The organism is Streptomyces sp. NPDC041796 (assembly GCF_055590785.1).
The window spans coordinates 101,491-210,727 of record NZ_JBVJAH010000011.1 but is presented as its reverse complement, the minus strand read 5'-3'; the positions used below and the strand labels follow the sequence as shown (position 1 = coordinate 210,727).

Sequence of the window (109,237 nt, the reverse complement as noted above, 5' to 3'; positions counted from 1 at the left end):
TGGGCCGAGTTCCACGGCCTGCGGGTAGCGGTGGACGAGGGAGTCTTCGTCCCGCGCCGCCGCACCGAGTTCCTCGTCACCCGCGCCCGGGCCCTCGCCTCGCCCCGGGCCGTGGTCGTGGACCTGTGCTGCGGCACCGGTGCGCTGGGGGCCGCCCTCGTATCGGCGCTGGCCGAGGCGGAGTTGCACGCCGCCGACATCGACCCCGCCGCCGTGCGCTGCGCCCGGCGGAACGTCATGGCGGCGGGCGGGCGGGTCTACGAAGGCGACCTGTACGACCCGCTCCCGGCAGGCTTGCGGGGCCGCGTCGACATACTGCTGGCCAACGTGCCGTACGTCCCCACGGAGGAGGTGCAGCTCCTGCCCGCCGAGGCGCGCGTCCATGAGGCCCGCGTCGCGCTCGACGGCGGCGCGGACGGGCTGGACGTCCTGCGCCGCGTGACCGCCGAGGCCACCGCCTGGCTGGCACCGGGCGGCAGCCTCCTGTTCGAGACCAGCGAGCGTCAGGCGTCCGCCGCCGCGGCGGTCGTCGCCGCCGACGGGCTCGTCCCGCACGTGGAGACCTGTGAGGACCTGTACGCCACGGTGGTCATCGCGACTCGGGCGGCGCAGCGGTCGCCCGCTCGACGGCCAGCAGGACGTTGAGCAGCAGGAACGGGTGGACGAACCGGCCGGGCGCCGTCGGCGGGCACCGCCAGGCGAGCGGCCAGGTACGCCCGCCGCGCGCGGGCACCGGCACATAACTGACCGTTCCCAGACAGGCGTTGAACGGCATCGCGCCGGAGGGCCAGGCGCGGCCCGCCGTACTGCCCGGAGGGAGGAGGAAGTACACGCCCCGGCGCCCGTTCGCCTCGATGACGACGGGCCCCGGGTCGCCGCCGGTCATGTGCTCCAGGAGGTCGGCGGCACGGCGCCCGTCGTCCCCGTCGACGCGTACGGCGTCGAATCGGACGCCCGCCTTGCGGAGTTGGAATCCGGACGCCGGAATCCAATCGATTCTTGTGTGGCAACTTGGCGCATTCACAGGGACATCGTGGACCGCCGCGGCTAGCGTTCCCCACGACTGCGGAAGCCCGTAGAAACCGCGTTGACCTGCGGAAAAGGCGTCCAACAGCAGTCGAATTCGGCGGGGACGGGTTGTGACCGGTTGAGACCGGTTGAATCGAGGCGGTGACGCAATTTGGCGCGAACCGAGAACAAGGAAACGGCGGGTCCGGCGACGCGACTCGTGGCGGACATGGCACGCAAGATGCGCGTCCGGAAAGGGTGGACGCAGGACCAGCTCGGCAAGGAGATCGGTTTCACGGGCGCGGCGGTGAGCGCCATGGAGACCTGCGCCCAGCCGGCGAGCGACGCGATGCTGGTGCAACTGGAGAAGGTGCTGGGCGACGGGCTCGGCCTGTTCGAGCAGGCGCGGCTGTACGTGCGGCTGGACAAGTATCCGGAGCAGTTCAAGAACTACGCGCTGCTGGAGCAGAAGGCGGTGAGCCTGTCGCTCTACGCCACGCTGGTGGTGCACGGGCTGTTCCAGACGGAGGCGTACGCGCGGGCGCTGATCGGCGGCGGGTACCCGCCGCTGCCGGAGCGGCGGGTGGAGGAGCTGGTCGAGGCGAGGATGGCGCGCAGGGAGCTGTTCGAGCGGGAGCCGGTGGCGCTGGTCGAGCTGGTCCTGGAGGAGTCGGTGCTGCGCCGCACGATCGGCGGCGCGGAGGTCATGCGCGGACAGTTGCTGCACCTCGCGGAGTGCGCGCGGAGGCGGAACGTGACGGTTCAGGTGCTGCCACTGGACTGCGGGCTGAGCGGGGAGCACGCTGGCGACAACGGCGGGATGACGCTCGTGGAGACCCCGGAGCACGACCACCTCGTGTACCTGGAGATCCAGTTCGAAAGCCTGTTGATCAAGGACCCCGCTAAGGTGAGTACATTCGCACAGCGGTACGCGAAGATCCGGGCACAGGCCCTGGATCCCCGTGAATCTCTGGGCCTCATCGAGCGGTTGGCAGGAGAACCGAGATGACCAGCACCCTGCGGTGGTTCAAGTCGAGCTACAGCGACAGCAGCGGCGGCGAGTGCGTCGAAGTCGCCTTCGGCTGGCGCACGTCCTCGTACAGCAGCGACAGCGGTGGCGACTGCGTCGAGGTGGCCGCCTGCCCCCACACCGTCCACGTCCGCGACTCCAAGAACCCCGGCGGGCCCGTCCTCGCCGTCGCCCCGGCGGCCTGGGGGTCCTTCCTCGACTGGGCCGAGTAGGGTTACCGGTAGGAATCACCTGAAAGGGGGCGAGATGTCCACGATCAGGCAGAGCGTCGAGATCTCGCGTCGTCCCGAGGACGTCTTCACCTACATGACCGACACCTCCCACTTGCCCGAATGGCAGGAGAGCGCCCTGGCGGTCAGCCCGGTCGGACGCGTCTCCGGCGGCTTGGGCTCCCGGGTCAGGGTGACCCGGCAGATGGGCCGCCGGCGGATGCCGATGACCATGGAGATGAGCGAGTACGACCCGCCGCGGAGCTTCCGCATGGACGGGGTCGACGGACCCGTCCGGGGCCATGTGCGCGGGACGGTCGAGCCGATCGGCGACGGCGAGCGGTCGCGCGTGACGCTGGCCCTGGACTTCGAGGCGCACGGCATCGGGAAGGTGCTCGTGCCGCTGGTCGTCCGGACGCGTGCGAGGAAGGAAATGCCGAGGAACGAGCAGCATCTCAAGGACATCCTGGAGGCACGCCCGTAGCCGGCCAGAGGGCCCGGGTGCGCTCCGGGCCCTGCGCCGAGCGGCTCGTCAGGGCTGTTCGGGCAGCCTGATCGTCCGTACGAGCGGCATGTCCGCGTACAGCTCGGGCTTCGCCGTCAGCACCGGGCGGCCGTCCGGCCAGTCCGGCGTCGGACGCGACAGATGGATCGCGTGGCCGAGCCGCCACTCCACCCCGTCCCGCATCAGCGCGCCCACAGCGCAGACGCCCGCGAAGTCGAGCTCCACGATCTCGGCGGCCGGTAGCGCGCCCACATGCTCGGCAAGGCCCTTACGGACACCGTCCGCAGCCGTCAGGCACATGGCGGGAACGTAGACGTGCCGGGTGGGGCCGCGCTGCGTGTTCGCGATGAACTGGGAAGCCAGGACGTTGCCCGAACCCAGAGCCAGCAAAGCGGACTCGTCGTACACAACGGCGGTGGACCGGCTCACAGGCTGTCCACAGGCCGCCCGGCCTCCAGCTCCTGCCAGACCTGCTCCGCTCGGTCGTGATCCTGGTCCGTGAGCGTGACGCCGAAATGCGTCTCGCAGTACGCCTTCGTCTCCTCGTACCGCTTCCGGAGTTCTTCCTTGGTGGGCGTCGCTCCGGCCAGCTCGGCGATCAGATCCCGCATCGTCATGCCGCGCTCCCGCGCGAGCACCATGAGACGGTCACGAACAGCAGGATCAACCTTGACGGTGGTGTCGGCCATGACGACAGTATACCGGCGGTATACCGTCTCGGGTGGGTCCAGCAATGCGGTCATTTCGACCCTTTCTTCCAGGTGACCCGGCCACCGATCGGCGGCCGGAGTTCTCAGCAGCGGCGGCGCAGGACCTGCCGGACCGTCGCGCCGCCGCGCAGTGCCGCCGCGACGAACCCGGCGACGGCGGGCGGGGCGGGCTCGCAGCGGGCGCAGGAGGCACCTTCGGGCACCGGGGTGCCGCAGACGCCGCACTCCGGGCGCACGGGCGCCACAGGGCGCGGTGCGGGCTTCTTGCGGCGGAGGCGGTCGGCCAGCAGAGCGGCGGGAGCGTGGACGCGGGCGGGCAGGCCGGAGGTGAGCGCCTCGCGGATCAGGGCGTCACTGGCGCCCACGGACCACCACTCCTCGACCAGGGCCTTCAGGCGTTCCGCCTCGCCCGCCCCCAGGGCGAGCCGTGGATCGCTCCGGCCCAGTGAGGTGAGCAACTGGGCCGCCGGGGAGGGAGGTTCTTTCACCCTCGTTTTTTCTCCCGGAGGGAGCGGGCCAGGAGAGCCGTGGTCCGGGTCACCGGAGTCCGGGTTTCCGGCCGTTTCGGGGACGGGCCCGGTGGTGGGGGCCGCGACGGGGGCTTCGGCGGGGGCGTCGGGGTCGTACGGGGTGTCGAAGACCTCGTACTCCGTGCGCAGTTGCCCCTTGCGGTCCCAGCGCGTCAGCCGGCGAAGGTAGCGGGCGTCCTCCAGCTCCTGGAGGGCGGCGCCGATCCGGTCGCGGCCTTCCTTGCGCTGCTCGGAGAGCTTGCGGATGGACGCCTTGGCGCCGTTGGGGAGGCTGACGAGGTAGGTCAGGAGGCCCACGGCGCACCACGAGATGGTGGCGTCGCGCAGGAGGGCGTTGCTGAAGATGGTGAAGGCACGCGTGGGCGCGGTACGGTAAACACGCATCGGGAGGTAGTGCTCCTGGTGTCGAGCCCCCGGATGTTGGCGCATCGCGGGGGCATTTCGTTTTGTTGTGCCGCGAATGTAGCGCCACGCGAGGCGAAGCCCGCAATCAACAACCTTTAGTCATACGGTCATTCGAAAACCGAGAGCCTGAAAACCGGTCTCCGGCGCGACCTGCGGTTTCACCACGAAAAGGGGTGGCCACCCGCCGGTGGCCACCCCCGTGTCATATGCCGAATTCACCCCTGCGGGTGAGGTTCAGTGCAGCGAGCAGGAGCCTCAGCAGCTCAGGTTCGAGCCCGTCGGCACACCCAGGATCTGGGTGAAGCGCTGGTAGTTGTTGATACGGCTCTGGACCTGCGCCGGGTTCTTGCCGTCGCACTCCAGGGAGCCGTTGATGGAGCGGATGGTCTGGCCGAATCCGGCGCCGTTGACCATGGCGTTGTGGGGCGTCATGGTGCCGGGGCCGTTCTGGGTGTTCCAGTACCAGAGGCCGGTCTTCCAGGCGATGGGCGCCTCGCGCTCGACACGGTAGGGGTTGTTGAGGAGGTCGATGCCGAGGGCGTCGCCGGCCGCCTTGTAGTTGAAGTTCCAGCTGAGCTGGATGGGGCCACGGCCGTAGTAGGCGGCCTGGCCGGCCGGGCAGCCGTAGGGCTGGTTGCGGTCGCAGTAGTGCGGGTAGTTGGCGGTGTTCTGCTCCACGATGTGGACCAGGCCGCCCGTCTCATGGCTGACGTTGGCGAGGAAGGCGGCGGCCTCCTGCTTCTTCACCGTGTCGCTGCCGGTGTTGGCGAAGCCGGGGTACGCGCTCAGCGCGGCGGTCAGGCCGCTGTACGTGTAGAAGGAGTTCCGGTTCGGGAACATCTGGTTGAACTGGGCCTCGCTCACCACGAAGCCGGACGGGGAGGGAGTCGGCGTACCGCCACCGCCGCCGCAGGCGCCCTGGTCGGACCAGACGTCGGCGGAGCCGGGGCGCTCGTTCTGGGTCCACCACTTCGCCAGCCAGTTGCGGCCGTTGTACGAGGCGGTCTTGCCGCCCGTGTAGACGGCGGAGGAGCTCCAGGGCGCCGCGCACTCGGCGGCCGACGCGGTGGAGGCGGGGAGGACGACGGCCAGGCCGACGGCCATGACGAGAGCGGCGAAAGTGGCGAACAGGATCGATAGGCGTCGCAGCATGGGCTGGCCCTTCCGTGGGGGGATGGCCCCTACCGAATCGCGAATGGTCTGAACCTGTCAAGGTCTAGACCATGGCTTGTTACAGCCGAATACCGGTCAACTCCAGTGCCCGGCCCGCGTGTTCGGGGCCGGGGCCCGCGGCGAGGGGTAACGGCGGTCAGGGCTCTGGCATGCTCTGTTCAGTGGAGCCTCTGAGTGGTGAAGACCCCGTCCAGATCGGTCCGTTCCGCCTGCTCGGCAGGCTGGGGTCGGGCGGAATGGGGCGCGTGTACCTGGCCCGGTCCGCCGGTGGCCGCACCGTCGCGGTCAAGGTCGTGCACGCCGAACTGGCCGCCCAGGACGAGTTCCGGCGCCGCTTCGCCCGCGAGGTCGCCGCGCTGGAGAAGGTGGGCGGCGTGGGCACGGCGCCCGTGCTCGGCGCGGACACCGGGGCGGAGGCGCCCTGGGTGGCCGTCGGGTACGTCGCCGGGCCGTCCCTGCGCACCGTGGTCGGGGAGGAGTACGGGCCGCTGCCGGCGGCGTCCGTGCGGTCGCTGGCCGTCGGCCTGGCCCACGCCCTGGAGCACATCCACGCCGCCGGGCTGGTCCACCGGGACCTGAAGCCCGCCAACATCCTGCTCACCGTCGACGGGCCCCGCGTCATCGACTTCGGTATCGCCCGCGCCGTCGACACGGTCACCGACGGCGGACTCACCAGCACGGGGGCGGTCGTCGGCTCGCCCGGCTTCATGTCGCCCGAGCAGGTGCGGGGCGAGCGGCTCACGCCCGCGTCGGACATCTTCTGCCTCGGCTCGGTCCTGGCGTACGCGGCGACCGGCCGCGCCCCGTTCGGCACCGCCGACAGCGGCGTCCACGCCATGATGTTCCGCATCGCCCACGACGAGCCGGACCTCGACGGGCTGCCCGCCGAGCTGGACGACCTCGTCCGCGGGTGCCTCGCCAAGGACCCGGACGCCCGCCCCACCGCCGCCCACCTCGCCGCGCACGTCGAGGCGACCGACCCGTGGCTGCCCGCCGGGCTGCTCGCCCAGCTCGGCCGCCTCGCCGCCCGGCTCCTGGACCAGGACGGCGACCCGACGCCCGTCGAGACGCCCGTCCCGCGGCCCGCCCGGGCGACGAAGCGCCGCCCGCTCCTCATCGGCGCCACCGTTCTGGCGGTCGCCGCCGCGGCCGCCCTCGCGTACGGGCTGACGGACCGCTCCGGAAAGCCGGGCGCGCCCGCCGGGGAAGCGTTCACACGGGACAAACCCCGCACCACCGTGCCCGCCGCCTTCCTCGGCGCCTGGGAAGGCGTCCTGCGGGGCACCGACACCGCCCCGTACGAGACCGCCCGTATCGAGATCACCCAGGGGGCGCCCGGCGACAAGGCGGGGGTCTACGTCCACGTCGCCGGTGAGCGGCTCTGCATGGGCCGGTCGACGCTCGTCTCGGCGGACGAGGACACGATCGTGTTCGGCGAGAGCGACGTGACGACGAGCGTCCCGGCCGGGCGGTGCACACCGGCGGCCCACCAGAAGCTCACCGTCCGCTCACCGGAGGTGCTGCAGTGGTCGTCGGGCGCGGCGACCGCCACCTTCCGCAAGGCGCGGTCCGGGCCGGGGGTCGTGCCCAAGGAGTTCCTCGGACACTGGAAGGACGTCCCCCACCCCGACGTGTCCGACCCGGACCAAGACCTCTACAGCCACGAGGTGATCATCACCCAGGGCCCGGTCGGCGCGCCGCTCGTCCGGTTCGAGCAGAGCTTCCCGCGGACCGACGAGGAGACCGGGGAGCCGCTGTCCGGCACGGTGAACTGTGCGGAGACCGCCGTCCTCGGCGGTGCGGGCGCCCTGCTGGTCCTGGGCCCGGCCACGGTCGACGCCGCCGCGTCGGACCGGGAGTGCACGGCGTCCGGAGGCTCCACGAACCTGCGGATCCAGCGCGTCGAGGGCAAGGACCGGCTGCTGGTGTACGGGATGGACGCGGACGGGGAGCCCGGCGAGTTCTCCAAGGAGAAGTGACCGGGCTCCCCGTACAGCCGCCGACCTGGTTTACAGGAAGGAGTTGATCTCGATCGTCTCGGTGCGGCCGGGGCCGACGCCGATCGCGGAGATCGGCGCGCCGGACATCTCCTCCAGCGCCTTCACGTACGCCTGCGCGTTCTTCGGCAGGTCGGAGAAGGTCTTCGCCTTGCTGATGTCCTCGGACCAGCCCGGCAGGTACTCGTAGACCGGCTTCGCGTGGTGGAAGTCCGTCTGCGAGTAGGGCAGCTCCTCGACGCGCTTGCCGTCGATCTCGTACGCGACACACACCGGGATCTGCTCCCAGCCGGTGAGCACGTCGAGCTTGGTGAGGAAGAAGTCGGTCAGGCCGTTGACGCGGGTGGCGTACCGGGCGATGACCGCGTCGAACCAGCCGCAGCGGCGGTCACGGCCGGTGGTGACACCCCGCTCGCCGCCGATGCGGCGCAGCGCCTCGCCGTCCTCGTCGAACAGCTCGGTCGGGAACGGGCCGGCGCCGACACGCGTGGTGTACGCCTTGAGGATGCCGATGACACGGCTGATCTTCGTGGGGCCCACGCCCGCGCCGGTGCAGGCACCGCCGGAGGTCGGGTTGGAGGAGGTCACGAAGGGGTACGTGCCGTGGTCGACGTCCAGGAGGGTGCCCTGGCCGCCCTCGAAGAGGACGACCTTGCCCTCGTCGATGGCGTTGTTGAGGATCAGCGTCGTGTCGGCGACGAACGGCTTGATCTGCTCCGCGTACTGGAGCATCTCCTCGACGATCCGGCCCGGCTCGATGGCGCGGCGGTTGAAGACCTTGGCGAGGAGCTGGTTCTTCTGCTCCAGCGCCGCCTCGACCTTCTGCTCCAGGATGGACTCGTCGTAGAGGTCCTGGACGCGGATGCCGACACGGTTGATCTTGTCGGCGTACGTCGGGCCGATACCGCGCCCGGTCGTGCCGATCTTGCGCTTGCCGAGGAACCGTTCCGTCACCTTGTCGAGGGTGACGTTGTACGGAGTGATCAGGTGAGCGTTACCGCTGATCAGCAGCTTCGACGTGTCGACGCCGCGCTCGTTCAGTCCGCTCAGCTCGGAGAGCAGGACCGCCGGGTCGACGACGACACCGTTTCCGATCACCGGGGTGCACCCCGGCGAGAGGATTCCGGAAGGGAGAAGGTGCAGCGCGTACTTCTGGTCGCCGACGACGACCGTGTGGCCGGCGTTGTTGCCGCCCTGGTAGCGCACCACATAATCAACGGATCCACCGAGGAGGTCGGTGGCCTTTCCCTTGCCCTCGTCACCCCACTGAGCACCGAGCAGCACAAGTGCGGGCACAGGCGTACACCCCTTCCGGGCGGGGCATGTCCAAGGCGCGGGGAGTACGGACGCCGTACGACGATGTACGACACAACCTGAGCCGTCGGACCGGGTGCCCCGGAATAGACGAAGCCCCTGGCGCAATAGCGCAAGGGGCTCTTGCACAAAGATGCTACCCGAGGAAGGACCGAGGTGTCGGCTCCCGACCAGCTGCTGGTCGTCATCGACGCGGTCGCGCGCCGGAACGACGGCGAATCCGTACGAATCGCGAGGGACGTGCTGCGCGCCGGGGCGAGCGCGAAGATCTGCCTCCCGGACACCCCCGCGGAGTTCGCCCGGGCCCTTTCGCGGCGGGGTTCGCGGCGGCCGGTGGTCATCGGTGACGACCGGGCGCTGCTGCGGGCGGTGGCGCAACTGCACCGGGAGCGGGAGCTGGCGGACGGGGCGCTGTCACTGGTTCCGGTGGGGCCGCGCGGCGCGGTCGACCTGGCCGGGGCACTGGGTGTGCCGCTGGGCGCGGTGGCCGCCGCGCGGGCCGTACTGGACGGGGCGGCGCGGCGGCTGGACCTGCTGGTCGACGACAGCGACGGCGTGGTGGTGCGGGGGCTGCGGATCCCGGCGGGGCCCGCGAGCCGGGCGACGGTCGAGCCACCGTCGGTGTGGGACACCTGCCGGTCGCTGGTGCGGACGCTGGTCCACCCGGCGCCCTGCGTTCCGGGGATGCGCCCGGCGACGCGCACGCACCGGCTGCGGGTCGAGGCCGACGGGCGGCTCCTGAGCGACCTGGACGAGCCGGTGGAGGGTGTGACGGTGCTGTCCCGGGGCGGTGTCGCCGAGGTCGTCGTCCGCCCCCGGGCGGCAGAGCCGGTGCGGGTGGAGGCGACCGCGATCACCGTCTCGGGCGCCTCGTTCCGTTACCGCGCGGACGCCCTGCTCACGGGCCCGGTGGGCACGCGTACGTGGACGCTCCGCCCGTCGGCGTGGTCGCTGACGCTGCCGGTGGGGTGACCCCTACAGGGCGTCCAGGGGGCCGGTCATGGGATGCGGCGACGTGTCGTCATCGTCGTCGTCCGGGGAGCCGGGGAACATCAGCCAGGCGCTGGCGCTGATCATGCCCAGCGAGGACAGGCCGAGCGCGAACTTCAGCAGCCGCATGCCGCCCGTCCACTCGTGGGGCGACCCGAACACGACCCAGAAACCGAGGGCGATCCCGGCGATCAGGACGATGACGGCGAAGGTGCGGCGAAGGACGACTGACATCCGTCCATGATCGCATCAGCGCCCGCGGGCCGTGACGGCCCGGTGCTCCCGCCGGCGGTCCAGCATGTTCGCGCACCTTCTTCAGAAAGAGTGGAAGCCCAGGAGTGGCCCCGGTCGGGGGGCACTGCGTCCGGTCGGAGGTCACTGCGTCCGGCCGGACCTCACACCTCCACCAGCAGCCCGTCCAGCCCCCGGATCACGAAGTTCGGCTTCCGCTCCGGCTCCTTCGCGAGCCGGAGCGCCGGGGCGCGTTCCAGCAGTGCCGCCATCGAGGCGGCCAGTTCGATGCGGGCCAGCGGGGCGCCGATGCAGTAGTGGATGCCCGCGCTGAAGGAGATGTGAGGGTTGTCCGCCCGGGACAGATCCAGTGCGTCGGGGCGGTCGAAGGCGTCCGGGTCGCGGTTGGCCGAGCCGAAGAGGAGGGCGACCTCCGAGCCGCGCGGGACGGTGGTGCCGTCGATCTCGATGTCGTCCAGCACCCAGCGCTCGAAGAGCTGGAGCGGGGTGTCGTGGCGGAGCAGCTCCTCCACGGCCGTGGACACCTCCACCTGCCCGGCGCGCAGCGCGGCGAGCTGCTCCGGGTGGCGGAAGAGGGTCCACCAGCCGTTGACGGTGGCGTTGACCGTCGCCTCGTGGCCCGCGTTCAGCAGCAGGACGCAGGTGGAGATCATCTCCTGCTCGGTGAGCCGGTCGCCCTCGTCGTGGGCGGCGATGAGCGCGCTGATCAGGTCCTCGCCCGGGGAGGCGCGCCGCTCGGCGATCAGTTCCCGGAGGTACGCGGAGAACTCCACCGACGCCCTGACCGCACGGGCGGCCGTCTCCTCGTCCGGGTTCAGCTCGTACATGCCGCAGATGTCCGCCGACCACGGCCGCAGCGGCGCCCGGTCGGACTCCGGGATGCCGAGCATCTCCGCGATGACGGCGACCGGCAGTGGCTCGGCGACGGCGGTCAGCAGGTCGCCCCCGCCCTCGGCGACCAGGGAGTCGACCAGGTCGCCCGCCAGCCGGTGGACGTAGGGCTTCAGCCGCTCGACCGTGCGCGGGGTGAACGCCTTCGACACCAGGCGCCGGATACGGGTGTGGTCCGGCGGCTCCAGGTCCAGCATCCCGTGGTCGTTGAGGGTGTGGAACGGCTCGTGCGCGGGCGGGGGCGGGGTGCGCCCGAACTCCTCGTGGCTGAAGCGGTGCAGGTACGTCCGCCCCAGCCGCCGGTCCCGCAACAGCGCGGACACGTCGGCGTGGCACGGGACCAGGTACTGCCGCGTCGGCTCGAACCAGTGCACCCGGCCACGGGCGCGCAGCTCGGCGTAGGCGGGGTAGGGGTCGGCGACGAACGCGGGCGACCACGGGTCGAAGTCCATGCGCCCGACCCTATGCAGGGCCCGGCCCGGAGTCACCAGCCCCGTGACGCCCACCTCGCGCCCGGGTCAGCCCAGAGTCACCGCCCGCAGACGCCCACCTCGCGCCCGGGTCAGCCCGGAGTCACCAGCCTCGCCTCGTACGCGAAGACCGCCGCCTGCGTACGGTCACGGAGCCCCAGCTTCACCAGGATGCGGCTCACATGCGTCTTGATCGTCGACTCGGCGACCACCAGCCGGGACGCGATCTCACCGTTCGACAGGCCCTGGGCGATCAGCACCAGGACCTCCGTCTCGCGCTCCGTCAGGTCGCCCACCTGGGAGAGGGCCGGCGGCCGGGGCATGTCGGCGGTCTTGGCGAACTCGGTGATCAGGCGCTTGGTGACCGTCGGCGCCAGCAGCGCCTCACCGCCCGCCACCACCCGGACGCCGTCCGCGAGCTGCCGCGCGGAGGCGTCCTTCAGCAGGAAGCCGGACGCCCCGGCGCGCAGCGCCTGGTACACGTACTCGTCCAGGTCGAACGTCGTCAGCACCAGCACCTTCGCGTCGCCGTCCGCCGCGACGATCTCGCGGGTGGCGTCGATGCCGTTCATCTCCGGCATCCGGATGTCCATCAGCACGACGTCCGGGCGCAGCGCCTCCACCTGCCGGACCGCCTCACGGCCGTTCACGGCCTCGCCCACGACCTCGATGTCGGGCATCGCGTTCAGCAGGACCGAGAAGCCCTCGCGGACCATGATCTGGTCGTCGACGATCAGTACGCGGATCGTCACGACTCCTCCCGGACTTCCCGGGGCGCCGGGATGAAGGCCGCGATCTCGTAACCGCCGTCCTCGGTCACGTCCGCCGTCATCTCGCCGTCCAGCATCGCCACCCGCTCCCGCATGCCCGTGATCCCGTGCCCGGCGCCCGGTGACGCCTTGACCAGCCCGCGCGCCGGACCGTTCACCACGCGCAGGCCCAGCCCGCCGAGCACGTACGAGACCTCCACCTTCGCCGACGCGCCCGGTGCGTGCCGCAGCACGTTGCTGAGCGCCTCCTGCACGATCCGGTAGGCGGACAGCTCCACGCCCTGCGGCAGCTCGCGCGCCGCGCCGGTGACCGTGGCGTCCACGGTGAGGCCCGCCTCGCGCACATTGGCGATCAGCGCGTCGAGGTCGGCGAGCGTCGGCTGCGGCGCGTCGGGCGCCTCGTAGTCCTCGGCGCGTACGACGCCGAGGATGCGGCGCAGCTCGGTCAGCGCGGCGACCGCGTTCTCGCGGATCGTGGCGAAGGCCTGCTCCAGCTCGGGCGGCGGGTTCTCCACCCGGTAGGGGGCGGCCTCCGCCTGGATGGCGACGACCGACATGTGGTGGGCGACCACGTCGTGCAGCTCGCGGGCGATGGTGGTGCGCTCCTCCAGGAGGGTCCGCCTGGAGCGCTCCTGCGCGGTGACGGTCTGCTGGGCGGTGACCTCCTCCTTCGCCGCGCGGCGGGTGTGGAACACGGTGACGCACAGCAGCACGAAGGCGGAGACGACCAGCAGGGGCCAGGTCGTACCGCCGCCGCCCCGGCTGAGGAAGACCTCGCAGAAGAAGCCGAAACCGCCGGTGAGTGCCCACATCCAGGCGGCGGTGCGCGGCCGGGTCCGGGCCGCGACCACGGTCATCACGGTGAGCTGGCCGATGAAGCTGGTAGGGGCCCACGGCCAGCCGTCCCAGTAGCCGGACATGATGCTCACGAACGGGGCGGTCGCCAGGGACAGCCAGAACGCGGCGACGGGCCGGGCCAGGGTCAGCAGAATGGCGGCGGCCGGGACGATCCCCGTGACCGGCTTGCCCTCGGTGTAGCCCAGCGACATGACGATCAGGGCGGCCCCCACCACCAGGGCGTGCGGGAACCAGGCCACGTACTCGCGTATGAACCGTGGCAGCCGCCTGGTCACCGGGCCGTCGGTGCCCATGGGCGGGAGCAGCCGGTAGGCGAGGGCGTCGTCGAGGAGCTCGCGGCGCATGCCCATGAACATGCCGTGAGCCATCCGGTACTCCGGGCTGCGGGTCTTGGTGTCGGTCACGTCAGCAACGGTAAGCACGGGCGGGGACGCGGTCGTCACCTTGGATGTGGATCCTTCCGCGTCCCCCTGGAGTACTACGGCGCTGATCAGGGCCGGAACGCGTCCGCGTGTGTCCGGGCCCACTCGGCGAAGGTACGGGCCGGGCGGCCGGTGACCTTCTCCACGGTGTCGAGGACCGTGCGGCCCTCCTCCGGGGTGTCCCCGTACACCTCCAGCAGGAAGTCGATCACGTCCTGGGGCCGGCCCTCCGCCCGCCACTGCTCGACCGCCTCGGCCTCGGACAGCTCGACCAGCCGTACCGCCCGGCCCCGCGCCGCCGCGATCGCGTCGGCCTTGTCCCGGAGGGAGAGCACCTCGGGCCCGGTGACCAGGTACTCCTGCCCGGCGTGCCCGTCCTCGGTGAGGGCGACCGCCGCGACCGCGCCGATGTCGCCCTCGTGGACCATGGCGCTGAGCCGGCCGGTGAAGGGCTCGCGCACCTCGTCGGTGGTGCGGATCCCGTCCGCCCACTCCAGGGCGTTCGCCATGAACTCCACCGGCATGACCACCGTCCACGGCAGACCGCTCGCCCGCACGGCGTCCTCCAGCGGTGTCGGACCGCCGCCGTTGAGGACCGTGACACGCCGTACGCCCGCCTCGCGGGCCAGCTCCACGATGCGCGGACCGGTCTCCAGCGGGGCGAAGTACTCGCCGCCGAAGGTGATCAGGTGCAGGCCGGTGACCCCGTCGAGAGCCGGGATGAGGGAGTCGGGCTCGGTGAGGTCGCCGCGGACGACCTCGACGCCGTCCGGGAAGTCGGCCCTGGCGGGGTCACGGGTCAGGGCGCGGACGGGCCTGCCGAGGCGCAGCAGTTCGGCGACCACCTGGCGGCCGACGGTTCCGGTGGCTCCGGTCACGAGGTTCGTGTGGGTCATGGGGTTCGTCATGCCGCTGACGCTACGAACCGTTGCGGTCAGCCTCTGTCCTCGGCTACCAGGCCAGTTGGGCGATCTCCTCGGCGACCACCGCGCAGGCGTCCGCCGCCGGGTCGATCAGGGGGAAATGCCCCACGTCGTCCAGCAGCGTCAGCCCGACCATCTCCCCCGCCTTCGCCGCCGCGTCCACGTACGCCTCGGCGACGGCCTGCGGAACGACGGTGTCCTCACGGCCCTGGACCACCGCGGTCGCGATCCCGGTCGGCAGCAGTACGGCCGGGTCGGCGCACCCCGCACGGGTCTCGAAGTCGACGTCACCACCGAGCAATTGCCGCACCGCGCCGCCGCAGACGTCCAGCTCCGCCGCCCGCTCGAAGTGGGCGATGGGCGCCAGCGCGACCACCCCGCGCAGCGGCGGCGGGGCGTCCAGCCGCCAGGGCGCCCCGGCGGGCAGCACGTGCCGGGCGGCCGCCCACAGCGCCAGGTGCCCGCCCGCCGAGTGGCCGGTGACGACCATGCGGCGCGGGTCGGCCTGCGGCAGGTGCGTACGCGCCAGGCCGGGCAGGGCGTCCAGCGCGGCGGCGACATCGTCGAACGTCTCCGGCCACCGTCCGGCGACGGGCCCGCCACCGCCCTGTGCGGGGATGTCCCGGCCCCGCCGGTACTCCACGTTGGCGACGGCGAAACCGCGTCGCGCCAGATAGTCCACGAAGGGGGTGATGTGCCGCCGGTCGTACGGCGCCCGCCACGCGCCACCGTGCAGCACGACGACGAGCGGTGCGCGGTCACCCCCGCGAGGGGCGTAGAAGTCCACGACCTGGTCCGGGTGGTCACCGTACGAGGCGGTGGAGTCCGGGTCGACGGCCGGATGCGACAGGGCCGACGCTTCCTCGGCGGCGTCGCGCGCGGCGGGGTCGGGCATGGTGCTCAACCTTTCGGTGACGGGGCCGAATTGGCCTGACCTGCGGGGACGGTACCAGTCACGCGCGCCCCCGCAGATCAGGGCCGAACATCAGCCCGTGAGCTCCGAAAGCACGTCCGCGAGGACCCGTGCCGCGCGCTCCACGTCCGCGAAGGAGACGTACAGCGGGGTGAAGCCGAACCGCAGCACGTCGGGGCGGCGCAGGTCACCGACCACACCCCGGGCGATCAGCTCCTTCATCACGGCGTGGGCGTCCGCGCAGCGCAGGCTCACCTGGCTGCCCCGCTCCCCGTGCGCCTCGGGGGTCACCGACGTGACGCGGCCCTCGGGTACGTAGGCCTCGACGCACTCCAGGAAGAAGTCCGTCAGGGCCAGGCTCTTGGCCCGTACCGTCTCGATGGGCACCCCGTCCCACACGTCCAGCGACGCCTCCAGCGCCAGCATGGACAGGATGTCGGGCGTTCCGACACGGCCGCGTACCGCGCCCTCCGCCGCCGCGTAGCCGGGCGTCATCGCGAAGGGGTCGGCGTGCGAGTTCCAGCCGGGCAGCGGGGAGTCGAAGCCCGCCAGGTGCCGCTCGGCGACGTACAGGAAGGCGGGCGCGCCGGGCCCGCCGTTGAGGTACTTGTACGTGCAGCCGACCGCGAGGTCCACGCCGTGGGCGTCCAGGCCGACCGGCAGGGCACCCGCGCTGTGGCACAGGTCCCACACGGCCAGTGCGCCCGCCGCGTGGACGGCCGCCGTGATGCCCGGCAGGTCGTGCAGCCGGCCCGTGCGGTAGTCGACGTGGTTGACGAGCGCGGCGGCCGTGCGCGGGCCGACCGCGTCCGGTACCTCACGGGGGGCGGCGGCCACCAGCCGCTTGCCGGTCAGCCGGGCGGCCGACGCGGCGATGTACCCGTCCGTGGGGAACGTCGTGGCGTCCACGACGATCTCGTCCCGCTCGGGTGGGGCCAGCCGCACCGCGCCCACCAGGGCCTTGAAGACGTTGACGCTGGTCGAGTCACCGACCACCACCTGGCCGGGCGCCGCGCCGACGAGTGGCGCGATCCGCTCGCCTATTCGCTCCGGCGCGGTCCACCAGCCGCTCTCCTCCCAGGAGCGGATGCGCAGCTCGCCCCACTCACGGGTGATCACGTCGGCCATCCGGCCCGGTACGTGGCGGGGCAGCGCGCCGAGCGAGTTGCCGTCCAGGTAGACGACGCCGTCGTCGAGCGCGAACAGTTCGCGGTGCTTGGCCAGTTGGTCCTGGGCGTCCTGTGACGCCGCCTTCCTCCCGAGGTCGTCAGACATGGCTGCGCGCCGTCCACACCTCGGGGAACACGTTCTTGCGGGCCCGCTTCTCCAGCCAGGCCACTCCGGCGGAGCCGGCCGTGCCCGTCTTGGACCCCATCGCGCGCCGCGTCGCCACCAGGTGGTCGTTGCGCCATCGCCACACCAGTTCGCCGACGTCCGTCAACGCCTCGCCGAGCCGGATCAGTTCGTCGTTCTCGTCCGGGTTCGCGTAGATATGCGCCCAGATTTCCTCGACCGCCTGTGACGGCTCGTACTTCTGCGACAGGTCCCGGCGCAGCACGCTGTCCGGCACCGGGTGCCCGCGCCGGGCCAGGAACCGCAGCACCTCGTCGTACAGGCTCGGCTCGTACAGGGCCTTCTCCAGCTCCGCGTGGACGCGCGGCGCGCCCCGGTGCGGCACCAGCATGGACGCGGACTTCTCACCGAGGAGGAACTCCAGCCGCCGGTACATCGCCGACTGGAACCCGGAGCCCTCGCCGAGGGCCCCGCGGTAGGAGTTGAACTGGGCGGGCGTGAGGCGGGCGAGCGGCTTCCAGGAGGCGTTCAGCGCCTCCAGCTCGCGTACGGAGCGCTCCAGCGCGTCCATCGCCACGGGGACGCGGTCCTCGCGGAGGGCGCGGCTCGCGGTCTCCCACTCGTGGACGATCACGGTGAACCACAGCTCCATGACCTGGGTCGTCACCAGGAAGACCATCTCTCCCGGGTCGTCCGAGAGCGGGTGCTGGAGGTGGGTGAGGACGTCCGCCTGGACGTAGTCCTCGTACGGCGTCGTGCCTGTGTACTCCAGGTTCGGGGTGTCCGAACCGGGCGCGGAGGCATCGGGGGAAGTAGACATCGCTGTCTCCATCAATGCGTGCTACCGGGTAGCGGTCTGCCCCTTCCAGTCAGTGGTGGAGCCCCGGTCCCCTCGGGACCACCGGCTGTGCGCGGGGTCCCAGTCGCATCATGACACGAGCGGTCCCTCGATGTACCTGCCGGATGTGTCGTACGGCCACGCATTGGACGTGCAGCCGTCCAGGCCCTTGATCTGCTGCATCATCACCGGTGCGGGCTTCCCGGGGCCGCCGCAGCCCATGTGCCGGCGGATGCCGATCTCGTGCCCGACCTCATGGTTGATGATCAGGTGCCGGTACTCGGCGGGCGGCCCCGCGAAGGTGGGCGAGCCGAGCGTCCAGCGCTTGAGGTTCACGACGACACCGTCGGCCGTCTCGCAGTTGAACTCGCCACGAGTGTCGAACCCCTGGGCCCCGCAGAGCGCGTCGGCCGTTCCGGGGGTGGCGATCCGGATGACGAAGTCGGCGTTCGCCGGAACCAGCTGGAACGAGCCCCGGCCGTGGGCCGCCCAGCCCTGCGGATGGGCGAGGATCCGCTCGATCTCCGCCGCCGCCCGCGCGGCCGGGAGGTCGATGCCGTCCTCGACCTGGACGCTGTAGCGGCGCAGGGTCCCGGAGCCGGTCCTGGCGCCGGTCGCCCGGGCGGTGGTGAAGGTCCCGGGGCCGGACGGGGGGACCGTCGCGGCGGAGTCGGGGACGTCACGCCGGGGCGGGGCGTCGCGGCCGGCGCGCTGGGGGTCGGAGACGTCACGGCCGGTGGCGGGCTCCGACGCGGGCGCCTGCGGACCGGCCGCGTCACCGGGGCCGGCGGCGGACAGGGTGCCCCCGCCACTCCAGTGGGCGACGGCCGCGCCACCGCCCAGGCAGGCGCCGACGAGGGCGAGGGCCGACAGGACTATCCGGCCCGCCGGGCCACGACCGCCGCTCCTGCCGCGCGGGCTCCGGCGGCGACGTCCTCGTGGTGCGGCGGCACGCTTCCCCACAACTGATCTCCGTTCGATGGTGTGCGCGATCGTAATGGTCACGCATCCATAACGGTGCGACCCGCCTCACCCCGACCGGAAGGAACCAGTCCGGGTGGGGCGGGTCTCAGCGCGGGGCCCGGGTCAGCCGAGCGTCTCGGCGGCCAGGGGCGACGAGTCACGGAGGAACGTCGAGCACCGCTCGTACTCCTCCTGCTCACCGATCGACTGCGCGGCGCGGGCCAGGGCATTCAGGGCGCGGAGGAAGCCGCGGTTCGGCTCGTGCTCCCACGGCACCGGGCCGTGGCCCTTCCAGCCGCTGCGGCGCAGGGCGTCCAGGCCCCGGTGGTAGCCGGTCCTGGCGTACGCGTACGACTCGACGACCCGGCCGGCCTCGAAGGCGTCGTCGGCGAGCTGGGCCCAGGCCAGGGAGGAAGCGGGGTACTTGGCGGCGACGTCCGCGGGAGCCGCGCCGCCGGCAAGCAGCTCGCGCGGCTCGGGGTCGTCGGGCAGGTGGGTGGGGGGCGGTCCGCCCAGGAGGTTTTCGTGGATACCCATGCCCCCAGTGTCACAGGCCCGGCACCGCGTGAGCGATGCCGGGCCCGTGTCGGACGATCAGGATGGTCCTTCAGACCATCAGGGTGTTACTTCAGCTTGGTGCCCGTGGAGCGCAGCGCCGCGCACGCCTCGGTGACGCGCTTGGCCATGCTCGCCTCGGCCAGCTTGCCCCAGGTCCGCGGGTCGTAGGTCTTCTTGGAGCCGACCTCGCCGTCGACCTTCAGCACACCGTCGTAGTTCTTGAACATGTGGTCCGCGACCGGACGGGTGAAGGCGTACTGGGTGTCCGTGTCGAGGTTCATCTTCACGACGCCGTTCTCCAGCGCGGTGGCCATCTCCTCGGCCGTGGAGCCCGAGCCGCCGTGGAAGACGAAGTCGAACGGGTTCTCCTTGCCGAAGCGCTCGGCGACGCCCTGCTGGAGGTCCTTGAGCAGCTCGGGGCGGAGCACGACGTTGCCCGGCTTGTAGACGCCGTGGACGTTGCCGAAGGAGGCGGCCAGCAGGTAGCGGCCCTTCTCGCCCAGGCCGAGCGCCTCGGCGGTGCGGATGGCGTCGTCGACGGTGGTGTACAGCTCGTCGTTGATCTCGTGGCTGACGCCGTCCTCCTCACCACCGGTCGGGGTGATCTCGACCTCCAGGATGATCCTGGCGGCGGCGGCCTTGGCGAGCAGCTCCTGGCCGATGGCCAGGTTGTCGGCGAGGGTCTCGGCCGAACCGTCCCACATGTGCGACTGGAACAGCGGGTTCTCGCCCTTGGCGACGCGCTCGGCGGAGATGTCGAGGAGCGGACGTACGTAACCGTCCAGCTTGTCCTTCGGGCAGTGGTCGGTGTGCAGGGCGATGGTGACGTCGTACTTCGCGGCGACGATGTGCGCGAACTCGGCCAGGGCGACCGCGCCGGTCACCATGTCCTTGCTGTACTGGCCGCCCAGGAACTCCGCACCACCGGTCGAGATCTGGATGATGCCGTCGCTCTCTGCCTCGGCGAAACCGCGCAGGGCGGCGTGCAGAGTCTGCGACGAGGTGACGTTGATGGCCGGGTAGGCGAACTTGCCTGCCTTCGCCCGGTCGAGCATCTCGTTGTAGACCTCGGGGGTTGCGATGGGCATCTGTCCGCTCCTTGTGATCTGCGGTTGCTTAGCGTTGCTGATCCCTGACCTGGGGGCGACGTCATCGTCGCACCCATCTTTCCAGACTCCGCCGTGGGCTCCACCCCGCGTACCACAAGGGGCGGACCGTTTCACGTGAAACAGTCCGCCCCCTGAAAAACCCGCAGGTCACGCCCTCGGCGACTCAGCCCAGGCCCAGCTCGTCCAGCGCGTACGCGTACAGGTACGGCACCCCGGCCGTCTGGCTGATCTTCTCCGCCGCGCCGGTCGCCCGGTCCACGATCGTCGCCACGGCCACCACCTCGGCGCCGGCCTCACGGACCGCCTCCACGGCGGTGAGCGGCGAGCCACCGGTGGTGGAGGTGTCCTCCACCACCAGGACGCGACGGCCCTTGATGTCCGGGCCCTCGACACGGCGCTGCATACCGTGCGCCTTGGCGGCCTTGCGTACGACGAAGGCGTCCAGCGTCCGGCCCCGCGCGGAGGCGGCGTGCAGCATCGCCGTCGCGACCGGGTCGGCGCCCAGGGTGAGGCCGCCGACGGCGTCGAAGTCGAGGTCGGCGGTGAGATCGAGCATCACCTGACCGACGAGCGGCGAGGCCGCCCCGTCCAGGGTGATCCGGCGCAGATCGACGTAGTAGTCGGCCTCCAGACCCGAGGAGAGGGTCACCTTGCCGTGCACCACGGCCTTGTCCTTGATCTGCTGGAGCAGATCGGCTCGAACGTCAGTCATGCCCACGAGCTTAAAGCCGCCCCGCTAGAGCCTGCGCCAGGCGATCGTCGCGGCGATCTCCAGCGGCTCGATGGGCGTGACCAGGTGAGGGGCGGTGTTCAGGCCGTTCGGCGGGCCCGACTGGGGCTCCACGCAGACCGCGGCCTCCTGCTCGTCGTACACGACGACCCAGGGAGCACGGCTGGTCACCTTCACCTCCAGTTGCCCGGGCCAGGTGAGGGTGACGTCCACGCCGTCCGGCATCCCGAAGCAGTCGTCCCAGGGGCCGGGCGCGGGGGCGATCCGGCGGCCGGTCGGCAGGTGGTCCTCCCCCCGCTCCTCCTGCCACTCGGGCGTGAAGTCCAGCATGACGTCCTGGCCGCCGAGGTTCCGGTTGAACCACGGGTGCCAGCCCGCCTGGGCCGGGAAGGAGTCACCGTGGGTCTCGACGCCGAGCTGGAGCGTCAGCGCGTCCTCGGTGAGCTGAAACGTCTGGGTGACCCGCCCGGGATACGGCCACGGCTCGGCGAGGTCGTAGGTGAACACCGCCTCCGCCTTGTCCACGACGGCGGTGCGCCACGCGGTGTCCCGCCCGGTGCCGTGGATGGCGTGCGGCGGCGAGTTCAGCGGTAGCTGATGCCATGCCGCCCCGCTGAGGAACCGGCCGTTCGCGATCCGCCCGCACCAGGGCACCATCGGGAAGCAGCCGTACCGCTCCCCCTGCCGCAGCAGTTCGGTCCCGTCGATCCGCAGGCTCTCGATGCGGCATCCGTTGTCCGGACGCACCGTCAACTCGACGTCTCCGGCCACGAGCCGGACGCTCTGTTCGCTACTGGTCACGTCACCGACACTACTTGCGGCGCCGCAGCGCACGCCCGACCACCACCGCGGAGGCGAGGGCGAGCGCGGCCGCCGGGGCGAGCCACCGCAGCGTGGCGGTCGCCGAGGCGGTCTCCGGCCCGGGCGTGGGCGCGTACCGGCCGCGCGGCGGGGCGTGGTCGACCTCCTCGGCACTCCGCCCGATCATGGTGCGCCGGGCGTGCGCCGCCTCGACGCCGGGCTCGGACAGCGGCCCGCCGGGGATGCCGGGCACCTCGAACTCGGCGTCGGCGAGGGGATCCAGCGACGGCGGCGGAACGGGGGCGTCGAAGACCGAGCCGGCGCTCTCGGCGCCCTGGTCCACCCCGTCGTCGTCGACATCCTGCTCGTCGGCGTCGTCCGCGGTGACGTCGGCGGCGTCCTCGAACGCGATGCCGTCGACTCCCTGGGCGGCGGCGGGCCCGGACGTGCCGGGAGCGGACGTGCCGGAAGCGGACGTCGCCGTCGCCGCGAGGGATTCGGCGAAACGGTCCAGCAGGCGGTGCGCCGCCGAGATCCCCGCGTCGTCCGGCAGCTCCGCCAGTCGGCCGTCGGCGCTCGTCGTCCCCGTGAAGCGCAGCGTCGTACCGCCGTCCACCGGCGAGAGACGCACCGTCAGGGCCAGCTTCGCCGAGCCGGTGCCGCGCACCTCCGTGCCCTCGCCCTCCACGGCGTACGCACCGTCGTCCCCGACCGTGATGCGCAGGGCACCCCGGTAGGTGATCGAATGCCCGCCGGCCCGTACCTTCAGGCGGCCCGAGAGCGGGCCGGCCGACGCGTCCGCGTCCTGCTGGAGCCCCGGCACGCACGGGGCGACCCGGGCGGGGTCCGCCAGCACCGCGCGCAGGGTCTCGACGTCAACCGGAACGAACACCTCATGCTCCATGGAGCCCGAGCCTACCCACGCCCGGCCCTCACGTCTGCCATGTGCGCAAGGCCAAAAGGGGTCACTCCCCGTACCTGGGTCACTCCCCGTACCTCGGGTGCACCAGGGTGGACGGTGGCAGGCCCTCCGGCCGCGGCCCCGGCACCGGGCGCACTCCCGCCACCGTGCCCGGGTCCGGTGGCGCCGGGCCCCTCGCGGCGAGGAGGAAGCCCCAGTCGTGGGGCACCGCCCCGCTGTCCGTGGACCGGTCGGGGCCCGCGGCGAAACCGGAGAGCCGCCCGGTGGCACGGTAGGGCCGGGTGGTGAAGCCCGCCGACCGCAGCGTGGCGTCCACCGTCCAGAAGGTGTGCCGCCGTGACGCCATGGGCCCCGCGTGCACCACGAGGCGGCCGCCGTCGTCGAGGACCCGCCCGGCCAGACCGTAGAACTCCGCCGAGTACAGCTTCGTGCTGGCCGTGATGCCGGGGTCCGGAAGGTCGGAGATCACCACGTCGTACGCCGCTCCCGTCACCGCCGCCTCACGCAGCCGCGCGAACGCGTCCCCGTACACCACCCGCACCCGCGGGTCCTCGTACGCGTGCCCGTTCAGCCGGGCCAGCGCGTGGTCGTGCCGGGCGAGCCGCACCACGCCCGGATCCAGCTCCATGACCGTCACGGACTCCACTCCGCCGTGGCGGAGGATCTCCCGGACCGCCAGCCCGTCGCCCCCGCCCAGGACCAGCACGCGCGCGTGCGGCCCGGACATCGCGGGGTGCACCAGCCCCCGGTGATACCGGTGCTCGTCGCGCCCGCTGACCCGCAGCCGCCCGTCCAGGAACAGCTCCGGCGACGCGCCCCGCCCGCCCGTCAGCACCACCTCCTGGACGTCCGTCTGCACGGCGACACGCACCCGCTCCCCGTACACCGCCCGCCGCACCGAGCGCTCGAAGTCGTCGGCCAGGACCGTCGCGGTCGCCAGCACACCGAGCACCGCCAGATTGGCGACGACCAGCAGCCCCCGCTCCCTGGGCGTCAGGTCCCGCCCGAACAGCCACAGCACCATCGCCCCGCCCACCACCGCGTTGACCGCCCCGGTGAGCAACGCGCTCGTCAACTGCCCCAGCCACGGCAGCAGCAGGAACGGGAACGCCAGGCCCCCGACGAGCGCGCCCACGTAGTCGGCGGCGAACAGGTCCGCGACCGTCCCGCCCGCGTCCTGCTCGGCCCGCCGCGAGATGCGCTGGATCAGCGTCATCAACAGCGGTATCTCCGCCCCGATGAGCACCCCGATGGCGAGCGAGAACCCCACCAGCGCGTACCGCGACTCGCCGAGCCACGCGAACGTGGCGTACAGGACGAGGGCCGAGCAGCCACCGACCAGCGCGAGCGCGGCCTCCAGCAGCCCGAAGCCGACGGCTGCCCGGAAGCGCAGCCGTTTCGCCAGGAGGGAGCCCACGCCCATCGCGAAGACCATCACGGACAGCACGACGGACGCCTGCTTGACGGAGTCACCGATCAGGTAGGAGGCGAGCGCGACGAGCTCCAGCTCGTACACCAGGCCGCACGCCGCGCAGATGAACACCGTGGCCAGCACCAGGAAGCGCCCCGCCCGCTGCCGCACGGACGGCGGTGCCAGGCCCCCCTGCGCGGACGGCACGGCGGCGGAGACGTGCGGCGCTTCGATCACGTCAACAACGCTACGTCACGCCCCAGTGACCACTTGTCACCCACACGGGTGCAACTACAGCGGCGTGTGCATACGGGCACCCACGCTGGTCCTGGTGACCACCAACTGTCCCTCTTGCGGGTACGCGTGCCATGTGCGCCACCGCACCTGGCCCTCGTGGCGCTGCGCGAGCATGGCCGTGAAGGCGTGCGGCGAGCCGGGGAACGTCCCGGCGAGGCCGTTGGGGTGGTCGGCGACGAGCGCCAGGAGTTCCTGGGCGCGGCCGGCGAACGAGCCCTTCGACAGCGTCTCGACACGGGCGGCGAACTCGTACTCCCATCCGCCGATGCGCTTGGCCACACCCAGAGGCAGCGGAGTGCTGCTGCCCGGCATGCAGGCGACGGTCTCGGAGCAGCTGCCCTGCTCGGAGTCGAGCAGGACCTGGTGGGAGGCCCCGAGGAGCCTCAACTGGAGCTTGACGCCGGACAGTTCGAGATCGAGCACGGCGAGAGCGGGAAGCGCCTCCCGACCCAACGCCCAGGCCAGGTCGGCGGCGCGCGTGTCGGTGTAGGAGGTCTTGAGCGTGGTGAGCATGGGTCGGCTCCGCAAACAGGGTTTGACGGGTGGACCGGGAGCGTCCCGGAAGACGTCGGGGGACTGGGGGATCTCCGTCTCGAAATCCACACACGAAGGGTCCAAGGGCTGGATGTTCTCGACAGCGAGGGAACCATGAACCGCGGACGAGTCACAGCGTTTTTACCCAACTTGACGTGGTTTCCATCCCCTGGGGGGCCTGCCGGTTCAACTGTTCAAAGAGAACCGACCGCTGAGCCCCACAAAAAATGCCAACGGCAAGGTACCCGGCGGGAGTTCACCGCCGGGCACCCTGTCGTGGTCGCGGACCGGCTGCCCCGTGTCAGCTGCCTCCGCCACCACATCCACCGCCGCCCCCGCAGGAGGACGATCCACCTCCCCCGCAGGACGAGCCGCCTCCGTCACCGGCCCACCAACTGCCGCTGGACGAAGCGCCGGAGCCCGACCGCGAGTGGCGCCGGCTCCTCCCCCCGCCGGCCGCGCCCACCGCGATGAGGAACCCCACCAGAACGATCAGACCAGCGGCGATCAGGCCCATCTGCATGTGCGTCACCTTCCCCCGTGTCGTACGTGAGAGGGGGATGCCCCCGCTCCCACCCCTCCCAATCCGAATTGAGGAACTCCAGAGGTTCAGCTGCAGGAGGACGATCCGCCTCCGCACGAGGAGCTGGAGCCCCCGCCGCACGACGACCAGCTGGAACACGAGGAGGACGACGAGGACGACGAGGACGAGTCCCCCGCCCACCAGCTCCCGCGGCTCCTCCCGCGGGGGCCGCCTCCGATCACCGACCGGACCACACCCACCACGATGGCGACGGCCACCACGATGAAGAACGCCTCGAAGACCCCTGCCTCGAGCATGGCCCCCACCTGCCTTTCCTTCGTATGCTCCGCATGTGTGGCAGGGAGATCCCCCTGGTGATCACGCCTCAAAGCACACTTGAGGAACTCCAGAGCTTCGGCCCAGGATGGCCGCCATGAAACGACCGCCGCTCAACCGCCGCCTCGCCGAGTTCGGAACGACGATCTTCGCGGAGATGTCCGCCCTCGCCGTCTCCACCGGCTCGGTCAATCTGGGCCAGGGCTTCCCCGACACCGACGGGCCCGACCGGATCGCCGAGGCCGCCGTCCGGGCCATCAGGGACGGCAGGGGCAACCAGTACCCGCCCGGCCCCGGCGTCCCCGAGCTGCGCACCGCCATCGCCGACCACCAGCGCGAGCGCTACGGCCTGGACTACGACCCCGACACCGAGGTCCTCGTCACGGCGGGGGCCACCGAGGCGATCGCCGCCGCCCTGCTCGGGCTGGTCGAACCGGGCGACGAGGTCATCGCGCTGGAGCCGTACTACGACTCGTACGCCGCGTGCGTCGCCATGGCGGGCGGCACCCGCGTCCCGGTCACCCTCCGTCCGCACGGCGGCCGGTTCGTACTCGACCTGGACGAGCTGCGCGCGGCCGTCACCGACCGCACCCGCCTCATCCTGCTCAACACCCCGCACAACCCCACCGGCACCGTCCTCACCCGTGAGGAACTGGCCGCCATCGCCGCGCTCGCCGTCGAACGCGACCTGCTCGTCGTCACCGACGAGGTGTACGAACACCTCGTCTTCGACGACGCCGAGCACATCCCCATCGCCACCTTCCCCGGCATGCGCGAGCGCACCCTCACCATTTCGAGCGCGGGAAAGACCTTCTCCTTCACGGGCTGGAAGGTCGGCTGGGTCACCGCCACGCCCGAGCTGACCACCGCTGTGCGCTCGGCGAAGCAGTATCTGACCTACGTCTCCGCAGGACCGTTCCAGTACGCGATCGCCGAGGCGCTGCGCCTGCCGGAGACGTACTTCAGTGAGCTCCGCGACGACCTGCGCGCCAAGCGGGACCTCCTCGCCGACGGGCTGGCGCAGGCCGGGTTCGAGGTCTTCCGGCCGCAGGGGACCTACTTCATCACCACCGACATCCGCCCACTGGGCGAGCACGACGGAATCGCGTTCTGCCGCGCGCTGCCCGGCCGCTGCGGTGTCGTCGCCATCCCCCACGCGGTCTTCTACGACCACCGCGAGCAGGGCGCGCCCTTCGTGCGGTTCGCGTTCTGCAAGCGGACGGAGGTGCTGCGGGACGCGGTGAAGCGGCTCGGCGGTCTTTAGCCTCTGCGCGCCGTCCTGTCACGGCGACACGCGCGCGTGCGGAGGTGGCGCGGACGGGACCACCCGGGCGGGCTGCCAGGGGTCGCGGCGGGCCCGGTCGGCGCCCAAGGTCGGGGTGACCGTTCACGCGCGCACGGAGGTGCACCCTGTCCGCCGAGACCTTGGACCACGTGACAGCCGCCGGGGGCGCCCGTCCCGTGCCGCGGTGGCGTGCGGCCCTGTACCGCGCGGCACCGGCTCTGGCGCTGTTCGCCGCCGCCCGGCTCACCGGGATGCTGCTGATGGCGCTGTGGGCGTGGCACATCGGCCGCTCACCGCGCGCCCTGCTGGCCATGTCCTGGGACTCGGACTGGTACCTGGGCATCGCCGCGTCCGGCTACGGCACGACCCTGTACTGGCCGGACGGCGCCGTCCAGTCGGACCTGGCGTTCTTCCCGCTCTACCCGGCGTTCGTCCGGGCGGTGAGCACCGCCCTTCCGGTGGCCGACGGGACCGCGGGTCTGCTGGTGGCCTGGACGGCGGCGGGAGCGGCCGCGTGGGGCATCTTCCTGATCGGCGAGCGGCTGTACGGACGGGGCGTCGCCACCACGCTGGTGCTGCTGTGGGGCCTGCTGCCGCACTCGATCGTGCTGTCCATGGCGTACACGGAACCGCTGCTCACCGCCTTCGCCGCGTGGTCGCTGTACGCGGTGCTCACCCGCCGCTGGCTGTGGGCGGGGGCACTGGCCGCGCTGGCCGGGGCCGCACGGCCGAACGGGATCGCGGTCGCGGCGGCGGTCGGCGCGGCCGCGGCGTACGAGGCGTACCGCCTGTTCCGGGGCGAGCGCCGCACCGACTGGCGGCTGTGGGCCGCGGCGGCGGTGGCTCCGGCCGGATGGGTCGGCTACCTGCTGTGGGTGGGGGTACGCAAGGGCGACCCGCTGGGCGGGTACTTCGCCGTGCAGGCGGGCTGGACGTCGCGCTTCGACTTCGGGGCGGGCACCTTGGGCTTCGTCCGCACGGTGCTGACCAGGCCGATGGAGCTCGGCTTCACCATGGCGCTGCTCATCCCGGCGGTGGCGCTGGTGCTGTTCGCGCTGCTCGTGCTGGACCGGCCGCCGCTGCCGCTGCTGGTGTACACGGCGGTGCTGGTGGTGATCGCGGTGGGCGGGTCGGGGTTCTTCGAGTCGAAGCCGCGTTTCCTGCTGCCGGCGTTCCCGCTGCTGGTGCCGCTCGCCTGCGCGCTGCGCAAAGCCCGGCCCAGGGCGGCGGTGGTGGTGGTCGCCGCCCTGGCCGGGCTCTCGTTCGGCTACGGGACGTACCTGCTGACGCTCGCCCCGATGGCGCTGTAGGTCCCGGGCGGGCTCAGGCCTCGTCGCCGGGCTTCTCGTCGCCCTCGGACTCCAGGCCGAACTGCTCCACGAGCCACTTGTCGAACTCGATCGACGCGCGCACCCAGCTGACCGTCGACTGCACGAAGTGCTCCAGGCTCACGCCCGTGCCGATCAGCATCTGCGCCTCGCCGATGAGCCGCACGGTGGCGCCGCCCTGCTCGTCCTCGTGGAGGTGCGTGTAGACCTTCGGCCACAGGGTGCGGCGGTTCCAGTCGTCGATCGTCTCCAGGATCTGCGCGCGGTTCTCGACCGGGTGGGGGCGGTCGTAGAAGGTCCGCACCGAGAAGACCTGCTGCTCCCCCTCGCCGCGGAACATGAAGTACGTGCGGAACTCCTCCCACGGCGCCGCGAGGTCACCCTCGTCGTCGACGACGTACTTGAGCTCCATCTGCTCCAGGAGCTGCTTGACGAGGTCCTGGTCCGGGACGACGGGGCCCGCCGGTCCCGCGGCCTGCTGAGGCTCGGGCTGGCCACCGAAATTCGGAATCGAGCCGGGGTCGATGCTCACCGTGAAATTCCCTTCGAACGATTGCGGTCATCCTCTCCCATGCCGGGCCGGGGCTGGCAACCCGGGACACGGGCGATCCGCTGCGAGCTGACAGGATCGGCGCCCATGGCGAGGAGATCGGCGCGCGCACGGCGGTGGCCGATGCCGGAGCGGGAGGCCGGGATGTGGCTGACGGCCTTTCTACCCGGGCGTGGAGCCGAGCCTCCCCCGCGACACGGATCCGTGCCTGAACGTCCGGTACGGCGACGCGGCGCCGGAGGACGGCCCCGTCGCGGTGGACGTGGAGGTGACGTACGAAGGCGGGGGCACCGGTTTCGTACGTCACCTGGCGTTCACCACCTGACACGGCTCAGTCCCGGGAGGCCGGGCAGAAGAACTCGAGCGCGATGCCGTCCGGGTCCTTGAAGGTCAGGTGGAGCCCGGCGGGGTCCTTCACGATCCCGGAGTGCGTCACGCCCTGCTCGTCGAGCCGCGCCCGCCATGATTCCAGCTCGTCCTCGTCGGCCACGTGGAATCCGCAGTGGTCGAGTCCCACGCGGGCCGGGTCGAAGGCACCGGACCGCTCCGTGCCCGGGTGCCTCCGGAAGCCGATGGCCAGCCCGGGGGAGGCGGTGACGGCCAGCGGGCCGACCTGGTCCTCCGCCTCCATGACCGTCCGGGTGGCGAAGAGGCGGTTGTAGAAGTCCGCGCTCCGTCCCACATCGCTCACCGTCAGCATCACGTGGCCGATGGCAGGGGCGTCAGGCATCCACAACACCCCCTTTCGGTGTTGTCACCTGCCTTTCCTCCGATCGTAGTCCGCAGCCCCCGCCTACCGCACCGGTCCCACGGTCAGCCCGTCCTCCGTCCGGTCCACGCGCACCGTGTCGCCGTCCTCGACCTCGCCGGCGAGGATCTCCTTGGCGAGCCGGTCACCGATGGCCGTCTGGACCAGGCGGCGCAGCGGGCGGGCGCCGTAGGCCGGGTCGAAGCCCTCGACGGCGAGCCACTCCAGGGCGGCCGGGGTGACGTCCAGGGTGAGCCGGCGCTCCGCGAGCCGCTTGGCGAGGCGGTCGATCTGGAGCCCCGCGATGTGGGCGAGCTGGTCCCGGTCGAGTGCCGTGAAGACCACGATGTCGTCCAGGCGGTTGAGGAACTCGGGCTTGAAGGACGCCCTCACCACCTCCAGCACCTGCTCCTTCTTCTGCTCCTCCGGGGTCAGCGGGTCCATCAGGAAGTGGCTGCCCAGGTTGGAGGTGAGGATGAGGATGGTGTTGCGGAAGTCGACCGTACGGCCCTGACCATCGGTCAGGCGGCCGTCGTCCAGCACCTGGAGCAGGATGTCGAAGACCTCCGGGTGGGCCTTCTCCACCTCGTCGAGCAGCACCACGCTGTACGGGCGGCGGCGCACCGCCTCGGTGAGCTGGCCGCCCTCCTCGTAGCCGACGTAGCCGGGGGGCGCGCCGACGAGCCGGGCGACGCTGTGCTTCTCGCCGTACTCGCTCATGTCGATGCGGACCATGGCCCGCTCGTCGTCGAAGAGGAAGTCGGCGAGGGCCTTGGCCAGCTCGGTCTTGCCGACGCCGGTCGGGCCGAGGAAGAGGAACGAGCCGGTGGGCCGGTCGGGGTCGGAGATGCCGGCGCGGGTGCGGCGCACGGCGTCCGACACCGCCCGCACGGCCTCGCTCTGGCCGATCAGACGGCGGCCGATCTCGTCCTCCATCCGCAGCAGCTTCTGCGTCTCGCCCTCCAGCAGGCGGCCGGCCGGAATGCCCGTCCAGGAGCCGACCACGTCGGCGATGTCGTCGGGCCCGACCTCGTCCTTGACCATCGTGTCCTTGGCGGCCTCCTGCTCGGCCTCGCTGGCCGCCTCCAGCTCCCGCTCCACGGCCGGGATCTCGCCGTACAGCAGCTTGGAGGCGGTGTCGAAGTCGCCGTCGCGCTGGGCGCGCTCGGCCTGCCCGCGCAGGTCGTCGAGCTGCTCCTTGAGCTCACCGACGCGGTTGAGGCCCTGCTTCTCCTTCTCCCAGCGGGCGGTCAGGCCGCGCAGCTCCTCCTCCTTGTCGGCGAGGTCGCGGCGCAGCTTCTCCAGGCGCTGTACGGAGGCGGGGTCGGACTCGTTCTTCAGCGCCAGCTCCTCCATGCGGAGACGGTCGACGGCACGCTGGAGCTCGTCGATCTCCACGGGCGAGGAGTCGATCTCCATGCGCAGCCGGGACGCCGCCTCGTCGACGAGGTCGATGGCCTTGTCGGGCAGGAACCGGGAGGTGATGTACCGGTCGGAGAGCGTGGCGGCGGCGACCAGGGCCGAGTCGGCGATCTGGACCTTGTGGTGGGCCTCGTACCGGCCCTTGAGGCCACGGAGGATCGCGATGGTGTCCTCGACGGTCGGCTCGGCGACCAGGACCTGCTGGAAGCGGCGCTCCAGGGCGGGGTCCTTCTCGACGCGCTCGCGGTACTCGTCGAGGGTGGTGGCGCCGACCATGCGCAGCTCGCCGCGGGCGAGCATCGGCTTGAGCATGTTGCCCGCGTCCATGGCGGAGTCCCCGCCGGCGCCCGCGCCGACGACCGTGTGCAGCTCGTCGATGAAGGTGATGATCTGGCCGTCGCTGGCCTTGATCTCGGACAGGACGGTCTTCAGCCGCTCCTCGAACTCGCCCCGGTACTTGGCGCCCGCGACCATCGCGCCGAGGTCGAGGGCGACCAGGCGCTTGTTCTTGAGGCTCTCTGGGACGTCGCCCTTGACGATGCGCTGGGCGAGGCCCTCGACGACGGCGGTCTTGCCGACGCCGGGCTCGCCGATGAGCACCGGGTTGTTCTTCGTACGCCGGGACAGCACCTGCACCACGCGGCGGATCTCCTGGTCCCGGCCGATGACCGGGTCGAGCTTGCCGTCACGGGCGGCGGCCGTGAAGTCCGTACCGAACTTCTCCAGCGCCTTGTACTGGCCCTCCGGGTCCGGTGTGGTCACGCGGCGCCCTCCCCTCGCCTTCTCGAACGCGTCCAGCAGCTTCTTCGCGCTGGCGCCCTGCCGCTCCAGCACCTCGCCGGCCTGCCCGCCCTTGGCGGCGATGCCGATGAGCAGGTGCTCGGTCGACACGTAGTCGTCGCCCAGCTCCTTGGCGCGCCGCGAGGCGTCGGCGACGACGGCGAGAAGGTCCCGGTTGGGCTGCGGCGGGGCCACGGTGGATCCGGTGACGCTGGGCTGGGCGGCGAGCACGCGCTCGGCGCCGGACCGCAACGAGGCCTGGTCGGCGTCGACGGCGGCGAGCAGGTCGACGATGTTCTCGTTGTCCTGGCCCGCGAGCAGCGCGAGCAGCAGGTGCGCGGGGGTCAGGTCCGGGTGTCCTTCGGACACGGCGCGGCTGGTCGCGGCGTTCAGCGCATCCCGGCTCTTGTTGGTCAGCTCGGCGTCCACGGGCGGTCTCTCCTCCTCGTTGGTGCGGGGTCCCACGGGTATGACTCATCTATCGTACGTAAAGTTGAGTCTATTCCACTCAATGTGGTTCGGGGTAGCCGCCGCCGGTAGGTTCGCGGGCATGGCCATCGACCCCCGTAACCCCGGCGACTCGTACCTCGGCTTCTGGCGCGAGTACCACATGTCGACCCTCACCACGCCCCGGCCGGACGGCACTCCGCACGTCGTGGCGGTCGGCGTGACCTACGACCCCGAGGGCGGCGAGAAGGGCATCGCCCGGGTGATCACCAACAAGCACAGCCGCAAGGTCGCCAACGTCCTGGCGGCCGGCCCCGGGGGCGCACGGGTGGCGGTGTGCCAGGTCGACAAGGGGCGCTGGGCGACGCTGGAGGGCGTCGCGACGATCCGTACGGAGCCCGAGGTGGTGGCGGACGCGGTGGAGCGTTACGCGGCCCGCTACGGCCGTACGCCGACGCCGAACCCGGACCGGGTCGTCATCGAGATCGCCCTCACCCGGGCGATGGGGCGCGCGTGACCCTTCGGGGTGTGACCGCCCGGGGCGTGACCTTCCGGGGCGCGACCTTCCGGGGCGTGGCCCTCTGAGCCGTACGCGCACAGCACAGCGGCGCCATCGTGTTCAGGTCCACGATGGCGCCGCTGTGTGGGGGAAGCACCTGGGCGATTTACAACGACGGGGGAATCGCTCAGGCGCTGCGGGGGGTGGCGGTGGTGGTCTCCGGCTCGACCAGCTGGTGGTCACGCTGGTCGAGGTTGACGAAAATCATGCCGTACCGGATGGCGCATCGGACGGGCTGCGGAGCTCCGCGGGGCCGTCGAAGGCATCGGTAGGCTCGGATGTCCTCGTCTTCTCCGCGCGTGATGACGATCGGCTCCCCGAAGAGGGTGACCATCAACGAATCGCCACTGTGCGGCACAGCCGTGACGAGGTCGATGAAATGCCACCCGGAACGGTAAGCGGATGCCATCTCGCGCCGGAAGCGCGAGTCGTCGGGAACGTTCATGCGCCGACGACGGTCCAGCTCGGGTCGTACGCCGCCAGGTCCGCCCGTGGCGGTGCGGCGGTCCAGCCGGGGTCCAGCGCGGCCGTACCCGACCTGACGGGTGCGGTGGTCCACGAGGGGTCGTTCACGGTCAGGCCCGACGTGGCGGGCGCGGCGGTCCAGCCGGGGTCCTGCGTCGTGGTTCCGGTGCCGGGAGCCGCCTGCGAGTCCAGACCCTCGGCCGCCCCCAGAACCCCTACCGCGCCGGCAGCGATGAACGCACTGGCCACCACTGCGCGTATGAGTCTCTTCGTCATCACCGAGCAACCTCACTTGAAGGCAACGTCTCTTTCCAACCCCCGCGGCTACGACGATTGCTCACTCTCCACGCTTCCACCACCTACGGCAGGCATCATGTTCCTGAGATGCAGGAGCCTGGGGGTGTACAGATGAGCGTAAAACCGGACAAGCCTGGCCACCCCCATTCCCACGCGGAGCTCTGCGAGGCGGGTTCCGAGCTCTACGCCAACGCCTTGCGCAGTGGACGAATACCCCGGTCAGAGGCGGATGAGGTGCCGTGTCTCCTCGACCTCGCGCTGCTGCACCCCGACCCGGACGACGCCCAGTGGCTCCGGCCCGTCCCGCCCTCCTCCGCGCTGGCACAACTGCTCCAGCCCATCGAGCGCGAGATCCTGGAGCGTAGACGTCTCACCGTCGAACTGTCCGACGCGTTCGAGCCATTCATGGCGATCAGCGCCCAGAACGCGCCCACCACGCACGCCATCACCGTGCTGGAGGGACTGAGCCGGATCAACGCGACGCTGGACCGCGTCGTCGCCGGCTGCGAGAAGGAGCTGCTGACCGTCCAGCCCGGCGGCGGGCGCCCCGCCCACGGGCTGAGCGAGGCGCTGCGCCGCGTACGGCCCCTGCTCGGCCGGGGCATCCGGATGCGCACCCTCTACCAGCACACGGCACGCCACACCGAACTGACGCTGACGTACCTGGAACACGTGGGCCCCGAGGTGCAGGTGCGCACCCTGGAGCAGATCATCGACCGGCTGATCATCGTCGACCGTGAAGTCGCCTTCGTACCCGCCCGCAGCGACCGCCAAGTCGCCCTGGAACTGCGCCACCCCGGCCTGGTCGCCTACCTCGCCGGGGTGTTCGACCAGTTCTGGCAACTGGCCGTGCCGATCAACGAGGAGATCCCGTACGACCTCAAGTCCGACGGCATCAGCGGCGTCCAGCGCTCCATCGCCAAGCTCCTCGTCGAGGGCCACGTCGACGAGGCGATCGCCCGCCGCCTCGGCATGAACGTCCGCACCTGCCGCGCCCACATCGCCAAGCTCGCGGCCGTCCTCGGCAGCGGGAGCCGCGCCCAACTGGGGTACCTGATCGCACAGTCCGGCATCCTGGAGCAAGATCACTGACCATGCACGACCACTTCCCCGCCACACCGGCCGTCCAACTGCGGTCCGACGCCGGCACCGTCGACGTCACGGGCCCCGGCCTCCCGCACGTACGTCTCGTCCGCACCACCGGCACCGAGCCCGACCCGCTCATTCCGATCGGCACCCGCGACCCCGCGCTGCTGACGCTCACCGTCGACGGCCGGCCGGCCGGGATCTGGCCCGCCAAGGGCCGGCTGTCCCGCCGCTCCTACCGTGTCGACGCCCGGACCGGCGACGCCCGTTACCGGCTCGTGCCGTGCGGCTACGAGGAGAGCCGACTGCTGCGCGACGGCCGCCGGCTCGGCGACCTGAAGTCCACCGGCGACGGCCACGTCACCACCGACTGGGACGAGCACGCCAAGGTCCTCGCCCAGGACGTCGCCGTCGGCACCGCCCTCGCGGCGGCCTTCGGAACGGGCGCCCAGCCGATGTGGGAGACGACCCTGGACGCGGTGACCGAGCTCATCCCCTAGGACGGGCCCTACGGCTTCAGGTCGGGTCGTACGGCGTCAGGACCCTTCGTACGGCGTCAGGACCCTTTGTACGGCTTCCAGGGCGTGACCTCGACGACCCCGGTGTTGCCGAGGTCCAGCGGGCCGCCGTCGGCCGGGGCGACCGTCTGGGCCGCCGTGCCGGGGGCGGGGGTCACCCGGACGTACGCGCCGGTCGTCGCCACCACGTCGGTCCGGGTCACCGTGTTGCGCCAGACCACCGACGCCGCGGCCTGCTCACCGGGCGCCAGGACGAATGTGGAGGGCTTGGTGGTGGTGTCGACGTGCGAGCCGTCGCGGACGGTGACGTCCAGTTTCTCGCGCCGCTCGCCCAGGACGTCGAGGACGGGGTAGCCGCTCAACTCGAACGGCTCGGCACCACAGTTGAGCAGGGTCAGTCCCATCGCCCGCAGCCCCATCGCTGCGTCGGTCATCCCCGTACCGACGCGTACACCGGAGGCCGGGCAGTCCGCGGCCGTCGCCCGGGGCGGCGCGGGAGCACCCTGGGGCGGGACGGGAGCCGTCGGCGCGGGAGGCGCGGTGCTGCGTTCCGGCAGCGGCGCGTCACCCGTCTCGTCGTCGCAGCCCACCGCTCCCAGCGCCGTCAGGGCCACCAGCACGGCCCCCGCGCCCGCACGACCTGTCCCGTACCGCCGATTCGTCCGCACGCCGGGATCATCGCACGCCCCTGTATACGGAAGGGGCCTCAACGGAAGGGGCCCCCTCCGCCGCAACGGAAGGGGCCTCACACGACGTGTCACTCACCGCGCTTGGGCGGTCGCCACACCACCAGCGCGCTCGCCTGCTGCACGTCCTGGTACGGAACCAGGTCACGCCGGTACGAGGCGTGCACCTGCGCCTCGCGCTGCCGCATCGTCGCCGCCGCGCCCTCGACCGCCGCGGTGAGCTCGGCGACCCGGGACTGGAGGGCGGCGACCTGGTTCTCCAGTTCGATGATCCGCTTGATGCCCGCCAGGTTGATGCCCTCGTCCTGCGACAACTGCTGCACCTGCCGGAGCAGTTCGATGTCACGCGCCGAGTAGCGCCGGCCCCGCCCCGCCGTACGGTCCGGCGAGACCAGGCCCAGCCGGTCGTACTGGCGCAGCGTCTGCGGGTGCAGTCCGCTGAGCTGGGCCGCCACCGAGATGACGTACACCGGTGTCTCGTCGGTCAGCTCGTACGGATTGCGACGGCGTCCGTCCATCTCAAGCCCCCTTCGCGGCCTGGAACAGCTCGGCCCGCGGGTCCTCACCCGCCGTGGCCTCCCGGTACGTTTCGAGCGCCTCGCGCGCCTTGTCGCTCAGGTCCCCCGGCACGGCCACCTCGACGGTGACGAGCAGGTCCCCGCGCGTACCGTCCTTGCGGACGGCGCCCTTGCCACGGGCGCGCATCGTACGGCCGTTGGGCGTACCGGCCGGGATCTTCAGCGTGACCGCGGGCCCACCGAGGGTCGGCACCCTGATCTCGCCGCCGAGCGCCGCCTCGTCGAACGTGACGGGCACCGTGACGGTCAGGTTGTCGCCCTTGCGGCCGAAGACCGGGTGGGCGTCCACGTGCACCACCACGTACAGGTCACCGGCCGGGCCTCCCCGCTCGCCGGGCGCGCCCTTGCCGCGCAGCCGGATGCGCTGCCCGTCGGAGACGCCCGCGGGGATGCGGACCTGCATGGTGCGCGACGACTTGGCGCGGCCGCTGCCGTGGCAGACCTCGCACGGGTCCTGGGCGATCAGCCCGCGGCCCTTGCAGTCCACGCACGGGTCGGTCAGCGAGAAGGAGCCGCTGCCGCCGCGCGAGACCTGGCCGGTCCCGACACAGGTGGGGCACACACGGGGCGTGCCGTTCTTGTCACCGGTGCCCGAACAGGCCTTGCAGGGCTGCTGACTGGACATCCGCAGCGGGACCGTGGCCCCGTCGACCGCCTCGGTGAAGCTCAGCGTCACCTCGGACTCGATGTCCTGGCCCCGGCGCGGCTGGGTGCGGGTGCCCGCGCCGCCCCGGTTGAACAGGCCGCCGAAGACGTCCCCGAGGCCCCCGCCGAAACCACCGGCACCGCCGGCTCCACCGGCACCGCCCTGGGCGCCCCCGAAGAGGTCGCCCAGGTCGAAGTTGAACGTGCCGCCGGCGCCGCCGCCCGGACCGGCGCGGAAGCCACCGTTGCCGAACAGGGCGCGGGCGTCGTCGTACTCCTTGCGCTTCTTGGGGTCACCGAGGATGTCGTTCGCCTCGGAGATCTCCTTGAAGCGCGCCTCCGCGCCCGCGTCACCCTTGTTGGCGTCCGGGTGGAACTCGCGGGCGAGCTTCCGGTACGCCTTCTTGATCTCGGCCTCGGTGGCGTCCTTGGGGACGCCGAGAACCTTGTAGTAGTCCTTCTCCACGAAGTCCTTCGTGCTCATCGACGTCCCTCCTCCCGATTACCGGTCAATGCGTCAGCCCTCCTCGGGGCCACCGCTCTCCTCGTCGGCCGACTGCTGCTCTTCCTTGGGCGCCTGGGCGGCCTGCCCGGCCGGCGCGGCCCCGGGCTGGGGCTCGGCCACCGCGACGCGTGCGGGCCTGATGGTCCGCTCGCCGATGCGGTACCCGGGCTGCAGGATCGCCACGCACGTCGTCTCGGTGACGTCCGGTGCGTAACTGTGCATCAGCGCCTCGTGGATCGTCGGGTCGAAGGGCTCGCCCTCCTTGCCGAACTGCTGCAGGCCCATCTTGGCGGCGACCGTCTCCAGCGATTCGGCCACCGACTTGAAGCCGCCCACCAGCTCGCCGTGTTCACGGGCGCGGCCGATGTCGTCGAGCACCGGCAGGAGCTCGGTCAGGAGGCTCGCCACGGCGAGCTCCTTGACCGTGACCCGGTCGCGCTCGACCCGGCGGCGGTAGTTCTGGTACTCGGCCTGGAGCCGCTGGAGGTCCGCCGTGCGCTCGCCGAGCGCGGTGCGGGCCTGGTCCAGCTGGGCCGTCAGGCCGGCGACAGCTGCGGTCGCGTCCCCTGCCGGGGCCGCCGGGCCCTCCTCCGCGGGGTTCGCGGAGGAGGGGGCACCGGCGGCGTCGGCGGCGTCGTCAGGCGCGGCGCCGGAGGGGACGTCGGGCTTCTCCTCGAAGCCCGGGGTCTCCTCCGTCATGCGGCCCCCTTCGGCTTCTCGTCGTCGACGATCTCGGCGTCGACGACATCGTCGTCAGCGGCGGCGCCCTGGGCGGCACCCGGAGCCTCACCGGCACCGGCGGCCCCGCCCGCGGCCTGGGCGTCCGCGTACATGGCCTGGCCGAGCTTCTGGGAGACGGCCGCGACCTTCTCCGTGGCGGTGCGGATCTCGGCGGTGTCCTCGCCCTTCAGCTTCTCCTTGAGCTCGTTCACCGCCGTCTCGACCTCGGTCTTGACGTCGCCCGGAACCTTGTCCTCGTTGTCCTTGAGGAACTTCTCCGTCTGGTAGACGAGCTGCTCGCCCTGGTTGCGGGTCTCGGCGGCCTCGCGGCGCTTGTGGTCCTCCTCCGCGTACCGCTCGGCCTCCTCACGCATCCGGTCGACCTCGTCCTTCGGCAGCGAGGAGCCGCCGGTGACGGTCATCTTCTGCTCCTTGCCCGTGCCCAGGTCCTTCGCGGTCACGTGCATGATGCCGTTGGCGTCGATGTCGAAGGAGACCTCGATCTGCGGGACGCCGCGCGGGGCCGGCGGGAGGCCGGTCAGCTCGAACATGCCGAGCTTCTTGTTGTACGCCGCGATCTCGCGCTCGCCCTGGTAGACCTGGATCTGCACCGACGGCTGGTTGTCCTCGGCCGTCGTGAAGATCTCGGACCGCTTGGTCGGGATCGTGGTGTTGCGCTCGATGAGCTTGGTCATGATGCCGCCCTTGGTCTCGATACCGAGGGACAGCGGGGTCACGTCGAGGAGCAGGACGTCCTTGACCTCACCCTTGAGGACACCGGCCTGGAGCGAGGCGCCGATGGCGACGACCTCGTCCGGGTTGACGCCCTTGTTGGCCTCCTTGCCGCCGGTCAGCTCCTTGACGAGCTCGGCGACGGCCGGCATGCGGGTGGAGCCACCGACGAGGACGACGTGGTCGATCTCGGAGAGGGCGATGCCCGCGTCCTTGATGACGTTGTGGAACGGCGTCTTGCAGCGCTCCAGCAGGTCCGCGGTGAGCTGCTGGAACTGGGCGCGCGTGAGCTTCTCGTCCAGGTGCAGCGGGCCCTCGGCGGAGGCCGTGATGTAGGGCAGGTTGATCGAGGTCTCGGTGGACGAGGACAGCTCGATCTTGGCCTTCTCGGCGGCCTCGCGGAGGCGCTGGAGGGCCATCTTGTCCTTGGACAGGTCCACGCCGTGACCGGAGTGGAACTGCTTCACCAGGTAGTCGACGACACGCTGGTCCCAGTCGTCACCACCGAGGTGGTTGTCACCGTTGGTGGCCTTCACCTCGACGACGCCGTCGCCGATCTCCAGCAGCGAGACGTCGAAGGTGCCGCCACCGAGGTCGAAGACCAGGATGGTCTGGTCGTCCTTGTCCAGGCCGTACGCGAGGGCGGCGGCCGTCGGCTCGTTGACGATGCGCAGGACGTTGAGGCCCGCGATCTCACCGGCCTCCTTGGTGGCCTGGCGCTCGGAGTCGTTGAAGTACGCCGGGACGGTGATCACCGCGTCGGTGACCTTCTCGCCCAGGTACGCCTCGGCGTCGCGCTTCAGCTTCTGCAGGATGAAGGCGCTGATCTGCTGCGGGTTGAAGTTCTTCCCGTCGAGCTCGATCTTCCAGTCGGTGCCCATGTGACGCTTGACGGACCGGATGGTCCGGTCGACGTTGGTGACCGCCTGACGCTTGGCCACCTCGCCGACGAGCACCTCGCCGTTCTTGGCAAAGGCGACGACGGAAGGCGTGGTCCTGGCGCCCTCGGCGTTGGTGATGACGGTGGGCTCGCCGCCTTCCAGAACGCTGACGACGGAGTTAGTCGTGCCCAGGTCGATGCCGACCGCACGTGCCATTTTCGATTCCTCCAGCTGACTTGAGTGGAACAGGCTCAAGGATGCACGACAGCCAGACCGGAGTCAACAGAGTTGAGCCACTTACGCTCAACTTATGCGGGCGCAGTCGCACGACCCGCCGCGTACCCGCGAAGCACTACCACCTCACACCCAACCGTGCGATCGTTCAAAGAACCAACCAAAAGCCACATTTCTCGCAAAGTTGTCAGGTGTGTGCCCCATGTGCCCCACGCATCCCATGCACCCCGAACGCCGCCCCTCACCGGACCCGGCACACCACCCCTCACCGAGCCCGGCACCCATTCCGGAGCCGGACCCCCGGCGCGCCCCCGAGCCGGATGCCGTGCGCATGCCCGAGCGGGGCCCCGAGGGCGTACCGGAGCCGACCCCCGCCCCCGCTCCCGCTCCCGCCCCCGCCCCCGCTCCCGAGACGGAGCCCGTCCACGGACCCGAGACGGACCCCACGGGCGCACTCGGGCCGACTCCCGTCCGCGTCCCCGAGCAGCAGGAGCCCGCCCCCACCGGCTCGGACCCCGCCCCCACAGGACCGGACCCGGCCCCCACCGGGCCGACGCCCGTCAGCCCCACGGCGGACCTCCGCCGTCCCCGCGCGCCGGGGCCCACCAGCCCCGCACACACCAGCCCCGCACGCATCCGCCCCGCGCCCGTCAGCCCCACCCGCCCCTCGCCGGATCCCAAGCGCGTCCTCGACCTGGTGCTCGGATCCGCGCTGCTCGTCCTGACGGCACCGCTGCTCCTCGCGGCCACCGTCGCCACCGCGCTGAGACGGCCGCCCGGCGGTGTCTTCACGACCGGGACGAGAACCGGGCTCGACGGCCGGCCGTTCACCCTGCGCCACCTGCCCACCCGGCGCCTCCGCCTCGACGTGCTCTCGCGCCTGCCCCACGTCGTACGCGGCGAGATGTCGCTCGTCGGCCCGGCTCCCCTCCCGCCCGGCGCCCCCGCCGCCGACGCCCCGTGGCGCCGGAGCGTCAGACCCGGGCTGACCGGACTGGCCCAGGTCCGGCGCGCCTCCACGCTGCCGTGGGACGAGCCACTCCTGCTGGACCAGCACTACGTGGAGCACCAGTGGCTCGGGCTGGACCTGGCCCTCCTGCTGCGCACCTTGCGGACCGTGTCCGGTCAGGCTCACCTGAGCGACGCAGATCACCGCGTGCGCGGCTACAGTGCGGCGGAATAACTGGGTACGCTCAGCACGGACTAAATAAGTTACCGCTTAGTAGTACCCAAGCTCTCCCACCCTCGCAGGCCCGAGGAGCCTCCATGCAACTCGCCGCGATCATTGTGTCGCTGACCCTGACCGTGGTCGGCGTTGCGCTGCTCGCCCGCGCCATCGGCCAGTTCGTCCGCCACTTCAAGCTGGGCCAGCCGGTCCCGGCCGGCACCCGGACCGACAACCCCTACCAGCGCAGCGTCACTCTGGTCAGGGAGTTCCTCGGTCACACCCGGATGAACCGCTGGGGCATCGTCGGTATCGCCCACTGGTTCGTGGCGGTCGGCTTCCTGACGCTGCCGCCGACGATCGTCACGGCGTACGGGCAGCTCTTCCAGGCGGACTGGACCCTGCCGATCATCGGCGGCTTCCTGCCGTACGAGCTGTACATCGAGTTCATCGGCGCGATGACCACCCTCGGCATCGCCACGCTGATCGTCATCCGGCTGCTGAACCTGCCCTCGCGGCCGGGCCGCAAGTCCCGGTTCGCCGGCTCGAAGATGGGCCAGGCGTACTTCGTCGAGTACGTCATCCTCACCATCGGCCTCGCCATCTACGTACTGCGCGGCCTCGAGGGCGCCCTGCACCACGTCGACCACTACGAGCCCGCGTACTTCGCCTCGTACCCGCTCGTCCTGGCCCTCAAGGGCCTGAGCGTCGGCGCGCTGCAGAACCTGGTCTACCTCTTCGCCATGATCAAGCTGAGCACGACCATGATCTGGATGATCACGGTCTCGCTCAACACCAACATGGGTGTGGCCTGGCACCGCTTCCTCGGCTTCCCCAACATCTGGTTCAAGCGCAACGCCGACGGGTCGACCGCGCTCGGCGCGCTCCAGCCGATGACGTCGGGTGGCAAGGAGATCGACTTCGAGGACCCGGGCGACGACGACGTCTACGGCGTCTCCCAGGTCGAGCACTTCTCCTGGAAGGGCCTGCTCGACTTCTCCACCTGCACCGAGTGCGGCCGCTGCCAGTCGCAGTGCCCCGCCTGGAACACCGGCAAGCCGCTCTCCCCCAAGCTCCTCATCATGTCGCTGCGCGACCACGCGCACGCCAAGGCGCCGTACCTGCTGGCCGGCGGCGGCAAGACGATGGAGGGCGAGGAGAAGGCCTCCGAGGAGCAGCTCAAGGACGTCCCCGCCGCCGCCCTCGCCGAGGCCGAGCGCCCGCTGATCGGGACGCTCGAGGAGAACGGCGTCATCGACCCGGACGTCCTGTGGTCCTGCACCACCTGCGGCGCCTGCGTGGAGCAGTGCCCGGTCGACATCGAGCACGTCGACCACATCGTCGACATGCGCCGCTACCAGGTGATGATCGAGTCCGCGTTCCCGTCCGAGGCGGGCACGATGCTCAAGAACCTGGAGAAGAAGGGCAACCCCTGGGGCCTGGCCAAGAAGCAGCGCGTGGAGTGGACCAAGGAGGTCGACTTCGAGGTCCCGATCGTCGGCAAGGACGTCGAGGACCTCACCGAGGTCGACTACCTCTACTGGGTCGGCTGCGCCGGTGCCCTGGAGGACCGCGCCAAGAAGACCACCAAGGCCTTCGCCGAGCTGCTGCACATCGCGGGCGTCAAGTTCGCGATCATGGGCGGCGAGGAGAAGTGCACCGGTGACTCGCCGCGCCGCCTGGGCAACGAGCCGCTGTTCCAGCAGCTCGGCCAGGAGAACGTCGCCATGCTGAACATGGCGTTCGGCGAGGACGACGAGGACGAGTCGACGAAGAAGCCGAAGTCGGCCAAGAAGATCGTCGCGACCTGCCCGCACTGCTTCAACACGATCGCGAACGAGTACCCGCAGCTCGGCGGCGAGTTCGAGGTCATCCACCACACGCAGCTGCTCCAGCACCTCATCGACGAGGGCAAGCTGCTCCCGGTGACACCGGTCGACGGTCTGATCACGTACCACGACCCGTGCTACCTGGGCCGCCACAACAAGGTCTACACGCCGCCGCGCGAGATCATGTCGGCCGTCCCGGGCCTGCGCCAGCAGGAGATGCACCGCCACAAGGAGCGGGGCTTCTGCTGTGGCGCCGGTGGCGCGCGGATGTGGATGGAGGAGCGGATCGGCAAGCGCATCAACACCGAGCGCGTCGACGAGGCGCTGTCCCTCAACCCGGACATCGTCTCCACCGCCTGCCCCTTCTGCCTGGTCATGCTCACGGACTCCGTGAACGGCAAGAAGAACGACGGCAAGGCGAAGGAGAGCCTCCAGGTCGTGGACGTCGCCCAGCTGCTGCTGGACTCCGTCAAGAAGCCGGTCGAGGAGACCCCGGCGGAAGAGGCGGACACCGAGCCGGAGCCGGTGAAGTAGTCCACAGTCCGTAGTCCGTCGCACGGCAACGCCGAACGAAGCGGCCGGACCCGCCCCCCGGGGGGCGGGTCCGGCCGCTTCGTTCGGCGTTGCCGTGCGACGGACTACGGACTGTGGACTACTTCACCGGCTCCGGCTCGGTGTCCGCCTCTTCCGCCGGGGTCTCCTCGACCGGCTTCTTGACGGAGTCCAGCAGCAGCTGGGCGACGTCCACGACCTGGAGGCTCTCCTTCGCCTTGCCGTCGTTCTTCTTGCCGTTCACGGAGTCCGTGAGCATGACCAGGCAGAAGGGGCAGGCGGTGGAGACGATGTCCGGGTTGAGGGACAGCGCCTCGTCGACGCGCTCGGTGTTGATGCGCTTGCCGATCCGCTCCTCCATCCACATCCGCGCGCCACCGGCGCCACAGCAGAAGCCCCGCTCCTTGTGGCGGTGCATCTCCTGCTGGCGCAGGCCCGGGACGGCCGACATGATCTCGCGCGGCGGCGTGTAGACCTTGTTGTGGCGGCCCAGGTAGCACGGGTCGTGGTACGTGATCAGACCGTCGACCGGTGTCACCGGGAGCAGCTTGCCCTCGTCGATGAGGTGCTGGAGCAGCTGCGTGTGGTGGATGACCTCGAACTCGCCGCCGAGCTGCGGGTACTCGTTCGCGATCGTGTTGAAGCAGTGCGGGCAGGTCGCGACGATCTTCTTGGCCGACTTCGGCTTCTTCGTCGACTCGTCCTCGTCGTCCTCGCCGAACGCCATGTTCAGCATGGCGACGTTCTCCTGGCCGAGCTGCTGGAACAGCGGCTCGTTGCCCAGGCGGCGCGGCGAGTCACCGGTGCACTTCTCCTCGCCGCCCATGATCGCGAACTTGACGCCCGCGATGTGCAGCAGCTCGGCGAAGGCCTTGGTGGTCTTCTTGGCGCGGTCCTCCAGGGCACCGGCGCAGCCGACCCAGTAGAGGTAGTCGACCTCGGTGAGGTCCTCGACGTCCTTGCCGACGATCGGGACCTCGAAGTCGACCTCCTTGGTCCACTCCACGCGCTGCTTCTTGGCCAGGCCCCAGGGGTTGCCCTTCTTCTCCAGGTTCTTGAGCATCGTGCCCGCCTCGGACGGGAACGCGGACTCGATCATCACCTGGTAGCGGCGCATGTCGACGATGTGGTCGACGTGCTCGATGTCGACCGGGCACTGCTCCACGCAGGCGCCGCAGGTGGTGCAGGACCACAGGACGTCCGGGTCGATGACGCCGTTCTCCTCGAGCGTCCCGATCAGCGGGCGCTCGGCCTCGGCGAGGGCGGCGGCGGGGACGTCCTTGAGCTGCTCCTCGGAGGCCTTCTCCTCGCCCTCCATCGTCTTGCCGCCGCCGGCCAGCAGGTACGGCGCCTTGGCGTGCGCGTGGTCGCGCAGCGACATGATGAGGAGCTTGGGGGAGAGCGGCTTGCCGGTGTTCCAGGCGGGGCACTGCGACTGGCAGCGGCCGCACTCGGTGCAGGTGGAGAAGTCGAGCAGGCCCTTCCAGGAGAAGTGCTCGACCTGGGAGACGCCGTAGACGTCGTCGTCGCCCGGGTCCTCGAAGTCGATCTCCTTGCCACCCGACGTCATCGGCTGGAGCGCGCCGAGCGCGGTCGACCCGTCGGCGTTGCGCTTGAACCAGATGTTGGGGAAGCCGAGGAAGCGGTGCCAGGCCACACCCATGTTGGTGTTGAGCGAGACCGTGATCATCCAGATCATGGTCGTGCTCAGCTTGATCATGGCGAAGAGGTAGACCAGGTTCTGCAGCGCGCCGACGCTCAGGCCCTTGAGGGCCAGGACGAGCGGGTACGAGGCGAAGTACGCGGGCTCGTAGTGGTCGACGTGGTGCAGGGCGCCCTCGAGGCCGCGCAGTACGTAGATGGCGAGGCCGATGGTGAGGATGACGTACTCGACGAAGTACGCCTGGCCCATCTTCGAGCCGGCGAACCGGGACTTGCGGCCCGGCCGCGAGGGCAGGTTCAGCAGCCGGATGACGATCAGCGTGGCGATGCCGAGGGTGGTCATCGCGCCGATGAACTCGATGTACAGCTCGTACGGCAGGAAGCCGCCGATGATCGGCAGGGTCCAGTCCGCCTGGAAGAGCTGCCCGTACGCCGTGACGATCGTCGGCGGCAGCGTCAGGAAGCCGACCGCCACGAACCAGTGGGCGATACCGACGATGCCCCAGCGGTTCATCCGGGTGTGACCGAGGAACTCCCTGACCAGAGTGACGCTGCGCTGGTAGGGGTTGTCGGTCCGGGTGCCGGCCGGGACCGGCTGGCCCAGCTTGAAGTGGCGGACGAACTGGCCGATGGCGCGGGCGAGCAGCGCAACGCCGACCACGGTCAGGGTCAGCGACACAATGATCGCGGCGAGTTGCATGGAGGCTCCTCGGGCCTGCGAGGGTGGGAGAGCTTGGGTACTACTAAGCGGTAACTTATTTAGTCCGTGCTGAGCGTACCCAGTTATTCCGCCGCACTGTAGCCGCGCACGCGGTGATCTGCGTCGCTCAGGTGAGCCTGACCGGACACGGTCCGCAAGGTGCGCAGCAGGAGGGCCAGGTCCAGCCCGAGCCACTGGTGCTCCACGTAGTGCTGGTCCAGCAGGAGTGGCTCGTCCCACGGCAGCGTGGAGGCGCGCCGGACCTGGGCCAGTCCGGTCAGCCCGGGTCTGACGCTCCGGCGCCACGGGGCGTCGGCGGCGGGGGCGCCGGGCGGGAGGGGAGCCGGGCCGACGAGCGACATCTCGCCGCGTACGACGTGGGGCAGGCGCGAGAGCACGTCGAGGCGGAGGCGCCGGGTGGGCAGGTGGCGCAGGGTGAACGGCCGGCCGTCGAGCCCGGTTCTCGTCCCGGTCGTGAAGACACCGCCGGGCGGCCGTCTCAGCGCGGTGGCGACGGTGGCCGCGAGGAGCAGCGGTGCCGTCAGGACGAGCAGCGCGGATCCGAGCACCAGGTCGAGGACGCGCTTGGGATCCGGCGAGGGGCGGGTGGGGCTGACGGGCGCGGGGCGGATGCGTGCGGGGCTGGTGTGTGCGGGGCTGGTGGGCCCCGGCGCGCGGGGACGGCGGAGGTCCGCCGTGGGGCTGACGGGCGTCGGCCCGGTGGGGGCCGGGTCCGGTCCTGTGGGGGCGGGGTCCGAGCCGGTGGGGGCGGGCTCCTGCTGCTCGGGGACGCGGACGGGAGTCGGCCCGAGTGCGCCCGTGGGGTCCGTCTCGGGTCCGTGGACGGGCTCCGTCTCGGGAGCGGGGGCGGGGGCGGGAGCGGGAGCGGGGGCGGGGGTCGGCTCCGGTACGCCCTCGGGGCCCCGCTCGGGCATGCGCACGGCATCCGGCTCGGGGGCGCGCCGGGGGTCCGGCTCCGGAATGGGTGCCGGGCTCGGTGAGGGGTGGTGTGCCGGGTCCGGTGAGGGGCGGCGTTCGGGGTGCATGGGATGCGTGGGGCACATGGGGCACACACCTGACAACTTTGCGAGAAATGTGGCTTTTGGTTGGTTCTTTGAACGATCGCACGGTTGGGTGTGAGGTGGTAGTGCTTCGCGGGTACGCGGCGGGTCGTGCGACTGCGCCCGCATAAGTTGAGCGTAAGTGGCTCAACTCTGTTGACTCCGGTCTGGCTGTCGTGCATCCTTGAGCCTGTTCCACTCAAGTCAGCTGGAGGAATCGAAAATGGCACGTGCGGTCGGCATCGACCTGGGCACGACTAACTCCGTCGTCAGCGTTCTGGAAGGCGGCGAGCCCACCGTCATCACCAACGCCGAGGGCGCCAGGACCACGCCTTCCGTCGTCGCCTTTGCCAAGAACGGCGAGGTGCTCGTCGGCGAGGTGGCCAAGCGTCAGGCGGTCACCAACGTCGACCGGACCATCCGGTCCGTCAAGCGTCACATGGGCACCGACTGGAAGATCGAGCTCGACGGGAAGAACTTCAACCCGCAGCAGATCAGCGCCTTCATCCTGCAGAAGCTGAAGCGCGACGCCGAGGCGTACCTGGGCGAGAAGGTCACCGACGCGGTGATCACCGTCCCGGCGTACTTCAACGACTCCGAGCGCCAGGCCACCAAGGAGGCCGGTGAGATCGCGGGCCTCAACGTCCTGCGCATCGTCAACGAGCCGACGGCCGCCGCCCTCGCGTACGGCCTGGACAAGGACGACCAGACCATCCTGGTCTTCGACCTCGGTGGCGGCACCTTCGACGTCTCGCTGCTGGAGATCGGCGACGGCGTCGTCGAGGTGAAGGCCACCAACGGTGACAACCACCTCGGTGGTGACGACTGGGACCAGCGTGTCGTCGACTACCTGGTGAAGCAGTTCCACTCCGGTCACGGCGTGGACCTGTCCAAGGACAAGATGGCCCTCCAGCGCCTCCGCGAGGCCGCCGAGAAGGCCAAGATCGAGCTGTCCTCGTCCACCGAGACCTCGATCAACCTGCCCTACATCACGGCCTCCGCCGAGGGCCCGCTGCACCTGGACGAGAAGCTCACGCGCGCCCAGTTCCAGCAGCTCACCGCGGACCTGCTGGAGCGCTGCAAGACGCCGTTCCACAACGTCATCAAGGACGCGGGCATCGCCCTCTCCGAGATCGACCACGTCGTCCTCGTCGGTGGCTCCACCCGCATGCCGGCCGTCGCCGAGCTCGTCAAGGAGCTGACCGGCGGCAAGGAGGCCAACAAGGGCGTCAACCCGGACGAGGTCGTCGCCATCGGCGCCTCGCTCCAGGCCGGTGTCCTCAAGGGTGAGGTCAAGGACGTCCTGCTCCTCGACGTGACCCCGCTGTCCCTCGGTATCGAGACCAAGGGCGGCATCATGACCAAGCTCATCGAGCGCAACACCACGATCCCGACCAAGCGGTCCGAGATCTTCACGACGGCCGAGGACAACCAGCCGTCGGTGCAGATCCAGGTCTACCAGGGCGAGCGCGAGATCGCGGCGTACAACAAGAAGCTCGGCATGTTCGAGCTGACCGGCCTCCCGCCGGCCCCGCGCGGCGTCCCGCAGATCGAGGTCTCCTTCGACATCGACGCCAACGGCATCATGCACGTGACCGCGAAGGACCTGGGCACGGGCAAGGAGCAGAAGATGACCGTCACCGGCGGCTCCTCGCTGCCGAAGGACGAGGTCGACCGGATGCGTGAGGAGGCCGAGCGGTACGCGGAGGAGGACCACAAGCGCCGCGAGGCCGCCGAGACCCGCAACCAGGGCGAGCAGCTCGTCTACCAGACGGAGAAGTTCCTCAAGGACAACGAGGACAAGGTTCCGGGCGACGTCAAGACCGAGGTCGAGACGGCGGTGAACGAGCTCAAGGAGAAGCTGAAGGGCGAGGACACCGCCGAGATCCGCACCGCCACGGAGAAGGTCGCGGCCGTCTCCCAGAAGCTCGGCCAGGCCATGTACGCGGACGCCCAGGCCGCGGGCGGGGCCGCCGGTGCCGGTGAGGCTCCGGGTGCCGCCCAGGGCGCCGCCGCTGACGACGATGTCGTCGACGCCGAGATCGTCGACGACGAGAAGCCGAAGGGGGCCGCATGACGGAGGAGACCCCGGGCTTCGAGGAGAAGCCCGACGTCCCCTCCGGCGCCGCGCCTGACGACGCCGCCGACGCCGCCGGTGCCCCCTCCTCCGCGAACCCCGCGGAGGAGGGCCCGGCGGCCCCGGCAGGGGACGCGACCGCAGCTGTCGCCGGCCTGACGGCCCAGCTGGACCAGGCCCGCACCGCGCTCGGCGAGCGCACGGCGGACCTCCAGCGGCTCCAGGCCGAGTACCAGAACTACCGCCGCCGGGTCGAGCGCGACCGGGTCACGGTCAAGGAGCTCGCCGTGGCGAGCCTCCTGACCGAGCTCCTGCCGGTGCTCGACGACATCGGCCGCGCCCGTGAACACGGCGAGCTGGTGGGCGGCTTCAAGTCGGTGGCCGAATCGCTGGAGACGGTCGCCGCCAAGATGGGCCTGCAGCAGTTCGGCAAGGAGGGCGAGCCCTTCGACCCGACGATCCACGAGGCGCTGATGCACAGTTACGCACCGGACGTCACCGAGACGACGTGCGTGGCGATCCTGCAGCCCGGGTACCGCATCGGCGAGCGGACCATCAGGCCCGCACGCGTCGCGGTGGCCGAGCCCCAGCCCGGGGCCGCGCCGGCCGGGCAGGCCGCCCAGGCGCCCAAGGAAGAGCAGCAGTCGGCCGACGAGGAGAGCGGTGGCCCCGAGGAGGGCTGACGCATTGACCGGTAATCGGGAGGAGGGACGTCGATGAGCACGAAGGACTTCGTGGAGAAGGACTACTACAAGGTTCTCGGCGTCCCCAAGGACGCCACCGAGGCCGAGATCAAGAAGGCGTACCGGAAGCTCGCCCGCGAGTTCCACCCGGACGCCAACAAGGGTGACGCGGGCGCGGAGGCGCGCTTCAAGGAGATCTCCGAGGCGAACGACATCCTCGGTGACCCCAAGAAGCGCAAGGAGTACGACGACGCCCGCGCCCTGTTCGGCAACGGTGGCTTCCGCGCCGGTCCGGGCGGCGGCGCCGGCGGCACGTTCAACTTCGACCTGGGCGACCTCTTCGGGGGCGCCCAGGGCGGTGCCGGTGGAGCCGGCGGTGCCGGTGGTTTCGGCGGGGGCCTCGGGGACGTCTTCGGCGGCCTGTTCAACCGGGGCGGCGCGGGCACCCGCACCCAGCCGCGCCGGGGCCAGGACATCGAGTCCGAGGTGACGCTGAGCTTCACCGAGGCGGTCGACGGGGCCACGGTCCCGCTGCGGATGTCCAGTCAGCAGCCCTGCAAGGCCTGTTCGGGCACCGGTGACAAGAACGGCACGCCCCGTGTGTGCCCCACCTGTGTCGGGACCGGCCAGGTCTCGCGCGGCGGCAGCGGCTCCTTCTCGCTGACCGACCCGTGCGTGGACTGCAAGGGCCGCGGGCTGATCGCCCAGGACCCGTGCGAGGTCTGCCACGGCAGCGGCCGCGCCAAGTCGTCGCGCACCATGCAGGTCCGCATCCCCGCGGGCGTCTCCGACGGGCAGCGCATCCGGCTGCGCGGCAAGGGCGCGCCCGGCGAGCGGGGAGGCCCGGCCGGTGACCTGTACGTGGTGGTGCACGTGGACGCCCACCCGGTCTTCGGCCGCAAGGGCGACAACCTGACCGTCACGGTGCCCGTCACGTTCGACGAGGCGGCGCTCGGCGGCGAGATCAGGGTGCCGACCCTCGGTGGGCCCGCGGTCACGCTGAAGATCCCGGCCGGTACGCCCAACGGCCGTACGATGCGCGCCCGTGGCAAGGGCGCCGTCCGCAAGGACGGTACGCGCGGGGACCTGCTCGTCACCGTCGAGGTGGCCGTGCCGGGGGACCTGAGCGACAAGGCGCGCGAGGCGCTCGAAACGTACCGGGAGGCCACGGCGGGTGAGGACCCGCGGGCCGAGCTGTTCCAGGCCGCGAAGGGGGCTTGAGATGGACGGACGCCGTCGCAATCCGTACGAGCTGACCGACGAGACACCGGTGTACGTCATCTCGGTGGCGGCCCAGCTCAGCGGACTGCACCCGCAGACGCTGCGCCAGTACGACCGGCTGGGCCTGGTCTCGCCGGACCGTACGGCGGGGCGGGGCCGGCGCTACTCGGCGCGTGACATCGAACTGCTCCGGCAGGTGCAGCAGTTGTCGCAGGACGAGGGCATCAACCTGGCGGGCATCAAGCGGATCATCGAACTGGAGAACCAGGTCGCCGCCCTCCAGTCCCGGGTCGCCGAGCTCACCGCGGCGGTCGAGGGCGCGGCGGCGACGATGCGGCAGCGCGAGGCGCAGGTGCACGCCTCGTACCGGCGTGACCTGGTTCCGTACCAGGACGTGCAGCAGGCGAGCGCGCTGGTGGTGTGGCGACCGCCCAAGCGCGGTGAGTGACACGTCGTGTGAGGCCCCTTCCGTTGCGGCGGAGGGGGCCCCTTCCGTTGAGGCCCCTTCCGTATACAGGGGCGTGCGATGATCCCGGCGTGCGGACGAATCGGCGGTACGGGACAGGTCGTGCGGGCGCGGGGGCCGTGCTGGTGGCCCTGACGGCGCTGGGAGCGGTGGGCTGCGACGACGAGACGGGTGACGCGCCGCTGCCGGAACGCAGCACCGCGCCTCCCGCGCCGACGGCTCCCGTCCCGCCCCAGGGTGCTCCCGCGCCGCCCCGGGCGACGGCCGCGGACTGCCCGGCCTCCGGTGTACGCGTCGGTACGGGGATGACCGACGCAGCGATGGGGCTGCGGGCGATGGGACTGACCCTGCTCAACTGTGGTGCCGAGCCGTTCGAGTTGAGCGGCTACCCCGTCCTCGACGTCCTGGGCGAGCGGCGCGAGAAACTGGACGTCACCGTCCGCGACGGCTCGCACGTCGACACCACCACCAAGCCCTCCACATTCGTCCTGGCGCCCGGTGAGCAGGCCGCGGCGTCGGTGGTCTGGCGCAACACGGTGACCCGGACCGACGTGGTGGCGACGACCGGCGCGTACGTCCGGGTGACCCCCGCCCCCGGCACGGCGGCCCAGACGGTCGCCCCGGCCGACGGCGGCCCGCTGGACCTCGGCAACACCGGGGTCGTCGAGGTCACGCCCTGGAAGCCGTACAAAGGGTCCTGACGCCGTACGAAGGGTCCTGACGCCGTACGACCCGACCTGAAGCCGTAGGGCCCGTCCTAGGGGATGAGCTCGGTCACCGCGTCCAGGGTCGTCTCCCACATCGGCTGGGCGCCCGTTCCGAAGGCCGCCGCGAGGGCGGTGCCGACGGCGACGTCCTGGGCGAGGACCTTGGCGTGCTCGTCCCAGTCGGTGGTGACGTGGCCGTCGCCGGTGGACTTCAGGTCGCCGAGCCGGCGGCCGTCGCGCAGCAGTCGGCTCTCCTCGTAGCCGCACGGCACGAGCCGGTAACGGGCGTCGCCGGTCCGGGCGTCGACACGGTAGGAGCGGCGGGACAGCCGGCCCTTGGCGGGCCAGATCCCGGCCGGCCGGCCGTCGACGGTGAGCGTCAGCAGCGCGGGGTCGCGGGTGCCGATCGGAATGAGCGGGTCGGGCTCGGTGCCGGTGGTGCGGACGAGACGTACGTGCGGGAGGCCGGGGCCCGTGACGTCGACGGTGCCGGCGTCGGACCGCAGTTGGACGGCCGGTGTGGCGGGGAAGTGGTCGTGCATGGTCAGTGATCTTGCTCCAGGATGCCGGACTGTGCGATCAGGTACCCCAGTTGGGCGCGGCTCCCGCTGCCGAGGACGGCCGCGAGCTTGGCGATGTGGGCGCGGCAGGTGCGGACGTTCATGCCGAGGCGGCGGGCGATCGCCTCGTCGACGTGGCCCTCGACGAGGAGCTTGGCGATGGAGCGCTGGACGCCGCTGATGCCGTCGGACTTGAGGTCGTACGGGATCTCCTCGTTGATCGGCACGGCCAGTTGCCAGAACTGGTCGAACACCCCGGCGAGGTAGGCGACCAGGCCGGGGTGGCGCAGTTCCAGGGCGACTTGGCGGTCGCTGCGGGCGGGTACGAAGGCGACTTCACGGTCGACGATGATCAGCCGGTCGATGATCTGCTCCAGGGTGCGCACCTGCACCTCGGGGCCCACGTGTTCCAGGTACGTCAGCGTCAGTTCGGTGTGGCGTGCCGTGTGCTGGTAGAGGGTGCGCATCCGGATGCCCCGGCCGAGCAGGGGCCGTACGCGGCGCAGCGCCTCGCTCAGCCCGTGGGCGGGGCGCCCGCCGCCGGGCTGGACGGTCAGCAGCTCCTTCTCGCAGCCGGCGACGACGCGGTCCAGCGTCGCGTTGATCCGGCTCAGTCCCTCCAGCACGGTGATGGCGTGCGTGGTGGGCGCGTTCTGGGCGCTGATCGCCATGAATGGCTCGAACGCGTCGGACAGTTCGACGGTGAGACGTCTACGCTCCAGGATCTCGCGCTCGATGGGCTGGAGCAGTTGTGCCAGCGCGGAGGAGGGCGGGACGGGCCGGAGCCACTGGGCGTCGTCCGGGTCGGGGTGCAGCAGCGCGAGGTCGAGGAGACACGGCACCTCATCCGCCTCTGACCGGGGTATTCGTCCACTGCGCAAGGCGTTGGCGTAGAGCTCGGAACCCGCCTCGCAGAGCTCCGCGTGGGAATGGGGGTGGCCAGGCTTGTCCGGTTTTACGCTCATCTGTACACCCCCAGGCTCCTGCATCTCAGGAACATGATGCCTGCCGTAGGTGGTGGAAGCGTGGAGAGTGAGCAATCGTCGTAGCCGCGGGGGTTGGAAAGAGACGTTGCCTTCAAGTGAGGTTGCTCGGTGATGACGAAGAGACTCATACGCGCAGTGGTGGCCAGTGCGTTCATCGCTGCCGGCGCGGTAGGGGTTCTGGGGGCGGCCGAGGGTCTGGACTCGCAGGCGGCTCCCGGCACCGGAACCACGACGCAGGACCCCGGCTGGACCGCCGCGCCCGCCACGTCGGGCCTGACCGTGAACGACCCCTCGTGGACCACCGCACCCGTCAGGTCGGGTACGGCCGCGCTGGACCCCGGCTGGACCGCCGCACCGCCACGGGCGGACCTGGCGGCGTACGACCCGAGCTGGACCGTCGTCGGCGCATGAACGTTCCCGACGACTCGCGCTTCCGGCGCGAGATGGCATCCGCTTACCGTTCCGGGTGGCATTTCATCGACCTCGTCACGGCTGTGCCGCACAGTGGCGATTCGTTGATGGTCACCCTCTTCGGGGAGCCGATCGTCATCACGCGCGGAGAAGACGAGGACATCCGAGCCTACCGATGCCTTCGACGGCCCCGCGGAGCTCCGCAGCCCGTCCGATGCGCCATCCGGTACGGCATGATTTTCGTCAACCTCGACCAGCGTGACCACCAGCTGGTCGAGCCGGAGACCACCACCGCCACCCCCCGCAGCGCCTGAGCGATTCCCCCGTCGTTGTAAATCGCCCAGGTGCTTCCCCCACACAGCGGCGCCATCGTGGACCTGAACACGATGGCGCCGCTGTGCTGTGCGCGTACGGCTCAGAGGGCCACGCCCCGGAAGGTCGCGCCCCGGAAGGTCACGCCCCGGGCGGTCACACCCCGAAGGGTCACGCGCGCCCCATCGCCCGGGTGAGGGCGATCTCGATGACGACCCGGTCCGGGTTCGGCGTCGGCGTACGGCCGTAGCGGGCCGCGTAACGCTCCACCGCGTCCGCCACCACCTCGGGCTCCGTACGGATCGTCGCGACGCCCTCCAGCGTCGCCCAGCGCCCCTTGTCGACCTGGCACACCGCCACCCGTGCGCCCCCGGGGCCGGCCGCCAGGACGTTGGCGACCTTGCGGCTGTGCTTGTTGGTGATCACCCGGGCGATGCCCTTCTCGCCGCCCTCGGGGTCGTAGGTCACGCCGACCGCCACGACGTGCGGAGTGCCGTCCGGCCGGGGCGTGGTGAGGGTCGACATGTGGTACTCGCGCCAGAAGCCGAGGTACGAGTCGCCGGGGTTACGGGGGTCGATGGCCATGCCCGCGAACCTACCGGCGGCGGCTACCCCGAACCACATTGAGTGGAATAGACTCAACTTTACGTACGATAGATGAGTCATACCCGTGGGACCCCGCACCAACGAGGAGGAGAGACCGCCCGTGGACGCCGAGCTGACCAACAAGAGCCGGGATGCGCTGAACGCCGCGACCAGCCGCGCCGTGTCCGAAGGACACCCGGACCTGACCCCCGCGCACCTGCTGCTCGCGCTGCTCGCGGGCCAGGACAACGAGAACATCGTCGACCTGCTCGCCGCCGTCGACGCCGACCAGGCCTCGTTGCGGTCCGGCGCCGAGCGCGTGCTCGCCGCCCAGCCCAGCGTCACCGGATCCACCGTGGCCCCGCCGCAGCCCAACCGGGACCTTCTCGCCGTCGTCGCCGACGCCTCGCGGCGCGCCAAGGAGCTGGGCGACGACTACGTGTCGACCGAGCACCTGCTCATCGGCATCGCCGCCAAGGGCGGGCAGGCCGGCGAGGTGCTGGAGCGGCAGGGCGCCAGCGCGAAGAAGCTGCTGGACGCGTTCGAGAAGGCGAGGGGAGGGCGCCGCGTGACCACACCGGACCCGGAGGGCCAGTACAAGGCGCTGGAGAAGTTCGGTACGGACTTCACGGCCGCCGCCCGTGACGGCAAGCTCGACCCGGTCATCGGCCGGGACCAGGAGATCCGCCGCGTGGTGCAGGTGCTGTCCCGGCGTACGAAGAACAACCCGGTGCTCATCGGCGAGCCCGGCGTCGGCAAGACCGCCGTCGTCGAGGGCCTCGCCCAGCGCATCGTCAAGGGCGACGTCCCAGAGAGCCTCAAGAACAAGCGCCTGGTCGCCCTCGACCTCGGCGCGATGGTCGCGGGCGCCAAGTACCGGGGCGAGTTCGAGGAGCGGCTGAAGACCGTCCTGTCCGAGATCAAGGCCAGCGACGGCCAGATCATCACCTTCATCGACGAGCTGCACACGGTCGTCGGCGCGGGCGCCGGCGGGGACTCCGCCATGGACGCGGGCAACATGCTCAAGCCGATGCTCGCCCGCGGCGAGCTGCGCATGGTCGGCGCCACCACCCTCGACGAGTACCGCGAGCGCGTCGAGAAGGACCCCGCCCTGGAGCGCCGCTTCCAGCAGGTCCTGGTCGCCGAGCCGACCGTCGAGGACACCATCGCGATCCTCCGTGGCCTCAAGGGCCGGTACGAGGCCCACCACAAGGTCCAGATCGCCGACTCGGCCCTGGTCGCCGCCGCCACGCTCTCCGACCGGTACATCACCTCCCGGTTCCTGCCCGACAAGGCCATCGACCTCGTCGACGAGGCGGCGTCCCGGCTGCGCATGGAGATCGACTCCTCGCCCGTGGAGATCGACGAGCTCCAGCGTGCCGTCGACCGTCTCCGCATGGAGGAGCTGGCGCTGAAGAACGAGTCCGACCCCGCCTCCGTACAGCGCCTGGAGAAGCTGCGCCGCGACCTCGCCGACAAGGAGGAGGAGCTGCGCGGCCTGACCGCCCGCTGGGAGAAGGAGAAGCAGGGCCTCAACCGCGTCGGTGAGCTCAAGGAGCAGCTCGACGACCTGCGCGGGCAGGCCGAGCGCGCCCAGCGCGACGGCGACTTCGACACCGCCTCCAAGCTGCTGTACGGCGAGATCCCGGCCGTGGAGCGGGAGCTGGAGGCGGCCAGCGAGGCCGAGCAGGAGGCCGCCAAGGACACGATGGTCAAGGACGAGGTCGGGCCCGACGACATCGCCGACGTGGTCGGCTCCTGGACGGGCATTCCGGCCGGCCGCCTGCTGGAGGGCGAGACGCAGAAGCTGCTGCGGATGGAGGACGAGATCGGCCGCCGTCTGATCGGCCAGAGCGAGGCCGTGCGGGCGGTGTCGGACGCCGTGCGCCGCACCCGCGCCGGCATCTCCGACCCCGACCGGCCCACCGGCTCGTTCCTCTTCCTCGGCCCGACCGGCGTCGGCAAGACCGAGCTGGCCAAGGCCCTCGCCGACTTCCTCTTCGACGACGAGCGGGCCATGGTCCGCATCGACATGAGCGAGTACGGCGAGAAGCACAGCGTCGCCCGGCTCGTCGGCGCGCCCCCCGGCTACGTCGGCTACGAGGAGGGCGGCCAGCTCACCGAGGCGGTGCGCCGCCGCCCGTACAGCGTGGTGCTGCTCGACGAGGTGGAGAAGGCCCACCCGGAGGTCTTCGACATCCTGCTCCAGGTGCTGGACGACGGCCGCCTGACCGATGGTCAGGGCCGTACGGTCGACTTCCGCAACACCATCCTCATCCTCACCTCCAACCTGGGCAGCCACTTCCTGATGGACCCGCTGACCCCGGAGGAGCAGAAGAAGGAGCAGGTGCTGGAGGTGGTGAGGGCGTCCTTCAAGCCCGAGTTCCTCAACCGCCTGGACGACATCGTGGTCTTCACGGCACTCGACCGGGACCAGCTCGCCCACATCGCGGGGCTCCAGATCGACCGCCTCGCCAAGCGGCTCGCGGAGCGCCGGCTCACCCTGGACGTCACCCCGGCCGCCCTGGAGTGGCTCGCCGTCGAGGGCTTCGACCCGGCCTACGGCGCCCGCCCGCTGCGCCGCCTGGTCCAGACGGCCATCGGTGACCGGCTCGCCAAGGAGATCCTCGCCGGCGAGGTCGAGGACGGCGACACGGTGCGCGTGGACCGGACGGAGGACGGGCTGACCGTGGGACCGGTGCGGTAGGCGGGGGCTGCGGACTACGATCGGAGGAAAGGCAGGTGACAACACCGAAAGGGGGTGTTGTGGATGCCTGACGCCCCTGCCATCGGCCACGTGATGCTGACGGTGAGCGATGTGGGACGGAGCGCGGACTTCTACAACCGCCTCTTCGCCACCCGGACGGTCATGGAGGCGGAGGACCAGGTCGGCCCGCTGGCCGTCACCGCCTCCCCCGGGCTGGCCATCGGCTTCCGGAGGCACCCGGGCACGGAGCGGTCCGGTGCCTTCGACCCGGCCCGCGTGGGACTCGACCACTGCGGATTCCACGTGGCCGACGAGGACGAGCTGGAATCATGGCGGGCGCGGCTCGACGAGCAGGGCGTGACGCACTCCGGGATCGTGAAGGACCCCGCCGGGCTCCACCTGACCTTCAAGGACCCGGACGGCATCGCGCTCGAGTTCTTCTGCCCGGCCTCCCGGGACTGAGCCGTGTCAGGTGGTGAACGCCAGGTGACGTACGAAACCGGTGCCCCCGCCTTCGTACGTCACCTCCACGTCCACCGCGACGGGGCCGTCCTCCGGCGCCGCGTCGCCGTACCGGACGTTCAGGCACGGATCCGTGTCGCGGGGGAGGCTCGGCTCCACGCCCGGGTAGAAAGGCCGTCAGCCACATCCCGGCCTCCCGCTCCGGCATCGGCCACCGCCGTGCGCGCGCCGATCTCCTCGCCATGGGCGCCGATCCTGTCAGCTCGCAGCGGATCGCCCGTGTCCCGGGTTGCCAGCCCCGGCCCGGCATGGGAGAGGATGACCGCAATCGTTCGAAGGGAATTTCACGGTGAGCATCGACCCCGGCTCGATTCCGAATTTCGGTGGCCAGCCCGAGCCTCAGCAGGCCGCGGGACCGGCGGGCCCCGTCGTCCCGGACCAGGACCTCGTCAAGCAGCTCCTGGAGCAGATGGAGCTCAAGTACGTCGTCGACGACGAGGGTGACCTCGCGGCGCCGTGGGAGGAGTTCCGCACGTACTTCATGTTCCGCGGCGAGGGGGAGCAGCAGGTCTTCTCGGTGCGGACCTTCTACGACCGCCCCCACCCGGTCGAGAACCGCGCGCAGATCCTGGAGACGATCGACGACTGGAACCGCCGCACCCTGTGGCCGAAGGTCTACACGCACCTCCACGAGGACGAGCAGGGCGGCGCCACCGTGCGGCTCATCGGCGAGGCGCAGATGCTGATCGGCACGGGCGTGAGCCTGGAGCACTTCGTGCAGTCGACGGTCAGCTGGGTGCGCGCGTCGATCGAGTTCGACAAGTGGCTCGTGGAGCAGTTCGGCCTGGAGTCCGAGGGCGACGAGAAGCCCGGCGACGAGGCCTGAGCCCGCCCGGGACCTACAGCGCCATCGGGGCGAGCGTCAGCAGGTACGTCCCGTAGCCGAACGAGAGCCCGGCCAGGGCGGCGACCACCACCACCGCCGCCCTGGGCCGGGCTTTGCGCAGCGCGCAGGCGAGCGGCACCAGCAGCGGGAACGCCGGCAGCAGGAAACGCGGCTTCGACTCGAAGAACCCCGACCCGCCCACCGCGATCACCACCAGCACCGCCGTGTACACCAGCAGCGGCAGCGGCGGCCGGTCCAGCACGAGCAGCGCGAACAGCACCAGCGCCACCGCCGGGATGAGCAGCGCCATGGTGAAGCCGAGCTCCATCGGCCTGGTCAGCACCGTGCGGACGAAGCCCAAGGTGCCCGCCCCGAAGTCGAAGCGCGACGTCCAGCCCGCCTGCACGGCGAAGTACCCGCCCAGCGGGTCGCCCTTGCGTACCCCCACCCACAGCAGGTAGCCGACCCATCCGGCCGGAGCCACCGCCGCCGCGGCCCACAGCCGCCAGTCGGTGCGGCGCTCGCCCCGGAACAGGCGGTACGCCTCGTACGCCGCGGCCGCGCCGACCGCCGCCGCGACCGCGATCCCGTTCGGCCGTGCGGCCCCGGCCAGCGCGGCCAGTGCCCCCGCCCACAGCCAGCGGCGGGTGAGCACCGCGTACAGCGACCACGCGGCGAAGGCGGTGAGCAGCGGTTCCGTGTACGCCATGGACAGCACGATCGAGTGCGGCAGCAGGCCCCACAGCAGCACCAGCGTGGTGGCGACGCCCCGTCCGTACAGCCGCTCGCCGATCAGGAAGATGCCCCACGCGGCCGCTCCCGCCGCCGTCCAGGCCACCAGCAGACCCGCGGTCCCGTCGGCCACCGGAAGGGCGGTGCTCACCGCCCGGACGAACGCCGGGTAGAGCGGGAAGAACGCCAGGTCCGACTGGACGGCGCCGTCCGGCCAGTACAGGGTCGTGCCGTAGCCGGACGCGGCGATGCCCAGGTACCAGTCCGAGTCCCAGGACATGGCCAGCAGGGCGCGCGGTGAGCGGCCGATGTGCCACGCCCACAGCGCCATCAGCAGCATCCCGGTGAGCCGGGCGGCGGCGAACAGCGCCAGAGCCGGTGCCGCGCGGTACAGGGCCGCACGCCACCGCGGCACGGGACGGGCGCCCCCGGCGGCTGTCACGTGGTCCAAGGTCTCGGCGGACAGGGTGCACCTCCGTGCGCGCGTGAACGGTCACCCCGACCTTGGGCGCCGACCGGGCCCGCCGCGACCCCTGGCAGCCCGCCCGGGTGGTCCCGTCCGCGCCACCTCCGCACGCGCGCGTGTCGCCGTGACAGGACGGCGCGCAGAGGCTAAAGACCGCCGAGCCGCTTCACCGCGTCCCGCAGCACCTCCGTCCGCTTGCAGAACGCGAACCGCACGAAGGGCGCGCCCTGCTCGCGGTGGTCGTAGAAGACCGCGTGGGGGATGGCGACGACACCGCAGCGGCCGGGCAGCGCGCGGCAGAACGCGATTCCGTCGTGCTCGCCCAGTGGGCGGATGTCGGTGGTGATGAAGTAGGTCCCCTGCGGCCGGAAGACCTCGAACCCGGCCTGCGCCAGCCCGTCGGCGAGGAGGTCCCGCTTGGCGCGCAGGTCGTCGCGGAGCTCACTGAAGTACGTCTCCGGCAGGCGCAGCGCCTCGGCGATCGCGTACTGGAACGGTCCTGCGGAGACGTAGGTCAGATACTGCTTCGCCGAGCGCACAGCGGTGGTCAGCTCGGGCGTGGCGGTGACCCAGCCGACCTTCCAGCCCGTGAAGGAGAAGGTCTTTCCCGCGCTCGAAATGGTGAGGGTGCGCTCGCGCATGCCGGGGAAGGTGGCGATGGGGATGTGCTCGGCGTCGTCGAAGACGAGGTGTTCGTACACCTCGTCGGTGACGACGAGCAGGTCGCGTTCGACGGCGAGCGCGGCGATGGCGGCCAGTTCCTCACGGGTGAGGACGGTGCCGGTGGGGTTGTGCGGGGTGTTGAGCAGGATGAGGCGGGTGCGGTCGGTGACGGCCGCGCGCAGCTCGTCCAGGTCGAGTACGAACCGGCCGCCGTGCGGACGGAGGGTGACCGGGACGCGGGTGCCGCCCGCCATGGCGACGCACGCGGCGTACGAGTCGTAGTACGGCTCCAGCGCGATGACCTCGTCGCCCGGTTCGACCAGCCCGAGCAGGGCGGCGGCGATCGCCTCGGTGGCCCCCGCCGTGACGAGGACCTCGGTGTCGGGGTCGTAGTCCAGGCCGTAGCGCTCGCGCTGGTGGTCGGCGATGGCGGTGCGCAGCTCGGGGACGCCGGGGCCGGGCGGGTACTGGTTGCCCCTGCCGTCCCTGATGGCCCGGACGGCGGCCTCGGCGATCCGGTCGGGCCCGTCGGTGTCGGGGAAGCCCTGGCCCAGATTGACCGAGCCGGTGGAGACGGCGAGGGCGGACATCTCCGCGAAGATCGTCGTTCCGAACTCGGCGAGGCGGCGGTTGAGCGGCGGTCGTTTCATGGCGGCCATCCTGGGCCGAAGCTCTGGAGTTCCTCAAGTGTGCTTTGAGGCGTGATCACCAGGGGGATCTCCCTGCCACACATGCGGAGCATACGAAGGAAAGGCAGGTGGGGGCCATGCTCGAGGCAGGGGTCTTCGAGGCGTTCTTCATCGTGGTGGCCGTCGCCATCGTGGTGGGTGTGGTCCGGTCGGTGATCGGAGGCGGCCCCCGCGGGAGGAGCCGCGGGAGCTGGTGGGCGGGGGACTCGTCCTCGTCGTCCTCGTCGTCCTCCTCGTGTTCCAGCTGGTCGTCGTGCGGCGGGGGCTCCAGCTCCTCGTGCGGAGGCGGATCGTCCTCCTGCAGCTGAACCTCTGGAGTTCCTCAATTCGGATTGGGAGGGGTGGGAGCGGGGGCATCCCCCTCTCACGTACGACACGGGGGAAGGTGACGCACATGCAGATGGGCCTGATCGCCGCTGGTCTGATCGTTCTGGTGGGGTTCCTCATCGCGGTGGGCGCGGCCGGCGGGGGGAGGAGCCGGCGCCACTCGCGGTCGGGCTCCGGCGCTTCGTCCAGCGGCAGTTGGTGGGCCGGTGACGGAGGCGGCTCGTCCTGCGGGGGAGGTGGATCGTCCTCCTGCGGGGGCGGCGGTGGATGTGGTGGCGGAGGCAGCTGACACGGGGCAGCCGGTCCGCGACCACGACAGGGTGCCCGGCGGTGAACTCCCGCCGGGTACCTTGCCGTTGGCATTTTTTGTGGGGCTCAGCGGTCGGTTCTCTTTGAACAGTTGAACCGGCAGGCCCCCCAGGGGATGGAAACCACGTCAAGTTGGGTAAAAACGCTGTGACTCGTCCGCGGTTCATGGTTCCCTCGCTGTCGAGAACATCCAGCCCTTGGACCCTTCGTGTGTGGATTTCGAGACGGAGATCCCCCAGTCCCCCGACGTCTTCCGGGACGCTCCCGGTCCACCCGTCAAACCCTGTTTGCGGAGCCGACCCATGCTCACCACGCTCAAGACCTCCTACACCGACACGCGCGCCGCCGACCTGGCCTGGGCGTTGGGTCGGGAGGCGCTTCCCGCTCTCGCCGTGCTCGATCTCGAACTGTCCGGCGTCAAGCTCCAGTTGAGGCTCCTCGGGGCCTCCCACCAGGTCCTGCTCGACTCCGAGCAGGGCAGCTGCTCCGAGACCGTCGCCTGCATGCCGGGCAGCAGCACTCCGCTGCCTCTGGGTGTGGCCAAGCGCATCGGCGGATGGGAGTACGAGTTCGCCGCCCGTGTCGAGACGCTGTCGAAGGGCTCGTTCGCCGGCCGCGCCCAGGAACTCCTGGCGCTCGTCGCCGACCACCCCAACGGCCTCGCCGGGACGTTCCCCGGCTCGCCGCACGCCTTCACGGCCATGCTCGCGCAGCGCCACGAGGGCCAGGTGCGGTGGCGCACATGGCACGCGTACCCGCAAGAGGGACAGTTGGTGGTCACCAGGACCAGCGTGGGTGCCCGTATGCACACGCCGCTGTAGTTGCACCCGTGTGGGTGACAAGTGGTCACTGGGGCGTGACGTAGCGTTGTTGACGTGATCGAAGCGCCGCACGTCTCCGCCGCCGTGCCGTCCGCGCAGGGGGGCCTGGCACCGCCGTCCGTGCGGCAGCGGGCGGGGCGCTTCCTGGTGCTGGCCACGGTGTTCATCTGCGCGGCGTGCGGCCTGGTGTACGAGCTGGAGCTCGTCGCGCTCGCCTCCTACCTGATCGGTGACTCCGTCAAGCAGGCGTCCGTCGTGCTGTCCGTGATGGTCTTCGCGATGGGCGTGGGCTCCCTCCTGGCGAAACGGCTGCGCTTCCGGGCAGCCGTCGGCTTCGGGCTGCTGGAGGCCGCGCTCGCGCTGGTCGGTGGCTGCTCGGCCCTCGTCCTGTACGCCACGTTCGCGTGGCTCGGCGAGTCGCGGTACGCGCTGGTGGGGTTCTCGCTCGCCATCGGGGTGCTCATCGGGGCGGAGATACCGCTGTTGATGACGCTGATCCAGCGCATCTCGCGGCGGGCCGAGCAGGACGCGGGCGGGACGGTCGCGGACCTGTTCGCCGCCGACTACGTGGGCGCGCTCGTCGGGGGCCTGGCGTTCCCGTTCCTGCTGCTGCCGTGGCTGGGGCAGTTGACGAGCGCGTTGCTCACCGGGGCGGTCAACGCGGTGGTGGGCGGGGCGATGGTGCTGTGGCTGTTCGGGCGGGACCTGACGCCCAGGGAGCGGGGGCTGCTGGTCGTCGCCAATCTGGCGGTGCTCGGTGTGCTGGCGACCGCGACGGTCCTGGCCGACGACTTCGAGCGCTCGGTGCGGCGGGCGGTGTACGGGGAGCGGGTGCGTGTCGCCGTGCAGACGGACGTCCAGGAGGTGGTGCTGACGGGCGGGCGGGGCGCGTCGCCGGAGCTGTTCCTGGACGGGCGGCTGCGGGTCAGCGGGCGCGACGAGCACCGGTATCACCGGGGGCTGGTGCACCCCGCGATGTCCGGGCCGCACGCGCGCGTGCTGGTCCTGGGCGGGGGCGACGGGCTGGCGGTCCGGGAGATCCTCCGCCACGGCGGAGTGGAGTCCGTGACGGTCATGGAGCTGGATCCGGGCGTGGTGCGGCTCGCCCGGCACGACCACGCGCTGGCCCGGCTGAACGGGCACGCGTACGAGGACCCGCGGGTGCGGGTGGTGTACGGGGACGCGTTCGCGCGGCTGCGTGAGGCGGCGGTGACGGGAGCGGCGTACGACGTGGTGATCTCCGACCTTCCGGACCCCGGCATCACGGCCAGCACGAAGCTGTACTCGGCGGAGTTCTACGGTCTGGCCGGGCGGGTCCTCGACGACGGCGGCCGCCTCGTGGTGCACGCGGGGCCCATGGCGTCACGGCGGCACACCTTCTGGACGGTGGACGCCACGCTGCGGTCGGCGGGCTTCACCACCCGGCCCTACCGTGCCACCGGGCGGCTCTCCGGTTTCGCCGCGGGCCCCGACCGGTCCACGGACAGCGGGGCGGTGCCCCACGACTGGGGCTTCCTCCTCGCCGCGAGGGGCCCGGCGCCACCGGACCCGGGCACGGTGGCGGGAGTGCGCCCGGTGCCGGGGCCGCGGCCGGAGGGCCTGCCACCGTCCACCCTGGTGCACCCGAGGTACGGGGAGTGACCCAGGTACGGGGAGTGACCCCTTTTGGCCTTGCGCACATGGCAGACGTGAGGGCCGGGCGTGGGTAGGCTCGGGCTCCATGGAGCATGAGGTGTTCGTTCCGGTTGACGTCGAGACCCTGCGCGCGGTGCTGGCGGACCCCGCCCGGGTCGCCCCGTGCGTGCCGGGGCTCCAGCAGGACGCGGACGCGTCGGCCGGCCCGCTCTCGGGCCGCCTGAAGGTACGGGCCGGCGGGCATTCGATCACCTACCGGGGTGCCCTGCGCATCACGGTCGGGGACGACGGTGCGTACGCCGTGGAGGGCGAGGGCACGGAGGTGCGCGGCACCGGCTCGGCGAAGCTGGCCCTGACGGTGCGTCTCTCGCCGGTGGACGGCGGTACGACGCTGCGCTTCACGGGGACGACGAGCGCCGACGGCCGACTGGCGGAGCTGCCGGACGACGCGGGGATCTCGGCGGCGCACCGCCTGCTGGACCGTTTCGCCGAATCCCTCGCGGCGACGGCGACGTCCGCTTCCGGCACGTCCGCTCCCGGCACGTCCGGGCCCGCCGCCGCCCAGGGAGTCGACGGCATCGCGTTCGAGGACGCCGCCGACGTCACCGCGGACGACGCCGACGAGCAGGATGTCGACGACGACGGGGTGGACCAGGGCGCCGAGAGCGCCGGCTCGGTCTTCGACGCCCCCGTTCCGCCGCCGTCGCTGGATCCCCTCGCCGACGCCGAGTTCGAGGTGCCCGGCATCCCCGGCGGGCCGCTGTCCGAGCCCGGCGTCGAGGCGGCGCACGCCCGGCGCACCATGATCGGGCGGAGTGCCGAGGAGGTCGACCACGCCCCGCCGCGCGGCCGGTACGCGCCCACGCCCGGGCCGGAGACCGCCTCGGCGACCGCCACGCTGCGGTGGCTCGCCCCGGCGGCCGCGCTCGCCCTCGCCTCCGCGGTGGTGGTCGGGCGTGCGCTGCGGCGCCGCAAGTAGTGTCGGTGACGTGACCAGTAGCGAACAGAGCGTCCGGCTCGTGGCCGGAGACGTCGAGTTGACGGTGCGTCCGGACAACGGATGCCGCATCGAGAGCCTGCGGATCGACGGGACCGAACTGCTGCGGCAGGGGGAGCGGTACGGCTGCTTCCCGATGGTGCCCTGGTGCGGGCGGATCGCGAACGGCCGGTTCCTCAGCGGGGCGGCATGGCATCAGCTACCGCTGAACTCGCCGCCGCACGCCATCCACGGCACCGGGCGGGACACCGCGTGGCGCACCGCCGTCGTGGACAAGGCGGAGGCGGTGTTCACCTACGACCTCGCCGAGCCGTGGCCGTATCCCGGGCGGGTCACCCAGACGTTTCAGCTCACCGAGGACGCGCTGACGCTCCAGCTCGGCGTCGAGACCCACGGTGACTCCTTCCCGGCCCAGGCGGGCTGGCACCCGTGGTTCAACCGGAACCTCGGCGGCCAGGACGTCATGCTGGACTTCACGCCCGAGTGGCAGGAGGAGCGGGGGGAGGACCACCTGCCGACCGGCCGCCGGATCGCCCCCGCGCCCGGCCCCTGGGACGACTGCTTCGGGATGCCGGACGGCGTGGACGTCACCCTCACCTGGCCCGGGCAACTGGAGGTGAAGGTGACCAGCCGTGCTCCCTGGGTCGTCGTGTACGACGAGCAGGAGGCCGCGGTCTGCGTGGAGCCCCAGTCGGGCCCGCCGAACGGCCTGAACACCGCCCCTCACCTGGTCACGCCCATCGAGCCGCTGGAGATCGCCGCGACGATCGCCTGGCGCAGGCTCTAGCGGGGCGGCTTTAAGCTCGTGGGCATGACTGACGTTCGAGCCGATCTGCTCCAGCAGATCAAGGACAAGGCCGTGGTGCACGGCAAGGTGACCCTCTCCTCGGGTCTGGAGGCCGACTACTACGTCGATCTGCGCCGGATCACCCTGGACGGGGCGGCCTCGCCGCTCGTCGGTCAGGTGATGCTCGATCTCACCGCCGACCTCGACTTCGACGCCGTCGGCGGCCTCACCCTGGGCGCCGACCCGGTCGCGACGGCGATGCTGCACGCCGCCTCCGCGCGGGGCCGGACGCTGGACGCCTTCGTCGTACGCAAGGCCGCCAAGGCGCACGGTATGCAGCGCCGTGTCGAGGGCCCGGACATCAAGGGCCGTCGCGTCCTGGTGGTGGAGGACACCTCCACCACCGGTGGCTCGCCGCTCACCGCCGTGGAGGCGGTCCGTGAGGCCGGCGCCGAGGTGGTGGCCGTGGCGACGATCGTGGACCGGGCGACCGGCGCGGCGGAGAAGATCAGCCAGACGGCCGGGGTGCCGTACCTGTACGCGTACGCGCTGGACGAGCTGGGCCTGGGCTGAGTCGCCGAGGGCGTGACCTGCGGGTTTTTCAGGGGGCGGACTGTTTCACGTGAAACGGTCCGCCCCTTGTGGTACGCGGGGTGGAGCCCACGGCGGAGTCTGGAAAGATGGGTGCGACGATGACGTCGCCCCCAGGTCAGGGATCAGCAACGCTAAGCAACCGCAGATCACAAGGAGCGGACAGATGCCCATCGCAACCCCCGAGGTCTACAACGAGATGCTCGACCGGGCGAAGGCAGGCAAGTTCGCCTACCCGGCCATCAACGTCACCTCGTCGCAGACTCTGCACGCCGCCCTGCGCGGTTTCGCCGAGGCAGAGAGCGACGGCATCATCCAGATCTCGACCGGTGGTGCGGAGTTCCTGGGCGGCCAGTACAGCAAGGACATGGTGACCGGCGCGGTCGCCCTGGCCGAGTTCGCGCACATCGTCGCCGCGAAGTACGACGTCACCATCGCCCTGCACACCGACCACTGCCCGAAGGACAAGCTGGACGGTTACGTACGTCCGCTCCTCGACATCTCCGCCGAGCGCGTCGCCAAGGGCGAGAACCCGCTGTTCCAGTCGCACATGTGGGACGGTTCGGCCGAGACCCTCGCCGACAACCTGGCCATCGGCCAGGAGCTGCTCGCCAAGGCCGCCGCCGCCAGGATCATCCTGGAGGTCGAGATCACCCCGACCGGTGGTGAGGAGGACGGCGTCAGCCACGAGATCAACGACGAGCTGTACACCACCGTCGACGACGCCATCCGCACCGCCGAGGCGCTCGGCCTGGGCGAGAAGGGCCGCTACCTGCTGGCCGCCTCCTTCGGCAACGTCCACGGCGTCTACAAGCCGGGCAACGTCGTGCTCCGCCCCGAGCTGCTCAAGGACCTCCAGCAGGGCGTCGCCGAGCGCTTCGGCAAGGAGAACCCGTTCGACTTCGTCTTCCACGGCGGCTCGGGCTCCACGGCCGAGGAGATGGCCACCGCGCTGGAGAACGGCGTCGTGAAGATGAACCTCGACACGGACACCCAGTACGCCTTCACCCGTCCGGTCGCGGACCACATGTTCAAGAACTACGACGGTGTGCTGAAGGTCGACGGCGAGGTCGGCTCCAAGAAGACCTACGACCCGCGGACCTGGGGCAAGCTGGCCGAGGCGAGCATGGCCAAGCGCGTCACCGAGGCGTGCGCGGCGCTGCGCTCCACGGGCACCAAGCTGAAGTAACACCCTGATGGTCTGAAGGACCATCCTGATCGTCCGACACGGGCCCGGCATCGCTCACGCGGTGCCGGGCCTGTGACACTGGGGGCATGGGTATCCACGAAAACCTCCTGGGCGGACCGCCCCCCACCCACCTGCCCGACGACCCCGAGCCGCGCGAGCTGCTTGCCGGCGGCGCGGCTCCCGCGGACGTCGCCGCCAAGTACCCCGCTTCCTCCCTGGCCTGGGCCCAGCTCGCCGACGACGCCTTCGAGGCCGGCCGGGTCGTCGAGTCGTACGCGTACGCCAGGACCGGCTACCACCGGGGCCTGGACGCCCTGCGCCGCAGCGGCTGGAAGGGCCACGGCCCGGTGCCGTGGGAGCACGAGCCGAACCGCGGCTTCCTCCGCGCCCTGAATGCCCTGGCCCGCGCCGCGCAGTCGATCGGTGAGCAGGAGGAGTACGAGCGGTGCTCGACGTTCCTCCGTGACTCGTCGCCCCTGGCCGCCGAGACGCTCGGCTGACCCGGGCCCCGCGCTGAGACCCGCCCCACCCGGACTGGTTCCTTCCGGTCGGGGTGAGGCGGGTCGCACCGTTATGGATGCGTGACCATTACGATCGCGCACACCATCGAACGGAGATCAGTTGTGGGGAAGCGTGCCGCCGCACCACGAGGACGTCGCCGCCGGAGCCCGCGCGGCAGGAGCGGCGGTCGTGGCCCGGCGGGCCGGATAGTCCTGTCGGCCCTCGCCCTCGTCGGCGCCTGCCTGGGCGGTGGCGCGGCCGTCGCCCACTGGAGTGGCGGGGGCACCCTGTCCGCCGCCGGCCCCGGTGACGCGGCCGGTCCGCAGGCGCCCGCGTCGGAGCCCGCCACCGGCCGTGACGTCTCCGACCCCCAGCGCGCCGGCCGCGACGCCCCGCCCCGGCGTGACGTCCCCGACTCCGCCGCGACGGTCCCCCCGTCCGGCCCCGGGACCTTCACCACCGCCCGGGCGACCGGCGCCAGGACCGGCTCCGGGACCCTGCGCCGCTACAGCGTCCAGGTCGAGGACGGCATCGACCTCCCGGCCGCGCGGGCGGCGGCGGAGATCGAGCGGATCCTCGCCCATCCGCAGGGCTGGGCGGCCCACGGCCGGGGCTCGTTCCAGCTGGTTCCGGCGAACGCCGACTTCGTCATCCGGATCGCCACCCCCGGAACGGCCGACGCGCTCTGCGGGGCCCAGGGGTTCGACACTCGTGGCGAGTTCAACTGCGAGACGGCCGACGGTGTCGTCGTGAACCTCAAGCGCTGGACGCTCGGCTCGCCCACCTTCGCGGGGCCGCCCGCCGAGTACCGGCACCTGATCATCAACCATGAGGTCGGGCACGAGATCGGCATCCGCCGGCACATGGGCTGCGGCGGCCCCGGGAAGCCCGCACCGGTGATGATGCAGCAGATCAAGGGCCTGGACGGCTGCACGTCCAATGCGTGGCCGTACGACACATCCGGCAGGTACATCGAGGGACCGCTCGTGTCATGATGCGACTGGGACCCCGCGCACAGCCGGTGGTCCCGAGGGGACCGGGGCTCCACCACTGACTGGAAGGGGCAGACCGCTACCCGGTAGCACGCATTGATGGAGACAGCGATGTCTACTTCCCCCGATGCCTCCGCGCCCGGTTCGGACACCCCGAACCTGGAGTACACAGGCACGACGCCGTACGAGGACTACGTCCAGGCGGACGTCCTCACCCACCTCCAGCACCCGCTCTCGGACGACCCGGGAGAGATGGTCTTCCTGGTGACGACCCAGGTCATGGAGCTGTGGTTCACCGTGATCGTCCACGAGTGGGAGACCGCGAGCCGCGCCCTCCGCGAGGACCGCGTCCCCGTGGCGATGGACGCGCTGGAGCGCTCCGTACGCGAGCTGGAGGCGCTGAACGCCTCCTGGAAGCCGCTCGCCCGCCTCACGCCCGCCCAGTTCAACTCCTACCGCGGGGCCCTCGGCGAGGGCTCCGGGTTCCAGTCGGCGATGTACCGGCGGCTGGAGTTCCTCCTCGGTGAGAAGTCCGCGTCCATGCTGGTGCCGCACCGGGGCGCGCCGCGCGTCCACGCGGAGCTGGAGAAGGCCCTGTACGAGCCGAGCCTGTACGACGAGGTGCTGCGGTTCCTGGCCCGGCGCGGGCACCCGGTGCCGGACAGCGTGCTGCGCCGGGACCTGTCGCAGAAGTACGAGCCGTCACAGGCGGTCGAGGAAATCTGGGCGCATATCTACGCGAACCCGGACGAGAACGACGAACTGATCCGGCTCGGCGAGGCGTTGACGGACGTCGGCGAACTGGTGTGGCGATGGCGCAACGACCACCTGGTGGCGACGCGGCGCGCGATGGGGTCCAAGACGGGCACGGCCGGCTCCGCCGGAGTGGCCTGGCTGGAGAAGCGGGCCCGCAAGAACGTGTTCCCCGAGGTGTGGACGGCGCGCAGCCATGTCTGACGACCTCGGGAGGAAGGCGGCGTCACAGGACGCCCAGGACCAACTGGCCAAGCACCGCGAACTGTTCGCGCTCGACGACGGCGTCGTCTACCTGGACGGCAACTCGCTCGGCGCGCTGCCCCGCCACGTACCGGGCCGGATGGCCGACGTGATCACCCGTGAGTGGGGCGAGCTGCGCATCCGCTCCTGGGAGGAGAGCGGCTGGTGGACCGCGCCGGAGCGAATAGGCGAGCGGATCGCGCCACTCGTCGGCGCGGCGCCCGGCCAGGTGGTGGTCGGTGACTCGACCAGCGTCAACGTCTTCAAGGCCCTGGTGGGCGCGGTGCGGCTGGCCCCACCCGAGCGGGACGAGATCGTCGTGGACGCCACGACGTTCCCCACGGACGGGTACATCGCCGCGTCGGCCGCCCGGCTGACCGGCAAGCGGCTGGTGGCCGCCGCCCCCCGTGAGGTACCGGACGCGGTCGGCCCGCGCACGGCCGCCGCGCTCGTCAACCACGTCGACTACCGCACGGGCCGGCTGCACGACCTGCCGGGCATCACGGCGGCCGTCCACGCGGCGGGCGCACTGGCCGTGTGGGACCTGTGCCACAGCGCGGGTGCCCTGCCGGTCGGCCTGGACGCCCACGGCGTGGACCTCGCGGTCGGCTGCACGTACAAGTACCTCAACGGCGGGCCCGGCGCGCCCGCCTTCCTGTACGTCGCCGAGCGGCACCTGGCGGGCTTCGACTCCCCGCTGCCCGGCTGGAACTCGCACGCCGACCCCTTCGCGATGACGCCCGGCTACGCGGCGGCGGAGGGCGCGGTACGCGGCCGTGTCGGAACGCCCGACATCCTGTCCATGCTGGCGCTGGAGGCGTCGCTGGACGTGTGGGACGGGGTGCCCATCGAGACGGTACGGGCCAAGAGCCTGGCCCTGACGGACTTCTTCCTGGAGTGCGTCGAGGCCTACGTACCCGAGGGCCGCGTCACGTCGGTGACCCCCGAGGCGCACGGGGAGCGGGGCAGCCAGGTGAGCCTGCGCTGCGCGGACGCCCACGCCGTGATGAAGGAGCTGATCGCCCGGGGTGTGGTCGGTGACCTGCGCCGCCCCGACGTGCTGCGGTTCGGCTTCACCCCGCTGTACGTCTCCTTCGCGGACGTGGAGCGCGCGGCACGGGTCCTCGCGGACGTGCTTTCGGAGCTCACGGGCTGATGTTCGGCCCTGATCTGCGGGGGCGCGCGTGACTGGTACCGTCCCCGCAGGTCAGGCCAATTCGGCCCCGTCACCGAAAGGTTGAGCACCATGCCCGACCCCGCCGCGCGCGACGCCGCCGAGGAAGCGTCGGCCCTGTCGCATCCGGCCGTCGACCCGGACTCCACCGCCTCGTACGGTGACCACCCGGACCAGGTCGTGGACTTCTACGCCCCTCGCGGGGGTGACCGCGCACCGCTCGTCGTCGTGCTGCACGGTGGCGCGTGGCGGGCGCCGTACGACCGGCGGCACATCACCCCCTTCGTGGACTATCTGGCGCGACGCGGTTTCGCCGTCGCCAACGTGGAGTACCGGCGGGGCCGGGACATCCCCGCACAGGGCGGTGGCGGGCCCGTCGCCGGACGGTGGCCGGAGACGTTCGACGATGTCGCCGCCGCGCTGGACGCCCTGCCCGGCCTGGCGCGTACGCACCTGCCGCAGGCCGACCCGCGCCGCATGGTCGTCACCGGCCACTCGGCGGGCGGGCACCTGGCGCTGTGGGCGGCCGCCCGGCACGTGCTGCCCGCCGGGGCGCCCTGGCGGCTGGACGCCCCGCCGCCGCTGCGCGGGGTGGTCGCGCTGGCGCCCATCGCCCACTTCGAGCGGGCGGCGGAGCTGGACGTCTGCGGCGGCGCGGTGCGGCAATTGCTCGGTGGTGACGTCGACTTCGAGACCCGTGCGGGGTGCGCCGACCCGGCCGTACTGCTGCCGACCGGGATCGCGACCGCGGTGGTCCAGGGCCGTGAGGACACCGTCGTTCCGCAGGCCGTCGCCGAGGCGTACGTGGACGCGGCGGCGAAGGCGGGGGAGATGGTCGGGCTGACGCTGCTGGACGACGTGGGGCATTTCCCCCTGATCGACCCGGCGGCGGACGCCTGCGCGGTGGTCGCCGAGGAGATCGCCCAACTGGCCTGGTAGCCGAGGACAGAGGCTGACCGCAACGGTTCGTAGCGTCAGCGGCATGACGAACCCCATGACCCACACGAACCTCGTGACCGGAGCCACCGGAACCGTCGGCCGCCAGGTGGTCGCCGAACTGCTGCGCCTCGGCAGGCCCGTCCGCGCCCTGACCCGTGACCCCGCCAGGGCCGACTTCCCGGACGGCGTCGAGGTCGTCCGCGGCGACCTCACCGAGCCCGACTCCCTCATCCCGGCTCTCGACGGGGTCACCGGCCTGCACCTGATCACCTTCGGCGGCGAGTACTTCGCCCCGCTGGAGACCGGTCCGCGCATCGTGGAGCTGGCCCGCGAGGCGGGCGTACGGCGTGTCACGGTCCTCAACGGCGGCGGTCCGACACCGCTGGAGGACGCCGTGCGGGCGAGCGGTCTGCCGTGGACGGTGGTCATGCCGGTGGAGTTCATGGCGAACGCCCTGGAGTGGGCGGACGGGATCCGCACCACCGACGAGGTGCGCGAGCCCTTCACCGGCCGGCTCAGCGCCATGGTCCACGAGGGCGACATCGGCGCGGTCGCGGCGGTCGCCCTCACCGAGGACGGGCACGCCGGGCAGGAGTACCTGGTCACCGGGCCCGAGGTGCTCTCCCTCCGGGACAAGGCCGACGCGATCGCGGCGGCGCGGGGCCGGGCGGTACGGCTGGTCGAGCTGTCCGAGGCCGAGGCGGTCGAGCAGTGGCGGGCGGAGGGCCGGCCCCAGGACGTGATCGACTTCCTGCTGGAGGTGTACGGGGACACCCCGGAGGAGGGCCGCACGGTCCTCGACACCGTGGAGAAGGTCACCGGCCGCCCGGCCCGTACCTTCGCCGAGTGGGCCCGGACACACGCGGACGCGTTCCGGCCCTGATCAGCGCCGTAGTACTCCAGGGGGACGCGGAAGGATCCACATCCAAGGTGACGACCGCGTCCCCGCCCGTGCTTACCGTTGCTGACGTGACCGACACCAAGACCCGCAGCCCGGAGTACCGGATGGCTCACGGCATGTTCATGGGCATGCGCCGCGAGCTCCTCGACGACGCCCTCGCCTACCGGCTGCTCCCGCCCATGGGCACCGACGGCCCGGTGACCAGGCGGCTGCCACGGTTCATACGCGAGTACGTGGCCTGGTTCCCGCACGCCCTGGTGGTGGGGGCCGCCCTGATCGTCATGTCGCTGGGCTACACCGAGGGCAAGCCGGTCACGGGGATCGTCCCGGCCGCCGCCATTCTGCTGACCCTGGCCCGGCCCGTCGCCGCGTTCTGGCTGTCCCTGGCGACCGCCCCGTTCGTGAGCATCATGTCCGGCTACTGGGACGGCTGGCCGTGGGCCCCTACCAGCTTCATCGGCCAGCTCACCGTGATGACCGTGGTCGCGGCCCGGACCCGGCCGCGCACCGCCGCCTGGATGTGGGCACTCACCGGCGGTTTCGGCTTCTTCTGCGAGGTCTTCCTCAGCCGGGGCGGCGGCGGTACGACCTGGCCCCTGCTGGTCGTCTCCGCCTTCGTGCTGCTGTGCGTCACCGTGTTCCACACCCGCCGCGCGGCGAAGGAGGAGGTCACCGCCCAGCAGACCGTCACCGCGCAGGAGCGCTCCAGGCGGACCCTCCTGGAGGAGCGCACCACCATCGCCCGCGAGCTGCACGACGTGGTCGCCCACCACATGTCGGTCGTCGCCATCCAGGCGGAGGCCGCCCCCTACCGGGTGGAGAACCCGCCGCCCGAGCTGGAGCAGGCCTTCGCCACGATCCGCGAGAACGCGGTCGCCGCGCTGACCGAGCTGCGCCGCATCCTCGGCGTCGTACGCGCCGAGGACTACGAGGCGCCCGACGCGCCGCAGCCGACGCTCGCCGACCTCGACGCGCTGATCGCCAATGTGCGCGAGGCGGGCCTCACCGTGGACGCCACGGTCACCGGCGCGGCGCGCGAGCTGCCGCAGGGCGTGGAGCTGTCCGCCTACCGGATCGTGCAGGAGGCGCTCAGCAACGTGCTGCGGCACGCACCGGGCGCGTCGGCGAAGGTGGAGGTCTCGTACGTGCTCGGCGGGCTGGGCCTGCGCGTGGTGAACGGTCCGGCGCGCGGGCTGGTCAAGGCGTCACCGGGCGCCGGGCACGGGATCACGGGCATGCGGGAGCGGGTGGCGATGCTGGACGGCGAGATGACGGCGGACGTGACCGAGGACGGCGGTTACGAGATCGCGGCCTTCATCCCGGCGCCCCGGGAAGTCCGGGAGGAGTCGTGACGATCCGCGTACTGATCGTCGACGACCAGATCATGGTCCGCGAGGGCTTCTCGGTCCTGCTGAACGCGATGCCCGACATCGAGGTCGTGGGCGAGGCCGTGAACGGCCGTGAGGCGGTCCGGCAGGTGGAGGCGCTGCGCCCGGACGTCGTGCTGATGGACATCCGGATGCCGGAGATGAACGGCATCGACGCCACCCGCGAGATCGTCGCGGCGGACGGCGACGCGAAGGTGCTGGTGCTGACGACGTTCGACCTGGACGAGTACGTGTACCAGGCGCTGCGCGCCGGGGCGTCCGGCTTCCTGCTGAAGGACGCCTCCGCGCGGCAGCTCGCGGACGGCGTCCGGGTGGTGGCGGGCGGTGAGGCGCTGCTGGCGCCGACGGTCACCAAGCGCCTGATCACCGAGTTCGCCAAGACCGCCGACATGCCCCGGCCGCCGGCCCTCTCCCAGGTGGGCGACCTGACGGAGCGCGAGACGGAGGTCCTGGTGCTGATCGCCCAGGGCCTGTCGAACGGTGAGATCGCGTCCCGGCTGGTGGTCGCCGAGTCGACGATCAAGACGCATGTGAGCCGCATCCTGGTGAAGCTGGGGCTCCGTGACCGTACGCAGGCGGCGGTCTTCGCGTACGAGGCGAGGCTGGTGACTCCGGGCTGACCCGGGCGCGAGGTGGGCGTCTGCGGGCGGTGACTCTGGGCTGACCCGGGCGCGAGGTGGGCGTCACGGGGCTGGTGACTCCGGGCCGGGCCCTGCATAGGGTCGGGCGCATGGACTTCGACCCGTGGTCGCCCGCGTTCGTCGCCGACCCCTACCCCGCCTACGCCGAGCTGCGCGCCCGTGGCCGGGTGCACTGGTTCGAGCCGACGCGGCAGTACCTGGTCCCGTGCCACGCCGACGTGTCCGCGCTGTTGCGGGACCGGCGGCTGGGGCGGACGTACCTGCACCGCTTCAGCCACGAGGAGTTCGGGCGCACCCCGCCCCCGCCCGCGCACGAGCCGTTCCACACCCTCAACGACCACGGGATGCTGGACCTGGAGCCGCCGGACCACACCCGTATCCGGCGCCTGGTGTCGAAGGCGTTCACCCCGCGCACGGTCGAGCGGCTGAAGCCCTACGTCCACCGGCTGGCGGGCGACCTGGTCGACTCCCTGGTCGCCGAGGGCGGGGGCGACCTGCTGACCGCCGTCGCCGAGCCACTGCCGGTCGCCGTCATCGCGGAGATGCTCGGCATCCCGGAGTCCGACCGGGCGCCGCTGCGGCCGTGGTCGGCGGACATCTGCGGCATGTACGAGCTGAACCCGGACGAGGAGACGGCCGCCCGTGCGGTCAGGGCGTCGGTGGAGTTCTCCGCGTACCTCCGGGAACTGATCGCCGAGCGGCGCGCCTCCCCGGGCGAGGACCTGATCAGCGCGCTCATCGCCGCCCACGACGAGGGCGACCGGCTCACCGAGCAGGAGATGATCTCCACCTGCGTCCTGCTGCTGAACGCGGGCCACGAGGCGACGGTCAACGCCACCGTCAACGGCTGGTGGACCCTCTTCCGCCACCCGGAGCAGCTCGCCGCGCTGCGCGCCGGGCAGGTGGAGGTGTCCACGGCCGTGGAGGAGCTGCTCCGCCACGACACCCCGCTCCAGCTCTTCGAGCGCTGGGTGCTGGACGACATCGAGATCGACGGCACCACCGTCCCGCGCGGCTCGGAGGTCGCCCTCCTCTTCGGCTCGGCCAACCGCGACCCGGACGCCTTCGACCGCCCCGACGCACTGGATCTGTCCCGGGCGGACAACCCTCACATCTCCTTCAGCGCGGGCATCCACTACTGCATCGGCGCCCCGCTGGCCCGCATCGAACTGGCCGCCTCGATGGCGGCACTGCTGGAACGCGCCCCGGCGCTCCGGCTCGCGAAGGAGCCGGAGCGGAAGCCGAACTTCGTGATCCGGGGGCTGGACGGGCTGCTGGTGGAGGTGTGAGGTCCGGCCGGACGCAGTGACCTCCGACCGGACGCAGTGCCCCCCGACCGGGGCCACTCCTGGGCTTCCACTCTTTCTGAAGAAGGTGCGCGAACATGCTGGACCGCCGGCGGGAGCACCGGGCCGTCACGGCCCGCGGGCGCTGATGCGATCATGGACGGATGTCAGTCGTCCTTCGCCGCACCTTCGCCGTCATCGTCCTGATCGCCGGGATCGCCCTCGGTTTCTGGGTCGTGTTCGGGTCGCCCCACGAGTGGACGGGCGGCATGCGGCTGCTGAAGTTCGCGCTCGGCCTGTCCTCGCTGGGCATGATCAGCGCCAGCGCCTGGCTGATGTTCCCCGGCTCCCCGGACGACGACGATGACGACACGTCGCCGCATCCCATGACCGGCCCCCTGGACGCCCTGTAGGGGTCACCCCACCGGCAGCGTCAGCGACCACGCCGACGGGCGGAGCGTCCACGTACGCGTGCCCACCGGGCCCGTGAGCAGGGCGTCCGCGCGGTAACGGAACGAGGCGCCCGAGACGGTGATCGCGGTCGCCTCCACCCGCACCGGCTCTGCCGCCCGGGGGCGGACGACGACCTCGGCGACACCGCCCCGGGACAGCACCGTCACACCCTCCACCGGCTCGTCCAGGTCGCTCAGGAGCCGCCCGTCGGCCTCGACCCGCAGCCGGTGCGTGCGCGTCGCCGGGCGCATCCCCGGAACGCAGGGCGCCGGGTGGACCAGCGTCCGCACCAGCGACCGGCAGGTGTCCCACACCGACGGTGGCTCGACCGTCGCCCGGCTCGCGGGCCCCGCCGGGATCCGCAGCCCCCGCACCACCACGCCGTCGCTGTCGTCGACCAGCAGGTCCAGCCGCCGCGCCGCCCCGTCCAGTACGGCCCGCGCGGCGGCCACCGCGCCCAGCGGCACACCCAGTGCCCCGGCCAGGTCGACCGCGCCGCGCGGCCCCACCGGAACCAGTGACAGCGCCCCGTCCGCCAGCTCCCGCTCCCGGTGCAGTTGCGCCACCGCCCGCAGCAGCGCCCGGTCGTCACCGATGACCACCGGCCGCCGCGAACCCCGCCGCGAAAGGGCCCGGGCGAACTCCGCGGGGGTGTCCGGGAGGCAGATCTTCGCGCTCGCCCCGGCGCGCAGCACGTCCCTCGCGATTCGTACGGATTCGCCGTCGTTCCGGCGCGCGACCGCGTCGATGACGACCAGCAGCTGGTCGGGAGCCGACACCTCGGTCCTTCCTCGGGTAGCATCTTTGTGCAAGAGCCCCTTGCGCTATTGCGCCAGGGGCTTCGTCTATTCCGGGGCACCCGGTCCGACGGCTCAGGTTGTGTCGTACATCGTCGTACGGCGTCCGTACTCCCCGCGCCTTGGACATGCCCCGCCCGGAAGGGGTGTACGCCTGTGCCCGCACTTGTGCTGCTCGGTGCTCAGTGGGGTGACGAGGGCAAGGGAAAGGCCACCGACCTCCTCGGTGGATCCGTTGATTATGTGGTGCGCTACCAGGGCGGCAACAACGCCGGCCACACGGTCGTCGTCGGCGACCAGAAGTACGCGCTGCACCTTCTCCCTTCCGGAATCCTCTCGCCGGGGTGCACCCCGGTGATCGGAAACGGTGTCGTCGTCGACCCGGCGGTCCTGCTCTCCGAGCTGAGCGGACTGAACGAGCGCGGCGTCGACACGTCGAAGCTGCTGATCAGCGGTAACGCTCACCTGATCACTCCGTACAACGTCACCCTCGACAAGGTGACGGAACGGTTCCTCGGCAAGCGCAAGATCGGCACGACCGGGCGCGGTATCGGCCCGACGTACGCCGACAAGATCAACCGTGTCGGCATCCGCGTCCAGGACCTCTACGACGAGTCCATCCTGGAGCAGAAGGTCGAGGCGGCGCTGGAGCAGAAGAACCAGCTCCTCGCCAAGGTCTTCAACCGCCGCGCCATCGAGCCGGGCCGGATCGTCGAGGAGATGCTCCAGTACGCGGAGCAGATCAAGCCGTTCGTCGCCGACACGACGCTGATCCTCAACAACGCCATCGACGAGGGCAAGGTCGTCCTCTTCGAGGGCGGCCAGGGCACCCTCCTGGACGTCGACCACGGCACGTACCCCTTCGTGACCTCCTCCAACCCGACCTCCGGCGGTGCCTGCACCGGCGCGGGCGTGGGCCCCACGAAGATCAGCCGTGTCATCGGCATCCTCAAGGCGTACACCACGCGTGTCGGCGCCGGCCCGTTCCCGACCGAGCTGTTCGACGAGGACGGCGAGGCGCTGCGCCGCATCGGCGGCGAGCGGGGTGTCACCACCGGCCGTGACCGCCGCTGCGGCTGGTTCGACGCGGTCATCGCCCGGTACGCCACCCGCGTCAACGGCCTGACCGACTTCTTCCTCACCAAGCTCGACGTGCTCACCGGCTGGGAGCAGATCCCGGTGTGTGTCGCGTACGAGATCGACGGCAAGCGCGTCGAGGAGCTGCCCTACTCGCAGACGGACTTCCACCACGCGAAGCCGGTCTACGAGTACCTGCCGGGCTGGTCCGAGGACATCAGCAAGGCGAAGACCTTCTCCGACCTGCCGAAGAACGCGCAGGCGTACGTGAAGGCGCTGGAGGAGATGTCCGGCGCGCCGATCTCCGCGATCGGCGTCGGCCCCGGCCGCACCGAGACGATCGAGATCAACTCCTTCCTGTAAACCAGGTCGGCGGCTGTACGGGGAGCCCGGTCACTTCTCCTTGGAGAACTCGCCGGGCTCCCCGTCCGCGTCCATCCCGTACACCAGCAGCCGGTCCTTGCCCTCGACGCGCTGGATCCGCAGGTTCGTGGAGCCTCCGGACGCCGTGCACTCCCGGTCCGACGCGGCGGCGTCGACCGTGGCCGGGCCCAGGACCAGCAGGGCGCCCGCACCGCCGAGGACGGCGGTCTCCGCACAGTTCACCGTGCCGGACAGCGGCTCCCCGGTCTCCTCGTCGGTCCGCGGGAAGCTCTGCTCGAACCGGACGAGCGGCGCGCCGACCGGGCCCTGGGTGATGATCACCTCGTGGCTGTAGAGGTCTTGGTCCGGGTCGGACACGTCGGGGTGGGGGACGTCCTTCCAGTGTCCGAGGAACTCCTTGGGCACGACCCCCGGCCCGGACCGCGCCTTGCGGAAGGTGGCGGTCGCCGCGCCCGACGACCACTGCAGCACCTCCGGTGAGCGGACGGTGAGCTTCTGGTGGGCCGCCGGTGTGCACCGCCCGGCCGGGACGCTCGTCGTCACGTCGCTCTCGCCGAACACGATCGTGTCCTCGTCCGCCGAGACGAGCGTCGACCGGCCCATGCAGAGCCGCTCACCGGCGACGTGGACGTAGACCCCCGCCTTGTCGCCGGGCGCCCCCTGGGTGATCTCGATACGGGCGGTCTCGTACGGGGCGGTGTCGGTGCCCCGCAGGACGCCTTCCCAGGCGCCGAGGAAGGCGGCGGGCACGGTGGTGCGGGGTTTGTCCCGTGTGAACGCTTCCCCGGCGGGCGCGCCCGGCTTTCCGGAGCGGTCCGTCAGCCCGTACGCGAGGGCGGCCGCGGCGGCGACCGCCAGAACGGTGGCGCCGATGAGGAGCGGGCGGCGCTTCGTCGCCCGGGCGGGCCGCGGGACGGGCGTCTCGACGGGCGTCGGGTCGCCGTCCTGGTCCAGGAGCCGGGCGGCGAGGCGGCCGAGCTGGGCGAGCAGCCCGGCGGGCAGCCACGGGTCGGTCGCCTCGACGTGCGCGGCGAGGTGGGCGGCGGTGGGGCGGGCGTCCGGGTCCTTGGCGAGGCACCCGCGGACGAGGTCGTCCAGCTCGGCGGGCAGCCCGTCGAGGTCCGGCTCGTCGTGGGCGATGCGGAACATCATGGCGTGGACGCCGCTGTCGGCGGTGCCGAACGGGGCGCGGCCGGTCGCCGCGTACGCCAGGACCGAGCCGAGGCAGAAGATGTCCGACGCGGGCGTGAGCCGCTCGCCCCGCACCTGCTCGGGCGACATGAAGCCGGGCGAGCCGACGACCGCCCCCGTGCTGGTGAGTCCGCCGTCGGTGACCGTGTCGACGGCGCGGGCGATACCGAAGTCGATGACGCGGGGCCCGTCGACGGTGAGCAGGATGTTGGCGGGCTTCAGGTCCCGGTGGACCAGCCCGGCGGCGTGGATGTGCTCCAGGGCGTGGGCCAGGCCGACGGCCAGCGACCGCACGGACGCCGCCGGCAGCGGCCCGTACTCCTCCCCGACCACGGTGCGCAGGGACGGCCCGGCGACGTACCCGACGGCCACCCAGGGCGCCTCCGCCCCGGTGTCCGCGCCGAGCACGGGCGCCGTGCCCACGCCGCCCACCTTCTCCAGCGCGGCGACCTCGCGGGCGAAGCGGCGCCGGAACTCGTCCTGGGCGGCCAGTTCGGCGTGCACGACCTTGACCGCGACGGTGCGGCCACCGGCGGACCGGGCCAGGTACACGCGCCCCATTCCGCCCGACCCCAGCCTGCCGAGCAGGCGGAACGGACCGATCTGGACGGGGTCTTCACCACTCAGAGGCTCCACTGAACAGAGCATGCCAGAGCCCTGACCGCCGTTACCCCTCGCCGCGGGCCCCGGCCCCGAACACGCGGGCCGGGCACTGGAGTTGACCGGTATTCGGCTGTAACAAGCCATGGTCTAGACCTTGACAGGTTCAGACCATTCGCGATTCGGTAGGGGCCATCCCCCCACGGAAGGGCCAGCCCATGCTGCGACGCCTATCGATCCTGTTCGCCACTTTCGCCGCTCTCGTCATGGCCGTCGGCCTGGCCGTCGTCCTCCCCGCCTCCACCGCGTCGGCCGCCGAGTGCGCGGCGCCCTGGAGCTCCTCCGCCGTCTACACGGGCGGCAAGACCGCCTCGTACAACGGCCGCAACTGGCTGGCGAAGTGGTGGACCCAGAACGAGCGCCCCGGCTCCGCCGACGTCTGGTCCGACCAGGGCGCCTGCGGCGGCGGTGGCGGTACGCCGACTCCCTCCCCGTCCGGCTTCGTGGTGAGCGAGGCCCAGTTCAACCAGATGTTCCCGAACCGGAACTCCTTCTACACGTACAGCGGCCTGACCGCCGCGCTGAGCGCGTACCCCGGCTTCGCCAACACCGGCAGCGACACGGTGAAGAAGCAGGAGGCCGCCGCCTTCCTCGCCAACGTCAGCCATGAGACGGGCGGCCTGGTCCACATCGTGGAGCAGAACACCGCCAACTACCCGCACTACTGCGACCGCAACCAGCCCTACGGCTGCCCGGCCGGCCAGGCCGCCTACTACGGCCGTGGCCCCATCCAGCTCAGCTGGAACTTCAACTACAAGGCGGCCGGCGACGCCCTCGGCATCGACCTCCTCAACAACCCCTACCGTGTCGAGCGCGAGGCGCCCATCGCCTGGAAGACCGGCCTCTGGTACTGGAACACCCAGAACGGCCCCGGCACCATGACGCCCCACAACGCCATGGTCAACGGCGCCGGATTCGGCCAGACCATCCGCTCCATCAACGGCTCCCTGGAGTGCGACGGCAAGAACCCGGCGCAGGTCCAGAGCCGTATCAACAACTACCAGCGCTTCACCCAGATCCTGGGTGTGCCGACGGGCTCGAACCTGAGCTGCTGAGGCTCCTGCTCGCTGCACTGAACCTCACCCGCAGGGGTGAATTCGGCATATGACACGGGGGTGGCCACCGGCGGGTGGCCACCCCTTTTCGTGGTGAAACCGCAGGTCGCGCCGGAGACCGGTTTTCAGGCTCTCGGTTTTCGAATGACCGTATGACTAAAGGTTGTTGATTGCGGGCTTCGCCTCGCGTGGCGCTACATTCGCGGCACAACAAAACGAAATGCCCCCGCGATGCGCCAACATCCGGGGGCTCGACACCAGGAGCACTACCTCCCGATGCGTGTTTACCGTACCGCGCCCACGCGTGCCTTCACCATCTTCAGCAACGCCCTCCTGCGCGACGCCACCATCTCGTGGTGCGCCGTGGGCCTCCTGACCTACCTCGTCAGCCTCCCCAACGGCGCCAAGGCGTCCATCCGCAAGCTCTCCGAGCAGCGCAAGGAAGGCCGCGACCGGATCGGCGCCGCCCTCCAGGAGCTGGAGGACGCCCGCTACCTTCGCCGGCTGACGCGCTGGGACCGCAAGGGGCAACTGCGCACGGAGTACGAGGTCTTCGACACCCCGTACGACCCCGACGCCCCCGCCGAAGCCCCCGTCGCGGCCCCCACCACCGGGCCCGTCCCCGAAACGGCCGGAAACCCGGACTCCGGTGACCCGGACCACGGCTCTCCTGGCCCGCTCCCTCCGGGAGAAAAAACGAGGGTGAAAGAACCTCCCTCCCCGGCGGCCCAGTTGCTCACCTCACTGGGCCGGAGCGATCCACGGCTCGCCCTGGGGGCGGGCGAGGCGGAACGCCTGAAGGCCCTGGTCGAGGAGTGGTGGTCCGTGGGCGCCAGTGACGCCCTGATCCGCGAGGCGCTCACCTCCGGCCTGCCCGCCCGCGTCCACGCTCCCGCCGCTCTGCTGGCCGACCGCCTCCGCCGCAAGAAGCCCGCACCGCGCCCTGTGGCGCCCGTGCGCCCGGAGTGCGGCGTCTGCGGCACCCCGGTGCCCGAAGGTGCCTCCTGCGCCCGCTGCGAGCCCGCCCCGCCCGCCGTCGCCGGGTTCGTCGCGGCGGCACTGCGCGGCGGCGCGACGGTCCGGCAGGTCCTGCGCCGCCGCTGCTGAGAACTCCGGCCGCCGATCGGTGGCCGGGTCACCTGGAAGAAAGGGTCGAAATGACCGCATTGCTGGACCCACCCGAGACGGTATACCGCCGGTATACTGTCGTCATGGCCGACACCACCGTCAAGGTTGATCCTGCTGTTCGTGACCGTCTCATGGTGCTCGCGCGGGAGCGCGGCATGACGATGCGGGATCTGATCGCCGAGCTGGCCGGAGCGACGCCCACCAAGGAAGAACTCCGGAAGCGGTACGAGGAGACGAAGGCGTACTGCGAGACGCATTTCGGCGTCACGCTCACGGACCAGGATCACGACCGAGCGGAGCAGGTCTGGCAGGAGCTGGAGGCCGGGCGGCCTGTGGACAGCCTGTGAGCCGGTCCACCGCCGTTGTGTACGACGAGTCCGCTTTGCTGGCTCTGGGTTCGGGCAACGTCCTGGCTTCCCAGTTCATCGCGAACACGCAGCGCGGCCCCACCCGGCACGTCTACGTTCCCGCCATGTGCCTGACGGCTGCGGACGGTGTCCGTAAGGGCCTTGCCGAGCATGTGGGCGCGCTACCGGCCGCCGAGATCGTGGAGCTCGACTTCGCGGGCGTCTGCGCTGTGGGCGCGCTGATGCGGGACGGGGTGGAGTGGCGGCTCGGCCACGCGATCCATCTGTCGCGTCCGACGCCGGACTGGCCGGACGGCCGCCCGGTGCTGACGGCGAAGCCCGAGCTGTACGCGGACATGCCGCTCGTACGGACGATCAGGCTGCCCGAACAGCCCTGACGAGCCGCTCGGCGCAGGGCCCGGAGCGCACCCGGGCCCTCTGGCCGGCTACGGGCGTGCCTCCAGGATGTCCTTGAGATGCTGCTCGTTCCTCGGCATTTCCTTCCTCGCACGCGTCCGGACGACCAGCGGCACGAGCACCTTCCCGATGCCGTGCGCCTCGAAGTCCAGGGCCAGCGTCACGCGCGACCGCTCGCCGTCGCCGATCGGCTCGACCGTCCCGCGCACATGGCCCCGGACGGGTCCGTCGACCCCGTCCATGCGGAAGCTCCGCGGCGGGTCGTACTCGCTCATCTCCATGGTCATCGGCATCCGCCGGCGGCCCATCTGCCGGGTCACCCTGACCCGGGAGCCCAAGCCGCCGGAGACGCGTCCGACCGGGCTGACCGCCAGGGCGCTCTCCTGCCATTCGGGCAAGTGGGAGGTGTCGGTCATGTAGGTGAAGACGTCCTCGGGACGACGCGAGATCTCGACGCTCTGCCTGATCGTGGACATCTCGCCCCCTTTCAGGTGATTCCTACCGGTAACCCTACTCGGCCCAGTCGAGGAAGGACCCCCAGGCCGCCGGGGCGACGGCGAGGACGGGCCCGCCGGGGTTCTTGGAGTCGCGGACGTGGACGGTGTGGGGGCAGGCGGCCACCTCGACGCAGTCGCCACCGCTGTCGCTGCTGTACGAGGACGTGCGCCAGCCGAAGGCGACTTCGACGCACTCGCCGCCGCTGCTGTCGCTGTAGCTCGACTTGAACCACCGCAGGGTGCTGGTCATCTCGGTTCTCCTGCCAACCGCTCGATGAGGCCCAGAGATTCACGGGGATCCAGGGCCTGTGCCCGGATCTTCGCGTACCGCTGTGCGAATGTACTCACCTTAGCGGGGTCCTTGATCAACAGGCTTTCGAACTGGATCTCCAGGTACACGAGGTGGTCGTGCTCCGGGGTCTCCACGAGCGTCATCCCGCCGTTGTCGCCAGCGTGCTCCCCGCTCAGCCCGCAGTCCAGTGGCAGCACCTGAACCGTCACGTTCCGCCTCCGCGCGCACTCCGCGAGGTGCAGCAACTGTCCGCGCATGACCTCCGCGCCGCCGATCGTGCGGCGCAGCACCGACTCCTCCAGGACCAGCTCGACCAGCGCCACCGGCTCCCGCTCGAACAGCTCCCTGCGCGCCATCCTCGCCTCGACCAGCTCCTCCACCCGCCGCTCCGGCAGCGGCGGGTACCCGCCGCCGATCAGCGCCCGCGCGTACGCCTCCGTCTGGAACAGCCCGTGCACCACCAGCGTGGCGTAGAGCGACAGGCTCACCGCCTTCTGCTCCAGCAGCGCGTAGTTCTTGAACTGCTCCGGATACTTGTCCAGCCGCACGTACAGCCGCGCCTGCTCGAACAGGCCGAGCCCGTCGCCCAGCACCTTCTCCAGTTGCACCAGCATCGCGTCGCTCGCCGGCTGGGCGCAGGTCTCCATGGCGCTCACCGCCGCGCCCGTGAAACCGATCTCCTTGCCGAGCTGGTCCTGCGTCCACCCTTTCCGGACGCGCATCTTGCGTGCCATGTCCGCCACGAGTCGCGTCGCCGGACCCGCCGTTTCCTTGTTCTCGGTTCGCGCCAAATTGCGTCACCGCCTCGATTCAACCGGTCTCAACCGGTCACAACCCGTCCCCGCCGAATTCGACTGCTGTTGGACGCCTTTTCCGCAGGTCAACGCGGTTTCTACGGGCTTCCGCAGTCGTGGGGAACGCTAGCCGCGGCGGTCCACGATGTCCCTGTGAATGCGCCAAGTTGCCACACAAGAATCGATTGGATTCCGGCGTCCGGATTCCAACTCCGCAAGGCGGGCGTCCGATTCGACGCCGTACGCGTCGACGGGGACGACGGGCGCCGTGCCGCCGACCTCCTGGAGCACATGACCGGCGGCGACCCGGGGCCCGTCGTCATCGAGGCGAACGGGCGCCGGGGCGTGTACTTCCTCCTCCCTCCGGGCAGTACGGCGGGCCGCGCCTGGCCCTCCGGCGCGATGCCGTTCAACGCCTGTCTGGGAACGGTCAGTTATGTGCCGGTGCCCGCGCGCGGCGGGCGTACCTGGCCGCTCGCCTGGCGGTGCCCGCCGACGGCGCCCGGCCGGTTCGTCCACCCGTTCCTGCTGCTCAACGTCCTGCTGGCCGTCGAGCGGGCGACCGCTGCGCCGCCCGAGTCGCGATGACCACCGTGGCGTACAGGTCCTCACAGGTCTCCACGTGCGGGACGAGCCCGTCGGCGGCGACGACCGCCGCGGCGGCGGACGCCTGACGCTCGCTGGTCTCGAACAGGAGGCTGCCGCCCGGTGCCAGCCAGGCGGTGGCCTCGGCGGTCACGCGGCGCAGGACGTCCAGCCCGTCCGCGCCGCCGTCGAGCGCGACGCGGGCCTCATGGACGCGCGCCTCGGCGGGCAGGAGCTGCACCTCCTCCGTGGGGACGTACGGCACGTTGGCCAGCAGTATGTCGACGCGGCCCCGCAAGCCTGCCGGGAGCGGGTCGTACAGGTCGCCTTCGTAGACCCGCCCGCCCGCCGCCATGACGTTCCGCCGGGCGCAGCGCACGGCGGCGGGGTCGATGTCGGCGGCGTGCAACTCCGCCTCGGCCAGCGCCGATACGAGGGCGGCCCCCAGCGCACCGGTGCCGCAGCACAGGTCCACGACCACGGCCCGGGGCGAGGCGAGGGCCCGGGCGCGGGTGACGAGGAACTCGGTGCGGCGGCGCGGGACGAAGACTCCCTCGTCCACCGCTACCCGCAGGCCGTGGAACTCGGCCCAGCCCAGGATGTGTTCGAGGGGATGCCCGGCGACGCGGCGCCCGACCATGGCGTCGAGTTCGTCGGGTGTGCGGGCGGTGGACAGGAGCAACTCCGCCTCGTCCTCGGCGAAGACGCAGCCGGCGGCGCGGAGTGTGCCGACGACGGAGGAGACGGTGGTGGACCTACTGGGTACAGACATGGGGAACCTTTCGGGAGCCGTCGGGGTGCTCCCTCGGTCCCTTCGTCCCTATGTCGGGTCGACCGCACCGCGGTGAGAGGAGAGCACCCAGCCTGACCTGGCGTTGATGGGTCTCACCTCCTCGCATCGGTCTCCTGCCGGACGGCTGGAGAGACGGCCACTTTACCCGCCCGGACCGCGCCGCCGTCAGCTTGCCGCGCGCGGTCCGGCGGGGTCGCCGGGGGCCGTGACCGCGTCCAGCGCCTCGGAGAGCCGCTCCAGGGTCCGCGCCGTCTCGGCGAACGCCTCCTCGCCGAGCTCGGCGGCGAGGCGGGCCGCGAAGTCCGCGTGGCCCGGCTCTATACGGTCGATCGTCACCCGGCCCAGGTGGGTGGGCGCCAGGAGCTTGGCGCGCCGGTGGGCCGGGTTCGGCAGGTACTCGGCCAGGCCCTCGTGGACCAGCAGGTCCGCGATCCGCTGCACGCTCTGCCGGGTGATGCCCATGGTGCGGGCGATCCCGGAGACCGGCAGTGGCTCGGGCAGCACGGCCCCGAGGACCTGCCACCACGCGGCCGTGATCCCGGCGGGGCGGGCCAGCTTCTCCGAGACGGCGAGGAACTGGCCGTTCAGCCGGAACACGCCGAGCGCCGTCCGGCTGAGCAGGCCCTGCAGCTCCTTCTCGACACGGGTCATGAGTTCAGTTCCTCGAAGGCGGCCGGGTCGGAGTCGTGGAACAGTCGGTACCAGGCGTCCAGCTTGCTGCCCTCGAACGCGCCCATCTTCCCCAGCACCTCGCGGGCGAACGCGACCGGCTCGGTGGGGCCCGCGGTGATGAGGTCGCCGTCGGTGACCGCGTCCGCGTCGACGTAGTGCTCGCCGCCCTTGTATCCCGTGGCCGCCAGGTAGAAGGAGACGGCGCTGGTGTGCGGCCGGTCGTCGAGCAGACCCTCACGGGCGAGCCCGGCGGTGGCCCCGCATATGGCGGCCACCGGCGTGCCCGCGTCCAGGAACACCCGCGCCTTGGCCGCGAAGGGCGCCAGGTCGTCGCTCGTGTCCCACAGGTCGGCGCCGGGCAGGATCAGCAGCGCGCTGTCCTCGGGCCGCAGGTCGGTCAGGGCGAGGTCGGGGGTGATGCGCAGCCCGCCGATGCTGGTCACCGGCTCGGTGGTGGGGCCGACCGTGCGGATGTCGTATCCGCTGCGGGCGAGCCAGGCGGTGGCGTGTCCGGTCTCCCAGTCGGCCAGCGTGTCGTAGACGGCGAGATGAACGGTCTTGCGGTGGTTGGTGGCGGAGTCGGTGCCGGACATGGTGGCCTCCTGTGGACGCGTCTTCGGCTCGTGCTGCGGCTGGTACTGCGAATTCCGTTCCATCGTTCGAGCTGATGACAGAATCCTGTCATGACGACAGAATGCTGTCAACACCCCTCCGTCGCCTCCGACGCCCGACACCCTGCCGACCCCCGCGCCTTCCGGCATACAAGATGGCCATACCGGCGCCCAGCAGCACGTCCTTACCCTGGGCGGCATGACCCCTCATGACGATTCCGCTGCTCACGCCGACCCCGAGGCCGGCGCCGCCGTGAAGGCGGCCGACCGCGCGCACGTGTTCCACTCCTGGTCCGCCCAGGGGCTGATCGACCCGCTCGCCGTCGCCGGTGCCGAGGGGGCGTACTTCTGGGACTACGACGGAAACCGCTACCTCGACTTCACCAGCGGTCTCGTCTACACCAACATCGGCTACCAGCACCCCAGGGTCGTCGCCGCGATCCAGGAGCAGGCCGCGAAGATGACCACCTTCGCGCCCGCCTTCGCCATCGACGTACGCTCCGAGGCCGCACGCCTCATCGCCGAGCGCACGCCGGGCGACCTCGACAAGATCTTCTTCACCAACGGCGGCGCCGAGGCCGTCGAGAACGCCGCCCGGATGGCCCGGCTGCACACGGGCCGCCCCAAGATCATGAGCGCCTACCGCTCGTACCACGGCGCCACCTCCACCGCGATCAACCTCACCGGCGACCCGCGCCGCTGGGCCTCCGACACCGCCTCCGCGGGCGTCGTGCGCTTCTGGGCGCCGTTCCTCTACCGCTCGCCCTTCTACGCCTCGACCGAGGCGCAGGAGTGCGAGCGCGCCCTCCAGCACCTGGAGGACACCATCGCGTTCGAGGGACCGCAGTCCATCGCCGCGATCATCCTGGAGACCGTCCCCGGCACCGCCGGCATCATGACCCCGCCGCCCGGCTACCTCGCCGGCGTACGCGAGATCTGCGACCGGTACGGGATCGTCTTCGTCCTCGACGAGGTCATGGCGGGCTTCGGCCGCACCGGCGCGTGGTTCGCCGCCGACCACTTCGACGTCGTCCCCGACCTGCTGACCTTCGCCAAGGGCGTCAACTCCGGGTACGTGCCCCTCGGCGGTGTCGCCATCTCCGCCGAGATCGCCGCGACGTTCGACAAGCGGCCCTACCCCGGCGGCCTCACCTACTCGGGGCACCCCCTCGCCTGCGCCGCCGCCGTCGCCACCATCCAGGTCATGGAGGACGAGAAGGTCGTCGAGCAGGCCGCCCACCTCGGCGAGAACGTCCTCGGCCCCGGCCTGCGCGAACTCGCCGAACGCCACCCGTCCGTCGGCGAGGTGCGCGGCCTCGGCGCCTTCTGGGCACTGGACCTGGTCCGGAACGAGGAGACGCGCGAGCCGCTCGTCCCGTACAACGCGACGGGCGAGGCGAACGCCCCCATGGCGGCCTTCGGCGCGGCCTGCAAGAAGAACGGCCTGTGGCCCTTCATCAACATGAACCGCACCCACGCCGTACCCGCCTGCAACATCACCGAGGCCGAGGCCAAGGAGGGCCTCGCCGCCCTCGACGCGGCGCTCACGGTCGCCGACGAGCACACCGTGTAACCACCTCCGTGCGCCCCCTCCGCCTGGCTTAAGGTGTCCGGAACCGGACGGAGGGGGCCAGAAGCCATGCCCGCGAGCGGAGCTGTGACCCGCAACACCCTGCGCCAGCAGGTCGCGGACGCGCTGCGTGACGAAGTCCTCGCGGGGCGTCTCCAGCCGGGCCAGGAATTCACGGTCAAGCACATCGCCGAGCAGTACGGGGTGTCGGCGACGCCCGTACGGGAAGCGCTGGTCGACCTCACCGCCCAGGGCCTGCTCGACTCCGACCAGCACAAGGGCTTCCGTGTCCACCAGTTCTCGGTCGAGGACTACCGAGGCATGGTCGAGGCCCGCGCGCTCATCGTGGACGGCATCTTCCGGCGCCTGCGCGACCGGGTCGACGTCCTCCACGCGCACGGGGCTCCGCTGGTGTCGGTACGGCGGCGCGCCGAGGAGGCGGCACGGGCCGCGCGCGCCGGCGACCTGGACATCCTGATCGGTTACGACCTCCGGTTCTGGCGTGAGCTCAGCGGCTTCGTCGCCAACCGCTACATCGCCGACTTCCTGCACCGGCTGCGCGTCCAGGCCTGGGTGTTCGCCGTGCCGCACCTGCGCGCCGCCCGCGAGCCCGGCACATGGCTCTGGAACGGCCACGAGGAACTCGTCGACGCGGTCACCCTCGGCGACCCCGAAGCGGTGATGGCGGCCATCGACGCCTACAACGCGCACTCGTTGCGGTGGGCCGACCATCTGGACGGGCTGCGCTGACGGCTTCACCGCTTTATCGCGACGGCTCTTACCGCCCAGCCCGTATGGGTAGGGGATGGGCACCCGAGCCGCGAACTACTCTGACCCGAGCCCGCCGTAGCCGCGTATTCGACTGAAGGAGAGCGAGTCTCCCTTGGCCTGTGACCTGTGGTTGGTCCCCCTCGTCGACGTGCTGTGCCACAGCCCCGACAACCCCTTCGCGGAAGAGATCGCCGCGTACGACAAGGCCCTCACCGAGTCAGGCCTCCCGACCGTGCCCGTCTTCGCCTACATGCCCGGCCTGTCGGGCGACGTCGCGCCGGTCGCCGGCTTCGACTACGACGCCCTGCACTTCCTGCGCCGCGCCTACCTGCTCCAGATCTGCGGCCTGGCCGTCACCCCGGTCGACGAGCTGGGCGGCGACTACGAGCAGCTCCTGGAGATGTTCGAGTCGACGGCGCAGCAGTCGCACCTGGTGTGGCACTACGACCACGCGGGCGCGTACGTACCCGTCGACTTCCCCGCGCCGCTGTCGACCGAGGAACTGCTGGCGGGCGGCGGCCCGCTCGGCTCCGCCCAGGGCCTGCTGCGCGAGCTGGAGTACGTCGCCCCCTCGATCGGCATCGACCCCGCGAACCCGCCGGCCGCGCCGCACCCGCCCGAGCGCCCGACGGCCCTGGAGGAGCCTGCCGGGCCGATCCCGTACGACGAGAGCCCCTTCGCCCGCGAGCGGCACGTGTGGCTCGGCCTCCACGCGGCGGCCACCCGAAGCCTGGGCCAGGGATCGATGATCATCTTTAGCTGAGCCCGTCACACCGGCCCCGGCACGGGGTCAGCGGGGCTCCGGGGGCCGCTGGCGGGGCATGTTGGGGCGGGTGCCGGGGGGGAGTGGAAACCGCCCCGAGGGCGGAGCACCCCCCTCCGCCCTGGGCGGAGCGCACCACAGCGTCGACTGCGTCACCAGCGGCGCCGGGCCCGACCGGAACTCGACCATCCAGTCCGCCGTCTCCGCCCGCACCAGCTCCGTCACGTCCTCCGAGAACCGCCGCAGCACCCCCAGGCACCGCTCGGCCGCCTCGCTCGCCGTGCCCTCCGTCGGGCCCAGCACCTCGCGGATGCTCTCCGCCGCCCAGTCGAACTGGAGCGCCTGGAGCCGCCGCTGCACCGCCTGCGCCGTCGCCACGTCCCGCATCCACCCGGATGTGAGCCCGAAGTACCGGTCGCAGGCCAGGCACGCGGCGGCCAGCAGCAGGGACAGGTATCCCCAGCCCGACGCCCCGTCCAGCGCACCCGTCAGGTCCAGCAGCGGCAGCCCGGCGCCGGCGATCACGCCCAGCGCCGTACCGATCCGCAACGCCCGGGCGCCGCGCCGCTTCCAGGCGCGGTCCTCCAGGTACCACCCGGCCGTCCGCAGCGCCTGGTCCTCGACCCAGCGGTAGAGCTCGTCGAGCCGCTCCGCCGGTTCGCCCCAGTCGCCGAGCGGGAACGGCCGTCCGGTCAGATCGCCACCGTGGCCGCCGTACCGGTCGTGGCTGTCGCCCTCCCCCCGGGCGGGGCCCCCGGGCTGCATCTCCGGCTGGCTCACCGGGGCACTCCTCTGCGCTCTGCGTGACTATCCGTAACGTGCGGGCGGTGCGATGCGCGTGTGCGTACTGGTGCGCATGCCCTTTCCTACCGCCGAATGGTGGGCCGGAAGTGCGAAATCCCGGTATTTCCGCCCGCAAGAGGGGCTTGATCAGCTAGAGGGCGCGCCCGATTCTCACCCGAAAGAGTGAAGCCGCGTGGATGGGGCACACCGTCCGGCGACCACGTAGGCTCGGCATACCGAATACCCGTCGTCGAAGTGCCAGGAGTGACCGTGATTCCCGGTGGTGGCCAGCCCAATATGCAGCAGATCCTCCAGCAGGCCCAGAAGATGCAGCAGGACCTCGCCCGTGCCCAGGAGGAGCTGGCGCAGACCGAGGTCGACGGGCAGGCGGGCGGCGGCCTGGTGAAGGCCACCGTGACCGGCTCCGGCGAGCTGCGCTCCCTGGTCATCGACCCGAAGGCGGTCGACCCGGAGGACACCGAGACCCTCGCCGACCTCGTGGTCGCCGCCGTCCAGGCCGCGAACGAGAACGCGCAGGCGCTCCAGCAGGCCAAGCTCGGCCCCCTGGCCCAGGGCCTGGGCGGCGGCGGCATCCCGGGCCTGGGTTTCTAGGTCCCGTCGGGCGGGATCGGCCGGACGCGGCCTCGCCCTTCCGGTACGAGCTCCGGCGCCCGCCCTTCTAACCCGTACGCACAGCAACTACCGTAAGCATCACAGCACTCCACGAGAGGCGTTCCGTTGTACGAAGGCGTGGTTCAGGACCTCATCGACGAGCTGGGCAGGCTGCCAGGCGTCGGTCCCAAGAGCGCCCAGCGGATCGCCTTCCACATCCTGCAGGCCGAGCCCACCGACGTACGCCGCCTCGCCCATGCCCTCCTGGAGGTCAAGGACAAGGTCCGGTTCTGCGCCGTGTGCGGCAACGTCGCGCAGGAGGAGCGGTGCGGCATCTGCCGTGACCCGCGCCGTGACGAGGCGGTCATCTGTGTGGTCGAGGAGCCGAAGGACGTCGTCGCGATCGAGCGGACGCGCGAGTTCCGGGGGCGGTACCACGTCCTCGGTGGCGCGATCAGCCCGATCGAGGGCGTCGGCCCGGACGACCTGCGGATCCGCGAGCTGCTGGCCCGTCTGGCCGACGGAGCGGTCACCGAGCTGATCCTGGCGACCGACCCCAACCTGGAGGGGGAGGCCACCGCGACGTACCTGGCGCGCATGGTCAAGCCCATGGGCCTGAAGGTCACGCGCCTCGCCAGCGGACTCCCCGTTGGCGGAGACCTGGAATACGCCGACGAGGTCACGCTCGGCCGTGCGTTCGAAGGGAGACGACTCCTCGATGTCTGACGCCACACTGCACGCGCACTCGCTGGACCCCGACAGCTTCGCGGTCCAGATCGCCGACTCGATCGAGTCCTTCATCGTCGCGACCACGGAAGTGGCCAAGGGCGACGAGCCCGACAGCGCGGTCCCGTTCCTGCTGCTCGAGGTCTCCCAGCTCCTGCTCACCGGCGGCCGGCTGGGCGCGCACGAGGACATCATCCCGGAGGAGCGGTACGAACCGGACACGGGCCCGGACGTGGACGTCGACGATCTGCGGATGCGGTTCGCGACCATGCTGGAGCCGGTGGACGTCTTCTCGGAGGTCTTCGACCCGTACGAGCCGCGCAAGGCGCCCGTGCCGTGCCGGATCTCGGACAACCTGGCCGACATCATCATGGACCTGCGCCACGGGCTGGCCCACTACCGGGCGGGCCGCACCACGGAGGCCCTGTGGTGGTGGCAGTTCTCGTACTTCTCCAACTGGGGCCCGACCGCCTCGGCGACCCTGCGGGCCCTGCAGTCCCTGGTGTCCCACGTCCGGCTGGACCAGCCGCTCGAGGAGCTCGACGGACTCGACACGGACGAGGACCTGACGGAGGACGCGCTCGCGGAGGAGGCGGGCCGGGTGATGGCCCAGGAGATCCTCGGCCCCCTGGGTATGCGTACGGTCAAGTAGCCGCCCTGGGTGTGCGTACGGCCAGGCAGCCGCCGCCTCCCTCGGCCGGCTCCTCCCGCTCTCCCAGGCATCCCGGGCCCGGTCGTCGGCACCCCTGCCGCACGACCGGGCCCGAGGCGTGTCCCGGGAAGACGGGAAGACGGGAAGGCGCGAGGTGACCCGGCACACATTCCGCGTACGCCCGATGGGGACGGGCAGGCACAAGCCGAGCGGCCGTGAAGCGCCCCACGATGATCACGTCGTGAGCGGGACATCTCACGATGCGGTATGGCGGGGGCGTTTCCCGGCCGCTCGTTAGACTGAGCTGACCGCAAACGGACTGAGCGAGGAGCGCACGTGGGCCTTGTCGTGCAGAAGTACGGAGGCTCCTCCGTTGCCGATGCCGAGGGCATCAAGCGCGTCGCCAAGCGAATCGTCGATGCCAAGAAGAACGGCCACCAGGTGGTCGTCGTGGTTTCGGCGATGGGCGACACGACGGACGAGTTGATCGATCTCGCCGAGCAGGTATCCCCGATCCCTGCCGGACGTGAGTTCGACATGCTGCTGACCGCCGGAGAGCGGATCTCCATGGCGCTGCTGGCCATGGCGATCAAAAACCTGGGCCACGAGGCCCAGTCGTTCACGGGCAGCCAGGCAGGCGTCATCACCGACTCGGTCCACAACAAAGCGCGCATCATCGATGTCACGCCGGGCCGGATCCGTACGGCGCTCGACGAGGGCAACATCGCCATCGTCGCGGGCTTCCAGGGCGTCTCCCAGGACAAGAAGGACATCACCACCCTCGGGCGCGGCGGGTCGGACACGACCGCCGTCGCGCTCGCCGCGGCGCTCGACGCCGAGGTGTGCGAGATCTACACCGACGTCGACGGTGTCTTCACCGCCGACCCCCGGGTCGTGAAGAAGGCCCGGAAGATCGACTGGATCTCGTTCGAGGACATGCTGGAGCTCGCCAGCTCCGGCTCCAAGGTGCTGCTGCACCGCTGCGTCGAGTACGCACGCCGTTACAACATCCCGATCCACGTCCGGTCGTCCTTCTCGGGGCTCCAGGGCACGTGGGTCAGCAACGAACCGCGAGGGGACCGCAAGGTGGAGCAGGCCATCATCTCCGGTGTCGCCCACGACACGTCCGAGGCGAAGATCACCGTCGTCGGGGTGCCGGACAAGCCGGGCGAGGCCGCCGCGATCTTCCGCACCATCGCGGACAACGAGATCAACATCGACATGGTGGTGCAGAACGTCTCCGCCGCGTCGACCGGGCTGACCGACATCTCCTTCACGCTGCCCAAGGCGGAGGGCCGCAAGGCCATCGACGCACTGGAGAAGCAGAAGACCCTCATCGGCTTCGAGTCGCTCCGCTACGACGACCAGATCGCCAAGATCTCCCTGGTCGGCGCGGGTATGAAGACGAACCCGGGCGTCACGGCCGGGTTCTTCGAGGCGCTGTCCGACGCGGGCGTGAACATCGAGCTGATCTCGACCTCCGAGATCCGCATCTCGGTCGTGACGCGCGCCGACGACGTCAACGAGGCCGTCCGCGCCGTCCACACCGCCTTCGGCCTGGACAGCGACTCCGACGAGGCAGTGGTGTACGGAGGCACCGGGCGGTGAGCAGCCGGTGACGAACCGCAAGCCGGCGCTCGCGGTCGTGGGAGCGACCGGGAGCGTCGGTGCGGTGATGCTCCAGATCCTGTCGCAGCACGCCGACGTCTGGGGTGACATCCGTCTGATCGCCTCCCCGCGCTCGGCCGGCCGCAAGCTGGCCGTGCGCGGGGAGGAGGTCGAGGTCCTCGGGCTGTCCGAGGAGGCCCTGGAGGGGGCCGACGTGGCGCTGTTCCTGGCGCCGGAGGCGGTCGCGGCGCAGTGGGCGCCGATCGCCGCAGCCAAGGGCACGGTGGTGGTGGACACCTCGCCGGCCTTCCGGGCGGACCCGGACGTCCCGCTGGTCGTCCCCGAGATCAACCGCCACTGCGTCCGCGTACGCCCGCGCGGGATCGTGGCGTGCCCCGGCGACACCACGCTGGCGCTGATCGTCGCGGTGGGCGCGCTGCACGCCGAGTTCGGCCTGAGCGAGCTCGTCGTCTCCGCGTACCAGGCCGCGAGCGGTGCCGGGCACGGCGGTGTCGCCGCGCTGCGGGAGCAGCTCTCGCTGGTCGCCGGTACGGAGCTGGGCACCTGCCCCGGTGATGTGCGCCGTGCTGTCGGCGACGACACCGGGCCCTTCCCCGCCCCGCTCGCGCTGAACGTGGTGCCCTGGGCGGGTTCCGTCCAGGAGGACGGCTGGTCTTCGGAGGAGCTGCGCGTGCGCTCCGAGACCCGCAGGATCCTGGACCTTCCGGAGCTGCGCGTGGCCGCCACCTGCGTACGGGTGCCGGTGGTGAACGCCCACTCCGTCTCCGTACACGCACGTTTCGAACACGAGGTGACGGTCGCGCGGGCGCACGAGATCCTGGCGACCTCGCCCGGCGTGGTGCTGTACGACGATCCCGCGGCCGGGGACTTCCCGACGCCCGCCGATGTCGTGGGCACCGATCCGACGTGGGTGGGGCGGGTGCGGCGGTCGCTGGACGACGACCGGGCGCTGGAACTGTTCGTCTGCGGTGACAATCTGCGCAAAGGTGCCGCTTTGAACGCCGCTCAGATCGCGGAGGCCGTCGCCGCCGAGTTTTCGTCCTGAGTGCGGACGGAATCTGCGATGAACGGATCGTCGGATCTTTGTAGGATCTGTGAACGCCCTGTGATCAAGTCTGCGGTCTGCGCGACTTGAACTGGGGTGATGGCATGTTCGAGGATGCTGTCCCCCTTGCTGCAACCGGTGGTCGGGCGGGAAGCGTCTATGCGGTCGCCCCTTCGCGCGCCCGCGATATCGGGGCATTGGGGAAGAGCGGGTACGCATGAGGGCAAACGTCGCACCGTCAAAAGCGGGTGCGTGCGCGTACAACCCTGACGGGGGGAAGCGTGTCCAACAGGCGTGGCAGAGGTACTCGACATCACAGCGGCGGTTCCACTCCGCGCCCGTGCGGCCGGAGCCGGGGTCGGCATGGGCGCGGTGCGCCCGCTCCGGCGACCCCGTCAGCCCGGCGGCATGCCGGTGATCGCGCCCATGCCCGCAGCTAGGCGTACGACCCGTATCCCGTCCCAGCGAGGCGCCCAGAGCGTCGACGAGGCGACGACGACCGCGGGTACGACCGTCGACCACCTCACCGAGACCTACCGCGCCCACTACCGGTCGCTGCTGGGTCTCGCCGCGCTGCTGCTGGACGACACCGCCTCCTGTGAGGACGTCGTCCAGGAGGCGTTCATTCGCGTCCACTCGGCGCGGCGCCGTGTGCGTGACCCCGAGAAGACCCTCGCGTATCTGCGCCAGACCGTCGTGAACCTGTCCCGCTCCGCACTCCGCCGCCGCATCCTCGGCCTGAAGCTGCTCTCCAAGCCGATGCCCGACATGGCGAGCGCGGAGGAGGGCGCGTACGACCAGCTCGAGCGCGACGCGCTGATCAAGGCCATGAAGGGCCTCCAGCGCCGCCAGCGCGAGGTCCTGGTGCTGCGCTACTTCGCGGACATGACCGAGGCGCAGGTCGCGGAGACGCTGGGCATATCGCTCGGCTCGGTCAAGGCGTACGGGTCACGTGGCATCGCGGCGCTGCGCGTCGCCATGGAGGCCACGGCATGAGCGAGCACGAATCTGAGCGGTACGGGCCGGACGGGCCGTTGAACGAGAACGACCGGACTGGGAACGGAATTGTGAGCAACGGGCACAGCGGGCCGGACAAGGATCTCCCGGACCTCGGTGAGCTCCCCGTCGACGAGGTGGCGCTGCGCAGACTGCTTCACGGCGCTGTGCAGGACCTGCAACCGGCCGACGGCACCCTGGACCACCTCCGCCGGGCGGTTCCCGCGCGGCGGGCGCGCAAGCGCCAGGCCCTGGTGGGCATGGCCGCGGCGGCCCTGCTGTTCGGTACGGCCGTCCCGGCATTCGTCCACGTCGCGAGCTCCGACGGCACCTCCGACGACCGCCCCGTGAACGCCGGTCACGGCGAGCAGGTCCAGGGCGGCACGGGAGAGGAGACCGGCGGCGAGGGCAGCGGACCGGGGGCGCCCAGCGCCGAGGCCGGTCAGGGGACCGGCGGCGCCGGCAAGGGCGGCGAGGACACCCCGGCCAAGCCCGGTGAGCCCGCGGCCGGCACCTCGGACGGCACCGTGGGCGGCACGTCGGCGCCGACCAGTTCGGTCCCGGCCACCGTGCCGGTGTGCGACGCGGCCCAGCTCGGTGTGGCCTCCGCGGAGGCGGGCCAGCCCGACGCGGAGGGCAAGGTGTACGGGACCTTCCGCATCACGAACGTATCGGGGACCGACTGCTCGGTCTCCGGCGCCGGCGGCGTCGCCTCCGTGGCGATGGGCGCGGCCGACCAGGCGAGGATCACCGTCGTCGCCCATACGGCGGGCGACCCCGCGACGGGGCTCCCCGACCCCTCCCAGGAGGCGTCGGCCCCGCTGCTCCTCAAGCCCTCGGGTTCGTACGAGGTGAAGTTCGCCTGGGTCCCGAGCGAGACCTGCCCGGTGGAGGGCGGCGGCAGCGGCGGTACGGGCGGCGGCGAGGCCTCGCCCGACCCGACCCCGCCGACCGGCGACACCTCGTCGGAATCGGCCGGCTCGGACGGTACGGGCGGGACGACGGCCGTGGAGCCGCAGCTCGGCAAGGAGGCGGACGGCGACGGCCCCCGCGCGGACGGCAGCGTCGCGGTCAGCCACACCCCGGAAGCGGGCGGCCCCGCGGCACAGGCCACGATCCCCAACGCCTGCGCGGGCACCGTCTACCGGACGGGCCTGCTGCCGACGGAGTAGGGCGCGGTCTCGGGCGCCGGGCGCCGGCCGCGGTCTCGGGCGCCGGGCGCGGGCCCGACCTCGGGCGCGGCCCTGGGCGCCGGGCCGGCTCCCGGAGCCGTGCGTCGGGACCGGGGCGTCCCCCGTCAGGACCGGGCAGCCGGACTGGGCGAAGACTCCGAGGGCTCGGGTGCGGGCCCCGGTCCCGCCTCCGTGGCCAGGCCGAGGGCCTCGTCCCGGGCCTGCTCGGCCTCCCGCCGCAGCAGGCGGAACCACATGAACAGCACGAAGCCCGCGAAGGCGAACCACTCACCGGTGTACCCGAGGTTCTGGAACGCCTTCAGGTCCAGCCCGCTGCCCTCCGCCGCGGCCGCCGGGACCGGTGTGAGGCCCGCCGGGGCGTCCAGGAGCGTGATCCAGGCGTCGTAGACCTCGTCCTGGACCACGTTCACCAAGGCCGCCGCGCTGATCATGCCGACCTGGCCCCGCGGCAGCGCGCCCGTCGCGTGCACGCCCGCGCTCCCGGTGTGCTCGGACGCCTGGAGCGCGCCGGTCACCGTGACCTCACCGGCCGGCGGGGCCGGGACCTTGCCGCCCTCCGGCAGCCACCCGCGTACCACCGGCAGGGACGTGCCGCTCCCGGTGCGCAGCAGGGTCAGGACGTACGAGCCGTCCCTGCCGTCCAGCTCACGACCCGGAACCAGGAACTGCTGCCCGTACCGACCCGTCGCCGTGGCGTGGCGGCCCGAGGTCTCCTTGTCGACCGGCAGCAGCTCGTCGAGCGGCACGGCCTTCACCGCACCCGGGTCGGGCCGCCGCTCCGCCTCCTGGTGCGAGTCGACGCGGTCCTCGAACCTGCCGAGCTGCCAGGTCCCCATGAAGATGCAGAAGGGGATCGCCAGCACGACGAAGATGTTGATCCCCCACCAGCGGGGCGTCGTCAGGAACCGGTACACACCCCCACGGTACGGAACACCGTCACCTTCCCTCCGCGCGGGTCCCCAGATGCCTGGCGGCGAAGTCGAGCTCCAGCCGCACCTGCTTGATCCGCTCCTCCACCACGAGCGAGCCGTGCCCGGCGTCGTACCGGTACACCTCGTGCACCGCGTCCCGGGCGGCGAGCCGGTCCACGTAGTTGTCGATCTGGCGGATCGGGCAGCGCGGGTCGTTCACGCCCGCCGAGATGTACACCGGCACCCGAACGCGGTCCACGTAGGTGATCGGCGAGGAGACCTCGAACCGCTCCGGCACCTCCTCCGGCGACCCGCCGAAGAGGGTGCGGTCCAGGGCCTTCAGGGCCTCCATCTCGTCGTGGTAGGCGGTGACGTAGTCCGCGACCGGTACGGCGGCGATGCCCAGCGCCCAGGCGTCCGGCTGCGTGCCGAGCCCCAGCAGGGTCAGGTAACCGCCCCACGAGCCGCCCGTGAGGACCAGCCGGGCGGGGTCGGCCAGACCGGAGGACACCGCCCATTCCCGTACCGCCGCGATGTCCTCCAGCTCGATCAGCCCGACCCGGTGCTTGAGCGCGTCCGTCCACTCCCGCCCGTAGCCGGTCGAGCCCCGGTAGTTGACCCGGATCACCGCGTAGCCGTGGTCCACCCAGGCGGCGGGGGCGGCGGCGTACGCGTCGCTGTCGTGCCAGGCGGGACCGCCGTGGATCTCGAACACCGTCGGCAGCGGGCCCTCCGCCCCTGCCGGCCGCTGCACGAGCGCGTGGATCCGCCCGCCCGGGCCGTCCACCCACACGTCCTCGACCGGCACCGAGGCGGGCGCCTTCATCCCCGGCGGCTCCAGCACGACGCCGCCCGCCGTGGACCGCACCACCGGCGGCCGCTCGGCCGACGACCAGAGGTACTCCACGGCCCCGTCCGGCCGTGCCGTCGCACTCGACACCGACCCGGCGGGGGTGTCCACCCGCACCAGCTCCCGTGTGGCGATCTCGTACCGCCACAGTTCGCTGCGCGCCTCGAAGCTGTGGACCACCAGCAGCCCGGACCCGTCCGGGTACCACTCCGCCGAAACGTCACCGGGCAGGTCCAGCCCCAGCTCGGTCTCCGCACCGGACGCCACGTCCCACAGCATCGGCTCCCAGCGCCCGCGCCGCTGGTGCCCCACCAGCAGCCGGGTGTCCCCGTCCACCGGCGCGAAGCCCAGCACGCCGAGCCCCAGCTCCTCCGTGCCGCCCTTGGTGTCGTCCAGCTCGGCCACCACGGCCCCGTCCGGCCGGACCACCCGCAGCGCGGCGTGCATGGCGTCACCGTGCTCGGTGTGCTCGACCGCGATCAGCGTCCCGTCGTGCGACAGGTCCCCGACCCCGGCCGACTCCCGGTGCCGGTAGATCTCCAGCGGCGGCCGCCCGGGCCGTACGACGTGGATCGTCGACCCGTCCTCGTCCGTCGACCGCCCGACCACCACGGTCCCGTCCCGCCCGATGGCGAGCCCCGCCGGATACGACGCCTCCAGCCCCGGCGCGGCCGGCTCGTCCTCACCGCCCCCGAACGGCTGGCGCATCCACACGCCGAACTCGTCGCCGTCCGTGTCCGAGAACCACCAGACCCACTCCCCGTCCGGCGACAGCACCCCGTCCGTCGTCCCGTTCGGCCGGTCGGTGACCTGCCGCTGCTCGCCACTGTCCCGGTCCCAGGCGTACAGCTCGTACGTCCCGGTCCCGTTCGACACGAACAACGCCCTCCCCGGCGCGTCCCACGCCCACTCGGGCAACGACACCCGCGGCGCCCGGAACCGCTTCTCCCAGTCGGGCATGGTGGTCTGCGTATCTGTCGGCTCAGTCATGCGTCCATGTAACCCGATGGGAGCAGCGGCTTGTGCGGCTTGTACGGCCTGTGCGGCCTGTGCGGGTCACTTCTCCTTGTAGATGTCGGTCCCCTCGGGCGCGCGGTAGCAGCGCGAATCGACATCGACGCCGATCATGTCCTTGAGCTTGCCGGGCCGGTTGCTGAGCCACTCGACCGTGAGCGTGTGGTGACTCCGGCGGTCCACCGCGACGATCTGCGGGTCCCTGTCCTTGGTGTCCATGGGACCGTCCTTCGTGATCTCCCAGCCGTGTTTGGGGAGCTGCTCCCGGAGGTTTTGCATGGCCTGGGCGAAGGTGCCCTTGCGGAGGTCGTAGATCCCCCATGGGTGCGATACGGCGTAGTACTCCTTCAGCTTCGGGTCGACCGCGTCACAAGAGCGGACCCCGGCCGCCGGCTCGGTGATGGTTCCCTCGATGCCCATCCAGTCGAGGACACGGCTGGAGATGTCGTTCACCTGCCGCTTGGCCGGGTCGATCTCCCGTACCTCGGGCTGATAGCCGAGGATTTCCTCGGCGTTCGGCTTCGTCATGGATGAACACCCCACCATCGCTGTAAGGCCCAGCGCCAGAGTGGAGCCGAGCACAGTCCGTCGAATCGCTTGCCTGACTGCCGAGCGGGCCTTACTCAAGGCTCACCTTTCCGTAGTCGCCGACGATGATGCGGGCCTGATTCTTGAGGCTGGTCGACGGAGTGTTGTTCTCATCGACCCTCCAGTAGTCGCTGTGGTCCTCGGCATCCGTCTTCATGATGTTGGCCCCGAACTCGGGATCGGTCGGGACGACTCCATGGTCACCGAGGCCCACCAGCGAACCGGCGAGAGGCACCTGGTCCTTGGACACCGGGGCGGCCATCGCCCACATGTGGCCACGCTCGACTCCCAGGTCGGCCGCGTGGTCCGCCTGCATGCCGGGGCTACCCACCGCGATGATGTCGTCCGCCTTCAGGGGGCCGTCGAAGAAGCCCGGGGAGTAGGACTTCACGGCGTCACCGATGAGCGTGGTGCCGTAGCTGTGGCCCATGAGCGTGGTGTGCCCCTTGTCACCGCTGGCGGCGAGGTGCGCTTCGCGGTTTCCGTCCAGGAACGCACGCAGGTTGGGACCACCTTCCGCCGCCTGGTCGTCGTACATGGCCTCGGGCAGCAGTCCACCCCCATCCGTGTAGGGCATCGCCGAGAGCGGGGCGTCGTAGTCGAACCAGGTGATGGTGGAGACCGTCGCCCCGGCGGCCATCTTGTTGCTCTGCTTCCACAGCTCTTCGCTACGGTTGAGATCGCCTTCGATGGTGGGCAGGTTTGTACCCGTACCGGGGACGTAGACGGCCGTGTGATCCGCCGTATCCGGATTGCCATTGGCGAGGATGACCTTCCCCTTGCCCATGCCCTCCGGGTCGAAGCCGAGCAGGTACGCCTCGGGAAGTCCGTCCTTACCGGTGGCGTCGAAGCGGCTTTGAATGGCGCCCATGCCGTCCACGAGGCCCTGGAGGCGCTCCCTCTCCTCGTTCCACTTCTTCCACTCGTCGGTCTCCCGCTCCCCGATCGGGTCACCACGCAGGGTGTACTTCATCTCCAAGCGCTTGGGCTCGCCGGACAGATGCTTCTGGAGCGCGATGGCCGCACTGCTGTGCTCGTCCCGCAGCACCGCGCGGTTGGCCTCGTCGCGCACCGTGGCGGGGAGCCCGTCCATCGCGCCGACCGCTGCGGAGTTCAATGAGAGGTGGGTCTCCTGTTCCTCCGGGGACAGGCCTTTCCACCATTCCGCGTTTTCCGCGGCGGTCCCGTCCTTGGGGGGTGGAGTGATGCTCTTCAAGTAGTCCTCGGCGGCCGACCGGACGCCGCCCGTGTCCACGGTGACGTCGGCCCAGTCGTCCTTCGAGACCTTGAGGTCGTCGTCGGCCTTCAGCGCTCGCAGTTTCGGCGCCCACTTCGCATCGGTGTCCGTCGCGTCGGAGACAGCCTGGGCGATACGGTTCGCGAACTCGACCGCCCTGCCGAAGTTCGGATTGGGATGGATGTTGGCCGCCTGGCGCTCCAGGGCACTCGCCAGATCGTTCGCGTCCCCCGCAGGGTCGATCGGCGCGCCGGTCGCGGCCCCCTTCGCACTGCCGGTGACCGTACCGCCTTCCGGGACCTTGCCGTCGACCTTGTCCCCACCGGCGGGATACTGCACCGCCCCGTTCGCGAGGACGGTGAAGCCGGCGGCCTCCGCGTCCGCCACCGCGGCGTCCAGGGCCTTCTTGTGCACGGTCAAGTCCGCCGCGAGCGCGTTGAGCGCCGTGCTGATCAGACCGCACTCGATTTGCGTGTAGTGGAAGTTGGTGGCCAGTTCCTTGAGCTCTCGAGCGGCGGCGTCCGAGGCCTCGCTGTCGAGGTCCTTGCGCATACCGGCGCTGATCTCGTTTTCGATGCGGTCCTTGGCCTGACTGGCCATGCTGCTGGCGGCGCGGTAACCGTCCGCGGCATCCTCGAACTCGGAGACCTTCAGAGCCTTGAGCGTTGTGTAATCCACGCCTGGATCACCGCTCCCGGCTCTGGCCGCCGACGGCGGGAGTGTCCTCGTACTTCTTGCCCAGCTTCATGAACTCGTCCTCGACGGCCCCGTCCGTCTTGAGCTGCTCGTTGCCGGCCTTCTCCATCAGGCCCTGGATGGCGCCGCACCTGCCGCTGACGTTCTCGATGTACTTGTTCCACGATGTGTGCAACTCGCGTTGGGCGGCTGCGCTCTGCAGCGCTCCACTGCCGGAGGATCCCGCACCGAGCCCCTGCTGCGCGTCGCTCAGCTTCGTCAAGGCTTCCTTGATGCTGCCCCGCAGGGACCCAACGCCAATACCCGCCTTCGTCCAGGCCGCTTTGCTCACCCTCAGCCCACCGCTCGAACCCTGCCAGCCGTCGCTGTCCGCACTGGCCAGGTTCATTCGCGCCGCGGCTTCCTGCTTGATGTGCGACCATTCGTCCGCGAAACTCACCCCGTACCTCCCCCTTTGCGCCTTCCGTTCCGCGAGGATCCGCGAAACTCCGTTGACGCAGACCTCAGTTCAGCGATGTCTTTCTATCAGTTGCGTTCGCAAGCTCAGGTCGCCCCCAGCCCTGAGGTTCCGGCACCGACGGCATCTCCGCGTCATCCCCGCAATCCGTTCGCATCGCCCAGAACTCGTCAGTAATCTCCGGCGCATGTACTCACCGACCCCCGCTGACTGGCGCGAGGCGAACCGGTCCCGCTGGGACGAACGCGTGCCGATCCACGTCGCCAGTGACTACTACGACCTGGACGCCTTCCGGGCCGGCAAGGACGTCCTGCGGGACTTCGAGGTGGCGGAGGTCGGTGACGTCACCGGCCGGTCACTGCTGCACCTGCAGTGCCACATAGGACTGGACACCCTGTCCTGGGCCCGGCGAGGCGCCTCGCGGGTGGTGGGCCTGGACTTTTCCGAGCCCGCCGTCGACGTCGCACGGTCCCTCACCGCCGACCTCGGTCTCACCCCCGACAGGGCCGCCTTCGTGGCCGCCGACGTGTACGACGCGCCCGAGGCGGTGCCCGACACCGCGTACGACATCGTCTACACGGGCTGCGGCGCCCTCAACTGGCTGCCCGACGTGACCCGCTGGGCCGAGACCGCCGCCTCACTCGTCGCACCCGGCGGGTTCCTGTACCTCGCGGAGTTCCATCCGCTGACCGACATCCTGGACGACGAGACCGGTTCGCAGCTCGTCCACGACTACTTCGCCCGCGACGCGTGGCTGGAGGAGTCCCCGGGTACGTACGCCGACTTCGGCGCCCCCACCGTCCACAACCGCAGTGTCGAGTGGCAGCACCCGGTGGGTGACGTCGTCTCCGCCCTCGCCTCGGCCGGCCTGCGCATCGAGTTCCTGCACGAGCACGACGTCTCCCTGTTCGCCCGCTTCAAGGCCCTCTCCCGCCACGAGGACGGCTACTACCGCTTCCCGCCGGACCGCGGCCGCATCCCGCTGATGTACTCGCTGAAGGCCACCAAGTCCTAATGCCTCTTGGGCACAGGTGTCGTGTCCTCGGAGCACAGCGCCCAGATGACGAAGATGGCGATGGCGATCGACACGATGGCCCACACCGGCTGGTACGGCAGCCAGATGAAGTTCGCGATCACGGCGAGCGCGGCCAGCGCCACCCCGCTCGCCTTCGCCCACTCCGCCCCGCTGAGGATCCCCGCCCCGACGGCGGCGACCAGCAGCCCGAGCACCAGATGGATCCAGCCCCACGCACTGACGTTGAACTCGAAGACGTACTCTCCGACACGCCCGTAGACGTCGTCCTCGGCGATGCCCGCGATGCCCTGGAGCATCCCGAGGACGCCCTCCACCATCATCAGCACACCGGCGAACATCACCCCGCCGGACGCCCACCCACCCCCGCCCCGGGGCTCCTCGTGAGACGTGTGATGGGCGTACGCGTGCGGAACCGGGCCACTCGGCCCCTCGGACGGGTTGCTCATTCCCCGAGCGTGTCCCGTCCCCTTCCCCCCGGCGACAGGGGCGCAGCCGTCCGGGTGACGCAGCCGGACCCTCACCCTGACCGCCGCCGGGCCGGCTCCCGAGGTCCCCGGAACCACCCAGGGCCCGACCCGTTCTCGCGGGATCGCCGGCCGCGCGGTCCGCCAGGCGCGTTCGCCCGTCGACGGCCGCTTCCTTCCGGACCGGTCGGTCAGAGGGTGGTCCAACAAAAGGCTTCGGATCATGGATCCTGCCTCGACGCCGCCGAAGCCGGCGCTCCACAGGAGACCCCGGCCAAGATCCTCTCCTGCGCGATCTCCAGGAACCACTCAGGGGCCCGACCCGCTCTCGCGGATCAGGCCCCTGACCTGGTGTTTCAGCTGTCGGGGTGGCGGGATTTGAACCCACGACCTCTTCGTCCCGAACGAAGCGCGCTGCCAAGCTGCGCTACACCCCGATGTCACCGTGTGTCCCGGCGACGTCGTTTACTTTAGCCCACCCGCGCCCTGAGGCGAAATCCGGTTTTCGCGGGCGTGGACCGGGGGCCTGATCCGGTCCAGTGGGCCGCCCAGCCGGGGGTCGACGTCCCCGGCGCCGCCGGCGCGATCAAGGTGGGAAGCGGCGGAGAGGCCCGCCGTGCGGGCGTATGGGAGTGTATGGGGTAAAAACGGGGCATTTGCCCCATGGCGGGGGGTGATCAGTCCCGAGGGGTCAGGGTGAGCAGCGTGGCCTCCGGCGGGCAGGCGAAGCGGACGGGGGTGTAGCGGTTGGTGCCGCAGCCTGCCGAGACGTGGAGGTAGGCGGTGTTGCCGCCGGCGCGGTGGGTGGAGAGGCCCTTGACGCGGTCGGTGTCGAGGTCGCAGTTGGTGACCAGTGCCCCGTAGAAGGGGATGCACAGCTGCCCGCCGTGCGTGTGGCCCGCCAGGATCAGGGGGTAGCCGTCGGCGGTGAACGCGTCCAGGGAGCGCAGGTACGGGGCGTGGACGACGGCCAGCGACAGGTCGGCGTCCGGCTCGGGGCCGCCGGCGACCTTCTCGTACCGGTCACGCTTGATGTGCGGGTCGTCCAGGCCGGTGAACGCCAGCTCCAGGCCCTCCAGCTTGAGGCGGCCGCGCGTGTTGGTGAGGTTCACCCAGCCCGCTGTGTCGAAGCTGTCGCGGATCTCCTCCCACGGGTTGTGCACGGCTCCGACCGCCGGTGCGTTGCCGTTCAGGCCGTGCCGTCCCTGGGCCTTCTCGATCAGGTACCGGGCCGGGTTGCGGAGCTTGGGGCCGTAGTAGTCGTTGGAGCCGAAGACGTACACGCCGGGGAAGTCGAGCAGGGGGCCGAGCGCGTCGAGGAGCTCCGGTACGCCATTCGGGTCGGAGAGGTTGTCACCGGTGTTCACCACGAAGTCCGGCCGGAGCCCCGCCAGCGACTGGAGCCACGCCCGCTTCTTGCGCTGACCGCTCACCATGTGGATGTCCGAGACCTGAAGCATCCGCAACGGCCGCGTGCCGCGCGGCAGTACGGGAACGGTGATCCGGCGCAGCCGGAAGGAGCGGGCCTCGAACCCGGCGGCGTAGGCCAGACCGGCCGCGCCGGCCGCTGCGATTCCTGCGGTGACTTTCAGGGGAACTCCGTATCGCGCGTGCATACGGACATCGTCCCAGAACGGCGAGGGCGCGGGAAATGCGCGGGCGTGCAGGTCATCGCACCTGCCACACTTGTGCGCATGACCACGCTCAAGTCCAAGCTGCAGGAAGACCTCAACGCCGCGATCAAGGAGCGCGACGAGCTGCGCTCCTCGACGCTCCGGCTGACCCTCGCCGCCATCACCAAGGAGGAGGTCGCGGGCAAGGAGAAGCGCGAGCTCTCCGACGACGAGGTGCAGAAGGTGATCGCCAAGGAGGCGAAGAAGCGCCGCGAGGCGGCCGAGGCCTTCGGGCAGGGCGGCCGTGCCGAGCAGGCCGAGCGTGAGCGGGCCGAGGGCGTGATTCTCGACGCGTACCTGCCGCAGCAGCTCAGCGACGACGAGCTGAAGCAGATCGTCGCCCAGGCGGTCGACGAGGCCAAGGCCGCCGGCGCCGAGGGCCCGCGCGCCATGGGCGCCGTGATGAAGATCGTCAACCCGAAGGTCGCCGGCCGCGCCGAGGGCGGGCGCGTCGCCGCGGTCGTCAAGCAGCTGCTGGCCGGCTAGCCCGCAGGTTCGTACGGGCCGACGCAGTGAAGAGGGGGGGGGGGGGGGGGGGGGGGGGGGGGGGGGGGGGGGGGGGGGGGGGGGTGGGGGGGGGGGTGGGGGGGGGGTGGGGGGGGGGGGGGGTC

Annotated in this window: 114 protein-coding genes and 1 tRNA gene (1 of these 115 cut by a window edge); 58 read left to right on the top strand and 57 right to left on the bottom strand. The window is 71.2% G+C overall.

Annotation, left to right across the window (positions count from 1 at the left end; translation table 11 throughout):
• Positions 1-645 carry the 3' portion of a putative protein N(5)-glutamine methyltransferase gene (locus ACZ6C1_RS23590; protein WP_469243155.1) on the top strand. 180 nt of this gene lie to the left of the window's left edge, so 645 of the gene's 825 nt are visible here — the last part of the coding sequence; its start codon lies off the left edge, out of view; it ends in the stop codon at positions 643-645.
• Here the strand turns inward: ACZ6C1_RS23590 and ACZ6C1_RS23585 are convergent.
• Positions 590-1,024: a hypothetical protein gene (locus tag ACZ6C1_RS23585; protein WP_469243156.1), complete on the bottom strand. Its 435-nt coding sequence runs from the start codon at positions 1,022-1,024 to the stop codon at positions 590-592. The two genes, ACZ6C1_RS23590 and ACZ6C1_RS23585, sit on opposite strands and share 56 nt — an antisense overlap.
• 213 nt (positions 1,025-1,237) lie before the next feature.
• Between ACZ6C1_RS23585 and ACZ6C1_RS23580 the strand changes: the two genes are divergently transcribed.
• From ACZ6C1_RS23580 to ACZ6C1_RS23570, 3 genes are read left to right on the top strand one after another with little or no spacing between them, the layout of a single operon-like run.
• Positions 1,238-2,017 carry a helix-turn-helix domain-containing protein gene (locus ACZ6C1_RS23580; protein ID WP_469243157.1) on the top strand — a complete coding sequence of 260 codons (780 nt, stop codon included), beginning with the start codon at positions 1,238-1,240 and terminating at the stop codon, positions 2,015-2,017.
• Entirely contained in the window at positions 2,014-2,250 is a 237-nt protein-coding gene (locus ACZ6C1_RS23575) for a DUF397 domain-containing protein (RefSeq protein ID WP_469243158.1), read from the top strand. Before ACZ6C1_RS23580 ends, ACZ6C1_RS23575 begins: the two co-directional genes overlap by 4 nt.
• A 34-nt stretch (positions 2,251-2,284) precedes the next feature.
• A complete protein-coding gene (locus ACZ6C1_RS23570; RefSeq protein WP_469243159.1) occupies positions 2,285-2,731 on the top strand; it encodes an SRPBCC family protein in 447 nt (148 codons plus the stop codon).
• Positions 2,732-2,779: 48 nt separating this feature from the next.
• On the opposite strand, the gene ACZ6C1_RS23565 is transcribed toward ACZ6C1_RS23570, so the two are convergent.
• From ACZ6C1_RS23565 to ACZ6C1_RS23550, 4 genes are all read right to left on the bottom strand, one after another.
• A complete protein-coding gene (locus ACZ6C1_RS23565; protein ID WP_423544160.1) occupies positions 2,780-3,181 on the bottom strand; it encodes a PIN domain-containing protein in 402 nt (133 codons plus the stop codon).
• The gene (locus ACZ6C1_RS23560; protein ID WP_336323323.1) at positions 3,178-3,441 is read right to left on the bottom strand and encodes a hypothetical protein; all 264 of its coding nucleotides are present in this window, start codon (positions 3,439-3,441) and stop codon (positions 3,178-3,180) included. Before ACZ6C1_RS23560 ends, ACZ6C1_RS23565 begins: the two co-directional genes overlap by 4 nt.
• A 104-nt stretch (positions 3,442-3,545) precedes the next feature.
• A complete protein-coding gene (locus ACZ6C1_RS23555) occupies positions 3,546-4,376 on the bottom strand; it encodes a hypothetical protein (RefSeq protein ID WP_469243160.1) in 831 nt (276 codons plus the stop codon).
• Between the two features lie 276 nt (positions 4,377-4,652).
• Positions 4,653-5,549 (bottom strand): glycoside hydrolase family 19 protein, encoded by an 897-nt coding sequence (locus ACZ6C1_RS23550; RefSeq protein ID WP_469243161.1) that lies wholly within the window; start codon positions 5,547-5,549, stop codon positions 4,653-4,655.
• 182 nt (positions 5,550-5,731) lie between these two features.
• On the opposite strand from ACZ6C1_RS23550, the gene ACZ6C1_RS23545 reads away from it, so the two are divergent.
• Complete coding sequence (locus tag ACZ6C1_RS23545) at positions 5,732-7,549, top strand: serine/threonine-protein kinase (protein WP_469243162.1); 1,818 nt, start codon at positions 5,732-5,734, stop codon at positions 7,547-7,549.
• Between the two features lie 30 nt (positions 7,550-7,579).
• Here the strand turns inward: ACZ6C1_RS23545 and ACZ6C1_RS23540 are convergent, their stop codons facing one another.
• The gene (locus tag ACZ6C1_RS23540) at positions 7,580-8,863 is read right to left on the bottom strand and encodes an adenylosuccinate synthase (protein WP_064067244.1); all 1,284 of its coding nucleotides are present in this window, start codon (positions 8,861-8,863) and stop codon (positions 7,580-7,582) included.
• A gap of 174 nt (positions 8,864-9,037) precedes the next feature.
• On the opposite strand from ACZ6C1_RS23540, the gene ACZ6C1_RS23535 reads away from it, so the two are divergent.
• The gene (locus tag ACZ6C1_RS23535) at positions 9,038-9,853 is read left to right on the top strand and encodes a diacylglycerol kinase family protein (protein ID WP_469243163.1); all 816 of its coding nucleotides are present in this window, start codon (positions 9,038-9,040) and stop codon (positions 9,851-9,853) included.
• Positions 9,854-9,856: 3 nt separating this feature from the next.
• On the opposite strand, the gene ACZ6C1_RS23530 is transcribed toward ACZ6C1_RS23535, so the two are convergent.
• The 16 genes from ACZ6C1_RS23530 to ACZ6C1_RS23455 form a co-directional block, all read right to left on the bottom strand.
• Complete coding sequence (locus ACZ6C1_RS23530) at positions 9,857-10,105, bottom strand: hypothetical protein (RefSeq protein WP_469243164.1); 249 nt, start codon at positions 10,103-10,105, stop codon at positions 9,857-9,859.
• A 161-nt stretch (positions 10,106-10,266) separates the two neighbouring features.
• Positions 10,267-11,466, bottom strand: coding sequence for a cytochrome P450 (locus ACZ6C1_RS23525; protein ID WP_469243165.1), 1,200 nt, complete (start codon positions 11,464-11,466; stop codon positions 10,267-10,269).
• Positions 11,467-11,576: 110 nt separating this feature from the next.
• Positions 11,577-12,236 carry a response regulator gene (locus ACZ6C1_RS23520; RefSeq protein WP_469243166.1) on the bottom strand — a complete coding sequence of 220 codons (660 nt, stop codon included), beginning with the start codon at positions 12,234-12,236 and terminating at the stop codon, positions 11,577-11,579.
• Entirely contained in the window at positions 12,233-13,603 is a 1,371-nt protein-coding gene (locus ACZ6C1_RS23515) for a sensor histidine kinase (protein WP_469243202.1), read from the bottom strand. The genes ACZ6C1_RS23520 and ACZ6C1_RS23515 overlap by 4 nt, the downstream gene beginning before the upstream one ends.
• Positions 13,603-14,442 (bottom strand): NmrA family NAD(P)-binding protein, encoded by an 840-nt coding sequence (locus tag ACZ6C1_RS23510; protein WP_469243167.1) that lies wholly within the window; start codon positions 14,440-14,442, stop codon positions 13,603-13,605. Before ACZ6C1_RS23510 ends, ACZ6C1_RS23515 begins: the two co-directional genes overlap by 1 nt.
• Positions 14,443-14,485: 43 nt before the next feature.
• The gene (locus ACZ6C1_RS23505; RefSeq protein ID WP_469243168.1) at positions 14,486-15,352 is read right to left on the bottom strand and encodes an alpha/beta hydrolase family protein; all 867 of its coding nucleotides are present in this window, start codon (positions 15,350-15,352) and stop codon (positions 14,486-14,488) included.
• A gap of 90 nt (positions 15,353-15,442) precedes the next feature.
• Positions 15,443-16,645 (bottom strand): kynureninase, encoded by a 1,203-nt coding sequence (gene kynU / locus ACZ6C1_RS23500; RefSeq protein ID WP_469243169.1) that lies wholly within the window; start codon positions 16,643-16,645, stop codon positions 15,443-15,445.
• A complete protein-coding gene (locus tag ACZ6C1_RS23495) occupies positions 16,638-17,483 on the bottom strand; it encodes a tryptophan 2,3-dioxygenase family protein (RefSeq protein ID WP_469243170.1) in 846 nt (281 codons plus the stop codon). Before ACZ6C1_RS23495 ends, kynU (ACZ6C1_RS23500) begins: the two co-directional genes overlap by 8 nt.
• A gap of 108 nt (positions 17,484-17,591) precedes the next feature.
• Positions 17,592-18,506 (bottom strand): DUF3152 domain-containing protein, encoded by a 915-nt coding sequence (locus tag ACZ6C1_RS23490; protein WP_469243171.1) that lies wholly within the window; start codon positions 18,504-18,506, stop codon positions 17,592-17,594.
• An 81-nt stretch (positions 18,507-18,587) separates the two neighbouring features.
• On the bottom strand, positions 18,588-19,001 hold the full coding sequence (locus ACZ6C1_RS23485; RefSeq protein ID WP_469243172.1) for a DUF3151 domain-containing protein: 414 nt from the start codon (positions 18,999-19,001) through the stop codon (positions 18,588-18,590).
• Between the two features lie 86 nt (positions 19,002-19,087).
• Positions 19,088-20,128 carry a class II fructose-bisphosphate aldolase gene (gene fbaA, locus ACZ6C1_RS23480; protein WP_469243203.1) on the bottom strand — a complete coding sequence of 347 codons (1,041 nt, stop codon included), beginning with the start codon at positions 20,126-20,128 and terminating at the stop codon, positions 19,088-19,090.
• 166 nt (positions 20,129-20,294) lie between these two features.
• On the bottom strand, positions 20,295-20,843 hold the full coding sequence (pyrE, locus tag ACZ6C1_RS23475) for an orotate phosphoribosyltransferase (RefSeq protein WP_469243173.1): 549 nt from the start codon (positions 20,841-20,843) through the stop codon (positions 20,295-20,297).
• Positions 20,844-20,867: 24 nt separating this feature from the next.
• Positions 20,868-21,662 carry an aldose epimerase family protein gene (locus ACZ6C1_RS23470; RefSeq protein ID WP_469243174.1) on the bottom strand — a complete coding sequence of 265 codons (795 nt, stop codon included), beginning with the start codon at positions 21,660-21,662 and terminating at the stop codon, positions 20,868-20,870.
• Between the two features lie 10 nt (positions 21,663-21,672).
• Entirely contained in the window at positions 21,673-22,566 is an 894-nt protein-coding gene (locus tag ACZ6C1_RS23465; protein ID WP_469243175.1) for an SRPBCC domain-containing protein, read from the bottom strand.
• Between the two features lie 79 nt (positions 22,567-22,645).
• Positions 22,646-24,181, bottom strand: a complete 1,536-nt coding sequence (locus tag ACZ6C1_RS23460; protein WP_469243204.1) for a polyamine aminopropyltransferase — start codon at positions 24,179-24,181, stop codon at positions 22,646-22,648.
• A gap of 105 nt (positions 24,182-24,286) precedes the next feature.
• A complete protein-coding gene (locus ACZ6C1_RS23455; protein ID WP_469243176.1) occupies positions 24,287-24,805 on the bottom strand; it encodes a DUF2617 family protein in 519 nt (172 codons plus the stop codon).
• A gap of 977 nt (positions 24,806-25,782) precedes the next feature.
• Here ACZ6C1_RS23455 and ACZ6C1_RS23450 point away from each other — a divergent pair.
• Both ACZ6C1_RS23450 and ACZ6C1_RS23445 read left to right on the top strand, forming a co-directional pair.
• Positions 25,783-26,949 carry a pyridoxal phosphate-dependent aminotransferase gene (locus ACZ6C1_RS23450; RefSeq protein ID WP_469243177.1) on the top strand — a complete coding sequence of 389 codons (1,167 nt, stop codon included), beginning with the start codon at positions 25,783-25,785 and terminating at the stop codon, positions 26,947-26,949.
• Positions 26,950-27,119: 170 nt separating this feature from the next.
• On the top strand, positions 27,120-28,280 hold the full coding sequence (locus ACZ6C1_RS23445) for a hypothetical protein (protein WP_469243178.1): 1,161 nt from the start codon (positions 27,120-27,122) through the stop codon (positions 28,278-28,280).
• A gap of 13 nt (positions 28,281-28,293) precedes the next feature.
• On the opposite strand, the gene ACZ6C1_RS23440 is transcribed toward ACZ6C1_RS23445, so the two are convergent.
• Complete coding sequence (locus ACZ6C1_RS23440; RefSeq protein WP_469243179.1) at positions 28,294-28,830, bottom strand: type III secretion system chaperone family protein; 537 nt, start codon at positions 28,828-28,830, stop codon at positions 28,294-28,296.
• Between the two features lie 190 nt (positions 28,831-29,020).
• On the opposite strand from ACZ6C1_RS23440, the gene ACZ6C1_RS23435 reads away from it, so the two are divergent.
• Positions 29,021-29,173 (top strand): hypothetical protein, encoded by a 153-nt coding sequence (locus ACZ6C1_RS23435; RefSeq protein ID WP_469243180.1) that lies wholly within the window; start codon positions 29,021-29,023, stop codon positions 29,171-29,173.
• 6 nt (positions 29,174-29,179) lie between these two features.
• On the opposite strand, the gene ACZ6C1_RS23430 is transcribed toward ACZ6C1_RS23435, so the two are convergent.
• Both ACZ6C1_RS23430 and clpB (ACZ6C1_RS23425) read right to left on the bottom strand, forming a co-directional pair.
• Positions 29,180-29,578 (bottom strand): VOC family protein, encoded by a 399-nt coding sequence (locus tag ACZ6C1_RS23430; protein WP_469243181.1) that lies wholly within the window; start codon positions 29,576-29,578, stop codon positions 29,180-29,182.
• Positions 29,579-29,641: 63 nt separating this feature from the next.
• The gene (gene clpB / locus ACZ6C1_RS23425) at positions 29,642-32,227 is read right to left on the bottom strand and encodes an ATP-dependent chaperone ClpB (protein WP_469243205.1); all 2,586 of its coding nucleotides are present in this window, start codon (positions 32,225-32,227) and stop codon (positions 29,642-29,644) included.
• A 121-nt stretch (positions 32,228-32,348) separates the two neighbouring features.
• Here clpB (ACZ6C1_RS23425) and ACZ6C1_RS23420 point away from each other — a divergent pair, with 121 nt between their 5' ends.
• Positions 32,349-32,762 (top strand): pyridoxamine 5'-phosphate oxidase family protein, encoded by a 414-nt coding sequence (locus ACZ6C1_RS23420; RefSeq protein WP_469243182.1) that lies wholly within the window; start codon positions 32,349-32,351, stop codon positions 32,760-32,762.
• A 169-nt stretch (positions 32,763-32,931) separates the two neighbouring features.
• Here the strand turns inward: ACZ6C1_RS23420 and ACZ6C1_RS23415 are convergent, their stop codons facing one another.
• On the bottom strand, positions 32,932-33,249 hold the full coding sequence (locus ACZ6C1_RS23415; RefSeq protein ID WP_064067217.1) for a Rieske (2Fe-2S) protein: 318 nt from the start codon (positions 33,247-33,249) through the stop codon (positions 32,932-32,934).
• A complete protein-coding gene (locus ACZ6C1_RS23410) occupies positions 33,246-33,545 on the bottom strand; it encodes a hypothetical protein (RefSeq protein ID WP_469243183.1) in 300 nt (99 codons plus the stop codon). Before ACZ6C1_RS23410 ends, ACZ6C1_RS23415 begins: the two co-directional genes overlap by 4 nt.
• A 132-nt stretch (positions 33,546-33,677) precedes the next feature.
• Here ACZ6C1_RS23410 and ACZ6C1_RS23405 point away from each other — a divergent pair, with 132 nt between their 5' ends.
• Both ACZ6C1_RS23405 and ACZ6C1_RS23400 read left to right on the top strand, forming a co-directional pair.
• Positions 33,678-34,658: a helix-turn-helix transcriptional regulator gene (locus ACZ6C1_RS23405; RefSeq protein ID WP_351822505.1), complete on the top strand. Its 981-nt coding sequence runs from the start codon at positions 33,678-33,680 to the stop codon at positions 34,656-34,658.
• A gap of 2 nt (positions 34,659-34,660) precedes the next feature.
• The gene (locus ACZ6C1_RS23400) at positions 34,661-35,152 is read left to right on the top strand and encodes a hypothetical protein (protein ID WP_469243184.1); all 492 of its coding nucleotides are present in this window, start codon (positions 34,661-34,663) and stop codon (positions 35,150-35,152) included.
• 56 nt (positions 35,153-35,208) lie between these two features.
• Here ACZ6C1_RS23400 and ACZ6C1_RS23395 read toward each other — a convergent pair whose 3' ends face one another.
• From ACZ6C1_RS23395 to dnaK (ACZ6C1_RS23375), 5 genes are all read right to left on the bottom strand, one after another.
• Positions 35,209-35,838 carry a DUF4232 domain-containing protein gene (locus tag ACZ6C1_RS23395; RefSeq protein WP_469243185.1) on the bottom strand — a complete coding sequence of 210 codons (630 nt, stop codon included), beginning with the start codon at positions 35,836-35,838 and terminating at the stop codon, positions 35,209-35,211.
• A gap of 89 nt (positions 35,839-35,927) precedes the next feature.
• Positions 35,928-36,374 carry a heat shock protein transcriptional repressor HspR gene (locus ACZ6C1_RS23390; protein WP_469243186.1) on the bottom strand — a complete coding sequence of 149 codons (447 nt, stop codon included), beginning with the start codon at positions 36,372-36,374 and terminating at the stop codon, positions 35,928-35,930.
• A 1-nt stretch (position 36,375) separates the two neighbouring features.
• Positions 36,376-37,563, bottom strand: coding sequence for a molecular chaperone DnaJ (gene dnaJ, locus ACZ6C1_RS23385; protein ID WP_469243187.1), 1,188 nt, complete (start codon positions 37,561-37,563; stop codon positions 36,376-36,378).
• A 33-nt stretch (positions 37,564-37,596) separates the two neighbouring features.
• Positions 37,597-38,283 carry a nucleotide exchange factor GrpE gene (gene grpE, locus ACZ6C1_RS23380; protein ID WP_469243188.1) on the bottom strand — a complete coding sequence of 229 codons (687 nt, stop codon included), beginning with the start codon at positions 38,281-38,283 and terminating at the stop codon, positions 37,597-37,599.
• Positions 38,280-40,133 carry a molecular chaperone DnaK gene (gene dnaK / locus ACZ6C1_RS23375; RefSeq protein ID WP_382673775.1) on the bottom strand — a complete coding sequence of 618 codons (1,854 nt, stop codon included), beginning with the start codon at positions 40,131-40,133 and terminating at the stop codon, positions 38,280-38,282. Before dnaK (ACZ6C1_RS23375) ends, grpE (ACZ6C1_RS23380) begins: the two co-directional genes overlap by 4 nt.
• 220 nt (positions 40,134-40,353) lie before the next feature.
• Here dnaK (ACZ6C1_RS23375) and ACZ6C1_RS23370 point away from each other — a divergent pair, with 220 nt between their 5' ends.
• Complete coding sequence (locus ACZ6C1_RS23370) at positions 40,354-41,334, top strand: sugar transferase (RefSeq protein WP_469243189.1); 981 nt, start codon at positions 40,354-40,356, stop codon at positions 41,332-41,334.
• An 83-nt stretch (positions 41,335-41,417) separates the two neighbouring features.
• Complete coding sequence (locus tag ACZ6C1_RS23365) at positions 41,418-43,679, top strand: (Fe-S)-binding protein (RefSeq protein ID WP_469243190.1); 2,262 nt, start codon at positions 41,418-41,420, stop codon at positions 43,677-43,679.
• Between the two features lie 118 nt (positions 43,680-43,797).
• Here ACZ6C1_RS23365 and ACZ6C1_RS23360 read toward each other — a convergent pair whose 3' ends face one another.
• Both ACZ6C1_RS23360 and ACZ6C1_RS23355 read right to left on the bottom strand, forming a co-directional pair.
• Positions 43,798-46,059 (bottom strand): (Fe-S)-binding protein, encoded by a 2,262-nt coding sequence (locus ACZ6C1_RS23360; protein ID WP_469243190.1) that lies wholly within the window; start codon positions 46,057-46,059, stop codon positions 43,798-43,800.
• 83 nt (positions 46,060-46,142) lie between these two features.
• Positions 46,143-47,123 carry a sugar transferase gene (locus ACZ6C1_RS23355; RefSeq protein WP_469243189.1) on the bottom strand — a complete coding sequence of 327 codons (981 nt, stop codon included), beginning with the start codon at positions 47,121-47,123 and terminating at the stop codon, positions 46,143-46,145.
• 220 nt (positions 47,124-47,343) lie between these two features.
• On the opposite strand from ACZ6C1_RS23355, the gene dnaK (ACZ6C1_RS23350) reads away from it, so the two are divergent.
• The 5 genes from dnaK (ACZ6C1_RS23350) (at position 47,344) to ACZ6C1_RS23330 (ending at position 52,268) form a co-directional block, all read left to right on the top strand.
• Entirely contained in the window at positions 47,344-49,197 is a 1,854-nt protein-coding gene (gene dnaK, locus ACZ6C1_RS23350; RefSeq protein ID WP_382673775.1) for a molecular chaperone DnaK, read from the top strand.
• On the top strand, positions 49,194-49,880 hold the full coding sequence (gene grpE / locus ACZ6C1_RS23345; RefSeq protein ID WP_469243188.1) for a nucleotide exchange factor GrpE: 687 nt from the start codon (positions 49,194-49,196) through the stop codon (positions 49,878-49,880). Before dnaK (ACZ6C1_RS23350) ends, grpE (ACZ6C1_RS23345) begins: the two co-directional genes overlap by 4 nt.
• A gap of 33 nt (positions 49,881-49,913) precedes the next feature.
• On the top strand, positions 49,914-51,101 hold the full coding sequence (gene dnaJ, locus ACZ6C1_RS23340; protein ID WP_469243187.1) for a molecular chaperone DnaJ: 1,188 nt from the start codon (positions 49,914-49,916) through the stop codon (positions 51,099-51,101).
• Between the two features lies 1 nt (position 51,102).
• Positions 51,103-51,549, top strand: coding sequence for a heat shock protein transcriptional repressor HspR (locus ACZ6C1_RS23335; protein ID WP_469243186.1), 447 nt, complete (start codon positions 51,103-51,105; stop codon positions 51,547-51,549).
• Between the two features lie 89 nt (positions 51,550-51,638).
• Positions 51,639-52,268, top strand: coding sequence for a DUF4232 domain-containing protein (locus tag ACZ6C1_RS23330; RefSeq protein WP_469243185.1), 630 nt, complete (start codon positions 51,639-51,641; stop codon positions 52,266-52,268).
• Between the two features lie 56 nt (positions 52,269-52,324).
• On the opposite strand, the gene ACZ6C1_RS23325 is transcribed toward ACZ6C1_RS23330, so the two are convergent.
• Positions 52,325-52,816, bottom strand: a complete 492-nt coding sequence (locus ACZ6C1_RS23325; protein WP_469243184.1) for a hypothetical protein — start codon at positions 52,814-52,816, stop codon at positions 52,325-52,327.
• A 2-nt stretch (positions 52,817-52,818) separates the two neighbouring features.
• On the bottom strand, positions 52,819-53,799 hold the full coding sequence (locus tag ACZ6C1_RS23320; protein ID WP_351822505.1) for a helix-turn-helix transcriptional regulator: 981 nt from the start codon (positions 53,797-53,799) through the stop codon (positions 52,819-52,821).
• 132 nt (positions 53,800-53,931) lie between these two features.
• Between ACZ6C1_RS23320 and ACZ6C1_RS23315 the strand changes: the two genes are divergently transcribed.
• Complete coding sequence (locus tag ACZ6C1_RS23315) at positions 53,932-54,231, top strand: hypothetical protein (protein WP_469243183.1); 300 nt, start codon at positions 53,932-53,934, stop codon at positions 54,229-54,231.
• On the top strand, positions 54,228-54,545 hold the full coding sequence (locus ACZ6C1_RS23310; RefSeq protein ID WP_064067217.1) for a Rieske (2Fe-2S) protein: 318 nt from the start codon (positions 54,228-54,230) through the stop codon (positions 54,543-54,545). The genes ACZ6C1_RS23315 and ACZ6C1_RS23310 overlap by 4 nt, the downstream gene beginning before the upstream one ends.
• 169 nt (positions 54,546-54,714) lie before the next feature.
• On the opposite strand, the gene ACZ6C1_RS23305 is transcribed toward ACZ6C1_RS23310, so the two are convergent.
• Positions 54,715-55,128, bottom strand: a complete 414-nt coding sequence (locus tag ACZ6C1_RS23305) for a pyridoxamine 5'-phosphate oxidase family protein (RefSeq protein WP_469243182.1) — start codon at positions 55,126-55,128, stop codon at positions 54,715-54,717.
• A 121-nt stretch (positions 55,129-55,249) separates the two neighbouring features.
• On the opposite strand from ACZ6C1_RS23305, the gene clpB (ACZ6C1_RS23300) reads away from it, so the two are divergent.
• Both clpB (ACZ6C1_RS23300) and ACZ6C1_RS23295 read left to right on the top strand, forming a co-directional pair.
• Complete coding sequence (gene clpB / locus ACZ6C1_RS23300; protein WP_469243205.1) at positions 55,250-57,835, top strand: ATP-dependent chaperone ClpB; 2,586 nt, start codon at positions 55,250-55,252, stop codon at positions 57,833-57,835.
• A 63-nt stretch (positions 57,836-57,898) separates the two neighbouring features.
• Positions 57,899-58,297 (top strand): VOC family protein, encoded by a 399-nt coding sequence (locus tag ACZ6C1_RS23295; protein ID WP_469243181.1) that lies wholly within the window; start codon positions 57,899-57,901, stop codon positions 58,295-58,297.
• A gap of 6 nt (positions 58,298-58,303) precedes the next feature.
• Here the strand turns inward: ACZ6C1_RS23295 and ACZ6C1_RS23290 are convergent, their stop codons facing one another.
• A complete protein-coding gene (locus tag ACZ6C1_RS23290) occupies positions 58,304-58,456 on the bottom strand; it encodes a hypothetical protein (protein ID WP_469243180.1) in 153 nt (50 codons plus the stop codon).
• Positions 58,457-58,646: 190 nt separating this feature from the next.
• Here ACZ6C1_RS23290 and ACZ6C1_RS23285 point away from each other — a divergent pair, with 190 nt between their 5' ends.
• Positions 58,647-59,183, top strand: coding sequence for a type III secretion system chaperone family protein (locus tag ACZ6C1_RS23285; protein WP_469243179.1), 537 nt, complete (start codon positions 58,647-58,649; stop codon positions 59,181-59,183).
• 13 nt (positions 59,184-59,196) lie between these two features.
• On the opposite strand, the gene ACZ6C1_RS23280 is transcribed toward ACZ6C1_RS23285, so the two are convergent.
• Together ACZ6C1_RS23280 and ACZ6C1_RS23275 are read right to left on the bottom strand one after the other, a co-directional pair.
• A complete protein-coding gene (locus ACZ6C1_RS23280; protein ID WP_469243178.1) occupies positions 59,197-60,357 on the bottom strand; it encodes a hypothetical protein in 1,161 nt (386 codons plus the stop codon).
• 170 nt (positions 60,358-60,527) lie between these two features.
• Positions 60,528-61,694 (bottom strand): pyridoxal phosphate-dependent aminotransferase, encoded by a 1,167-nt coding sequence (locus ACZ6C1_RS23275; protein WP_469243177.1) that lies wholly within the window; start codon positions 61,692-61,694, stop codon positions 60,528-60,530.
• A 977-nt stretch (positions 61,695-62,671) separates the two neighbouring features.
• Here ACZ6C1_RS23275 and ACZ6C1_RS23270 point away from each other — a divergent pair.
• The 16 genes from ACZ6C1_RS23270 (at position 62,672) to ACZ6C1_RS23195 (ending at position 77,620) form a co-directional block, all read left to right on the top strand.
• Positions 62,672-63,190: a DUF2617 family protein gene (locus tag ACZ6C1_RS23270; RefSeq protein ID WP_469243176.1), complete on the top strand. Its 519-nt coding sequence runs from the start codon at positions 62,672-62,674 to the stop codon at positions 63,188-63,190.
• A 105-nt stretch (positions 63,191-63,295) separates the two neighbouring features.
• Positions 63,296-64,831, top strand: coding sequence for a polyamine aminopropyltransferase (locus ACZ6C1_RS23265; RefSeq protein WP_469243204.1), 1,536 nt, complete (start codon positions 63,296-63,298; stop codon positions 64,829-64,831).
• Positions 64,832-64,910: 79 nt separating this feature from the next.
• Positions 64,911-65,804, top strand: a complete 894-nt coding sequence (locus ACZ6C1_RS23260; protein WP_469243175.1) for an SRPBCC domain-containing protein — start codon at positions 64,911-64,913, stop codon at positions 65,802-65,804.
• A 10-nt stretch (positions 65,805-65,814) separates the two neighbouring features.
• Positions 65,815-66,609 carry an aldose epimerase family protein gene (locus ACZ6C1_RS23255; RefSeq protein ID WP_469243174.1) on the top strand — a complete coding sequence of 265 codons (795 nt, stop codon included), beginning with the start codon at positions 65,815-65,817 and terminating at the stop codon, positions 66,607-66,609.
• Positions 66,610-66,633: 24 nt separating this feature from the next.
• Complete coding sequence (gene pyrE / locus ACZ6C1_RS23250; RefSeq protein WP_469243173.1) at positions 66,634-67,182, top strand: orotate phosphoribosyltransferase; 549 nt, start codon at positions 66,634-66,636, stop codon at positions 67,180-67,182.
• 166 nt (positions 67,183-67,348) lie between these two features.
• Positions 67,349-68,389 (top strand): class II fructose-bisphosphate aldolase, encoded by a 1,041-nt coding sequence (gene fbaA / locus ACZ6C1_RS23245; protein WP_469243203.1) that lies wholly within the window; start codon positions 67,349-67,351, stop codon positions 68,387-68,389.
• A gap of 86 nt (positions 68,390-68,475) precedes the next feature.
• A complete protein-coding gene (locus ACZ6C1_RS23240) occupies positions 68,476-68,889 on the top strand; it encodes a DUF3151 domain-containing protein (protein ID WP_469243172.1) in 414 nt (137 codons plus the stop codon).
• An 81-nt stretch (positions 68,890-68,970) separates the two neighbouring features.
• Positions 68,971-69,885, top strand: a complete 915-nt coding sequence (locus ACZ6C1_RS23235) for a DUF3152 domain-containing protein (protein ID WP_469243171.1) — start codon at positions 68,971-68,973, stop codon at positions 69,883-69,885.
• Positions 69,886-69,993: 108 nt separating this feature from the next.
• The gene (locus ACZ6C1_RS23230; RefSeq protein WP_469243170.1) at positions 69,994-70,839 is read left to right on the top strand and encodes a tryptophan 2,3-dioxygenase family protein; all 846 of its coding nucleotides are present in this window, start codon (positions 69,994-69,996) and stop codon (positions 70,837-70,839) included.
• The gene (gene kynU, locus ACZ6C1_RS23225) at positions 70,832-72,034 is read left to right on the top strand and encodes a kynureninase (RefSeq protein ID WP_469243169.1); all 1,203 of its coding nucleotides are present in this window, start codon (positions 70,832-70,834) and stop codon (positions 72,032-72,034) included. The genes ACZ6C1_RS23230 and kynU (ACZ6C1_RS23225) overlap by 8 nt, the downstream gene beginning before the upstream one ends.
• A gap of 90 nt (positions 72,035-72,124) precedes the next feature.
• On the top strand, positions 72,125-72,991 hold the full coding sequence (locus tag ACZ6C1_RS23220) for an alpha/beta hydrolase family protein (protein WP_469243168.1): 867 nt from the start codon (positions 72,125-72,127) through the stop codon (positions 72,989-72,991).
• Between the two features lie 43 nt (positions 72,992-73,034).
• A complete protein-coding gene (locus tag ACZ6C1_RS23215) occupies positions 73,035-73,874 on the top strand; it encodes an NmrA family NAD(P)-binding protein (protein ID WP_469243167.1) in 840 nt (279 codons plus the stop codon).
• Positions 73,874-75,244 carry a sensor histidine kinase gene (locus tag ACZ6C1_RS23210; protein ID WP_469243202.1) on the top strand — a complete coding sequence of 457 codons (1,371 nt, stop codon included), beginning with the start codon at positions 73,874-73,876 and terminating at the stop codon, positions 75,242-75,244. The genes ACZ6C1_RS23215 and ACZ6C1_RS23210 overlap by 1 nt, the downstream gene beginning before the upstream one ends.
• On the top strand, positions 75,241-75,900 hold the full coding sequence (locus ACZ6C1_RS23205) for a response regulator (protein ID WP_469243166.1): 660 nt from the start codon (positions 75,241-75,243) through the stop codon (positions 75,898-75,900). The genes ACZ6C1_RS23210 and ACZ6C1_RS23205 overlap by 4 nt, the downstream gene beginning before the upstream one ends.
• Positions 75,901-76,010: 110 nt before the next feature.
• Positions 76,011-77,210, top strand: coding sequence for a cytochrome P450 (locus ACZ6C1_RS23200; RefSeq protein ID WP_469243165.1), 1,200 nt, complete (start codon positions 76,011-76,013; stop codon positions 77,208-77,210).
• A 161-nt stretch (positions 77,211-77,371) separates the two neighbouring features.
• Complete coding sequence (locus ACZ6C1_RS23195; RefSeq protein ID WP_469243164.1) at positions 77,372-77,620, top strand: hypothetical protein; 249 nt, start codon at positions 77,372-77,374, stop codon at positions 77,618-77,620.
• Positions 77,621-77,623: 3 nt separating this feature from the next.
• Here the strand turns inward: ACZ6C1_RS23195 and ACZ6C1_RS23190 are convergent, their stop codons facing one another.
• Complete coding sequence (locus tag ACZ6C1_RS23190) at positions 77,624-78,439, bottom strand: diacylglycerol kinase family protein (RefSeq protein ID WP_469243163.1); 816 nt, start codon at positions 78,437-78,439, stop codon at positions 77,624-77,626.
• Positions 78,440-78,613: 174 nt separating this feature from the next.
• Between ACZ6C1_RS23190 and ACZ6C1_RS23185 the strand changes: the two genes are divergently transcribed.
• Positions 78,614-79,897: an adenylosuccinate synthase gene (locus tag ACZ6C1_RS23185; protein ID WP_064067244.1), complete on the top strand. Its 1,284-nt coding sequence runs from the start codon at positions 78,614-78,616 to the stop codon at positions 79,895-79,897.
• Between the two features lie 30 nt (positions 79,898-79,927).
• Here ACZ6C1_RS23185 and ACZ6C1_RS23180 read toward each other — a convergent pair whose 3' ends face one another.
• The gene (locus tag ACZ6C1_RS23180; RefSeq protein WP_469243162.1) at positions 79,928-81,745 is read right to left on the bottom strand and encodes a serine/threonine-protein kinase; all 1,818 of its coding nucleotides are present in this window, start codon (positions 81,743-81,745) and stop codon (positions 79,928-79,930) included.
• A gap of 182 nt (positions 81,746-81,927) precedes the next feature.
• Here ACZ6C1_RS23180 and ACZ6C1_RS23175 point away from each other — a divergent pair, with 182 nt between their 5' ends.
• The 4 genes from ACZ6C1_RS23175 (at position 81,928) to ACZ6C1_RS23160 (ending at position 84,697) form a co-directional block, all read left to right on the top strand.
• Complete coding sequence (locus tag ACZ6C1_RS23175) at positions 81,928-82,824, top strand: glycoside hydrolase family 19 protein (RefSeq protein ID WP_469243161.1); 897 nt, start codon at positions 81,928-81,930, stop codon at positions 82,822-82,824.
• A 276-nt stretch (positions 82,825-83,100) separates the two neighbouring features.
• On the top strand, positions 83,101-83,931 hold the full coding sequence (locus ACZ6C1_RS23170; RefSeq protein WP_469243160.1) for a hypothetical protein: 831 nt from the start codon (positions 83,101-83,103) through the stop codon (positions 83,929-83,931).
• Positions 83,932-84,035: 104 nt separating this feature from the next.
• Positions 84,036-84,299: a hypothetical protein gene (locus ACZ6C1_RS23165; protein ID WP_336323323.1), complete on the top strand. Its 264-nt coding sequence runs from the start codon at positions 84,036-84,038 to the stop codon at positions 84,297-84,299.
• On the top strand, positions 84,296-84,697 hold the full coding sequence (locus ACZ6C1_RS23160) for a PIN domain-containing protein (protein ID WP_423544160.1): 402 nt from the start codon (positions 84,296-84,298) through the stop codon (positions 84,695-84,697). Before ACZ6C1_RS23165 ends, ACZ6C1_RS23160 begins: the two co-directional genes overlap by 4 nt.
• 48 nt (positions 84,698-84,745) lie before the next feature.
• Here the strand turns inward: ACZ6C1_RS23160 and ACZ6C1_RS23155 are convergent, their stop codons facing one another.
• From ACZ6C1_RS23155 to ACZ6C1_RS23145, 3 genes are read right to left on the bottom strand one after another with little or no spacing between them, the layout of a single operon-like run.
• Positions 84,746-85,192 carry an SRPBCC family protein gene (locus tag ACZ6C1_RS23155; protein WP_469243159.1) on the bottom strand — a complete coding sequence of 149 codons (447 nt, stop codon included), beginning with the start codon at positions 85,190-85,192 and terminating at the stop codon, positions 84,746-84,748.
• Between the two features lie 34 nt (positions 85,193-85,226).
• On the bottom strand, positions 85,227-85,463 hold the full coding sequence (locus ACZ6C1_RS23150) for a DUF397 domain-containing protein (RefSeq protein WP_469243158.1): 237 nt from the start codon (positions 85,461-85,463) through the stop codon (positions 85,227-85,229).
• A complete protein-coding gene (locus tag ACZ6C1_RS23145; protein ID WP_469243157.1) occupies positions 85,460-86,239 on the bottom strand; it encodes a helix-turn-helix domain-containing protein in 780 nt (259 codons plus the stop codon). Before ACZ6C1_RS23145 ends, ACZ6C1_RS23150 begins: the two co-directional genes overlap by 4 nt.
• Before the next feature lie 213 nt (positions 86,240-86,452).
• Here ACZ6C1_RS23145 and ACZ6C1_RS23140 point away from each other — a divergent pair, with 213 nt between their 5' ends.
• Complete coding sequence (locus tag ACZ6C1_RS23140; protein ID WP_469243156.1) at positions 86,453-86,887, top strand: hypothetical protein; 435 nt, start codon at positions 86,453-86,455, stop codon at positions 86,885-86,887.
• Here ACZ6C1_RS23140 and ACZ6C1_RS23135 read toward each other — a convergent pair.
• The 3 genes from ACZ6C1_RS23135 to ACZ6C1_RS23125 all read right to left on the bottom strand — a co-directional run bounded on the left by ACZ6C1_RS23135 (position 86,832) and on the right by ACZ6C1_RS23125 (position 88,942).
• On the bottom strand, positions 86,832-87,656 hold the full coding sequence (locus ACZ6C1_RS23135) for a putative protein N(5)-glutamine methyltransferase (protein ID WP_469243155.1): 825 nt from the start codon (positions 87,654-87,656) through the stop codon (positions 86,832-86,834). The genes ACZ6C1_RS23140 and ACZ6C1_RS23135 overlap by 56 nt on opposite strands.
• A 186-nt stretch (positions 87,657-87,842) precedes the next feature.
• The gene (locus ACZ6C1_RS23130; RefSeq protein ID WP_469243154.1) at positions 87,843-88,328 is read right to left on the bottom strand and encodes a MarR family winged helix-turn-helix transcriptional regulator; all 486 of its coding nucleotides are present in this window, start codon (positions 88,326-88,328) and stop codon (positions 87,843-87,845) included.
• The gene (locus ACZ6C1_RS23125) at positions 88,325-88,942 is read right to left on the bottom strand and encodes a type 1 glutamine amidotransferase family protein (RefSeq protein WP_469243153.1); all 618 of its coding nucleotides are present in this window, start codon (positions 88,940-88,942) and stop codon (positions 88,325-88,327) included. The genes ACZ6C1_RS23130 and ACZ6C1_RS23125 overlap by 4 nt, the downstream gene beginning before the upstream one ends.
• A 217-nt stretch (positions 88,943-89,159) precedes the next feature.
• Here ACZ6C1_RS23125 and ACZ6C1_RS23120 point away from each other — a divergent pair, with 217 nt between their 5' ends.
• From ACZ6C1_RS23120 to ACZ6C1_RS23110, 3 genes are all read left to right on the top strand, one after another.
• Complete coding sequence (locus tag ACZ6C1_RS23120) at positions 89,160-90,533, top strand: aminotransferase class III-fold pyridoxal phosphate-dependent enzyme (RefSeq protein WP_469243152.1); 1,374 nt, start codon at positions 89,160-89,162, stop codon at positions 90,531-90,533.
• A gap of 66 nt (positions 90,534-90,599) precedes the next feature.
• Positions 90,600-91,280 carry a GntR family transcriptional regulator gene (locus tag ACZ6C1_RS23115; protein WP_469243151.1) on the top strand — a complete coding sequence of 227 codons (681 nt, stop codon included), beginning with the start codon at positions 90,600-90,602 and terminating at the stop codon, positions 91,278-91,280.
• Between the two features lie 133 nt (positions 91,281-91,413).
• A complete protein-coding gene (locus ACZ6C1_RS23110; protein ID WP_469243150.1) occupies positions 91,414-92,064 on the top strand; it encodes a hypothetical protein in 651 nt (216 codons plus the stop codon).
• A gap of 27 nt (positions 92,065-92,091) precedes the next feature.
• Here ACZ6C1_RS23110 and ACZ6C1_RS23105 read toward each other — a convergent pair whose 3' ends face one another.
• On the bottom strand, positions 92,092-92,844 hold the full coding sequence (locus ACZ6C1_RS23105) for an SLATT domain-containing protein (protein ID WP_469243149.1): 753 nt from the start codon (positions 92,842-92,844) through the stop codon (positions 92,092-92,094).
• 273 nt (positions 92,845-93,117) lie between these two features.
• Here ACZ6C1_RS23105 and ACZ6C1_RS23100 point away from each other — a divergent pair, with 273 nt between their 5' ends.
• The 7 genes from ACZ6C1_RS23100 (at position 93,118) to ACZ6C1_RS23070 (ending at position 99,679) form a co-directional block, all read left to right on the top strand.
• The gene (locus ACZ6C1_RS23100) at positions 93,118-93,459 is read left to right on the top strand and encodes a YbaB/EbfC family nucleoid-associated protein (RefSeq protein ID WP_469243201.1); all 342 of its coding nucleotides are present in this window, start codon (positions 93,118-93,120) and stop codon (positions 93,457-93,459) included.
• Between the two features lie 126 nt (positions 93,460-93,585).
• Positions 93,586-94,185, top strand: coding sequence for a recombination mediator RecR (gene recR, locus ACZ6C1_RS23095; RefSeq protein WP_469243148.1), 600 nt, complete (start codon positions 93,586-93,588; stop codon positions 94,183-94,185).
• The gene (locus ACZ6C1_RS23090; protein ID WP_469243147.1) at positions 94,178-94,837 is read left to right on the top strand and encodes a DUF5063 domain-containing protein; all 660 of its coding nucleotides are present in this window, start codon (positions 94,178-94,180) and stop codon (positions 94,835-94,837) included. The genes recR and ACZ6C1_RS23090 overlap by 8 nt, the downstream gene beginning before the upstream one ends.
• A 336-nt stretch (positions 94,838-95,173) precedes the next feature.
• Entirely contained in the window at positions 95,174-96,445 is a 1,272-nt protein-coding gene (locus ACZ6C1_RS23085) for an aspartate kinase (RefSeq protein ID WP_469243146.1), read from the top strand.
• Positions 96,446-96,452: 7 nt separating this feature from the next.
• Positions 96,453-97,511 carry an aspartate-semialdehyde dehydrogenase gene (locus ACZ6C1_RS23080; RefSeq protein WP_469243145.1) on the top strand — a complete coding sequence of 353 codons (1,059 nt, stop codon included), beginning with the start codon at positions 96,453-96,455 and terminating at the stop codon, positions 97,509-97,511.
• Positions 97,512-97,805: 294 nt separating this feature from the next.
• Positions 97,806-98,507: a SigE family RNA polymerase sigma factor gene (locus ACZ6C1_RS23075; protein ID WP_469243143.1), complete on the top strand. Its 702-nt coding sequence runs from the start codon at positions 97,806-97,808 to the stop codon at positions 98,505-98,507.
• Positions 98,504-99,679 (top strand): hypothetical protein, encoded by a 1,176-nt coding sequence (locus tag ACZ6C1_RS23070; RefSeq protein ID WP_469243142.1) that lies wholly within the window; start codon positions 98,504-98,506, stop codon positions 99,677-99,679. Before ACZ6C1_RS23075 ends, ACZ6C1_RS23070 begins: the two co-directional genes overlap by 4 nt.
• Before the next feature lie 125 nt (positions 99,680-99,804).
• On the opposite strand, the gene ACZ6C1_RS23065 is transcribed toward ACZ6C1_RS23070, so the two are convergent.
• From ACZ6C1_RS23065 to ACZ6C1_RS23045, 5 genes are all read right to left on the bottom strand, one after another.
• Positions 99,805-100,614, bottom strand: coding sequence for an SURF1 family protein (locus ACZ6C1_RS23065; protein WP_469243140.1), 810 nt, complete (start codon positions 100,612-100,614; stop codon positions 99,805-99,807).
• Positions 100,615-100,636: 22 nt separating this feature from the next.
• Positions 100,637-102,451, bottom strand: a complete 1,815-nt coding sequence (locus ACZ6C1_RS23060; protein WP_469243138.1) for a S9 family peptidase — start codon at positions 102,449-102,451, stop codon at positions 100,637-100,639.
• A 66-nt stretch (positions 102,452-102,517) separates the two neighbouring features.
• Positions 102,518-103,003, bottom strand: coding sequence for a hypothetical protein (locus ACZ6C1_RS23055; protein WP_469243136.1), 486 nt, complete (start codon positions 103,001-103,003; stop codon positions 102,518-102,520).
• Positions 103,004-103,094: 91 nt separating this feature from the next.
• A complete protein-coding gene (locus ACZ6C1_RS23050) occupies positions 103,095-104,978 on the bottom strand; it encodes an alpha/beta hydrolase (RefSeq protein WP_469243134.1) in 1,884 nt (627 codons plus the stop codon).
• Positions 104,979-104,985: 7 nt separating this feature from the next.
• Positions 104,986-105,435, bottom strand: coding sequence for a hypothetical protein (locus ACZ6C1_RS23045; protein WP_469243132.1), 450 nt, complete (start codon positions 105,433-105,435; stop codon positions 104,986-104,988).
• A 205-nt stretch (positions 105,436-105,640) separates the two neighbouring features.
• Between ACZ6C1_RS23045 and ACZ6C1_RS23040 the strand changes: the two genes are divergently transcribed.
• A complete protein-coding gene (locus ACZ6C1_RS23040; RefSeq protein WP_469243130.1) occupies positions 105,641-106,468 on the top strand; it encodes a class I SAM-dependent methyltransferase in 828 nt (275 codons plus the stop codon).
• On the opposite strand, the gene ACZ6C1_RS23035 is transcribed toward ACZ6C1_RS23040, so the two are convergent.
• From ACZ6C1_RS23035 to ACZ6C1_RS23025, 3 genes are all read right to left on the bottom strand, one after another.
• Positions 106,465-106,935 (bottom strand): DUF7144 family membrane protein, encoded by a 471-nt coding sequence (locus tag ACZ6C1_RS23035; RefSeq protein WP_469243128.1) that lies wholly within the window; start codon positions 106,933-106,935, stop codon positions 106,465-106,467. The two genes, ACZ6C1_RS23040 and ACZ6C1_RS23035, sit on opposite strands and share 4 nt — an antisense overlap.
• Positions 106,936-107,316: 381 nt before the next feature.
• Positions 107,317-107,390: transfer RNA gene (locus ACZ6C1_RS23030), tRNA-Pro, on the bottom strand.
• Between the two features lie 240 nt (positions 107,391-107,630).
• Positions 107,631-108,569 (bottom strand): metallophosphoesterase, encoded by a 939-nt coding sequence (locus tag ACZ6C1_RS23025; RefSeq protein ID WP_469243126.1) that lies wholly within the window; start codon positions 108,567-108,569, stop codon positions 107,631-107,633.
• A gap of 78 nt (positions 108,570-108,647) precedes the next feature.
• Between ACZ6C1_RS23025 and ACZ6C1_RS23020 the strand changes: the two genes are divergently transcribed.
• On the top strand, positions 108,648-109,112 hold the full coding sequence (locus tag ACZ6C1_RS23020; protein ID WP_469243124.1) for a GatB/YqeY domain-containing protein: 465 nt from the start codon (positions 108,648-108,650) through the stop codon (positions 109,110-109,112).
• The last annotated feature ends 125 nt before the right edge of the window (positions 109,113-109,237 follow it).

What these genes read in the sequence shown, in the direction of transcription:
- ACZ6C1_RS23025 (WP_469243126.1), bottom strand. Translation starts at nt 108,569, where the DNA reads ATGCACGCGCGATACGGAGTTCCCCTGAAAGTCACCGCAGGAATCGCA.
- ACZ6C1_RS23310 (WP_064067217.1), top strand. Translation starts at nt 54,228, where the DNA reads ATGAACGTTCCCGACGACTCGCGCTTCCGGCGCGAGATGGCATCCGCT.
- ACZ6C1_RS23070 (WP_469243142.1), top strand. Translation starts at nt 98,504, where the DNA reads ATGAGCGAGCACGAATCTGAGCGGTACGGGCCGGACGGGCCGTTGAAC.
- ACZ6C1_RS23275 (WP_469243177.1), bottom strand. Translation starts at nt 61,694, where the DNA reads ATGAAACGACCGCCGCTCAACCGCCGCCTCGCCGAGTTCGGAACGACG.
- ACZ6C1_RS23195 (WP_469243164.1), top strand. Translation starts at nt 77,372, where the DNA reads ATGTCAGTCGTCCTTCGCCGCACCTTCGCCGTCATCGTCCTGATCGCC.
- kynU (WP_469243169.1), top strand. Translation starts at nt 70,832, where the DNA reads ATGTCTGACGACCTCGGGAGGAAGGCGGCGTCACAGGACGCCCAGGAC.
- kynU (WP_469243169.1), bottom strand. Translation starts at nt 16,645, where the DNA reads ATGTCTGACGACCTCGGGAGGAAGGCGGCGTCACAGGACGCCCAGGAC.
- ACZ6C1_RS23125 (WP_469243153.1), bottom strand. Translation starts at nt 88,942, where the DNA reads ATGTCCGGCACCGACTCCGCCACCAACCACCGCAAGACCGTTCATCTC.
- ACZ6C1_RS23370 (WP_469243189.1), top strand. Translation starts at nt 40,354, where the DNA reads ATGTGCCCCACGCATCCCATGCACCCCGAACGCCGCCCCTCACCGGAC.
- ACZ6C1_RS23415 (WP_064067217.1), bottom strand. Translation starts at nt 33,249, where the DNA reads ATGAACGTTCCCGACGACTCGCGCTTCCGGCGCGAGATGGCATCCGCT.
- ACZ6C1_RS23220 (WP_469243168.1), top strand. Translation starts at nt 72,125, where the DNA reads ATGCCCGACCCCGCCGCGCGCGACGCCGCCGAGGAAGCGTCGGCCCTG.
- ACZ6C1_RS23335 (WP_469243186.1), top strand. Translation starts at nt 51,103, where the DNA reads ATGGACGGACGCCGTCGCAATCCGTACGAGCTGACCGACGAGACACCG.
- dnaK (WP_382673775.1), top strand. Translation starts at nt 47,344, where the DNA reads ATGGCACGTGCGGTCGGCATCGACCTGGGCACGACTAACTCCGTCGTC.
- ACZ6C1_RS23040 (WP_469243130.1), top strand. Translation starts at nt 105,641, where the DNA reads ATGTACTCACCGACCCCCGCTGACTGGCGCGAGGCGAACCGGTCCCGC.
- ACZ6C1_RS23315 (WP_469243183.1), top strand. Translation starts at nt 53,932, where the DNA reads ATGACGAAGAGACTCATACGCGCAGTGGTGGCCAGTGCGTTCATCGCT.
- ACZ6C1_RS23115 (WP_469243151.1), top strand. Translation starts at nt 90,600, where the DNA reads ATGCCCGCGAGCGGAGCTGTGACCCGCAACACCCTGCGCCAGCAGGTC.
- ACZ6C1_RS23260 (WP_469243175.1), top strand. Translation starts at nt 64,911, where the DNA reads ATGGAGCATGAGGTGTTCGTTCCGGTTGACGTCGAGACCCTGCGCGCG.
- ACZ6C1_RS23120 (WP_469243152.1), top strand. Translation starts at nt 89,160, where the DNA reads ATGACCCCTCATGACGATTCCGCTGCTCACGCCGACCCCGAGGCCGGC.
- ACZ6C1_RS23575 (WP_469243158.1), top strand. Translation starts at nt 2,014, where the DNA reads ATGACCAGCACCCTGCGGTGGTTCAAGTCGAGCTACAGCGACAGCAGC.
- ACZ6C1_RS23200 (WP_469243165.1), top strand. Translation starts at nt 76,011, where the DNA reads ATGGACTTCGACCCGTGGTCGCCCGCGTTCGTCGCCGACCCCTACCCC.
- ACZ6C1_RS23510 (WP_469243167.1), bottom strand. Translation starts at nt 14,442, where the DNA reads ATGACGAACCCCATGACCCACACGAACCTCGTGACCGGAGCCACCGGA.
- ACZ6C1_RS23090 (WP_469243147.1), top strand. Translation starts at nt 94,178, where the DNA reads ATGTCTGACGCCACACTGCACGCGCACTCGCTGGACCCCGACAGCTTC.
- ACZ6C1_RS23485 (WP_469243172.1), bottom strand. Translation starts at nt 19,001, where the DNA reads ATGGGTATCCACGAAAACCTCCTGGGCGGACCGCCCCCCACCCACCTG.
- ACZ6C1_RS23550 (WP_469243161.1), bottom strand. Translation starts at nt 5,549, where the DNA reads ATGCTGCGACGCCTATCGATCCTGTTCGCCACTTTCGCCGCTCTCGTC.
- ACZ6C1_RS23215 (WP_469243167.1), top strand. Translation starts at nt 73,035, where the DNA reads ATGACGAACCCCATGACCCACACGAACCTCGTGACCGGAGCCACCGGA.
- ACZ6C1_RS23320 (WP_351822505.1), bottom strand. Translation starts at nt 53,799, where the DNA reads ATGAGCGTAAAACCGGACAAGCCTGGCCACCCCCATTCCCACGCGGAG.
- ACZ6C1_RS23420 (WP_469243182.1), top strand. Translation starts at nt 32,349, where the DNA reads ATGGCCATCGACCCCCGTAACCCCGGCGACTCGTACCTCGGCTTCTGG.
- ACZ6C1_RS23390 (WP_469243186.1), bottom strand. Translation starts at nt 36,374, where the DNA reads ATGGACGGACGCCGTCGCAATCCGTACGAGCTGACCGACGAGACACCG.
- ACZ6C1_RS23240 (WP_469243172.1), top strand. Translation starts at nt 68,476, where the DNA reads ATGGGTATCCACGAAAACCTCCTGGGCGGACCGCCCCCCACCCACCTG.
- ACZ6C1_RS23270 (WP_469243176.1), top strand. Translation starts at nt 62,672, where the DNA reads ATGCTCACCACGCTCAAGACCTCCTACACCGACACGCGCGCCGCCGAC.
- ACZ6C1_RS23060 (WP_469243138.1), bottom strand. Translation starts at nt 102,451, where the DNA reads ATGACTGAGCCGACAGATACGCAGACCACCATGCCCGACTGGGAGAAG.
- pyrE (WP_469243173.1), top strand. Translation starts at nt 66,634, where the DNA reads ATGACTGACGTTCGAGCCGATCTGCTCCAGCAGATCAAGGACAAGGCC.
- ACZ6C1_RS23230 (WP_469243170.1), top strand. Translation starts at nt 69,994, where the DNA reads ATGTCTACTTCCCCCGATGCCTCCGCGCCCGGTTCGGACACCCCGAAC.
- ACZ6C1_RS23360 (WP_469243190.1), bottom strand. Translation starts at nt 46,059, where the DNA reads ATGCAACTCGCCGCGATCATTGTGTCGCTGACCCTGACCGTGGTCGGC.
- ACZ6C1_RS23530 (WP_469243164.1), bottom strand. Translation starts at nt 10,105, where the DNA reads ATGTCAGTCGTCCTTCGCCGCACCTTCGCCGTCATCGTCCTGATCGCC.
- ACZ6C1_RS23525 (WP_469243165.1), bottom strand. Translation starts at nt 11,466, where the DNA reads ATGGACTTCGACCCGTGGTCGCCCGCGTTCGTCGCCGACCCCTACCCC.
- ACZ6C1_RS23580 (WP_469243157.1), top strand. Translation starts at nt 1,238, where the DNA reads ATGGCACGCAAGATGCGCGTCCGGAAAGGGTGGACGCAGGACCAGCTC.
- ACZ6C1_RS23020 (WP_469243124.1), top strand. Translation starts at nt 108,648, where the DNA reads ATGACCACGCTCAAGTCCAAGCTGCAGGAAGACCTCAACGCCGCGATC.
- ACZ6C1_RS23555 (WP_469243160.1), bottom strand. Translation starts at nt 4,376, where the DNA reads ATGCGTGTTTACCGTACCGCGCCCACGCGTGCCTTCACCATCTTCAGC.
- ACZ6C1_RS23465 (WP_469243175.1), bottom strand. Translation starts at nt 22,566, where the DNA reads ATGGAGCATGAGGTGTTCGTTCCGGTTGACGTCGAGACCCTGCGCGCG.
- ACZ6C1_RS23570 (WP_469243159.1), top strand. Translation starts at nt 2,285, where the DNA reads ATGTCCACGATCAGGCAGAGCGTCGAGATCTCGCGTCGTCCCGAGGAC.
- grpE (WP_469243188.1), bottom strand. Translation starts at nt 38,283, where the DNA reads ATGACGGAGGAGACCCCGGGCTTCGAGGAGAAGCCCGACGTCCCCTCC.
- ACZ6C1_RS23175 (WP_469243161.1), top strand. Translation starts at nt 81,928, where the DNA reads ATGCTGCGACGCCTATCGATCCTGTTCGCCACTTTCGCCGCTCTCGTC.
- ACZ6C1_RS23505 (WP_469243168.1), bottom strand. Translation starts at nt 15,352, where the DNA reads ATGCCCGACCCCGCCGCGCGCGACGCCGCCGAGGAAGCGTCGGCCCTG.
- ACZ6C1_RS23560 (WP_336323323.1), bottom strand. Translation starts at nt 3,441, where the DNA reads ATGGCCGACACCACCGTCAAGGTTGATCCTGCTGTTCGTGACCGTCTC.
- ACZ6C1_RS23135 (WP_469243155.1), bottom strand. Translation starts at nt 87,656, where the DNA reads ATGTCTGTACCCAGTAGGTCCACCACCGTCTCCTCCGTCGTCGGCACA.
- ACZ6C1_RS23130 (WP_469243154.1), bottom strand. Translation starts at nt 88,328, where the DNA reads ATGACCCGTGTCGAGAAGGAGCTGCAGGGCCTGCTCAGCCGGACGGCG.
- ACZ6C1_RS23155 (WP_469243159.1), bottom strand. Translation starts at nt 85,192, where the DNA reads ATGTCCACGATCAGGCAGAGCGTCGAGATCTCGCGTCGTCCCGAGGAC.
- pyrE (WP_469243173.1), bottom strand. Translation starts at nt 20,843, where the DNA reads ATGACTGACGTTCGAGCCGATCTGCTCCAGCAGATCAAGGACAAGGCC.
- ACZ6C1_RS23295 (WP_469243181.1), top strand. Translation starts at nt 57,899, where the DNA reads ATGCCTGACGCCCCTGCCATCGGCCACGTGATGCTGACGGTGAGCGAT.
- ACZ6C1_RS23305 (WP_469243182.1), bottom strand. Translation starts at nt 55,128, where the DNA reads ATGGCCATCGACCCCCGTAACCCCGGCGACTCGTACCTCGGCTTCTGG.
- ACZ6C1_RS23400 (WP_469243184.1), top strand. Translation starts at nt 34,661, where the DNA reads ATGCACGACCACTTCCCCGCCACACCGGCCGTCCAACTGCGGTCCGAC.
- ACZ6C1_RS23365 (WP_469243190.1), top strand. Translation starts at nt 41,418, where the DNA reads ATGCAACTCGCCGCGATCATTGTGTCGCTGACCCTGACCGTGGTCGGC.
- ACZ6C1_RS23450 (WP_469243177.1), top strand. Translation starts at nt 25,783, where the DNA reads ATGAAACGACCGCCGCTCAACCGCCGCCTCGCCGAGTTCGGAACGACG.
- dnaK (WP_382673775.1), bottom strand. Translation starts at nt 40,133, where the DNA reads ATGGCACGTGCGGTCGGCATCGACCTGGGCACGACTAACTCCGTCGTC.
- ACZ6C1_RS23325 (WP_469243184.1), bottom strand. Translation starts at nt 52,816, where the DNA reads ATGCACGACCACTTCCCCGCCACACCGGCCGTCCAACTGCGGTCCGAC.
- ACZ6C1_RS23455 (WP_469243176.1), bottom strand. Translation starts at nt 24,805, where the DNA reads ATGCTCACCACGCTCAAGACCTCCTACACCGACACGCGCGCCGCCGAC.
- ACZ6C1_RS23150 (WP_469243158.1), bottom strand. Translation starts at nt 85,463, where the DNA reads ATGACCAGCACCCTGCGGTGGTTCAAGTCGAGCTACAGCGACAGCAGC.
- ACZ6C1_RS23430 (WP_469243181.1), bottom strand. Translation starts at nt 29,578, where the DNA reads ATGCCTGACGCCCCTGCCATCGGCCACGTGATGCTGACGGTGAGCGAT.
- ACZ6C1_RS23170 (WP_469243160.1), top strand. Translation starts at nt 83,101, where the DNA reads ATGCGTGTTTACCGTACCGCGCCCACGCGTGCCTTCACCATCTTCAGC.
- dnaJ (WP_469243187.1), top strand. Translation starts at nt 49,914, where the DNA reads ATGAGCACGAAGGACTTCGTGGAGAAGGACTACTACAAGGTTCTCGGC.
- ACZ6C1_RS23405 (WP_351822505.1), top strand. Translation starts at nt 33,678, where the DNA reads ATGAGCGTAAAACCGGACAAGCCTGGCCACCCCCATTCCCACGCGGAG.
- ACZ6C1_RS23145 (WP_469243157.1), bottom strand. Translation starts at nt 86,239, where the DNA reads ATGGCACGCAAGATGCGCGTCCGGAAAGGGTGGACGCAGGACCAGCTC.
- ACZ6C1_RS23495 (WP_469243170.1), bottom strand. Translation starts at nt 17,483, where the DNA reads ATGTCTACTTCCCCCGATGCCTCCGCGCCCGGTTCGGACACCCCGAAC.
- ACZ6C1_RS23055 (WP_469243136.1), bottom strand. Translation starts at nt 103,003, where the DNA reads ATGACGAAGCCGAACGCCGAGGAAATCCTCGGCTATCAGCCCGAGGTA.
- ACZ6C1_RS23035 (WP_469243128.1), bottom strand. Translation starts at nt 106,935, where the DNA reads ATGAGCAACCCGTCCGAGGGGCCGAGTGGCCCGGTTCCGCACGCGTAC.
- ACZ6C1_RS23165 (WP_336323323.1), top strand. Translation starts at nt 84,036, where the DNA reads ATGGCCGACACCACCGTCAAGGTTGATCCTGCTGTTCGTGACCGTCTC.
- ACZ6C1_RS23410 (WP_469243183.1), bottom strand. Translation starts at nt 33,545, where the DNA reads ATGACGAAGAGACTCATACGCGCAGTGGTGGCCAGTGCGTTCATCGCT.
- grpE (WP_469243188.1), top strand. Translation starts at nt 49,194, where the DNA reads ATGACGGAGGAGACCCCGGGCTTCGAGGAGAAGCCCGACGTCCCCTCC.
- dnaJ (WP_469243187.1), bottom strand. Translation starts at nt 37,563, where the DNA reads ATGAGCACGAAGGACTTCGTGGAGAAGGACTACTACAAGGTTCTCGGC.
- ACZ6C1_RS23355 (WP_469243189.1), bottom strand. Translation starts at nt 47,123, where the DNA reads ATGTGCCCCACGCATCCCATGCACCCCGAACGCCGCCCCTCACCGGAC.